The sequence below is a fragment of the Corynebacterium sp. KPL1995 genome, from assembly GCF_000477935.1.
Taxonomy (GTDB): domain Bacteria; phylum Actinomycetota; class Actinomycetes; order Mycobacteriales; family Mycobacteriaceae; genus Corynebacterium; species Corynebacterium pseudodiphtheriticum.
Genome location: NZ_KI515715.1, coordinates 2,172,660 through 2,288,002 on the forward strand (window position 1 = coordinate 2,172,660; position 115,343 = coordinate 2,288,002).

The window sequence follows — 115,343 nt, forward strand, 5'->3', positions numbered from 1 at the left end:
TACGAACACTCAAGAAACCGGTGTTGCCGGCACTACCGGAACCAACGGCACCGACAGTACTGGCGAATCAGTACGCACCACGGAAACCATCATCGGTGGCACTGAGTCCGACCTGGACGACGACGAGGAGTCTGAATTAGCCGCGGCCTCTGGGGATTCTGCGACGGGTTCTTCAGGGGCCACAAAAACAACTAGTTCTCGCAAAGTAGCAGCAAATAAGATTGGTTTTATTAACTGCCTGGGCAGTCCGGAACGGAAACCAGCTTACGTTGTACTCGATTGCGCAGACCCCGACGAACGTCTGACAAAAATAAAGTGGACGTCTTGGGAGTCTGATTCTGCAAAAGCATCTGCGCAAAACACGGATAACCAAGAAGTATCTCTGGTTTTACGCTCTCCTGTGGAATCAGCCCAAGGAACCGTTTTTTCCGAAATCCTCGTCGACGGGCAACTGGTTACTCCCTAATTACTAGAGTCAGATCGAAACGCCCATAAAAATAAATGGCATGAAAAACTCCGGTGGGCTAGTCATCGCTTAAGCGTAGTGACTAGCCCACCGGAGTTTCGCGTCTCTAGGTGCTAGACGGGACAGACGGCACGGTGTCAGTCGTAGTTACAGACTGTACAACCACAATTCCCGCCACTAGCACGTCAAGTTACATCTAACGTTGCTGGAAATAAGACAGCAGACGCAAGATTTCGGTGTAGAGCCATACCAGGGTTACTGCCAAGCCCAACGCAACGCCCCAAGCCATCTTGGACGGTGCGCCAGCACGGATCATGCGGTCTGCAGCATCGAAATCTGTCAAGAAAGATGCTGCAGCTAAACCAATGCATACCAGCGAGAAAATAATCGCTAGGATGCCACCATCACGCAACGGGTTGTTCCCGGTAAACATAGCGAGCACAAAGTTACCCAGCATCAACACGACTACGCCGATGATGCAGGAAGTCAGAATCTTGTTAAAGCGTGGAGTAACCTTCACTGCACCAGTCTTGTAGACGACCAGCATGCCCAAAAAGACACCAACGGTACCCAATACCGCTTGGCCGATGAGGCTTGCGGCATTAGCTTCTCCGACATGCATGCCGGAGAAAACCATGGAAATACCACCGACGAAGAAGCCTTCAAACACGGCATAGAGCAGAGTCACCACTGGCGAACCCCACTTCTTACCAAAAGATGCAACCAGGACGGTGATAAACCCGGCGATCGCACCACCAATCGTAGCCATCATGGCAATCTGTGGGTTCACCATACCGATGCCAAAATTGAGGATGGCAAAGACCACGATGACCCCGAGAGTGATACCAGTTTTCGTAACCACGTCGTCGACAGTCATCGGACGATCAGCATCACGCTGCTCGGTCATTGGGGCGTAGCCGCCCTGCCCGCCATAGTTATCGTAGGCGTTATAGTTCATCTGTTGCTGGAAGCCGGCGTTATTACCATTCCCGGTTGCTCCAGCAGACAAGTTGCTCATTACGGGGTTGCTGTTACGCACTGTAGTATCCCGCGCCTTTCGTGTCATGGAGTATAGATTCTCACTCAGTGTAACGACGCGAAAGCTTAGAAAGTTCCCACAATTAGCGATCAAGGGATTTCTTTTTCACCTTTAGCTAATTTAATGAGTTTTGGGTAGTTATCGGGTTTTGAGTATCCCGTTCAGCGTTTCCGCTTTTAGTTGTGCCCCCAGTCGGGCTCGAACCGACACTGTATGGATTTTAAGTCCACCGCCTCTGCCAATTGGGCTATGGGGGCAAATACCAAGCGACCAGCAATTATCGGCTGTTTGTTGGCACGGATGATTATTCTAGCACAGAAACAGCTTCAGCTTGTTTCCAGATCACCCCATCAAGAATATCTTTTTCGCTAATCACGAATTCTCGTACTCCACTGTGTCTCTCGATCATGTCCATGATCCCACGTACAGCTACTGCTCCACCGCCAAGTACATCGGCACGCCCAGGGTGGACCACCGGGTTTTGCGCTCGCGCTGCAGCGGAAGTAGCAATGACTTGGCCTAGCAATACACGAAGAGCATCAAAGCGCAGCACGGAACCGTGAATTTGTTCCGGGTCATACTGCTCTAAGCCTTGGGCTAATGCGGAAAGTGTCGTGAACGTACCGGCACAGCCAACCACAGTTCGTGCCTGATTGATTGGCACAAGTTTTTCTACCTCGGACATGCGCTCCGCGACGAAATCGTCTGCGATTTCCACCTCTGTCTCGCTCGGTGGATCGGACGGCAGCATACGCTCGGTAATGCGTACGCACCCCATGGCTGCTGAATGTGCGCCAAGGATTTCCTCGCCTTTTTTACTGACGATGAATTCCGTAGAACCGCCTCCCAAATCGATTACGCAAAACGGGCCGGCTTCAGCAGGGAGATCTTGTACGGCGCCCAAAAAGGACAACTCAGCTTCTTCGACCCCGGTAATCACCTCAGCAGAAACACCAGGTTCAACTTCTCCGAGCAGCTCGGCAGTCATGTTAAAAAAGGCTTGATTGTTTTTCGCGTCACGCACCGCTGCAGTAGCAACCATACGAACTTTTTCCACGTTTTCGAATTTCATGATGTTCACGTAATTCCGTAACGCTTCCCGCGTCCGCACAATAGCTTCCGCTGCTAGCTCGCCGGTAGCATCTACGCTTTGTCCCAGACGGACGATTTCCATCCTGCGCGTAACCTCGTTAATGCTAACCCCAGAAGGAGTGTTGCCAGTCCGGGTGACGTCACTGATCAACAAACGGATAGAATTCGTGCCGCAGTCAACGGCTGCAATGCGGGTCATGAAATTTCCTTCTTTTCGGCTCGGCTATTTTCAGCGACTATTTTTCAGCGTTGCTGAAATCGAAATCATCGAGATCGATTCCCAGGCCTTCACACGAGGGCCAGTCCACCGGGATGGCAATGCCCCGCAAGTTACCATGTTCAGCTGCCATCGCCACCGCTTCTGTGCCCAGGCGGAAATGATCCGGCCCCTTGGCTAAAGCATAAGCAATCAAAACATGGAGACATTTCACGCGTTCCGGCATTCCACCACCAGAAAAATCGGTACCTAAATCTTCCATCGCATTGCGTTCTGCCAAAAAAGCTTCATGCGCGCGTTGATAATCCTCGGCAAGCTCTTCATCTTCCGCCAAGCGGGATTCCATCCACTTCATCACGTGTGCAACTTCCAACCGTGAAGCTTCCGCCGTTAAACGCGGGTCGGTGAGATAAAAAAGTGTGGGAAACGGGGTGCCATCGGGAAGCTTTGGTGTCGTTTTAATCACCGCCGGCGCACCGTCGGGGGTGCGGTACGAAATCTCTACGACACCACGCGGGCGACGTCCCAGCTGCTTTTCGACGGCATCAAGTTCGGCGGAAGTAACACTCATGTGTGCTATTCTCGCACGACCAGTTGCACTACGCGCAACTGGTTACCACAACTTCATCGGTTAGTTGGATCCTCGGCATGTTCTGGGACTTCTGGGGCCACCGGATCGCCCTCTACTTCCTCTCCGTCGGTGGACGTGGGAGCGTCGGCAGGCTCTGGGATCTCTGGTGGTTCCGCAATTGCGTCCCACAGCACTGCGTACCATGGGCGGGCTTCCTCATAGTCTTGCCGTGAGGTGGTCACCGAATCCTTATTAGTAATACGCGGATCGATGATGCGATAAGCAGTCTCTCCGGGTTCTACCAACCCGAAGCGGCTGCGCGCTTGTTCGCGCACATAATCCGCGTCTTTATAACGCTCAATCTCGTCTTCAACCCGAAGTTTTTCGGCTTTCTTCGCCGCAATGGAATCTTCCAAGCGCGCAATTTCGGCCCGGCCCTCATAATAATTACGCAGTGGCACCGCCACCGACAACAAGATCACCAACACCACAGAAACCATCACAGCAACACTGATGAGGTCGAAGCGCTGGTGGAATTTCTTTCGAGATCGACCGGCTACCGCAGTTTTTCCCCCCGGTCCACGCTGGGCGGCGGTACGAGAAGAAACGGGCACGGTTGTCCGTGTCCGCAGCGTAGACTTTTTACGCTCAGTCATGATCTCCTCGAGTTACCGTCCAGCGCGGATTTTAGCCCTGGAAACGTGGGAATGCGTCACGTCCAGCGTAACGTGCGGCCGCATCTAGTTCCTCTTCAATGCGCAACAAACGGTTGTACTTCGCAACACGCTCGGAACGAGCCGGCGCACCAGTTTTGATTTGGCCACAAGATAGCGCCACTGCTAAATCAGCAATCGTAGTGTCTTCGGTTTCACCCGAACGGTGCGACATCATTGTGCGATAACCGTTGCGGTGAGCCAGCTCAACCGCATCGAAAGTTTCGGTCAAGGTGCCAATTTGGTTGACCTTCACCAGCAGAGCATTAGCGGCACCTTTGTCGATGCCTTCACGCAAACGCTGCGGGTTGGTGACAAAGAAATCATCACCAACGATCTGTACTTTTTCGCCAATTTCGCGGGTGAGGTTAACGTAGCCATCCCAATCGTTTTCATCCAATGGATCCTCAATGGACACGATTGGATATTCAGCGATCAGTTCAGCATAAACGCTCGCCATTTCTGCACCAGAAAGCTCGGATCCTTCAAACTTGTAGGATCCATTGTCGTAGAACTCAGAAGAAGCCACATCCAGTGCCAACGCAACGTCTTTGCCTGGCTCGTAGCCAGCTTTCTTAATTGCCTCAACGATCACGTCTAGGGCTGCACGCGTTGATTCCACAGACGGAGCAAAACCGCCTTCGTCGCCAAGACCAGTAGACAACCCGCGCTCTTTCAACACCGCTTTCAAGGCGTGGTAAACCTCAGCGCCTTGTTGCAGGGCTTCGGCGAAACTGGTGGCAGACAGCGGAGCAATCATGAATTCCTGAACGTCAACACCGGAATCAGCGTGCGCACCACCATTGAGGATATTCATCATTGGCACTGGCAACACATGGGCATTCGGGCCACCAATATAACGGTACAAAGGCAGCGCAGCGGAATCAGCAGCCGCCTTTGCCACAGCCATAGAGACACCCAAAATGGCATTAGCACCCAATTTGGATTTATTTTCAGTGCCATCGAGTTGCAGCATAGCCGCGTCGATCAGGCGCTGATCATCAGCAACCTGGCCGGCCAATTCGTCAGCGATAACCTCGTTAACGTTTTCTACGGCCTGCAACACTCCCTTACCCAGGTAGCGTTTGCCACCATCACGCAGTTCGTGAGCTTCATGCTCACCGGTCGAAGCGCCGGAAGGCACCCCGGCACGGCCGTGCGCGCCGTCATCCAGAACAACTTCTGCTTCCACAGTTGGATTGCCGCGGGAATCCAAGATCTCGCGTGCAAAAACATGCATGATATCAGCCACAGGCTGGGCCTCCTCTGATTTTCCGGCACACTAGTGCGCCATGTCAGGTGCAGTGAACACCCCTAATTGTTCCAGATTTCACCGAAAGCTGTAACAGGCACCCCGTATTAGCGGGAGGCGGGCTGGTCAATGGCATAAGAATTCGCCGCATCACGAACCTTGAGAACATAGTCGTTCGAGTTGTTGTACGACAAGATCGCCTCGGTCCATGCTTGTGGATCATCCAAATTGCGCCCTCCAGTACACAACAATTTTGCCGCTGCCAACGCAGCATCATCAATCTGCTGTGGATCAGGGTAACCATCGCCAGAAGCATCCAAACCGTAGCGATGCCAGGTTTGGGGAATGAACTGCATCGGACCAACCGCGCGGTCATAGACCTTATCGTTATCGAATTCCCCACCATCAGTATCCGGAATATGCACAGTATTATTCGTGCCATCCAGCGGTATCCCAATAATCGGAGGATGCACCCGGCCGTCATCACCTATAGAAGGCCTATCGAACCAATTACCGGCATAACTCCCATGGCGCGTTTCCACCCAACCGATTCCTGCCAACGTCGTCCAATCCAGATTGCACGACGGCCAGGCATCACGGGCGATCAGCTCCGCATTGCCATAAGCTCGCAATGCTTGCCCCGGGATCCCGGTATCGTCGGCAAGCCCTTCAGACCAATAGGTCAACTTATCAGCGGTGCGTCCTTCGCTATGCACATCAATAGACGGCACCTCTCGGCCCGCTGCCGGTGGTACATTATCCGGCACCGGCTGCAACTGCCGAGTGACCGACGGCCCATCGAGAAACGACAACAGCCACAGCACCACAGAGATCACCAAAATAATCCCCAGTACCGAGGCACACCCAACTTTCAGGCAGCCAGATCTCCTACTGCGAGCTGAATAATCCATCGTGGAACAAACCTACCCTTGCTCCTGTTCCGCACGCTTACCCTCAATCCACAATCGGTCTTGCTCTTCCTGAGAGACCATGCTGGATGTGCCATCAAAAAGATACGGCGCGCGCGAACGCATTTTGGCAATAAAACTGGCCGCAACATCGTCCAAACTAAACGCTTCCCGACGACGCCCCAATTCCGCATGAAACAACAATTGCAGCAAAACATCACCCAGCTCACGCACCAACTGCGCGTCATCAATATCCCGGGTCGTCTCAGCAGACTCAATAACCTCGCAAAGCTCCGCAACCTCCTCGCGCAGATAAGGCACCAGCGTTTTATGGGTCTGCAATAATTCAAATTCACCGATATCACGGGCACGCCGCATGACCTGACGTGCGATATAAAGCTGATCATCCCGCGAACGCGCAGTTATTATCCTCTCGCCACGACTCACGCGCTCCAGCACGCGCTGGTCCGCTTCATTAGTACTCACCAAAAGTCCTGCCCCAGAAGGATCAGTTCCACGAATAACATCACCAAAATTCCAGCGCACTGTCACCGGCACTTCCTCGGTATAGCTCACCGGGCCAGAAACGCCACTGAATACCTCCAACGGAATTTGCTCGGGCCAACGAGGATCAAGAAGCAGAACAGTCATAAAGACAATCCTATAAGCAACTATGCCCGCTATAGCCACCCCGCCTTTCGCGCTCAGGGATTTCCAGGGTAGCTTTACCATCATGCACAGCGAGTCAAATGCCACCACCAACACCGCGGCAGTGAGCGGAACCGGGGCCACATCCCACTCCGCACAAACGTCTCAGCAGCAAGGAGACGGAAAATCCAAGCACACGGTCACGATGTGGTCACTTGTCGCTCTCATCATCGGCTCTTGCGTCGGTGCAGGAATTTTCTCGCTACCGCAAAACATCGCTTCAGTAGCCGCACCCGGCGCGATGTTGATTGGTTGGGCAATCGCCGGCGTCGGCATGCTCTCAGTAGCATTCGTTTTCCAGATTCTGGCACAGCGTAAACCACACCTGGATTCCGGGGTGTATTCCTATGTGCGCGCCGGGTTGGGAGATTTTATTGGCTTCGCTTCCGGTTGGGGGTATTGGCTCGGCTCGGTCATCGCGCAGGTGGGCTACGCAACCCTGTTTTTCAACACCATCGGCCACTATGTGCCGCTATTCCACGAATCCAACCGCTGGGCATCGTTCATTTCCGTGAGCATCATGACCTGGGTGATTTTCGCGTTGCTTAGCCGCGGGGTGAAACAAGCCGCAATCATGAACACTGTGGTTACCGTCGCCAAGTTAGTGCCGATCCTGGCGTTTATCGTACTGCTGCTGTTTTTCGGTTTCAGCTGGGATACTTTTACCCTCGATTTCTGGGGCCGTGAATCTAGTGAAGGCTCAGTTTTTGAACAGGTCCAAGGGATCATGTTGTTTACTGTCTGGGTATTCATCGGTGTGGAAGGCGCGTCGGTGTATTCCAAACAGGCCCGGAAACGCACCGATGTAGGCCGCGCGACCGTGCTCGGGTTCGTTTCCGTTCTCGTCTTGCTGGTGTCTGTGGCGACGTTGTCGTTTGGTGTACTCAGTAAAGAAGAATTAGCGGCCTTGCCAGATAACTCCATGGCCGCCGTGCTAGAAGCTGCTATCGGCCCCGTCGGCGGCTTGCTGATCTCGATTGGACTGTGTATCTCAGTTTTGGGCGCGTATGTTTCCTGGCAAATGCTATGCGCCGAGCCGTTGACCATGATGGCGATTGACGGATTACTACCCAAGCGCACCGGTGCCATCAACCACGCAGGCGCTCCGTGGATGGCACAACTGATTTCTACCTCCGTGATTCAATTCGCGGTCATCGTATTCTTCCTCAACGAGACCGCCTATATTTCAATGGTGCAGCTGGCTACGGTGATGTACCTATTGCCGTATATCTTTTCCTCGCTATACCTGCTGCTGTTGGCATCACGCGGCAAAGGCATAACTCACCCACACGCCGGCACGAGGTTCGATTTGTCTGGACCGGAAATGTCCCAGCGCGAAAACCGACGCCATCTTCTTATCGGCGCAGTAGCGTTTATCTATTCCATGTGGCTGATTTATGCTGCCGATCCGGTTTATATTCTCTTCGGCGCACTCGCCGTTGTTCCCGGAATAATCCCGTACGTTCTGACGCGAATCTCGCGCAAAGAAAAATTATTTAACGGTTTTGAATGGTCAATCGTCATTCTGGTGGTCATCGCAGCAGTTATCGCTGCTGTTGGTTTGGCACAAGGTTCGCTGCACTTGTAGGCATCGAAGCCGTATAGCCCGGTTACAGCATGCCCTTATCTGGTTGTTGACAGCAGGTTTTTAGTACGGTTAGTACACCGTCGATTCCTGTGACTATCACTTCTATTTGGGAGCTTCTGTGACTCGTATCAGCGCGGATCTCACGCGTTCTACTGCTACCACTACTGGCACTTTCGATACTGCTGCAGCTACGTCTGCTGGTGATTCCTCCACCAGTGACCATGGTCGTGCTGCCTGGGCCGACCGGGTCCGGGAGCTTGCAGAACAACGAAACGCGGTCATCCTGGCCCACAATTACCAAATTCCGGAGATTCAAGACATCGCGCACCACACTGGCGATTCCTTAGCGCTGTCCCGGCAAGCAGCCGCCACTGATGCCGATATCATTGTGTTTTGCGGTGTGCATTTCATGGCCGAATCAGCGAAGATTCTCTCCCCAAACAAGAAGGTGCTCATCCCAGATGCACGCGCTGGTTGTTCCTTGGCGGATTCAATCACTGCTGAACAGCTGCGAGAGTGGAAGGCCGAACATCCAAACGCTTTGGTGGTCAGTTACGTCAACACCACCGCCGAGGTAAAAGCCCTGACCGACGTCTGCTGCACCTCATCAAACGCCGTCGATGTCGTCAATTCCTTGCCGGCAGACCAAGAAATCTTGTTCTGCCCAGACCAGTTCTTGGGTGCTTATGTGAAACGAGAGACCGGTCGAGAAAACATTCGTATCTGGGCTGGCGAGTGCCATGTACATGCAGGTATTAGCGCCGAACAATTGACCCAGCAAACCCAAGACAACCCCTCGGCGGATTTGTACATTCATCCGGAATGCGGTTGCGCGAACTCAGCACTGTATTTGGCCAATGAAGGCTTGGTACCGCAAGATCGCGTACATATGCTTTCAACCGGTCAGATGATCACACAGGCCCAAAAACAGCCACAAAATAAGGTTCTGGTCGCTACCGAGACCGGTATGCTGCACCAACTACACCAGGCAGCCCCCAACATTGATTTCCAAGCGGTCAACGATCGCGCTGAGTGCAAGTATATGAAGATGATCACTCCTGAAGCGCTGGTACGTTGCTTGGAAACCGAAACGGATGAAGTCACGGTTCCAGAAAATATTGCGAATGCAGCCCGTAAATCACTCGAAGCCATGATTTCGATCGGCAGCCCTGGTGGTGCCGAATAAATGGATCACTTGCAGCTTCCTGATTGCTCTGCGCTAATAGACACCGCGTTAGACGAAGATTTCGCTTACGGTCCAGACCACACCTCATTAGCAACGGTCACCACCAGCGCCTCATGCACCGCCGAGTTGAACGCCCGGCAGGACGGTGTCATCGCCGGTTTGGGGCTAATAAAACCAGTATTAAGCGCTGTCGCCCATCGGATCGCGGATCATGAGGTCTCGCAGACCGGCGAGCATGGGCCAGAAAATTTCCGGCTCACTCTGGAATGTAACGATGGCATGCACGTCGTCACTGGGCAGCGCTTAGCGACGATCACCGCTAATACCCATCTGCTCCTAGCTGCCGAGCGAACTCTACTCAACATCATCTCGCACGCCAGCGGCATCGCAACCGAGACCTCCCGGTGGGTTCGCGCGATCGCAGATGCAGCAACAGAATTCGCCCAGAAAACTGAGGCTTCTGGCGACTGCCACCAACCAGCGATCCCACAAGCCCGGGTGCGCGACACCCGAAAAACCCTCCCAGGACTGCGCGAGTTGCAAAAATACGCGGTCCGCGCCGGCGGAGGCAGTAACCACCGGATGGGCTTGGGTGATGCCGCGATGATCAAAGACAATCATGTTCACGCCGCTGGCGGTAGCGTCAGCGCGGCTCTTCGCCTGGTTCGTGAGCATAAACCCGATATTCCGTGCGAAGTGGAAGTCGACACCTTAGAACAACTCGACGAAATTCTGCCGCTGCACCCAGACATGGTGTTGCTGGATAACTTCTCCCCCGCCGAAGTTCGTGCGGCAGTAGCGCGTCGGCAAGAGCTCAGCCCGGCAACCAAACTGGAGGCTTCCGGAGGGCTCACACTTGCTCGCGCTGGCGAGTACGGCACCACCGGGGTGGATTATCTTGCGGTGGGCGCACTAACTCACTCAGTGCGTGTAATGGATATTGGATTGGATTTTTCATGACAGCAACTCAGATAGCCCTGATCGGTGCTGGTCCCCGCGGTATTTCGGTTCTAGAACGGCTTGCAGCCTATTTACGCGACTCGTCCAGTTCCGGACAGGCGGAAACGAAGACGCAGGCAGTCCGCCCACAGATAACGATTCACATCGTTGATGATTCCCAAATCGGTGCCGGTCGGGTATGGGACACTACCCAGACTCGTACACTGTGTATGAACACGTTGGCTGATGCCGTGACTTTATTTACCGAGCCTGGTTCCACCGTGGGTGCCTCAGTGCTATCTGGCCCAACACTATACGAATGGATCCGCCTGGTTCGCGGCGATGATCTGCTAACGGCATTCACTGCAGGTAACCTTAACTATGACACCAACGCTCAGGTAGTTCAGGAAAAAGAAGCACTGTTTCGTGCACACCCGCCGCGAAAAGGCCTAGCAAATGACTACCACGAGGAATTAGTCGGCACAGTAGAACAATCCAATCCTTCTCGCGCGCTTTATGGCGAATACCTGCGTTGGGTCTATCAGGTGGCTCTGGCGCATTTGCCGGATTCTGTGGAAGTCATCGAACACAATTCCCGTGCGGTTGACATGTACACGGTCCCGGACAGCGCTAATACCGACGTCATTACCCTTGCCGACGGCACCAGCTTTTCCGCCCACGCCACTGTGCTAGCCACTGGCTGGGTGCTGAACGCGGATAACGACGAGCAGCACCAATTGCGCGCGGCCAGTCAAGCTGAGCATTTAACCTGGATCAGTCCAAATAACCCAGTAGAACAACCCGTAGACAATATCGCGGCAGAAAAACCAGTGCTGGTGCGGGGACTAGGAATGGGATTTTTCGATTTGCTAGCACTGTGCACCCTCGGCCGTGGCGGCTCTTTCGACGTAGATCCAACCACGCGCTCGGGGCTACGGTATCGAGCCAATGGGAAAGAACCACATTTTGTAGTTTCTTCCCGCCGCGGCTACCCATTTTTACCAAAGTCAGATTACGGTTCGCTCCCGCCAAAAGCTCATATGCCCCGTCTACACAACGCCCTGCAGGCTGTGCAGGAGCAAGAGCGGATTGATTTTTCCATCGACCTTGCTCCGGCGATTATCCGCGATGCTATCCAGGCCTTTTATGCAACGCTCTCTCGCCTAGCCCCAGAATCGATCTTCACCAGTACGGAAGACATCAACACCGTGCTGGATTCGACCCCAGTATATGTGTTGTTGGATCCGCACGGTCTCAGCGGTGTGTTAGCCCGGCACACGACTGAGATCTGCAATTTGCAGCCGTATTTACACCCACGCGTCGAATCGACTCAGCAAGTTGCTGAAGCAATGGCCCGGGATATCGACGAAGCCCTAAAAGGTTCCAATTCACCGATCAAGGCTGCTTTGTGGGTATTCGCCTCCTGCCGCAAACACGTTGGGATTGCCGGAAGCCAAGGAAAATTCATGGCAGATTCCGCAACCCCAACGCTGTCGCAAATCATGGCTTTAGGACAGATGGTTGGTTCCGGGCCTCCACTGTTTCGTTCCCAACAGTTACTGGCGCTTGTCGACGCCGGACTGGTGGAGTTTTTGGGCGCCCAACCACGTTTGACCATTGGTTCTGCAGAGTTCACGCTCACCTGCGGTTCGGGTGTTTCTGCACGGCGGGCCAGTGCGACAACGCTTGTCGATGCTTGGCTGCCAAAGCCTGATATCCGCTTCCCTGCCGATCCGTTGAGCCAGGCTTTATTCGCTTCCGACCGGATCCGCCCGTTCTCGATTGACGGAGTGGAACAAGGTTCGCCGGAAACTGCGTACGTGACGCGTCGGACGATTCGCCCGGACGGCAGTCAGGATTCCCGTCTGCACATCATTGGTATTCCCACACATGCGCAGATGCCGGATACCACGATTTCCCCAATGCCAGGTACCGACCCGATCATGTTGCAAGAAACAGATAAAACCGCACGCAGCGTGCACGCGATTATTCAGGGTCTGCGCGACGAAGCTCCACAGCCGTAGCTGCTTGGGCTAGCCCAGCTAACACCAGCTGGGTCATCCACCTCTGATGATCCGGCATGATGTCGTGCCCCAGACTGGTTAATTTCCGAGAAAGCACGCCGATGGTCAATACAAAGCGGCGCGTGTGCAGCTCGGGCGTCACGAAGCCGTACTGCGCTGCAGTGGCTAAAAGTTTTTCAATTGGCTGCATATCACGGTTCCGGACCACGGTGGCGAATTGCTGCACGAGATCTTGCCGCTCTGCGTAGCGCGAAACTTGCTCACTCAGCGGACCGACACCTTGTTCTACCAATTCGGTGACAAGATCTGTCCAGGTCTGCCATGGGTGCGCTTCCCAGTGGCCATCGTATTTTTCGATAATTGCGCAGTGTTGCGAATAGACGTGGTCCCCCACGGCTAAAATTAACGCCCAGCGATCCGGAAAATTCCTGTGTACGGTGGCCACTCCTACTCCCGCAGCCGCGGCAATCGCACGAAAAGTGACATCGATACCGTGTTCTTGGAACAAGCGGTGGGATGCTCGAATGATGGCTTCTCGGTTCGCTTGGGCATCAGCGCGCACTGCGGCTCCTTTCTTCGAGCAGAGCGGCAAGTCATTCAATCCGCCTGTGGTGGCCCCATTTTCTTCCGTTATATATTACACCGGGCTATCACTTCGGTGGCCGTTTCGGGCTGGTCACTGTCGCGTCGTTCGGGATCCAGAACCGCAGGGGTGCAGCAACATTCTTGGAAATGCCGATGCGCGGTCCAGCTACCCATTCAGGCTCCTGCGAGCGTATGCCAAGCTGTGGATTCATTGTTGCGGTTCCTCGTGGCGGCAGGCTGTCCATGCGGGCAGGCACTTGTTCTACAGCGAGGTGATTGTGTTCGGTACCCACTCCCAAGGCTTTAGCAAGGTTTCCAGGGCCGGACGCTAAACGTGTATAGCTGACATCGCCCCGGCGGCTACGCGCTATCGGCTCACCGGCGATCACTCGCCCAGAGCGAAGCAAGCACCCTTGGCCGGTGCCTTCCGGACCACACACCAAGTTGCAGCAACGATGAATACCATAAGAAATATAGACGTATAGGCGTCCGCCCGGCCCCCAAAGCGCGGCGTTTGCCGGTGTCTTGCCACGGAAGCTATGCGCAGCTGTGTCGGTGCCATGTAAATAGGCTTCCACCTCAGTAATTTCGATGGTCACAGAGCCAAAAGACAGGGTTCTTCCCAAAAGCAAGGGCGCAACTACATCGGCATCAGCAGAAAAATCTAGCATTCGTGCACACTCCACTAGCCACTAGAAGTCATAATTGATTACAGCTGTTCGCCACTGTTTACTACTACTCACTCCTATTCGCTCAGCGAAAACACCGAGCCGCTGGATTTCTGCACTCGAGGTTTCCCTGGCTTCTTACGTCGCGCTTCGCCACGCGTAACAGCACCGGCTTCATCTTTGCCAGTAGTCTGTGGTTTCTGTGCTCCGGATACGTCAGTTTTTTCCACATCGAACATCTCGGTGAGGAAATCCGCCATCCACTGCAGGAGTTCCACATCGCGCAACTTCGGGTCCGTCACGTTGCCACGACCAGCTTTCGGGAACGGTAACTGGATCGCTTTGGCGGCTGCACGGTAATTCGCACCAGGGTGTGTGCGTTTCAAACGCACTTGCTTGGAATCCGGTAATTCCACCGGGCCCACTTTGATTCGTGTTCCTTGCACCATGATGTCGGTGACCCCGGCGCGCCGAGCTTGGTGGCGCAGGCGTGCCACAGCCAGCAAACGCTCGACCTCTTCCGGGATCGGGCCATAGCGGTCTTCCATTTCCTCAACTACCAAGTGTAGGTCTTTATTGTCCTGTGACGACGCCAGCTTGCGGTACACCTCCAAACGCAGGCGTTCAGAAGAAATATATTGTTCCGGGATATGTGCATCCACCGGCAAGTCGATACGAATTTCTTTCGGCGACTGATCTGTGGCATCCAGTGCTTCGCCGCGGGAAAGCGCCTTGAAGGTTTCGACAGCTTCGCCGACCAACCGGACATACATATCGAAGCCGACGCCTGCGATATGACCAGATTGTTGCGCGCCCAGCACGTTTCCGGCACCGCGCATTTCCAGGTCTTTCATGGCCACTGCCATACCGGCACCGAGATCATTGTTTTGCGCGATCGTCGCCAAGCGGTCATAGCTGGTCTCAGAAAGCGTGGCTCCTTGCGGGTACAAAAAGTAGGCGTAGCCACGCTCCCGGGAGCGTCCAACGCGACCGCGCAGCTGGTGCAACTGTGACAGCCCCATCTGGTGGGCATTTTCCACGATCAAGGTGTTGGCATTAGCGATATCCAAGCCGGTTTCCACGATCGTGGTGCATACCAGCACGTCATATTCGCGGTCCCAAAAACCCTGCACAGTACGTTCCAGCAGGTCCTCGTTCATTTGCCCATGGGCAACGACGACGCGGGCTTCTGGCACCAGTTCACGGATTTCCCGGGCCTTTTTCTCGATGTCCGCGACCTTGTTGTGAATCACGAAGGTCTGACCATCGCGTAACAGCTCGCGGCGGATCGCAGCCGCAACCTGTTTGTCTTCGTAGGCACCGACATAAGTCAGGATCGGGTGCCGGTCTTCCGGTGGAGTAAGGATCGTCGACATTTCCCGGATGCCCGCCATCGACATCTCCAGGGTGCGTGGAATTGGAGTCGCAGACATCGTGAGCACGTCGACAGATGAACGTAATGCCTTGATGTGTTCTTTGTGCTCCACACCGAAGCGCTGTTCCTCATCCACGACGATCAAGCCGAGGTTTTTCCACTGCACGCCAGTCTGCAGCAACCGATGAGTACCAATCACGATATCGACGGTGCCGTCGGCAAGCTCTTTAATGATCTGTTTGGCTTCTCCCGCGGTACTAAACCGCGAAAGCACCCGCATCTCAACTGGGAAGCCTGCCATGCGTTCAGCAAACGTGTCATAGTGCTGCTGTGCCAACAGCGTGGTCGGCACCAATACCGCGACTTGTTTTCCATCTTGCACCGCTTTGAAAGCAGCACGCACCGCAACCTCGGTTTTGCCATAGCCAACGTCGCCGACGACGACGCGGTCCATCGGGACCGACGATTCCATATCCGCTTTCACTGCTTCGATGGCCAGCATCTGGTCTTCGGTTTCGACGAACGGGAAGTTATCTTCCATCTCCGTTTGCCAAGGAGAATCCGGGGCAAAAGAATATCCCGGCGCGGCTTGGCGCTTCGCATAAAGTTGCACCAGCTCGCCAGCGATTTCGCGGACCGCTGCGCGCGCCTTTTTCTTGGTGTTTTTCCAGTCCGATCCGCCCATTTTGGACAGCGTCGGTGCTTGCCCGCCGGTGTATTTGCTCAGTAGGTCCAGTGATTCCATGGGAACCCACAATTGGTCTGCGGGCTGTCCGCGCTTCGACGCGGCGTATTCCAGCACGATGTATTCGCGGCGAGAGCTTTCCCCACCGGCATTGATCGTGCGCTCAGCCATCTTAATAAACTTGCCGATGCCGTGGGTTTCGTGGACGACAAAATCGCCTTTTTTCAGTGCCAGCGGGTCCACTCGGTTGCGCCGTTTGGCGGGTCGACGTTTGGCACCGGCGATATCGCCGACACGGTTACCGGTCAGATCGGTTTCGGTAACCACGACCAACGGCAGTGTCGCACCGTCGTGCTGGTTGCGGACTTTCGGAAAGACCAATCCGGCGTGGCTCAATGCTTGATACAGCGTGATCTCGCCAGCGTTGGGTTGCCAGCCGGGCTCTGCCACGTGCGCCGAGATGCCGTTTTCGCGGAATCGTTCCGCCATGCGTTTGATAGCACCGGCTGCCGGGGCGATATATGCTGCGCGTCCACCCGACTGGCAATGGGCGCGAAGCTGCGACATCATCGCTTCGATTTCTTTGGCGTCGCCTTTCGGCTGTGGACCAGCCTCAAATTCGAGCGGCAACGTCGCTGCTTCATCTGCAGCAAACATTCCTGGAGGGGCGAACGTCCACCAGGAACTGCCACGTTCCCGGGTGATGTCTTCTAATTGTTCCAGGGACAAGTAGTTTGCTGCCGACAAGTCAAGTTTGTTGTGGGCCACCGGGCCATCCGCCCCCATGGCTGCTGCTTCCCAGCTCGCGGCCAAGAATTCTGCGTCGGTATCGTGCAGGTCCTCTACCCTACGCCGCACCTTTTCTGGGTCCGTGACCAGAACATGCGTGTTATCTGGCACCAGGTCCAACAGCGACACCATCGGCGTATCCGCCAGCACCGGAAGCAACGCTTCCATGCCTTCCGATGGGATCTTTTCCGAGATCTTGGTGAGCAATTCCGCTAGCGTCGCGTTGGAAGCATACTCGCGTGCGAGTTTTTCCGCTTTCGCTGCTACCGCATCGGTAATGGGCAGTTCACGAGCCGGGAAAATAGCAACTTTGCCAACTTCGATCTCAGAGATCGTTCGTTGGTCTGCCACAGAAAACTGGCGGATATCGGTGATTTCATCACCCCAGAATTCGATGCGCACTGGATAGTCCAGGGTCGTGGGATAGACATCGACGATGCCGCCACGTTTGGCGAATTGGCCTTTTTTACTGACCATGTCGACGTGCGAATATGCACGGAATTCTAATTCAGCAACCAGCTGCTCAAAGTCATATTCTTGGTCTTCAGTCAGGCTAATCGGCGCCCGGCCATCGACAGATTCCAGCACTGGCTGCGCCAGTCCGCGTGCTGGGGTCACGATAACTTGCAGATCGTCTAAGCGGTGCAGCACGGCTGCACGCTTACCGACGATATCTGCGCCCGGAGACAAACGCTCATGCGGCAAGGTTTCCCATGCGGGAAACATCGCGACCTTATTGCCCAGCATGGCAGCTAATTCTGCGTGTAGGTCTTCAGCTTCGCGGCCGGTGGCTGTGAGTACAACGACGGGGGCATGGTGCGCCAGGGTGCCGATAGCCCAGGGACGAGCTTGCGTAATGCCGGTGATGTGCAGGGTTGGTTCACCAACATGATTGATGAGCCCTTTGAGTTTCGGATCGCTGGCAGCAACTTTTAATAGGCCGGCGAGCATATTCACTTCGGGATCATTCTCCTGACTGAGATGGCTGGTGGCTGGAGCCTTACCCCCTGATATGAAAAAGCTTCCCCACCAGGACTCGAACCTAGAATGACGGTACCAAAAACCGTAGTGTTGCCGATTACACCATGGGGAAATGTCGACACTCCTACACTGCTATTCGAAACGACCATCAATGGATGATGAAATCGAGGCGATGTGCAGTTGCGTGCCAACGGCTTGTAAGTTTACACAATCAGATGAAGAAATGAAAAACCAACGGCCACACAAAACGCCATACAACACGTAGCCAGGGCTTTTTCACACCCTACTCGCCATTACCATTAGCCTGGAATTATGAATCCCGGCTCCTCGCGCACCGCACGCAACCAGCAGCACAATGGCCGCCATATTGCTATCGCCAACGCCCTGCAAAACATCGGCGACCAGACTGCCTCAGCCAAAACTGTCTTGCCCTGGTTGTTTACTGCCGCTGGGGTGCCAGCAGCATTTTCTGGTTTGTTGGTGCCGGTTCGCGAGTCGTTAGCAATGCTCCCGCAGGCTGCACTGCGGGGTTGGGTGACATCACAGGAATCTCGGAAACAGATTTGGATATTGGGCTCACTCGGGCAAGCACTCTGTGCCGCGCTCATGGCACTCGCTGCATTGGTACTGAGCGGGTCCTCGCTAGGCGTCACGGTCGTGGCACTTTTAGCCTGCCTAGCGATTTTTCGTTCCTTGTCTTCACTCTCCGGGAAAGACGTTTTGGGCCGGGCTGTGAGCAAGGGACAACGCGGCGCGGTAACCGGCACCGCGACCACACTATCGGGCATCGTCACTATCGCTGTCGGTGGCGTGCTGTTGTTCGTCCCTTCCCCAATTCCTATTTGGGTCGGCGCAGTCCTCATTGGAATTGGCGCACTCGGTTGGTGTGTGGCATCGCTTTCTTTCGCGCGTGTCGACGAAAACTTGGGTACTCGCTCGCTAAAGAAACCCATGCAACCAGGCCTTCCCACCGACGCACTTCCCTGGTATCGCGATACTTGGCAGTTATTACGTGACGACGCTCATTTCCGGCAATTCGTCGTCGTTCGCTCTCTGCTCCTAGTCTCGTCACTATCCACCGCTTTTATCGTCACACTGAGCACGCTCAACGACAGCAGTTTCGCCGAATTGGGCGCCTTTGTGTTCGTCTCCGGTCTTTCAGCACTGCTTGCAGGAAAAATTTCCGGGATCCGGTCTGATCGTTCCTCCAAGACCGTGATGTCCGTCGCCGCTGGCACGGCTTCATTGGTGCTGTTGCTGCTGGTAGCAAGCTCACTGACTCTTCCTCCCGGCTGGAATTCCGTACTATTTCCACTGGGATTTTTCTTGGTGTCTCTCAGCCACGCCGCCATACGCGTGGCACGTTCGACCTATCTCGTGGACATGGCTGAAGACGACCAACGCACCCGCTATACCGGCGCCGCAAACACACTGATGGGCGTGATTCTGTTATGCGTCGGCGCGTTGTCGTCTGTCATCGCGCTCAAAGGCCCTGCTTGGGCGTTAGTATTTTTGTCTCTCATTGGTTTTGCCGGTGTTTGGGCAGCTCGCAAGCTTCCGGAAGTCTCGCAAGGTGGCTAAAACCCCCACGGTCAAGCGCGCACGCGCGAACACATCGTTATGATTGGTGCCATTAGTTAACCCCCATTTGTTCAGGAGTGAATTCTCGCTGTGGCTCAACAATCTTCCTGCGCGGTCATCGTCTTAGCTGCCGGCGCCGGTACACGGATGAAATCTGCGACCCAGAAAACGCTGCATGAAATTGGCGGGCGCTCGCTGCTTTCCCATAGTGTGCACGCCGCGGCCGGCTTAAATCCGGACAATGTCGTCGTGGTCGTCGGCCACCAGCGTGAGCAGGTAGTGCCAGCCGTCGACACGCTTTCCGAGGAACTCGGCCGTAAGCTGACCACCGCCGTACAAGAAGAACAACTTGGCACCGGGCACGCGGTGCAATGTGCGATGGCTGAGTTGGAAGATTTCCAGGGCACCGTGATTGTCACCAATGCTGATGTGCCCCTACTGCGACCAGAAACCCTCGATCACCTACGCGAGCACCATGAATCCGCACAAGCTGGCGTTACGGTGTTGTCCGTCGAACTTGCCGACGCCACCGGCTACGGCCGCATTGTGCGCGACGATAATCAGCAGGTCACCGCAATTGTCGAGCATAAAGATGCTTCAGCAGAAATCCGAGAAATTACCGAAATCAACTCCGGAGTCTTCGCTTTCGACGCTGCCATCCTGCGCGATGCGCTCACACAACTGAACACGGATAACGCGCAGGGCGAGTTGTATATCACTGACGTGCTGGCTATTGCGCGCAAGGCTGGCCATGGGGTCGGTGCCTATGTCGCAGCTGATGCTGGCGAGCTCGCAGGCGTCAACAACCGCGTACAGCTGGCAGAAGCAGGCAAGGAATTCAACCGCCGCACCGTAGAAGCAGCCATGCTCGGGGGCGCTACCATTGTCGACCCTGCCACCACCTGGATTGGCGCGGATGTCACCGTGGGCCAAGACGTCACCATCCACCCGGGTACGCAGCTGTGGGGAAAAACCTTCATCGCGGACGGCGCGGAAATTGGGCCGGACAGCACACTCACAGATGTCGTCGTCGGCAAGAATGCGCGTGTGATCCGTGCCCACGCAGAAAGCTCGCGTATTGGCGCAGAGGCGAACGTCGGACCATTTACCTACCTTCGCCCAGGTACAGAGTTGGGTAATAACGCCAAGCTCGGTGGCTTCGTTGAGACGAAAAAAGCCACTATCGGTGAAGGCTCCAAAGTTCCGCACCTGACCTACGTGGGTGATGCGACCATCGGCAAACACTCAAATATTGGTGCTTCTTCGGTCTTCGTTAACTATGACGGCGTGAACAAGAATCACACCGTGGTGGGCGATCACGTGCGCACAGGTTCAGACACGATGTTCATCGCACCAGTAACCGTGGGTGATGGCGCCTATTCTGGGGCAGGTACAGTGATTAAAGACGATGTTCCACCAGGGGCACTGGCCGTCTCAGGTGGCCGCCAGCGCAATATCGAGGGCTGGGTCGCGCAAAAGCGCCCGGGTAGTCCCTCTGCGCAGGCTGCACAAGCTGCCGAAAACAGCACAGCCGACAACGGCGAAGCTGACAATCGCAGCACTGATAACGGCAGTGACCAGGGTTCCGAACAAGCGTAGACATCAAAGCAGAAGGGTTAATCCTATGACTGGCAAGATCGCTATGAACCAAAAGAACATGATGGTCTTCAACGGCCGCTCGCACCCAGACCTCGGCGAGGCTGTCGCCAAGAAATTGAGCACAAAAATCACCCCAATGCGAGCAGAAGACTTCGCAAATGGTGAGATCTTCGTTCGCTTTGAAGAATCGGTACGCGGCGCGGATTGTTTCGTTATGCAATCCCACGCGACCGTCGAAGGCGGCGATCTAAACAAATGGCTGATGGAGCAGCTCATCATGATTGATGCGCTCAAGCGTGGTTCCGCTAAGCGCATCACGGCTATTTTGCCGTTCTACCCATACGCACGCCAGGATAAAAAACACCGCGGACGCGAGCCTATTTCCGCTCGCCTGATCTCTGATCTGTTGCAATCCGCTGGTGCTGACCGTTTGGTCTCCGTTGATCTGCACACAGACCAAATCCAAGGCTTTTTTGATGGTCCAGTCGACCACATGCACGCCATGCCGGTGTTGACCGACTACATCAAAGAGAACTACCCAACTGAGAACATGTGCATCGTCTCGCCTGACGCTGGCCGCGTGAAGGTCGCGGAAAAATGGGCAAACGTCCTCGGCGGCGCACCGATGGCCTTCGTCCACAAGACGCGCAGCGTTGATGTAGCCAACGAAGTCGTCGCTAACCGCGTGGTCGGTGATGTTTCGGGCAAGGACTGCATCTTGGTAGACGACATGATTGACACCGGTGGAACTATCGCGGGTGCCGCAAAGATCTTGAAAGATGAAGGCGCCAAGTCTGTCGTTGTAGCCTGCACCCACGGCGTATTTTCTGGTCAAGCCCGAGAGAAGCTCTCGAACTGTGGCGCTGAAGAGGTCATCACCACCGACACCATCCCTCAGTCCACAGAGGGGTGGGACAACTTGACCGTGCTCTCCATCGCCCCTTTGCTGGCTCGCACCATCAACGAGATCTTTGAAAACGGCTCCGTTACCACGCTGTTCGAGGGGTCTGCCTAATGAAAAGCTTTGACGAATTCCGTGACAAAGTAGCCTTGGTTACCGGCGGCGGCTTCGGCATCGGCGAGGAAATCTGCTATGAACTCGGGGAATTGGGAACCCACGTTGTAGTCGCCGATTCCAAAGAACATAAGCCGTCTGAGGTGGCCGAAAAAATCCGTTCTAACGGTGGTTCGGCGTATGCCATTGAGATCGACATGACTGCAGAATCGGACTACAAGGCTGCGGTACAAACCGCCGTAGAGCAGTTTGGTGGTTTACATTACGCGGTTAATTCGCCAGGCTACGGCGGTGAAGGCGAACTCACCGGAAAGCTGAATGGTCGGCAATGGCGCGATTTGGTTGATCTCAACCTCAACGGCGTCGCTTATGCCATGCGTTATGAGATCGAACAATTCTTAGACATGGACATGAGCTCGGAGTGTTCCATCGTCAATGTCGCTTCTGTGCACGGGTTAGTGGCAGCTAAGGGCAAAGCAGCCTATTCCGCTGCCAAGCACGGCGTCATCGGGCTAACCCGTTCAGCCGCCGTGGAATACGGCTCCAAGGCAATTCGTGTCAACGCGGTGTGCCCAGGCTATATCCGGAACGCCCTGCTCGCGAATTTCATGGATGAAGATGAGCTGACCAAACTGATCAACGACCATCCACTTGGCAGGCTGGGGTCAGTTCGAGAAGTTGCCGCGATGGTGCTGTTCCTGCTTTCGTCAAACGCATCGTTTATCACCGGCAGCACGCAAACCGTGGATGGTGGCTATACCGCCATTTAGGTCATCCCCATTTAAGACCATAATCTTTAAGAACATAGCAATTTCAGGTCTAGGCACAGTATCGCCTGTGTTTCGTTGCTGGCCTGCTGTTTGCTATGATGGCTCTCGTCTCGGCGAGGGCCATTCATTTTTGGCCGTTATCGACGCGATCTACACTTAACCCGGTAGCTCCCCCGGTCGTGGATGTGCCCTTGCCTGTGCACGTTTGTCCACATATTTATTTTCACTACACTGAGGAGTTATCCATTATGGCTCAAAATACCCCTGCTCTCGCGGCACAGCCACGTAATGAGTTTGGTAAGGGCGCTGCCCGCCGTTTGCGTCGTGAATGGCGCGTACCTGGCGTTCTATACGGCCCAAACACCGACCCAATTCACTTCTCTGTAGACCTGCTGGAGCTACAGACATTGATCCGTTACAACGGCCTGAACGCAGTTCTGGAATTGGAACTTGACGGCGAAAAGCACCTGTCTATGGTGAAGAACGTTGACCAAAACGTCCTCACCCTAGACGTCGATCACGTGGACCTATTGTCGATTAAGCGCGGCGAAAAGGTTGAGGTTGAGGTTCCTGTCACTGTTACTGGTGAGCCTGCCGCTGGCATGATGTTCATCCAGGACAACGACGTCTTGTTGGTTGAGGCCGACGTTCTGTCCATTCCAGAAGAGATCGAAGTTTCCATCGAAGGCGCAGAAGATGGCACCGTCATCACTGCAGCTGATTTGGACATCCCTGGTGGCGCCACCCTGGTCGCAGAAGAAGACACCGTCATCGTCTCCGTCATGGAGCCACAGGAAGACGAAGAACTCGAGGCTGCTGCTGCCGCTGCTGAAGAAGGCGGCGCTGAAGCCGGTGCAGACTCTGAAGAGGAGTCCGATGAGGAAACCCCTGCAGATCGTCTGGACCCTGACACCGAGTCCTCCGACGACAAATAAGCCACTGGATTATCTAGCCGTCGGCTAGATATGCCCAAACAGAAAGCCGAGTCCACCCCATGCACACTGTGAACGCTCTGTCTCAGCACAATAGTGTTCTGATAGTTGGGCTCGGCAACCCCGGTGCGCGTTATGCACAAACTCGGCACAATATTGGCTATCGCATCGTCAATGAATTAGCAGAAACGACAGCTTTCCAGCCTGTGCCATTTAGTTTGCATAAACGCACCGGGGCTTTTGTGGCCGAAATGCCTGCTGGTTCTATAGGCTACGGCTCCCCAAAAATCATCCTGTCGCGCACCGGTACACCGATGAACACCTCTGGCGGTGTGGTCAATGCCCTGGCAAATTATTTTCATATTCCGGCTATCGGCATCGTCGCAGTTTATGACGATATGGAACGCGACTTTGGCGATTTCACTTTAAAACACGGCAGTGGCGATAAAGGCCACAACGGCTTGAAATCCCTTACCAAAGCTCTGGGTACCAAAGACTATGCTCGTCTCAGCGTTGGTATTGGACGGCCCCCTGGCAAGATGGATCCGTCATCGTTTGTTTTAGGCAACTTTTCCGCCGCCCAAGAACGCGAATTGGATTTTATTATTCCGGACGTCGCTGACTATCTCCGGAAAGCACTTCTATAAATTTTCCCCTCGGGAATCCTCTGATATCGGGATATCGATCACGAATAGCCGGTATAGTGGGAGTTACGACTGCACAGTTGCACCCAAAACGAGGAGTTCCCTTGAGTTTCGAATCCATTGCGGATGTCGTCCAACATATCGAAGATGAAGATATTAAATTTGTCGACATTCAGTTCACTGACCTTCCCGGTGTAGAGCACCACTTCAGCATCCCTGCCTCGGAATTTACTGAGGAGGCAGCAGAAGAAGGCCTGGCTTTCGACGGCTCCTCAATTCGAGGATTCACCACCATTGATGAATCCGACATGATGTTGCTGCCGGATCCACATTCTGCAATCGTGGATCCTTTCCGCACGACAAAAACCTTGAACATCAAATGCTTCGTGCACGATCCGTTTACTCGTGAACCGTTTTCACGTGACCCACGCACGACTGCGCGTAAAGCGGAGGAGTATCTGAAGTCCACAGGCATCGCTGATACCTGCTTCTTCGGCGCCGAAGCCGAGTTTTATTTGTTCGATAAGGTTCGTTTCGATACCTCCACCAATGCTGGTTTCTACGAGGTGGATTCGGACGAAGGCTGGTGGAATACCGACAAAGAAACCACTATCGACGGCCTACCAAACCCTGGCTATAAAAATCGCCCTAAAGGCGGCTATTTCCCTACCGCACCGTATGACCAGACCGTAGAAATCCGCGATGCCATGGCATTGAACCTAGAAAAGGTTGGCTTTGAGCTAGAGCGGTTCCACCACGAAGTGGGTTCCGGCGGCCAGCAGGAAATCAACTACCGCTTCTCCACCCTGCTGCACTCTGCAGACCAAATTCAGCTGTTTAAATACATCATCAAAAACACCGCGTTCCAGCATGGCAAGACTGCAACGTTCATGCCAAAGCCACTGGCTGGCGATAACGGTTCGGGCATGCACGCCCACCAGTCGCTGTGGAAAGATGGTGCGCCGCTGTTCCATGATGAAGACGGCTACGCGGGCCTGTCAGACATCGCCCGCTACTACATCGGTGGCATTCTGGAACATGCCGGTGCAGTACTGGCATTCACCAACGCCACGCTGAACTCCTACCACCGTCTGGTCCCTGGTTTCGAGGCGCCAATCAATTTGGTCTACTCCCAGCGCAACCGTTCGGCAGCCGTGCGTATCCCAACCACCGGTAATAACCCGAAAGCGAAGCGTTTGGAGTTCCGCGCACCGGACCCTTCAGGTAACCCATACTTGGGCTTTGCAGCAATGATGATGGCTGGTATCGACGGTATTAAAAACCGCATCGAACCACACGCTCCAGTGGATAAAGACCTTTACGAACTCCCACCAGAAGAGGCCCAAGACATCCCGACCGCACCAACCTCGTTGGAAGAATCGCTGAAGGCCTTGCAGGAAGACAACGAGTTCCTCACCGAAGGCGATGTCTTCACCGAAGACCTCATCGATACCTACATCAAGTACAAGTACGACGAGGAAATCACTCCGGTTCGCCTGCGCCCAACCCCGCAGGAATTCGAGATGTACTACGACTGCTAAGCACCAAGCTTCACGCGCCAGCGCCCCACTTTCGGTGGGGCGTTTTTTGGTTGGCTGTCATTTCGAGGAAACTAAACCACCGAATTTTAGGTCATCTATTCTTTACAGGTCGCATTTAGTAAGCTGAGAATTAGATACGAGATTAGGCCTGCCTTAACGTATCTGTCATAGTCTAATGTTGTCTAACGCTGTTTAACGCTGGTGGGCCTTAAAGAAAGGACCCACCATGCCCCGTACCTCCTCGAACCCCGATGGCAAGACAAATCCACTTCCCTATGCACAGCGCCGCGCAGAAGATGCGCCCGGACACTGGCTGCTTGCGCGGCTCGGAAAACGTGTGCTGCGCCCTGGCGGATTGGAACTCACCCGCAAGCTATTGCACAACGCCAAACTTACTGATGCCGACGTGGTCGAGCTAGCGCCTGGATTAGGCCGTACCGCCAGCGAACTACTCACTTACCAACCAGCCAGCTATATCGGTGTCGACAAAGACGAAGATGCCGCGCGCATTACTGGGGAGATCGTCAAAGATACCGGCCGCATGGTACATGCAGATGCCGCAGATACTGGCCTGCCTGATGCTCATGCCGACGTTGTGTTGGGCGAGGCGATGTTGACGATGCAGTCGCCCACCGGAAAGCAAAAAATCGTACAGGAAGCAGCGCGAATGCTGCGCCCCGGCGGACGCTACGCCATCCACGAGCTCGGCTTGCAACCCGATGACCTCGACGACGAGTTTAAAACCGATTTGCGCAAGAATCTCGCGCGGGTAATTAAGGTCAATGCTCGGCCGCTCACCATCGCGGAATGGACACAATTGCTAGAAGATGCCGGCTTACAGGTGGAATGGACTGGCACCGCACCCATGGCATTGCTGCAAATGCGCCGCAATCTTGCCGACGAGGGATTTTTGGGAACACTGCGCATCATCAAAAACGCCGCCCTGGACGCCGATGCCCGGCGCCGCATGTTGGCCATGCGCAAGCTATTTAATCAGCACAGCGATGTACTGTGCGGCGTCGCACTCGTGGCACGAAAGCCAGAATAATTTTGGGAAAAGATCACAACTATTCCACCATCCCAACGCTTACCATTAGATAAAATGGTGGATGTATTCAACCGCAGAAAGGATGAACCATGACCTATGTAAACATCTCCGCACTGAGCTTTCCGGAAGGTGCCGCCGAAGAAATCGAGCAGCGTTTTGCGCAGCGTGCCAAGGGCGTCGACAAGGCAGAAGGGTTTGAAGGCTTCGAATTGCTGCGCCCCGTCTCTGGCGAAGATCGCTACTTCGTGATCACCCGCTGGGATAGCCAAGAAAACTACCAGAAATGGTCAGACGCTCGCCCAGAAGGCAACCACGTGGAAGATGAAAAACGCGGCATGGCTGTCGACGTATTGGGCTTTGAATCCATCCAGCTGGAAAGCTAATCCAGACACCACGCAAACACAAAACAAAGCCGCGGGGTTCAATCTCGGACCCCGCGGCTTTTATCGGCACTGGCACTAGTACCAGTGCATCAACTCCCCCGCGACTTACAGTTCACTGATTGGACTGCGGTGCGGCAGCACACGCGGGCGCTTACCCGCAATGTCTTCAACGAAGCGTACTACCTGGTTGGAGTAGCCATACTCGTTGTCGTACCAGCCGTAGACCACCAGGTGTTTGGTGCCATTGGCAATCGTCGCCAAGCCATCAAAACGTTCGGGGTAGGAACACGGATGGCATTACCGGTGAGCTTGCCCACTGCCCACAAATGGCAGGCATGGTGTATAGCTACTTAGGCTACAGAATGATCTATCCCGTGGTTGTATCACCCACCCCTGTGAGGGCCCAACCATCATAATTAACCTCAAAAATCAGAGGCAGGTCTGCCGGTAACCATCCACGATAACCAAAGTATTCCGGGGCCCTATGGGAGCACAAAGTAACATCTAGCCTATCGAGCACGTCAAAATCAACGTCACCGTCGGCATCTTTCAGGTACACCACCTCTTGAGTGTCGTAGCTGCCTAAGTCATAAGCCTCATCAGGCTCCAGACCCAGATGTTCGGAAATATCATCGACACTGGTGTACGGACATTGGACACCAAATTCTACCCAATGCTGACCATAAGCATCGCGAACCGAGATAGTAACCGGACCCCCAGATTCACTTGCAGCTGGTAACGCTTGTTCAATTTCGCTTGAACAAGCCACCAAGAACGCCATCAAAGACAACGCAAGGAACGCTTTACCCTGCCCAAAACTCAAGGGAAAACGGGAAGAATATCTCATTTCGGCAATGTCTCTAGCAAAGATGCATTCGCCATATCTTTACAGACATAAACGATTCCCTTATCCATACCCTCTTTTCCTTTTATCATCAGCCCAATAGCACGTCCTGCAGCATTGTTAAAAACATCCATCTCCGCTTCGCCTGGATCATTCGGCCATACGTCTTCGTGGTTATTCGCAATCCGTAACGCTGCATCTTCAGACAAATGCAAAGTCATCAATCCGCTCCAGTAGCAGTGACGAAAAGCATGGCATGTCTGTCGACGTATTGGGGTTTGAATCCATCCAGCTGGAAAGCTAAACCAGGCACCACACAAACGCAAAACAAAGCCGCGGGCCCAATCTCGGATCCCGCGGCTTTTATCGGCACTGGCACTAGTACCAGTGCATCAACTCCCCCGCGACTTACAGCTCGCTGATTGGACTGCGGTGCGGCAGCACACGTGGGCGCTTACCCGCGATGTCTTCCACGAAACGCACTACCTGGTTGGAATAGCCATACTCGTTGTCATACCAGACGTAAACCACCAGGTGTTTAGTGCCATTGGCAATCGTCGCCAAGCCATCAACCACACCGGCCTTAACCGAGCCGACGAAATCCGAGGAGACCAATTCCGGATCGTTGACGTAGTCCACCTGCTGACGCAGATTCGACAGCAGCGCCACCTTGCGCAGGTAGTCATTGACCTCGTCCTTGGTCACCTCAGTTTCCAGTTCCAGGTTCAGCACCGCCATCGAAACATTCGGGGTTGGCACACGGATGGCATTACCGGTGAGCTTGCCTTCGAATTCCGGCAAGGCCTTTGATACCGCCTTCGCAGCACCGGTTTCGGTCAGCACCATATTCAGACCCGCAGCGCGTCCACGACGGTCACCCTTGTGGTAGTTGTCGATCAGGTTTTGATCGTTGGTAAACGAGTGGGCGGTTTCCACGTGGCCGTGCGCGACGCCGTAGCGATCGCCCAGTGCCTTGAGCACCGGAGTAATGCCGTTGGTGGTACAGGATGCTGCAGATAGCACCTTGTCATCGTCACTAATGCTGTCTTCGTTGATGCCGAAAACGACGTTCGGGATATCGCCCTTGCCCGGCGCCGTCAGCAAGACACGGTCTGCGCCCTTGGCCTCCAGGTGCTGCGACAAGCCCTTGCGATCACGCCATGCGCCGGTGTTGTCGACGACAATGGCGTTGTTGATGCCATAGGAGGTGTAATCGATTTCCTGTGGCGCGTTGGCGTAGATAACCTGGATCTTGGTGCCGTTTGCCCAGATAATGTTGTTTTCTTCATCCACGGAAATGGTGCCGTTGAATTCGCCATGCACGGAATCACGGCGCAGCAGCGAGGCACGTTTAATGATGTCGCCGTCGCCCTTGGAGCGCACGACAATCGCACGCAAACGCACACCGCCATAGGATGCTTCGCGCTCCACCAGGATGCGTGCGAGCAGACGACCAATACGGCCAAAACCGTACAGCACGACGTCGGTGGGTTCTTTCACGTTGGTGCGGCCACCAATGACTTCCTCTAACTCGGAGTGCAGGTAGTCAGAAAGATCAGTAGCACCGGATTGCGCAAACCCAACGGCCAAGCGCCCGACGTCGATCGATGCAGTACCCAAATCCATTGAGGTGAGTTCGCGCAGCACCGGCAGGGTCTTCTCCAGCGGCAAGTCTTCTTCGATGACCTGGTGCGCACGTTCGTGGGCTTTGATGATATCGATGTCGGTGACGCTAATCAGCAGACGACCAAAAATAGAGGTCACAACGTTGTTGTTGCGGTGCAGCGAGCTGATCAGCGGGATCATCTCCTGCGCCAGCGCGATGCGTTCATTCCAGTTGTCGTGTCCTACCTCGGCGGGCTGATTCACAGTCATCTTCCTTTACGCGGGGGTATCGGGGTGCAAAATTACAACCCACATCCTACCCCGATTTTGGTTACTACCCCCGTAATTGGGCAAGGATGTCGGCGACACTGCCCTGACCGATCTTGTCGACGTCTTCGCCGACCAAGCAATATGCCACCCGCGGATCATTCTCCTGCCGCAGTGGCGCCAGCAATGAGTTCAACAGCGGATACATCGCCGGCACGTCATCGTGGTGTCCGCGAATAAATTCCGTCTCGAGGCCGCGGGCCACCCGGCCGGAAAACGCCCGGGTCGCCACCGAACGGCCCCCGACCTGCAGTAGGGTGCGGTTGAACTCACTGGTGCCGGCTTCGTCGGCAAGCAAAAACGCCGAACCGCAACTCACCGCTTTCACCCGCGGGAGCTTAAGCAGCTCACGGGCATCGTCAGCAGTACGCACCCCACCAGAGGCCACGAGTTGTGCATTCACGCCAGCCAGCGACATCGTCTCGATAAGATCAACCAACCCTAGCCCGGACGGTTGTTCTTCCACCGACCAGGTTCCGCGGTGACCACCAGCGGCTGGGCCTTGCACGACTAGAGCATCGGCACCTGCATCTTGCGCACTCAACGCGTCTTCAATACTGGTGACGGTCACCCATGCCTCGATACCAGCCTCATGCAGGCGGCTTATTTCTGCAGAGCTAAAACACCCGAATGTCGAGCTGACCACCGTCGGTGGATTAGCGGCGGACACAACAGCATCCAACTTATCCTGCCAACCATTGCTGTAATCCAGGTTTGGAAGCTGATCCGCTACCGCGTAGTCGCGCTGTAATTGTTGGTGAACACTGTTGATCTCCGCAGTAATTTCCAGAGGGGTTTGCGGGGCAAATAAGTTCACCCCATAACGAATCCCCGAATCAATGCTGGCAAGCATGTGCTGCGCGCGGCCCACCGAAGTGGTGCCGAACGCCAGAAAACCGAAGGAACCAGCTTTAGCGGCTGCGTTAACCAGCCTCGGTGTGGACGGGCCACCTGCCATAGGTGCGATGAGTATACGGGATTCTAGGTGGCGTAATACTTCCGACATATCTGCCAGGCTAATGCAGATCACCGGCGTGCAGCAGTCAGTAGAGAAAACCCCCGCAATAATGAGACACTGGGCGGGTGAATATTGTGCGCAACCTATTATCAAGAATTTTCGGACGCAATACCGACAGCGCTAGTGAGGCAATCGCCAACCCCGCCGACGGTGGTTATCAGAGGGCAACGACCCAACAACCGGTATTAAATCTTGCCGACGTCACTGCCGAGTGGCTAATCGTCGGTTTGGGTAATCCGGGGCAAAAATATGCGGCCACGCGCCACAACGTGGGCTATATGGTGGTCGATGATTTGCTCGCCGAATCCGGCGAGACCTTGCAACCTATTAAAGATGTGCAGGCTTTCGGCACCATCATTGAATGTGGCGAAAACTCCGCTCTGGTACTACGCACCGCAAGTTTTATGAATAATTCTGGCCCGGCGATTGCCGAAGTTGCTCAACAACTGGGCATCCCCACCGAGCGAGTGCTGCTTATTCACGATGAATTAGACCTGAAAGAACACAAAATCCGCCTCAAACAAGGCGGAAATGAAGCCGGACATAACGGCCTAAAATCGACGACTGAGCATCTAGGCACCCGTGATTATCCCCGCGTGCGTATGGGGGTGGGGCACCCTGGGAAAGGAAACGACATCATCGCCTGGGTGCTGGGACCGGTCCCAGCCGACGCTGGTTTTGATGGGTTTATTGCCACCGGCGCCGAAGCCGCCCGGTTAATCGTGGCCAGGGGTTTAGGCGCCGCGCAAAACGAGATTCATTCTCGCTAATTAGTTTTGTGCAGTGCTGGTGACCTGGTCAAGCAGTTTGTCCAGGCCAGCCTTGTCCGCATCGGATGCGCGGAATTCACCATTGGCATCTTCTGGGTATGCAGTATTCAGGTCGATGTTGACGCCTTCGTCTGCCAGCTGCATAGCCAACATGCCGCTAACTACAGTGCGCCAGGTGTCGGTCGCACCTTTGCCGGCCTGTGAGTAGCCGTAGCCGACGAAACCGATTGGCTTGCCCTGCCATTCTTGGCCAAGCTGGTCGAAGGCATTTTTCATTGGGCCAGGTACGGTGCCGTTGTATTCCGGAGTCACAAAAACGAAGCCGTCGTACTGAGCGATTACTTTGGCCCACTGCTGGGTCTTAGGATCCCCGTACTCGCCATTGGCCATGGCCGGGACGGTATCTGCAGCCAAAAATGGCAGGTCATGATCCTGCAGGTCGATGATTTCGTAATTGTGGCCGTCATTGCGGTGGGATGCGTGCTCGTGCACCCAGTGGCCAATCGCTTCACCAGCGCGGCCTGCACGGATCGAACCAATAAAGACACCAATATTCACGGTTACCTCCTAGAAATAATGAAGTTGATACAACAACAATAAAACGACTTTAGTTGACCTGTCAACAATAACTTCTTGGTATTCGTGAAAACCAGATCCACGTCGGCACGCACAGCACCGAACCATTAGACTGTTCAACCATGACCACTGCTGTTTCCTCCCCTGCCCACGAGGCCTCGCGCCGCCGCACCTTTGCTGTGATCGCCCACCCCGACGCGGGTAAATCAACCCTGACCGAGGCGCTGGCGCTACACGCACACATCATCACCGAAGCTGGCGCGGTACACGGCAAAGGAAACCGCAAAGCCACCGTGTCTGACTGGATGGACATGGAAAAAGACCGAGGCATTTCCGTGGCCTCTTCCGCGCTGCAGTTCAACTATTCCCCGGAAGGCCACGACGGCGAACCGTACGTGATCAACCTGGTAGATACCCCTGGACACGCAGATTTTTCGGAGGATACCTACCGCGTTCTCACTGCCGTCGACGCGGCAGTCATGCTCATCGACGCCGCCAAGGGCCTGGAGCCGCAAACACTGAAGCTATTCCGCGTATGTAAAGCCCGTGGTTTGCCGATTATCACGGTGATCAACAAGTGGGACCGGGTGGGCCGCGAACCTTTGGAGCTTGTCGACGAAATCGTCAACGAAATCCAGCTCCAGCCCACACCGCTATACTGGCCGGTCGGCGAAGCCGGTGACTTCCGCGGGCTCGCCCACATTAACGACGACGGTGAAGCCGATAACTACATCCACTTCATCCGCACCGCCGGTGGCTCCACCATCGCACCGGAAGAGCACTACTCACCGCAGCAAGCTGGCGAAAAAGAAGCCGAAGCGTGGGAAACAGCAGTGGAAGAAGCCGAGCTTTTGGCCGCCGATGGCGCGCTACACGATCAAGACCTATTCGAACAGTGTGTGACCTCGCCGTTGATTTTCGCCTCCGCGATGCTGAACTTCGGCGTACACCAAATCCTGGACACGTTGTGCGCAATCGCCCCAGAACCAAGTAGCCGCGAGTGCGACCCCAAGGTAGTGGAAAAGGCCACCGGGGCCATCGCCGAAACCCGCGAGGTGGACGACGATTTCGCCGGAGTGGTATTCAAAGTGCAAGCCGGCATGGACCGCAACCACCGCGACACCCTAGCCTTTATGCGCGTGGTCTCTGGCGTCTTCGAGCGCGGCATGCAGGTCACGCACGCGCAATCTGGGCGCAGCTTCTCGACGAAATACGCGCTGACCGTTTTCGGCCGCACCCGCGATACCGTTGAGGCCGCCTATCCAGGCGATATCGTCGGATTGGTCAACGCGGGATCACTGGCCCCTGGCGATACCATTTATTCGGGCAAGAAGATCCAGTTCCGCCCGATGCCACAGTTCGCTCCGGAAAGTTTCCAGACTCTACGAGCAAAATCGCTGGGCAAATACAAGCAATTCCGCAAAGGGTTGGAGCAGCTGGATGCCGAGGGCGTCGTCCAGATCCTGCGCAACGAACTGCGCGGCGATGCTGCCCCTGTGATGGCAGCCGTCGGCCCGATGCAATTCGAAGTCATGCAGGCCCGCATGGAAGTCGAATACAACGTGGAAACAGTCGTCGAGCCCGTACCTTATTCGGTAGCACGACGCACCGACGCGGCCTCAGCTGCAGAATTAGGCCGCCAGCGCGGAGTGGAAATTTTCACTCGCACCGACGGCGAATTGATCGCGCTGTTCGGCGATAAATGGAAGCTCGCGTTCGTACAAAAAGAACACCCAGAGCTGACGATGGAACCATTGGTGGCGGATTAGATATCGGCCCGCGCTGCGTTTACATCACCTAGTAGAGGTCGACCGCCCGCAAGTCGATACTGCCATCACCAGTGATTTCCAATTGGCTAATCGGGCGGTTCTTTACTGTTTCCGGCAAGCTAATCCTTAAGGTGCGTATCCAGTATTCACCGTTGCTGGTTTCCGTGGTGGCATCTTTCAGTACCGGGTTGGGTGTCGGCACTGGGACTGGCTGGCGGGAACCATCGTCCATGATCGCCGTAATTTCCAGCTTGGTTTCTTTCTTGCCGTCTTCCCGGCTGCCAGTAGGCATCATGTGCATGCTCAGCGCTTCCGCGCCTGCAGAACTCACCGGAACCACCGCGGGGGATTTAGTCAATTGCACGCGGGCATTGACAGAAGCGGAATTGACGATTCCCAGGTCCACGAAATCGCAGCGGTCGTCATACTGCACCGGGTTCATAGAGGGATAAATCCGACAGAATTCGGCCTCACTCCCTGGCAGTTGCGCTTCTGGCGCGGAAGCAATCCATTGCTCTGCAGCGGCCGGGGTGGCAGCATACACACTCGCTTCTCTGCCTGCGAGCTCACTCGGTAGCTCGTCATCAGCCTGCAATGGATACGGCCCGTCTTGACCACGGAGGGTTTGATCAAACCACTGTGTGAGAGCTTCTGCTAAAAATTCCTCATGCTCTGTGGCACCAATGTCGCTAAGTTCGCCATCATCGATGCGGTCGTCAAATTCCCGCTGGGATAAAACGCGGTTAATATAGTTGTGCCCAAGCCCCGGCACAATAACGTTTAAGGCTGCCGTGTTTCTGTCTTGCCCCACGTATTCCGGTAACCAGTCCGCTGCGGCCTGGGAAGTATCCTCATCTGCTTGCCCATCGATGGTCAAAGTAGGCACATCGGCGGGAGCTGGGGAAAAATTATCTTCTGGAAATTCTGGCACATGGTAGAACCCGCCATAGCTCGCCAAAGATACCTCGGGCCATATCTCTGCAGCCTTATTTCCTAGCAATGCAGAACGCGAGTGCATAAACACACCAGTGCGAGAAAAATCCGTCATGCCCACAAGGCTGTCGTCTAAGTGCTGCGACTGGCCCTGGTTCGCTGCTTCTAGTTCCCCACGAATGGCACTAACCACACCCGCCCAGGCTTCTACCTGGTCGTATGGTTGCGTGGGGCTTTCTGGCGCCCACAACGGGCCTAAGTCAGGAACGACGACGGTGTATCCGGCCTCTGCGAGATCCTCTGCCAAATAGTGCATTCCGCGATCTGCACGTACCTCATCTACTCCTTCTGGGCACGGGTAGGCAAAGGTATCATCAGCGCAATTAAATGTGCGCAAATGATTCACTACCACCAGCGGAGCATTGCTATGCCCCGCCGTTGTCACGCTGCCGCGGACGGGTAAATCTATGTCTGGAGAAACCTGATAATCTTCCAGCGCAAATTCATAGGTGGTGGCAGTTGTTTTTTCCGTGGCCGTGGTAGTGTCTGCAGCCGTATTCTGCCCCGTTGTTGCCTGTTCTGGCGCTGCCTTCAACGCGTCGTCATCAGACGGAGCCGAACAGGCCCCGAGCAACAAAGTAGTACCTGTCAACACAGCTAAAATACTCGAACGCATGACAGACAATTCTACCGGCACGGTGGGTTCCGGTCGTGTTTACCGGACAGGGCCAGGAAGTCACCAACTCACGATAATCAGAATCCGATGGCGCGCAGAGCCTGATCGTAATCGTCCTGAGTGACCTCAACCTTGGAACAATCCTGGGGGACATAAATGTCCAGACGTGGCTCACCTGGCTTACCATCGAAGCGGGCACGACAATCCGCAGCCTGCTGCGGGGTTGTTAGACCATAATTTAAGGCATTGTAATGTTTGTTATCCACGTTCTTAAGCCACGCCACCAATGCGCGGAGGTTGCTTGGCTGATTACCGCTCGGGTCGTTCCGGAGCACGGAGCTGCCAATAGACAGCGCCGAGCTGAGCTGATTCAACACTGGATTGTGCTGAGCCGACGACGATTGCACCAGCTGTTTTTGAACAGGCATCGCTTGAGCGACTCCGCCACTTGCCAGGCCTGCCAGCGTGAGAACAGCCAAGCTTGCGGTGAACATTTTCTTCATAAAAGGCCCCTTATCTATTTATATGATCCAACATTTCATGCTTGACCATTGAATTCATTCGGCAGATAAGAGTTTATATAGTCCTACCTAACAATAACTAGGCACACCTTTATGATTCTTCTCACACCGAGAGCACATGGCGAGGAACAAAACCGGCACAATTTAGTCATGGGAGATAATTCTTAAACTAAATTCGTTTTCTTTTAACCGGTCAAAAATTCTTCCCATTGTGGCCATTCTTTTTCTGTTTGGATCTGGCCCATCCGGTAGCTGTGCAACAGCTTTTCGGCATCGCGTTCAGTTGATTCCACGGACAAATCCGTAGGGAAGAATAGTTGCGCGCGACCTTGTTTTTCTAGCGTCAGCAAGCGGTCTTTCGCGGCATTGTATTTCGCCGGCCGCTCTATCATCGCAGTGGCAATTGCGGGGTGTTTGAAAAACGCCCGCCGCAAAAAGCCTTCACGCTGAGTATCGGGACGAACATATTCGCGGGGTTTCGTCGCCAAGAAAAGAAACTTCGTGAATCCAGCCTTTTCGGCCTCGTTAATGAGGATGCCACCGGAATCACCCAAAGCACCGTCGACAAACGGCACACCATCAATCACGCGCATCGGCATGATCAGCGGCAACGTCGATGACGCTCGAACGCACATCATCAGATCCGGCAAGCTTGGCATGTCTTCCCTGCCCCAGTTCACGGTCTCGCCGGTATCTGCGCGCGTGGCGCTGATGCACACCTGTGCCGACGATTCCGTGAACGTCTCCCAGTCATAGGGCAGATCTTTATCCGCGGCCTTTTCATAGATAAATTCTGCGTTGAAATATCCCCGACCGCGCAAGAAATGACTCAGCCCACCAAACGAGGGGTTATTCGCAAAATCCGTGAACGAACTGCGGGCGCGTTCTTTATCACCGGATAAAAAATTCACGGTGTGCGAGGCCCCAGCGGATACACCGCCGACCCAGCCAAAATGCACTTGCTTTTCCAGCAGGTGCACAATGCTGGCGGCGGTATAGGAATTGCGCATTCCCCCGCCTTCAATCACTAAAGCTGTATCTCGTGCGTCGATCATCCTTGCCCATAATAGTCGCGAGTTCACGAAATTGTGACTAAAAGTGATTCACCGTTTACCGGTTAGAATGACCGCATGGGACTATTCGACCTGCTACGCGGTTCTGCCAAGCCCGCTCTCACCCAGCTTCCTGATACTGCACGCCACGTGAGCGTCGACAAGCTGGCAGTGCACACGGCGGAAGAAATGGTGATCATCACAGGATCGGTGCAGGTTGCAGGCATCATTCTGGATGCCGCCCACAATAATCACGCTGCGGTGGTTGCGGGACCCAACGCGCAGATTGTACTGGTGCCGACGAAAACTGATGATCTGCCGGTACACGATCCCAACAATGGTTGGCTGCTTCCGCTAAGCCCCGCGCTACGTTCTGCAATCACCCAGCGCTTGATGCCCAAACCATGTGAACTGGAACTGACCGAACGCATCGGCATAATTATTGCATAAAAACGAATATATACGAGCGCTTAGACTCCGAGTGCGCCGAGCACGATTAACAGCACGCCCACGCTGTAGCCTGCCACCTTGCTCAAGAGCTCAGTGTTGTGTGATGCCTTAGTAAACAACCGCCCAATAGGTGAATTCGGAGCAATACGGACCCAACCGACGAGCAAAGCGGCGATGATCGGCAGCGACAGCGCGATGCTGGCATAAAGCACCACGCCAACTCCCAGCGTCGCTGGCGCAGGGTGCAAGGCTGCCAGCACGATCAACCCGGCAAAAAATGGTACAGAAGTCGCCGATTGCACTACGCCGAGGCCAAAGCCAATCCAGAACGTCATCGGGGACGGCCGCTGCAGCCCACCAAGCAATCGCCCCACCACCGCCGGCGGTTTCCCCTTCGAGATCCACGTACCCAGCAAGGTGATCACACCAACGGCCATCAACGTCAGGCCGAAGGCCGCAGAATCCAGGATTTTCTGCATCAACTCACCGAAGCCAGAAAATACGACGGTCACCAGCAAAGCCAGCGCAAAAACCCCAGACCAGTTGCCCGCTACCAGCAGCGGAGTAACCTTTTTATACATTCCGGCTGGCAGCAGCACGCCTAGGGCAACGATCACTGCGATGGACAAGACATTAATCGAGTCCATAAAGGCGTAACTGACGGCGTAGAGCATGGTGGACACTTTACCGTACGCGGCTAGCAGCTCACTGATAGATCCAGCCTGATAGGTCCAACCCTGGGTGAGACAGTCGATCGGGGGCTGGCTTGTAGACTCAATGCTATGCTTTCTGTCCCGCGCACCGTCACCGATATCGCGACCGATGGCTTCCTCGCACAAGCCGATTGTCTGGCGCTATTCCATGCTCGTTTTGGCGAGATCAGCCGTGTGCAGCTCACCATGCGCCCGGAACCTGACGGCACGGAAACCAAAAACCCGACCAACCAGAAAGCACTTGCCGACGGCTGGGACCGGGCAGTGACGGTATCGTTTGCAAGCAGCAACATGCAGCAACACGTAGAGCTAGCGGGTACTTGGGCCGCGACCATCGTCAATAATGCTTGGTATTGGCAGACTGCTGCCGTCATTGATTTTCCAGGGATCGCAGAATTGGATCCGCAGAATCCACAGGTCGCAAGCGATGAGCTCCTAGCTGCGGGACGCACGCTATTTCGTAATATTCCAGCGGTATTGGTTCCCCTTACTGCATCTTCACGCAAGGACGAGACCCAGCGCTGTGCTGTCGTGATGATTAGAGATTTTGCTGAGGAAGGTCCAGCTCCACTAGCACTGACGCATGGTTTAGCGAAGTTGCCCAACAGCTACGACGTTATGCGTGCGCTGAAAGGCTTTGCAGTGGTACGCGGTCTTGATTTTTATACCGATTCGACGACTGCCACCATCGGTTCCGGTGACAACCAGGTAACCATTACCGTGCGAAACGGTGTTGCTCTCGATGTGACCTCGAAGATTACGAAGCAGCTTGATTCGGACGAGACAAACGTGCCGCCGGAGCCGACCATTGACAGACTTATCCACGACGGACGCCAGTTTATCCGCCAGCATTCCGACGACGAACGAAGCACCAACACGGCCGTTGACTGCTGGGCTCTTGCCACTGTGAGTGGTGATACGTGGACGTGGGCATGGGCCGATCCCTTGCTCGCGAACACGCCTGGTGCACAAGAAAGCCGAAAGCTCTTAGAATTCGGGATCCAGAATGGAGTCATAGATTTTGTCCGACCACATATTGATATTCGACGGATGCGTAGCTGCTTAGCGTTTGAAACCGAAGTCTCCTATACCAATCTCCCCGACACTTGCAGCGAGCAAAGCACAGAACATGCCCAGGCTATCGCCGCTCTTGTCACAGCATGTGCACCTATCACAGAGTGCTTTAGCCATAAGATCGACCAACTCGATAAGAAAACCACGGGTGTTTTGGTCTTTTCTTCCTAGACTCATGACGCAAGCCCGGAAGCTAACTCTCACACTTGCTAGCTTCCGGGTTTGTATCCGGGTTGCGGGTGGGTGAGCTCAGTGGTGCTGCTAAGCGCAGCACCAACCGGCCACCGCATGCTAGAAAAATCTAGCTCTCTTTCGCTTCTACTGGTTCCTCGCTCACGACGATGCCATCGGCATCGGCGTAAACGTACTGGCCAGGGACAAATTCGATGCCACCAAATTGCACGGTGATATCGACTTTGCCAACCTTATCTTTCGCAGATTTGCGCGGGTTGGTCCCCAAAGCCTTGACACCAATATTCATAGTGCCGATTTCTTGGGAATCCCGGATGGCTCCATTAACGATGATCCCGACCCAGCCGTTATCCGCGCCTGCGCCAGCGATCATGTCGCCGACCATAGCGGTATGCAGATTTTCTTGGGCATCGATGACCAAGACTCCGCCTTCGTTCGGTTGGTTCAAGATTTCTTTCACCAAGGCATTATCTTGAATTGCCTGGATGGTGGAAATCTTGCCGCAAAAGTCGGTTTTTCCTCCGTAGTTGGTGAACTGCTTGTCGCAGCTGCGTAGCTGTTCACCGTGGATGTCTCCGATATCGGCGGTGGGAACGAATTGGATCGCCATGATTAGAACTGGCCTTCCTCAGTGGAACCCTTCAGTGCAGTGGTCGACGACGTTGGGTCGACGGTGGTGGCGATGTTGTCGAAGTAACCGGCACCGACCTCACGCTGGTGCTTGACGGCGGTGAAGCCGCGCTCTTTTGCTGCAGCGAATTCCTTATTCTGCAGCTCGACGAACGAGGTCATGCCGTTGCGTGCGTAACCGTGTGCCAGGTCGAACATGCCGTAGTTCAGGGAGTGGAAACCTGCCAGGGTAATGAACTGGAAGGTAAAGCCCATGGCACCCAGTTCTTTCTGGAACTTCGCGATGGTCTCGTCGTCCAGGTGCTTGGACCAGTTAAACGATGGCGAGCAGTTATAAGCCAGTTTCTGGTCTGGGAATTCAGCCTTGACGGCCTCGGCAAACTGCTTCGCGGCTTCCAGGTCTGGGACACCGGTTTCCATCCAGATCAGGTCGGAGTACGGCGCATAGGACTTTGCACGTGCGATACAAGGCTCAATGCCTGGGCGTACGTGGTAGTAGCCTTCTGCCGTACGGTCACCTTCGATGAATGGCTTGTCGCGCTCGTCAACGTCCGAGGTGATCAGGGTTGCAGCTTCTGCGTCGGTACGTGCAATAACGACGGTTGGAACACCAGCGACGTCGGCTGCCAGACGCGCAGACGACAGGGTGCGGATGTGCTGCTGGGTAGGGATCAAAACCTTACCGCCCAGGTGGCCACATTTCTTTTCGGAAGCCAGCTGGTCTTCCCAGTGAGTACCTGCAGCACCGGCGTTGATCATGGCCTTCTGCAGCTCGTATACGTTCAGTGCACCACCGAATCCGGCTTCACCATCGGCAACGATAGGAACCAACCAGTTGTCGATGGAGTCATCGCCTTCGACACGAGCGATCTCGTCGGCACGCAGCAGTGCGTTGTTGATGCGGCGAACCACCTGCGGAACGGAGTTCGCTGGGTACAGCGACTGATCTGGGTAGGTGTGGCCAGCCAAGTTGGCATCACCAGCAACCTGCCAGCCGGACAGGTACACGGCCTTCAGACCACCGCGGACCTGCTGTACAGCCTGGTTACCGGTCAGGGCACCTAAGGCGTTGATGTAATGTCCATCGCCCTTCGAGACCTCGTCCCACAGGATCTCAGAGCCGCGGCGTGCCAGGGTGTGCTCTTCGACGACATTGCCTTGCAGCTCGGCTACCTTTTCTGCCGTGTAATCACGGGTGACGTTGGCCCAGCGAGGGTTTTCATCCCAATCTTTTTGGATTTCTGCGGCGGTACGTGCTTGACCGGTAGTAGTCATCGCAACTCCCTTTCTCGTTGGCTTATGAGGTGATTCACATAATGAGTCATGAAACCAATCACGTCAAGAATTGCATGTGATCTACAGACGACGGGGGTAGTGGCGGAATTCACATAAGTTTTCGAGGTGAAAATACCCGCTAAACAGCACCCGCAGAACAAAAACCCCTGTGCGGTGCATGAACGTCGAAGTCAAACAGTACGAACATACTGTTAAAACAGTACGATTGGACTGTTTTCTTAAGTTATTTTCGATATTCGAACAGGGGTGAAATTGCGTGATTCCGGAACCACACTACACACAGTGAGGCAATTCACTTATTGTGGTCTCATGCCCCGGGGCACAGTGAACGCCCATCGTGAGTGTCCACTCACACAGGCTCACCTACTCCCCTGAGGGTCTGACCGCGAGGATTAGAAGGAGTTTTATGACTAGCAAAGACACCACCCCACGCACAGAGGTTGCAGGCCTCAACGTCGACAACACCCTCTACGAATTCGTCAACGGCACCGTCCTGCCACGCATCGGCATCGACGCCGACAAATTCTGGAATGGTTTTGCAGACCTCATCCGCACGCACACCCCGCGCAACCAGGAACTGCTGGCGCGCCGCGACGAGCTGCAAAAGACCCTCGACGAGCACTTCCGCACTAACCCAGGCCAGCCAGATCCTGCAGAACACGAAAAGTATCTGCGCGAGATCGGTTACTTGGAAGACAAACCAGCACCAACTGCTGTCACTACCGCCAACCTGGACTCCGAAATCGCCGAAGTTGCTGGCCCACAGCTCGTCGTTCCAGTTCTCAACGCACGATTTGCACTGAACGCAGCTAATGCGCGTTGGGGCTCGCTGTACGACGCCTTGTACGGCACAGACGCTATCTCGGAAGAAGGCGGCGCTGAGCCAGGTGATTCCTACAACCCGGTCCGGGGAGACAAAGTCATCGCTTGGGCCCGCAATTTCCTGGACGAGGTTGCTCCACTGGCAAACGGTTCGCATGCCGACGCCGAGTCTTATGCCATCGACGGCGACAAGCTGGCAGTCACCATGAATGGCTCCACCACCGGCCTGGCCAATGCCGAACAGCTCGTCGGTTTCAATGGCGAGAAATCCGCACCATACGAGGTGGTACTGCGCAACAACGGCCTGCACATCCTGATCCAGATCAACCCAGAACATCCCATCGGCAAAACCGATAAGGCTGGGGTTTCAGACGTCATTCTAGAATCAGCCACCTCCACCATCGTGGACTTCGAAGACTCCGTTGCCGCCGTCGACGGTGAAGACAAGACCCTGGGCTACCACAACTGGTTCGGCCTGAACACCGGTGAGCTGAAAGAAGAGCTGGAAAAGGGCGGCCAGACCATCACCCGTAAGCTCAACGACGACCGCACTTACACGGATCTTTCTGACAACGAGCAGACCCTGCACGGTCGCGCCCTGCTGCTAGTGCGCAACGTCGGTCATCTGATGACCAACCCGGCCATCCTGGTCGACGGCGAGGAAGTCTTCGAAGGCATCATGGACGCTGTTTTGACCAGCGCCTGCGCTATCCCAGGATTGCAATCGGATAACCCTCGGAAGAACTCCCGTGCGGGCTCGATCTACATCGTGAAGCCAAAGCAGCACGGCTCTGCCGAGGTTGCGTTTACCAACGATTTGTTCGCCTCGGTGGAAAAGCTGCTGGGCTTGGAAAAGAACACCCTGAAGGTTGGCGTGATGGACGAAGAACGTCGTACCTCGGCCAACCTGGCCGCTGCGATCACCGCGGTCAGCGAGCGCGTTGCCTTCATCAACACTGGATTCCTGGATCGCACCGGTGATGAGATCCACACCTCCATGCAAGCTGGACCGATGGTGCGCAAGGCTGATATGCAGACCGCACCATGGAAGCAAGCTTACGAAGACATCAACGTCGACACCGGTATCACACTGGGGCTGCCTGGTAAGGCACAAATCGGTAAAGGCATGTGGGCCATGACCGAGTTGATGGCAGACATGCTGGACAAGAAGATCGGGCAGTTGAAAGAAGGCGCATCGACCGCCTGGGTGCCGTCCCCTACCGGCGCAACTTTGCACGCCACTCATTACCACCACGTCAACGTTCCGCAGATGCAGGAAGAGTTCCGCAAGGCCGGCGAGCGCGACAACTTCCACAACCTCTTGACCGTCCCGGTTGCTGAAAACCCAGACTGGTCCGATGAGGTGAAGAAGGAAGAAGTCGACAACAACTGTCAGTCCATCCTGGGCTACGTGGTTCGTTGGGTAGAACAAGGTGTCGGTTGTTCCAAGGTCCCAGATCTTTACGACGTATCCCTGATGGAAGACCGCGCTACCCTGCGTATTTCCTCACAGCTGCTGGCTAACTGGATTGAGCACGGCGTCGTCAGTAAAGACTTCGTCGAACAGGAGCTGCAGAAGATGGCGGAAGTCGTCGACAAGCAAAACGCTGGCGACGATGCCTACCGCAATATGGCTCCGAACTTCGACGAGTCAGTGGCGTTCCAGGCAGCTCGCGACCTGATTTTCAAGGGCACCGAGTCCCCGTCCGGATACACTGAGCCGATCCTGCATGCTCGTCGTCGTGAGTTCAAAGCGAAAAACGCTTAACAATTCACCGGTTCGTCCTGGTGTGCTTAAGCACTGAAACAGCGCAGTGGTACACGTACACGAACTCCACATGGCCTAGTCCCTGTAGCAAAATTCAGGGGCTAGGCCAAAATTATCGGCAGCGCCACCATCGACAGAATCAACACAATAAAAATTCCGGCGATCCACCAGGCAGTGCGGTGCGCGAAGTTCAGGGTGAAATTCATCCCTGACTCCAGCTCTACCCATAGCCTCGGGTTATCCGGGTTGTGATAAAACATTCCATACTTGAGCTTGTCTCGGGGATCGTCCGGTGGATAGCGCTTATCCAATTCCTGCATGATCTGCGCACTGCGCAGCACAATGCCGACGCCTACTGCGATAATCGCACCAATGAGCAACCACACGCTCAGTGCTCCGGTACCCAAGAAACCAAATTCAAACAATCCGGCGGTAATGCTAACCAACAGCACCACCACGAACGCGAAACTAAACTTTCCCAACACGGGCTGCATTAACTGCGTGAGTAGGCGTTGTCGATTAATCGAACGTTCTGGTTTATCTTGCAAACCATTTTTGGTCTGGTTCGCAATTCCCACCACAATGCCGCAAGCTCCCGCGCACACTGCCGTAGTAATCGCTGGCCCAAGGCCAACGTGAGCTATCGCGGCGGGAAATGATTTGTTGGTAAAGCCATCTGCGTGCCCGGAAGCATTAAAATGCGTGGGCATCGGGTCCGGGATGGCATGCCAGTTGAGCCAAATAAACCCCAACGCGGCAAAAATGGCTGCTGTACACGCTAGGTGCCAGCCGAACTGAAACTTCGGCTTCGGAAGAAGATCCTGTTTGTTACCGGAGGAGCTCACGGATCTCACCTTCCTGAACCTCAGAAATTGTATCCGGCTGGAACTGCGGTTCGTCGTCTCTATCGACCAGTACACAGCGCACACCTTCGTCGAAATCAGGGCGGCCGCGCAAGTATTCGCCAACCCGGTATTCGTTATCCAAGGCGTCGGCAAGCGAATCAACCTGGGCGTTTGCGCGGAAAATTTCCGCAGCTGCCACCAGCGAAGTCGGCGATGCATGTTTCAAGGTGTCATTCACGCCAGCGACGAATGCTTTATCCGCACACTGCTCCAAAGCTGTGACGACCTTAGCCCAGGAATCCTGCGCAAAAACTTCCTCGATGGTCTCAATCTGCGAGGCCAACGGCGCGGTATCCGGGTTCGTATTCGCATATTTTTCCACCGCAGCCGCGTATCCGGATTCGATAACTGCTTCACGGAAAGCATCGGCATCGTCGGAGGCAATCTGGTGGGTAGCATAGCCAGTCCACAGCAGATCTGCGGCCTTCATGCGGTAGGCGGTCGTCGCCAGGTACAGCGCCAAGGCACGAGACGCCTTACCCCGCGAGCCGACCATGCGCTGGAAAAAATATGTCATGCCGACATCTGTAATAAACCCGATGAGCATCTCTGGCATGGAAACAAAAGTTTTCTCGGTCACCACACGGTGAGAGCCAAAAGCGCTAATACCGGTACCACCCCCCATGACCACCCCATCCATGAGTGCAATGAATGGTTTCGGGAACTTATCGATGGCGTCGTTAAGCGCATATTCTTTGCGGAAGAATTCGTCGACTCCGGCCTTATTGCCCGCGAGACTTTGTTCACGTGCCGCGCGTACATCACCACCGGCACAAAAGCCTTTCGGGTTATTGGAATAGATCAGTACTTGCGTAACCGAATCATCTCTCGCCCATGCATCCAGCGCCCGGTGAATAATCTCCACCATCTCCAAGTTCAGGGAGTTCAGCGCCTTCGGGCGGTTGAGTTCAAGAATTCCCGTTCCATTGCAAACAGAACTAATTACTTGGCGATCCTGTGTATCAGTCATAGCACCATCAGTCATAGCCCCATTGTGGCACAGTTAACGCAATAAAGTGAGGGCTGCAGCACTCCCGCTCCTCTACGGAGCCAGGATTAGTACTACAGCCCTCGGGTACAGCACGTAGCGTGAAAGCTACACTACGACTATTTCACCTGGAACTACTTGACCTGAAATTCAGCCATTTCGTCCCACTCGGTTTTACCCTCGATCAAAGTGTTGATGATCTTCGGGGTTTCAACCAGGTACTTTGGCATCTCTTCGGTTGCACGCTGGAAGTGCTCAGAGGTAACGTGTGCTTCCGCACCATCATCGGTGAAGCCTTCTACCAGCATGAAGTGGTTGGCATCCTGAGGGTCGCGGTACCAGTCGAAGAACAGGTTCTTTTCTTCTGCCTGAGTAGCTTCCGTGAACCAGGAAACCTCTTCCAGGAAGTTTTCGGCGTACTCTGGCTTTACTTGGTAAGAAACGTTAATCAAGATCATGTTCTCGATTATACGCTTAATTTAGTTGATGCGTACACAACGCTAGCGTGTGGCTACGCACATTTAGTGCAAGAAAAATTCCGCCAAGTACACGTTGCCGTGCGCATCAACGCCCGAAACACCAAATCCCTTGCCATCACCAGTGCGATTCGTAGGGCTTAGCAACCAGGCAATACGCTGCGCAGCCTCATGCGGAGCCAGCCGGTAGATATTGCCCGTCCCACGGTCATGAGCAGTATGACCACGGCCAACATTGGCGTGGAATTCCACTTCCCCGCGCGCAGCCTGGTTAGCCCAGTCCTGGGCAATGCGCTGGGCTTCTTCATTTCGGTGGTGCCCCATAGCCAGCAAGTGCAACTTCGTGGCCTGTTCCAAACTCCAGGACGCTACACCAGCGCTGGCAGCCGAGGACCCAGCCGTCAGTACCTCTGGAGTCGGCCAGACCGGGTTTGGCTGTGCGGAAGAAGCCGGTTGTGCGGATGCAGCAGCAGGAATACCTGCGCTGATCACGGTGGTAGCTGCGAGCGCGGTGAAAAATTTACGGGAGAAAGCCATACCTATATGGTGACATAAGCAGCCACCTAACCGGCGGCTTTCACCCAGCGTGTTTGATAAATGCGCCGACGCCCAGAGTTAGCCCTGCCGCACACCTACATTATTTCGGCTCCAGTTGATCAGCTAGCTCCATCCATTCGGCTTCTAATTCTTCTCGACGCCCAACAACCTCTGCCTTTTGTTCGTTAAGCTCCGTCAGTCGTTGCGTATCAACCTTTTCCGCTGCTACAGCCATTTTCTCGTCAATCTGGGCTTCTGTTTTCTCCAGCTTGTCCATCTTGCGTTCCAGCGCTCGCAGTGCTTTGGTGATCTCGCGTTCTTGCTGCGCAGAAATGCCTGTACCGCCACTATTTTCTGTCTCTGAAAAATCAGTAGCCTTACTAGAACCTAGATCCAAGGTTACGTTCGAAGCAGCATCCTGGGCAGATTGACGTACCTGCAAATACTGTTCAATTCCGCCCGGCAGATGCTGCAAATTACCGTCACCAAACAAGGCATAGGCGGCATCAGTAATGCGCTCAATAAGATAGCGGTCGTGCGACACCACGACCAGGGTGCCCGGCCACTCATCCAACAGGGATTCGAGCTCCTGCAGGGTATCAATATCAAGGTCGTTGGTGGGCTCATCAAGCAGCAAGACGTTGGGCTCGCTCATTAATACCCGAGTAAGTTGCAGACGACGGCGCTCACCACCAGATAAATCACCAACCGGGGTACGTTGTCGCTTCGGGCTAAACCCCAGGCGCTCGGCGAGTTGCGATGCCGATAACTCTTTTTTGCCCATGTGTACATAGGTTGCTACATCTTCAACAGCATCCAACAGGCGACGTTGCGGGTCCAAATCATCAAGTTCCTGACGCAACCAACCCAGACGCACGGTCTGGCCTTCGATGCGCTTCCCCGCGCTAAGTTCATGCTCGCCAGCTAATGCTCGCAACAGGGTAGTTTTGCCGGATCCGTTCACCCCGACCAAGCCCACGCGCTCCCCCGGGGCTAAGCGCCAGGTCAGATCGTCGACAAGCACATACCCATCCGGGGTTTCCAAGCGCGCATTCTCCAGCTCGATAACCTTGCGGCCCAGTCGCTGTTTAGAAAACGACATCAGCTCGACACTATTGCGCACCGGTGGGACATCTTTAATGAGTGCTTCTGCAGCGGCAATGCGGTATTTCGGTTTCGACGTCCGTGCCGGCGCACCCCGACGTAACCATGCCAATTCTTTACGTGCTAAATTCTGTCGCCGCTGTTCGGCAGCTTCGGCCTGCCGCTGACGCTCCGCGCGAGCAAAAATCCAATCGTTGTAGCCGCCGTCGTACACGTCGACTTTTCCATCGTGAACTTCCCAGGTCAGCTGTGCTACAGTATCCAAAAACCAGCGATCGTGGGTCACCACCAATACGGCTACTTTCCGATGCAATAGGTGATCCGCCAGCCATTGCACACCTTCAACATCTAAGTGGTTGGTTGGCTCATCGAGCACCACCAAATCCAAATCGCGCACGAGAGCCGCCGCCAAATTCACCCGGCGTTTTTCCCCGCCGGATAGTTGTCCAACCTTGGTTTCTAACCCGAGCTGGGCTACTCCTAGCCCGCCCAAAACATCGCGGACTTTTGCATTCGCGGCCCATTCGTACGTATCTAGCCCCAACGGCTCGACCACCGTGTGCCCAATCGTTGCTTCCGGGTCTAACTCTGCACGTTGGGTAACCACTGCCATCCGTAGATCCGAATTTCGCGAGACTCGGCCACCATCGGGTTCTATTAAACCTGTGAGTACTTCCAGCAGCGTGGTTTTGCCGCCGCCATTCACTCCGACGACACCGATGCGCTGCCCCGATTGCACACCCAACGACACACCGTCGAGAAGGGTTTTCAGACCAAACGATTGCGAGATATTCTCTGCATTTAACAGGTTCACCATAATGATTCCATCTTAAAGTAGAACCGTACGATTCACTCAGCGCACTATCTAGCCCACACGGCGGGACACAATCGGCCACAGCCAGCTGCCAAGAAGCTTTTTGCAGGGCGATTTCATTTTCATTACTGTGATTTGTATGAAACGCCGCATATTTTCCACAGTCACTATGGCCGTAGCAACCTCATTTGCGTTGGCCGCATGCTCAAGCCCAAATGAGGACACCACCAGCGCTGAAGCCACCACCGCCACCTCAGAAGCTCATGACCACAATCATGATCACGAGGGCCACGACCATGATGCTCCTGGCGCTGATGATGCTGACCTGACCGAAGTCTCTTCCCTACCACAACGCGTCGTACTCTCCCATGACAAGGGCTTGACGACGATCGACCCAGCCACCGGCGAAATCGTGGATGAAGAAAAAATCTCCGGTTTCCACCGCCTGAACCCGGCTGGCAACACTCGACACCTCTATGTCTCCGGCAAAGATGGCTTTACGATCTTCGACACCGGCGCTGTGACTCAGCCTCACGGCGACCACAACCATTACTACGAAAAATCCCCTGAGCTGACTGACAACATTTTGCCGGCCGACAAGCCGGGCCATGTGGTTCAGCACGACGGCAAGACTGCGCTTTTCGACGACGGAACCGGCGAAATCACGATCTTCGATAACGACGAACTCGAAGACGGCACCGACACCATGCGTCCGGCGCATATCGTAACCGCAGAATCCGGGGATCCACACCACGGTGTGGCGGTCCCATTCAAAGACGGTAGCTACCTAACCACAGTAGGCACCGAGGACGAGCGCCACCGCATCGAATATCGCAGCTTGGACAACGAAGTTCTGGCATCCACCGACGACTGCCCAGGTATTCACGGCGAAGCAGTCGCAAAGGGTGGCAACGTCGCCTTTGGCTGCACCAATGGACCTATTGTCTTCGATGTAGAAGCCCAAGAATTCCACAAGGTAGACGCCAATGACATCGCGAAAGACGGCTATCAGCGTTCCGGTAATCTGGCGGGCAGCGAAGACTCCCCGATTGTCCTCGGCGACAACAAAACTGACGAAGACGCTGACCTTGAGCGCCCAACCTCCGTGGTATTGATCGACACCACCGACTACTCCATGAAGACCGTAGAACTCGAGGATTCATACTGGTTCCGTTCTCTGGGCCGCACCGCTGACGGCGATGGCGTGGTCTTGACCTACGACGGCTACTTGAACATCATCGATGTTGAATCCGGCAAAGTCACCGACCGGATCGAAGTTATCAAGCCATGGAAAGAAAAAGATGAGTGGCAACAGCCCGGCCCAATCCTGAAGGTCGATGGCGATATCGCTTACGTCACCGACGCAGAAAACAAAGAGTTTCTGATGGTGGATCTGCAGGAAGGCGAAGTGCTCACCCGTACCGAGTTGGACTTTGCGCCAGTGGAAATGGGAATTGCCCGCTAACTTAACATTCTATTAGCTCAGCACCCCCAGCCGGACTCATGGCAGTAATGCCCCGGGTACCGGCTGTTTTCTTTTCCACTTCTGTTGCAACATAGTGTGCAGTCTGTTCATCGGCACACAAAAATGCACAGGTGGGCCCAGAACCGGACACTATCCCTGCGAGTGCCCCAGCGTGGCTTCCTGCATCGAGGATGCGGGATAAATCCGGACGCAGCCGCAATGCAGCCGCCTGCAAGTCATTCCGTAATAAGCCAGCGAGTTGTTGCACATCCCCGGATTGGGCGGCAGCCGTTAATGCTGTGGTCTCACTTAGGCTCGGATCGTGCGGAACCGCCGGTGTTCCTTTCTTCTCACCGCCGCCAGCATCTGGCTGCGGGCTGCCCTGATACGACTGATCGAATTCTGCAAATACCTGTGGCGTCGACAAGCCTCGCTCATTGGCCACCAATGCCCAGTGATACGTACCAGTTGTGGGCACAGCATGCAGCTTTTCTCCCCGGCCTTGCCCCAGTGCGGTGTAGCCGTGCAAGCAAAATGGGACGTCAGACCCTAGCTGCGCAGCAATATTATGCAATACGGACTCATCCAGCAGCTCGATATTTGCTTGCTCCGCAAACAAGGAGTTAGCAGCACGCAACGCGGCTGCAGCATCAGCGGAACCACCCGCCATGCCTCCAGCGACCGGAATGTTCTTTTCAATTAGCACCGTCACCGGTGGAAGCTCCAGCTTTCCAGCGTGTTCTGCTTGCAAAGCAACAGCAACGGCGTCAACAGCTTGCCAGGCGAGATTCGTAGCATCGTTGGGGACCGATTTACTATCTTGTCCAGTCACAGTCAATGCGCGCACCGGTCCGTGCCCGGAAGATTCGTCCTGCTCAATCTGATCATTAGCCAGGCTAACCCGCACGGTATCGGCGAGATCCAGTGATTGAAAAATAGTCACCAGATCATGGAAGCCATCGGCGCGGGCAGGGCCGACCGCCAAATGCAAATTCACCTTGGCAAACGCCTTTGCCGCGTACGAACTACGAGGGGACGAGCGAAATAAATAATCGTCTGTCATGAGAATCTATCTTGTTTTTATTCGGCTAAACCGAGCCGGACGAAATCAGCCACGCTTAGTTTCTCACCCCGTAAACCAGGATCAATGCCTGCTGCTCTTAGCGCCTGTTCAGCCTCAACCGCCGAACCGTAATATTTAGACAAAGCAGCACGTAAAGTCTTTCGGCGTTGTGCAAAAGCTGCATCCACGAGTGGGAAAACAGCCTCTCGAGTGTCTTGCGTTATTGGCCATGGGCAGGCATCTTCCGAGAAACGCTCGATCCGTACCAAACCTGATTTGATTGTTGGGGCTGGCCAAAAAACATGCTCAGCGATAGTTCCGGCCCGAGTCACAGTGCCATAGAAACCAGCTTTGACGCTGGGAACACCATAAATTTTGTTTCCGGGTTGTGCAGCCAGCCGATCCGCAACTTCTGCTTGCACCATCACCAAGACGCGGTTAATGCTGGGAAATTGCGCCAATAAGTGCAACAGCACTGGTACCGCGACGTTATACGGCAAATTAGCAACCAAAGCTGTGGGAGACGGGATCGATTCAGGGGATGCGGAGTGTACTTGATCTGGACGTATGCGCAGCGCATCAGCTGTAATTAAAGAAAAGTTTTGCTGACGATGGCCAGCGCGAGCAGCCACCGTTTCCGGCAATTTCGCAGCTAGCTTGTCGTCAATCTCAATGGCTGTGACATGCCGTCCCGCTTCCAGCAAACCTAGCGTCAACGACCCCAAGCCAGGGCCAACTTCCAGCACGTGATCGTCTGCACGCACCCCGGCAGTATCAACGATGCGACGCACTGTATTGGCGTCATGGACAAAATTCTGCCCCAGCTTTTTCGTCGGGGTGATGCCAATATCCTCAGCAAGAGTCCGGATTTCTACCGGACCCAAAAGATCTACCGTGCGCGAGGTTTCAGCACCAACCAAATCGTGTTCCATGCAGGTAGTTTAGCAGTTATTAGCGCAAGCCCATCTTGGCAGTACATGCAGGCCATGCACCCCAGCCTTGGGCTGCCTGAGTCTTTTTCGCAATCTCAATCTGCTGCTCGCGCGTAGCAAGATCGGCGGTTGGTGCATATGCCGTTCCGCCATAAGCAGCCCAGGTACCAGCGTTGAACTGCAAGCCACCGTGGTAGCCGTTACCAGTATTAATGGACCAGTTACCGTTGGATTCACATGCAGCAAGTTCATCCCACACCGAACCGCCTGCCACGGCAGGTGCAGCAGGCGCAGAAGCCGCAGGTGATGCTGGCTTTGTGCCACGAGCAATTACTCGCTTTTGCGCAGGCGCGACCTCACGCTCATCAACGCGTTCGACAGACTCTTCATGCCCGTTGACGAATTTCTTCCGCAGGTTAACTTCCCGGTTACCCATTGTCCCGGCTTCAATCACGTGCTCATCACCTTCCGGCAAGTTTGCATCGTCGCGATAGATAACCTCAGGTTCAATCGGCTCATTGATGAGTTCATCTTCGAAGTGAACGCGATCAATGGCAATATCCATGCCCGTAGTTAACGCAGTATCTTCCGGCAGGTGCAGTCGATCAAACTCACCTAGGTGAATATCGCGAATATCCAGCAATTCACCCACGGTACGCACTGCTTGCTGGGTGTAGACGGTTTTCCCGCCATCGGTGATCGAGATAATTTTCGGCTCCACAGCCTCCAACTTCATTCCAGTGGTGAGTTCGTCATCACCAGAGACTTCTTTACCATTAGCCAACAATTTGGCATTCCGATGTAAACCATCAATTTCGCTACGCAGCTCACCGATGGTGCTAGCGGTAGTAGTCAGTTCTTTATTTGCCCCGTCGATGGTGACAGCCACTGGCTTTGTGGTGCGCACCGTGATGGTGTCGCCTTCATGCACGCCCTCCGAAAGCGCCGGGGAAATTACATCATGCGCACTCAGCTCCACGTTAGCGTCGGCAAGCGCAGCTTCTACATCACCGGCAAATGTGGAAAGTTCGATTTTTTCCCCATTGGCATCAACCACAATATCTTTTTGCGCATCCAGTCCAACGACACCACCGACCAGCAGAGCACCAACGACACCCCCAGTAGCAACGCGTAAAGGGGTAGATGCATTGGAGTTAATCCGCTGGATCTGCTTTTTGGTCGACATGAACTTCCTTAAGACTCTCGAACTGCGTACTGAACAGGAGCAACCACTGCACCTACTGCACATTGAATGCCAGTAACCCGCAATGAGGCCAACTCATTCTGCAACGACGATAACAATACGGTAACGCGGCGACGCGTGGCGAAACGCGCTCAAAACCCAGCTGTCACAAAATTCACAAATCACACAACTTTCTCCAAGGTCACTACCAACCCAGCTAACCTGGAAGAACAGAAACTATGCAATTTGTCACACCTGTACCGTATGAGCGACGTGACGTTAGTGGCTTTCATCCAGCCCGTATACGCGATGATAGGTAGCACGCACCTCGGCAGCGAGTTCTTCAGCACTTTGACCACGCTGCTGTGCCACGCACAGCGCAGTATGCCCAACCAACGACGGCTCGTTTGGCGCTCCACGAAACGGCTCCGGGGTCATAAATGGAGCATCCGTTTCAATCAACAACTGCCCCCGCGGCACCAAGGAAGCTGCACGCCGCAGCTCATCGTTTCGTTTAAATGTCACGTTTCCAGCAAAGCTCAATATCCAGCCACGCTCAATAGCTTCGCGCGCCATCGATACTGGTGAAGAAAAACAGTGCAGCATAACCTGTGGCGGCGCAGGCTCATCATCAAGAATTCGCAGTAAATCGGCATCTGCTTCCCGATTATGAATCATCAACGTCTTGCCTACTGCGCGCGCGAGCTGTGTATGCCAACGTAAGGATGCTTCTTGTTGTTCCAGAGTGGCAGTCGACTCTGGAGCGTGCTTGATCCAATAAGAATCGAGGCCGGTCTCACCAATAGCAACACAGTTTTCATCACGCGCCATCTCGGAGAGTCGAGTTTTGGCTTCGTCGTTCAGCTGCTCTGCCTTAGTCGGATGAATCGCACACGCAGCGTGTAGATTGGGGTGTTGCCTTGCTGCGCGCAATGCTTGCTCGGCTTCAGCTAAATCATCCCCCACGGTGCAGATTTCACCGACGCCGCCGGCAATAGCGCGCTCAAGAAACTCCTCAAGACTACTTCCACGGCAGGACGTAAGGTGCGTGTGCGCATCAACTATTCCGGTAATTTCCGGTGCGGGAAATGGCTGCGGGCGTGATTTCTTCTTCGACATAGCACCCTAGTTTAATAGCGAAATCCTTATTTGCAGCCACCTTGTCTTAAGGTCTTTAACGTCTTTAGCGTGCAAAGTCTTAACGTACAAGCTCGTCATCAATGTAGACCTTCTTACCCGCGCGATACCCCAGCGCGGACATACCCACGCCCGTCAGAGCCATCGCGATCAAAATCAACAACCACTGACCAGTCGCTTGATACACGAATCCAATCAGTAGTGGCAGAATTCCGGCTAACAAATAACCGTAAGGCTGCACGAAACCAGACAATCGTGCAGTAACTTCAGGGGTACGCGTCCTTGCTGCCAACAAAGCGAGAATCGTGGGAAAACACAAACCACCTAAGCCAAGCACTATGGCCCACAATTCTGGAACTGCGTCTCCAGCAAAAATAATTCCCAAATAACCAACGGTAGTCAACGCACCGAAAAGCACGATTACCGGGCGTAAGTCGCGGATTCGAGCAACCAGAAACGGCATGCTCACTCCCCCGATGACATTGACAGTCCCGAGCACCGATAAGCCTATTGCTGCCCTACCTGGTGCGACACCCTGATCGATATACATCTGCGGCAGCCAACCCATTTGTACATATGCATTCGACGATTGCAGGCCGAACAGTAGCATCATCGCCACTGCAGTTGGAGATCGCCACAAAGAGGTCTCGGCAATCATATCGCAACCGACCTCTGCATCCGCACGGGACACCGAGGAGGTGGATGCGGTATCTGCGTCCTTTTCAGCGGCGGGCTTCGCAGGTTTATCCACCCCAACGCGTATTAGCACCAGGGTCCAGACGATAGCTTGCGATACTGCTAGAGTGGTCCAGATTCCTAGTGCAGGGCGCCACGCTTCCGAACCGGAAAACCACAAGGCACTCAATGGCGCAACAGCACCTGATAATCCTAAAAAGCCGGAATAGCATGACATCAGTACTACTGAACGCCGGGGTGCATGTTGTTTAATCCAGGCGGGCAACAGCACATTCAACAGTGCAATACCGCTAACAACCAACGCGGTCAGCACAAGAAAAGTGCTCATGCCACCAGGTAAATAAGCTCCAATCAATGGCCGGAAGGCAAGGCCCACCAACATGGCCGCCATTCCCGCGAAAAGTGTAACGCTCAACCCGATACGCCGAGCTATCGGCACAGCTGCCAGCCCCATGATGGCAAAAGCAAAACCGGGCATAGCGGTAAGCAGTCCTGCAATCGAAGCAGGCGCCTGAAAACTAACCATGACCTGCTTCAGCACCGCACCCAGCGAAGAAATCCCGGCGCGCAAATTTGCCGCCGCCAAGACCACTGCAACAACGGCAAGTGGGGTACTAATAACCCCACCAACCACTAATTTTGAGCGCTTGGACTGCTCGTCACGCGTCAAACTCACCTTCCACCATGCTGCTTAACGTTATGAAGCTGTTTAGCGTTATGAATATGAATTATTCTTCCGAATCCGTCACCGGCGCCCATTCTGGCCCAGTTTCGGCCAGTTCTGGATCGAGTTTCGTAATCAGCGGCTTCGGCTTTGCCAAAACGGTACCTGGGACAATATCTAAGCGCTTCCATTCTGCCCCCTGAGCCGCGTAATCGCCTGTGATCGCAGGATGCTTTTGGCCTTTCTCTGGCACACCGACGCCGATGAGCTGCACATCATAATCGTCGGTAACCTCTACGATTTCCGGCTGTGCAGCCCACAGATCCTCGCGGCCCAAGGTTTCGTGCACACGCTGTGCCAAGTGCGGCAGGTACGGGGTCAAAAGCACGTTGCAATCGGAAACGACCTGCAGTGCAGTCCACAAAACCGTCGCCAAGCGCTCACGCTGGGAATCATCCTTCGCCAGCTTCCAAGGCTCATTTTCGGCGATGTACGCATTGGCTTCACCTACTACATGCATAGCATGCGTGATTCCGGCTTTAAATTTGGATTTCTCCAGCGCCTCGCCGACAACATCGAACGCGTTGCGCGCCAATTCGAGGATGCGGCGGTCGCTATCGGTTAATTCACCAGGCTTTGGCACCTCACCGAAGTTTTTGTGGGCCATGGAGACAGTGCGATTGACCAAGTTACCCCAGCCATTCGCCAATTCGTTGTTAATGCGCCGAACGAACTCATCCCAGGTGAAATCAGCGTCGTTGTTTTCTGGCCCCGCTACCGCGATGAAATACCGCAGTGGATCTGGACCAAATTCTTCCAAGAAATCTTTGACGTAAATGACCAAGCCCTTAGACGAGGAGAACTTGGACCCAGACATGGTCAAAAACTCGGAGGACACAATTTCCGTCGGCAGGTTGATTTCACCATAGCGGTGCTGTTCCCCGCCCTTCGCACCTTTGCCTGCGTAGCCAAGCAATTGCGCAGGCCAAATCTGAGAGTGGAAGGTGATGTTGTCTTTGCCCTGAAAATAATAGGACTTCGTTTCTGGATCCAGCCAGAATCGCTTCCATGCATCCGGGTCACCAGTGCGCTGGGCCCACTCAAGCGAAGCAGACAAGTAGCCGATCACCGCATCAAACCACACGTAGAGCTTCTTCGCGTTGTTGTTTTCCCAGCCTTCAATCGGTACTGGCACGCCCCAGTCAATATCGCGGGTCATCGCACGTGGGCGCATATCTGCCAGTAAGTTCTGCGAGAATTTTAGAACGTTCGGGCGCCAGCCTTGCCGTCCCGACAACCATTCACGCAAAGCGTCGGCAAGCGCAGGAAGATCCAACAAAAAGTGCTCGGTCTCACGGAAAACCGGGGTTTCGCCGTTGATCTTAGAAACAGGATCAATCAAATCAGCGGGATCGAGTTGGTTACCGCAGTTATCACACTGGTCGCCGCGAGCACCATCGGCGTTGCAAATCGGACAGGTTCCTTCAATATAACGGTCCGGCAAAGTACGTCCCGTCGACGGCGAAACCGCCCCCATGGTGGTTTCCTTCACCATGTAGCCGTTGTTATATAAACCTTTAAATAGTTCCTGCACCGTCGCATAGTGAGTCCGGGTAACTGTACGGGTAAACCAGTCATAGGACAGGCCCAGACCACGCAAATCTTCGACTATCTGCCGGTTATAGCGGTCAGCCAACTCACGCACGGAGACGCCTTCTTTATCAGCTTGCACCAACAGCGGAGTGCCGTGTTCATCAGTGCCTGAAACCATCAGGACATTGTTGCCACGCATTCGCTGAAAGCGCGCGAATACATCGGAAGGTACGCCAAATCCTGCGACGTGTCCGATATGACGGGGGCCGTTGGCATACGGCCAGGCAACATTCACAAGCACATTTTCAGACATGCCCTCAAGCATAATTGAACCCCGGCACCATGTGGTTACCGGGGTTCATAGAACTCACAGGATGCGCAGCTGATTCACATCCATACAGCGAGCAACACCACGACTGATGCTGCGACCGCTAGTGCTGTTGGTTATTTCTTACGCATCGATTCTGGCTTCAAATTTTCCAGGCGTTCAGAACGACGTTTCTTCAGCTCTTCCTTGCGGTGTGCTTCGCGAGTCAAACGACGTTCACGAGCCAACTTGCGCGCAAAGGCCTGCTGTTCCTTTTGCTCCACGTAGATTACGTCATTACGTAGGTCCTTCACCAAGCTAAACATCAAGCCAATGATGATCAGAAGGAACGGCGAAGCGGCCACGATGGTCACTGACTGCAGCGAATCCAAAGCATCCTCGCCGCCACCAATGAGCATGGTCAAACCAACCGCAGCGGTCAAAACACCCCAAGTCGCCGACAACCACGGGGTAGCTACCATGCGTCCGCGCTGCGACATCGAGCCCATCACCGTTGACGCAGAGTCTGCCGAAGTAATGAAGAACGTCGCCAGCAAAACCATAGCGACAATCGAGGCAATTGAACCCAACGGCAGCTGATCAAACATGTTGAAGAGCATGTTTTCCGTCGTGCCATCGCCATAAACCACGCCCTCATTGTCGCGTTCCATATCGATGGCGGTGCCGCCGAAGATCGCAAACCAAATAGTGGAAACACCAGATGGAATCAGCAACACACCGACGCAGAATTCACGTACGGAGCGACCACGGGAAATACGAGCCAGGAACATACCAACGAACGGCGACCAGGACACCCACCATGCCCAGTAGAAAATCGTCCATGCAGAGCTAAAGTCAGCGGCTGCTTCACCGTTTTCTGCGGTGCGTCCGGCCATCATCAGGAAGTTTTGCAGGTAGGAACCCAACGACCCTGGAATCAAGTTCAACTGCACAACGGTTGGCCCAACGATAAAAACAAAAATTGCAAGAGTTGCTGCCATGATCAAATTGGCGTTCGACAGGTACTGAATGCCCTTACCGACGCCTGACAGCGCCGAAAGAATAAAGGCCAATGTCAACACCAAAACAATGCCAATTACCACAGACATCGATGGATCATCGATAATCCCGGAAGCGGCCAAACCTGCTTGAATCTGCAATGCACCAAGCCCCAACGAACAAGCGGTACCGAAAACCGTCGCAAAAATCGACAAAATATCAATAACACGACCGACGCCGCCCGCAGCAGCTTTTTCACCAATCAACGGCACGAATGCGGAAGACAGCAGCTGCTTGCGCCCTACACGGAAGGTCGAATAGGCAATCGCCAAACCTACGATCGAGTAAATTGCCCACGGATGTAACGTCCAGTGGAACATTGCCTGCGACATGGCACCGCCGACCGGGTCATTGTCGATGCCCGGCACACCATCGTTGTAGAAGAAAGTCGGTTCCGCAGCACCGAAGAACATCAGGCCGATCCCCATACCAGCGGCGAACATCATTGCGATCCACGAGATGGTATTAAATTCAGGCTCTTCATTAATCGAACCTAATTTAATAGCTCCAAATTTCGAAGCAGCAATAGCGATCACGAACACCACGAACACGGTGGTGAACAGCATGAAGGCCCAACCAAAATTGTCAATGATCCAACCAAAAGCCGTGCTGGCGAAGGCTGTAAAAGAATCAGTGAACGCCAGGCCCCAAATAACGGTAGCCAACACCAGTAGTCCAGCCGGGGCCACCACTGCCCAGTCAATCGAGCTATCTTCGGTTTCCGAAGCCAACTCCACTGAATCTTCCACGCTGCTTACCGCAACATCATCTTCATGTTCCAGCATGTAGGCGATCTGCCTGGTAGCCGAAAGCTCATCAAGATCCTCGCGTACCAAATTGGCATTGGTTTCTAGTTGTGGACCATCCGCAACTTTATCGCGGTCAGCACCCACAGCACCATCGGCGCCTTTAGAGTCGTGTGAGTCAGGTTTATTCATGGATACCAGCGTGGTTGAAAAACACCCGGCAATCAAATTCAAATAAGCTGAAAAACAGCTGTTAAGCAAATAAAGACGTCAACTACGTGACTCGTCAGCAAGGCAACGCATTTTTACTGGCATTATCTCGCTAATATCACTCACAATTCTCAAAATGCCACAGAAGCGCAGCTGGTGTGTTTTTCGTCACTAATCCTCTTCTTTGGCTCGAGCGCGCAGGAATGCGTCGTAAAGTTCCCGATTCGAATGCGCAGTCCAGGCCCCAATCTGCTTGCACGCTGCTTTCAAACGCATGCCACCATCAACAAGTTCGGAGACCCGGCCGACTGCATCCTCCACGGTCAAGTGAGTCTGCTCGCCTCCCTCAATGACGACCGTAATTTCCCCTTTGACTCCGTCTTCTGCCCACGCTGCCAGCTCGCCAAGCGGAGCTTGTTTCACCTCTTCATAGAGTTTGGTCAGCTCACGACACACAGCTCCACGACGCTGCTCCCCCAAGACCTCCGCAGCAATGTGCAAGGTATCGGCTAAACGATGTGGAGATTCAAAGAAACACACAGCCCGCTTTTGATTACGCAGTGACTCCAGCCAACTACGCCGGGCACCGTCTTTACGCGGCGCAAAACCATCAAAGATAAACTTTCCCACCTGCAGCCCACACAGCGCTAGAGCAGTGGGCACCGCAGACGGGCCAGGAATAGCTGTCACCGGCACCCCAGCTTCGTGCGCAGCTGCCACAATATTATGTCCCGGATCCGAAACCACTGGCATGCCAGCGTCGCTAACCACCAGCACACTCGAATTGCGTGCTGCACGCAGCAGCTCAGACACCCGTCCGGCCTCGTTATGATCAAAATTCGAGACCACCTTCGCACGCAATTCCACCCCCAGAGCATTCGCAAGGTTTCGCAATCTTCTTGTATCTTCAGCAGCAATGAGCTCTGCTTGTTGCAGTGCGCTAATCAGCCGGGGGGAGGCGTCAGCAAGGTTTCCCAACGGGGTGGCCGCCACGATGATTCCATGCGGCAATTGCTGCTGCAGGTTTGCATTGTGGTTCTGCGCGCTTAACTGCTCTGGCTGATCGTTCATCACGCCTCCAGCATGGCATATCTGCTATCCGAACTCAGCACCGCAACTAACTAGGAACTTTTTCTTTTGCGCTCCGAGCTCTTGGTGTCGTCGTATCGTCGGCTGTTTATTCTCGCCTAAACTATTCCGAGTGATGGCCGTTGCTGAAAAATCGAGTGCTCCCCTGGCACGTACACGCCGGGCACACGCCCGCAGCGTGCGCCCGTACTCTACGCCCCAGCTAATAAGAATCCCGTTCGACCGCCGCGACGGTTGGTCATTCCTTCTCATTGGCGTGTTAGCCGCAATCACACGCTTTCTCGGGCTGCCACATCCAGTATCTTCCGGCACGCCGATCTTCGATGAAAAGCACTACGTGCCGCAGGCATGGGACATTGTGCGTAGCTGGGAGCACCTACTTATCGGTGGAATCGAATCCAACCCAGGTTATGGGCTCGTCGTCCATCCTCCACTGGCGAAACAGATAATTGCGCTTTCTGAGTTTGTCTTCGGGTACTCCCCAATGGGCTGGCGCACGATGGCAGCAGCCTTCGGAACAGCAGTCGTAATCATGACCATGCTGCTGGCGCGAGAGCTCACCCAAACCTGGAATATCGGCGCACTAGCTGGAATATTAGCCACTTTCGACGGTGTCCTTCTGGTCAGTTCAAAGTTCGGCATGCTGGATATTTTCCAAGTGTTTTTCATTATTACTGCCGCCTGGATGCTCGCGCGTGATCATAGGGACATGCGACGGCGGATGCACCAGGCTTGGAAAACGCTCGCCGACGAATCAACCACCGGTGCTTGGCGTTCGGTATTTGGCCCACGCTTCGGCGTGCGCTGGTGGCGTTTTGGAGCTGGCCTCATGCTCGGTGGCGCACTAGCAATTAAATGGTCCGGACTTTATTACATCGCCTTTTTCGGCCTGTTTTGTGTATTTGGCGACCTGCTTATCCGAAGGCGTTATGGCATCAGCCGACCATATTCGGCAATCTGGCTGCATGATATTCCCGCAGCGCTCGCCTCATTAGTGTTAGTGCCTATTCTGGTCTATCTCTGGAGCTGGCGGGCATGGTTTTCTAGCGAAACCGCGGTTTACCGCCATGCAGCTGTCGATGGCACCATCGACGACGATTCGCCATTACAGGCTTTACCAGATTCAATCGCCAGTTGGTTCTATTACCACCGATCGGTGTTAGATTTTCATGCTTCGTTGACAACATCAGGTGGTCACGAACACCCTTGGGATTCCAAACCTTGGTCCTGGTTAGCTGGGATACGCCCGATTCTGTATTACTCCAACACCGAATTAGATTGCCCGCTTGGCGGCGCGAAAGGTGGCTGCCGGGAAATGCTGTTTTTGTTTGGCACCCCGGCAATCTGGTGGTTAATTGTGCCGGGCCTAGCGTGGGCGTTGTGGGCCTTAATAATTCATCGAGACCACGCTTTCGCCTGGCCGTTGGTTGGCTTTGCCGCTGGTTTTTTGCCATGGCTAGCGGCTTACGACCGGCAAATGTATTTCTTTTACGCCGCCGCGTTTATCCCATTTGTTCTTGTCATATATGCGATTATTCTCGGACGTCTCATGCACCAGGGCAGATTCGTGCGCTGGCGTCTGCTTGTCCGACTCACTGGTCACGAGCTACGGCTGGGCAGCATCGTCGTTATCGTATACCTCGCCACAGTCGTCGGGATGTTTGTCTATTTCTCGCCAATTTTGTACGGCTTACCAGTCTCAAACAGCTGGTATCACTCAATGATGTGGTTACCCAGCTGGACATAACGATGCTGCACGTAGCGGTAGCGTATCCACAGCCAGGCGGTAGCAAGTGCGCTCACAAGCAGCATGGCGATCAACAAAATTTGTTCCCTGGTAGCTACCCCGAGAACCAGATCTCGAACAATAAAACCACTAAAGAACATTCCCATCGCACCAACGACCGGCATTAAGCCGGATGCCCAATAGGGGCGCCAAGCAGCAGCAAGCAAACCAAGCGAGACCCCAGCACGCAAAGCTGCGCCTTCCATCAGTGCGGTTGCCAGGTGCGGATCCGCGCTCGGATCGAGAATTGCCTCGCCCTGGACGTCTAAAGTTTGCGGGATCAATCCCCCGGAAGCAATCACTTGCACGACGGCCCAAATGCCGAAACCAACGCCACACACAAGTAGCGTAAGCCGGGCAAGAATCGTATTCAGCTCAGCCCTGCGTGCCGAACGACGCCAGGTTGGTTCCACACCAGCCAAAATATCTTCAGTCAATTGCCGCGGCGGGGTTAATTCATCACCGCTGTGCTCATTGGCGTGATGCATACTCCTCGTCAGCGCAAGCGCGCGATTTTGGAAAGTCTGGCATTGCTCACACCCGGAAACATGTGCGTCAAGAATTTCGTCAGTAATGCCGGCAGGCTCGCCATCGATGCGCGCGGACAATGCAGTTTGGATTTCATCATGACTCGGCACGACTCAACACCCCATCCACGCTGGCTCGTCCGGCACCGAAAACAACTATCACAAGTAATAGAGTAAGAAACATCAAGAAGGATTCATAACTCGGTTGCTCGCCCAAAAAATCAAGACCGCCCAGAAAATACTGGAGGGCGGCTGTTACGACAAATAGCACCCCCGCTGCAAAGGTGGTCAAAATTCCAACTACAACCGCAGCACCGAAGAAAATCTCCAGCAGCATCACAGTCCACCCCGTAATGGCTGGAGCAGGCACTGCCACAGCTGAATAGGCACCGACGGTGTCGTCCATCCCCCGGAAAAATAGCTTATCCAGGCCGCGAATGATGCAGATAACTCCAACTACGATGCGTACGAGAAACAACATGGCATCACGGATGGCGGGCTTGTGCATGCTCACTAGACTACCCCGGCTCATCGCTGGGAACCGAACATGCCATTTCCCTAGTCTAAATAACCAGTAACACACACTAACAACCGGAACCAGCCGGAGCGCTGTGGCTTACTGTTCTGTATGAACAAAGGAGACGCTATGAATGAACTAATCCCGCTGAGCAATGGCATGCTTATCGACAGTAATGGCATTACCCGGCCACCGTGGGCCTGTGCTAACGACTTACTGCGAGAATATTATGACACTGAATGGGGCCGAGAAATCTATGGTGAACAAGCCTATTTTGAACGGCTATGTCTAGAAAGTTTCCAAGCAGGTTTATCTTGGGAACTTATTTTGCGCCGCAGGGAAATCCTGCGCAAGGTATTTGCAGATTTTGATCCCGATCACCTAGCAGTTTTTCAGGAAACAGATGTGCAACACGTGCTCAAACATCCTGGGATGATCCGCAACGAGCGCAAAATTCGTGCAGTCATCAGCAATGCACAGGCTTGTGTCAATTTACGTACGGATGCGGATTACCCGGGTGGGCTGGAAGAACTCATTCGCTCTTGTGCTCCGCAAGACGCAAGAAACAAAACGGAGACAGATGCACGTATAACCATCTATAGCCATTTAGATGAAGTACCGACGAAATCCGAGGAATCAGCAGCACTGGCAAAACTGTTAAAAAAGAAGGGCTTTAGCTTCGTTGGGCCAACATCGATGTACGCATTATTCGAAGCCGTCGGGCTCATAAGATATGAAATTGCACCCGGGGACCCGGCCGTAAACGCCACAAGAGGCCAAGCTGACGGGGCCGAGTCCTGAGGCTTATACCACCCGGCGCCCGCGAGTGCGGACAGTGCGACCAGCGTTAAGTGACCCGTCGCGGGCAACACTACGCAAGGCAGGGACACGGCTGGCTTGCTGTTGCCGGTACAACGTACGCGAAGCATAATCGCCGCGATCATCGTTGAGCTGTTGATGATCGATAGTTCGTAACTCATCGAAATCCGGGCTCTCATCATCAATTTCCAACACCACAGCACCTGGGCGACGCAAGTTCGGATTGACGAAAGGTCTGTGCTCGTCCAGACGGTGTTCGTCATCTTCTCGGTTGCGCACTCCCATTCGCGCACGGCGCAACTGCCTTATGCGGCGGGCACGCAGCTCCTGCTCTTGTTGTACTTGTCCACGCAATGCAAGCAAGTACAACAGGGTAAGCAAACCAGTAACAGCTGGCAGTGCCCAGAACCAACCACCAGTTGGAATTGCAACGACCAGCAGGACCGCGAGTGCCCCGAGCAACAGCACCAAATTATTACGACGACGCTTCGTACGTTGTGCCTGCAACTTGCGTTCTGCCTCTGGATTCCAACCACCACGCTGTGAACGACGAGCAGCAAAAGCAAGTTCTTCTTCAGTCAGCGTTAATTCTGCTTCCCGGTCCGCACGCGCAGATGCCACCGAATATGCTTCCTCCGCATCCGATCCCCCGGAGACAACATCATCAGCCATAGCCGCATCATCAGTTTCAGCTTCGGCACCCTCAGTTGGATTCATCTCGGCTGGATTCGCTTCGGCTGACTCGGATTCGCTGGCCGCGGTTTCTGCAGATTCTTCTACTGCGCTCTTAGTAATCATCGAATCGGCATCAACCACGCCGGGATACAACAGATCCACCGGTGAAGTATAGGTCTCATCATGGCTATACATCTCATCCGGTGACAGCTCCGAAATGATTACGCGCGGTTGAGGTTCTGCTTCCTCTTCAACTGGCTCAGAAGCAACGTCCGCAGCTGCACCAGATTCATTGTCAATTCTTTCACCAACACCAAATTCTGCACCCAGTTCCTTGGCATTAGCAGAACCATGCGCTTGATCAGCAACGAGTTCGCCATCAATAACATCGTCGGATGAGGAAAAGGACTCGCCCTGGTCAGCAACCAGCTCGCCGTCAATAACTTCTGCTTCGTTTGCGTTCGAATGCCCCGAGTCGTCTACGCTGTCAAAGCCTGTTTCATTGCTGGAGGTAGCATTATCGACAACTTGGGGCTCGGCAGCGGAAGCGCGCTTATTCCACGGTTCGTCTATGATCTCGTATTCTTCAGCGTCAACCAGTTCGTAATCAACAGCAGGTTCAGTATCAATACCAGAGACTAAACGTGCACTGGCCATCCGCGGTCGCATTGGGGTTTTAAGCACATCCTTGCCACCCGAAAAGACCACACGCGTGTCATTGAAGCCTTCTCCGGAATGACGAATCGGCTTGTGCCCACGGAAGATCAACGGCGCAAGCACAACGAGCCAGACGACGATGATCAAAGCAATGATCAGGGTTGTTGACATGAGGAAATTGCCACCTTCCGAAGTAAGCAACTAGGCGCTAGTTATCGTTTTAGACTAATGGGAAGTGTGTGACTGAACCGCCAGGCACGCCGCAAAAGACTAGACTCACAACAACTTTCCACTCGCACGCAAACGTGCAGTCGCCGATGTGCTGTAATCGTCGGCAAGCAAACTAGCTTGTTGGTGATCACGCCACGAACCCGCAATATGTAGATACCCGCGCAAAATGCCTTCCTCGCGGAACCCATTGTTCATCAATACTTGCCTACTAGCGGGATTATCCGGCAGATACGTGGCAGTTATTCGATGCACCCCAATGCGCTGGAATGCGTGGTCTATACCGAGCGCTAACGCAGCTGTTGCCACTGAATTACCCATCATTAAAGAAGCCACCCAATACCCCACCCAGCAGCTCGCCGCGGTTCCGTGTTGGATTCCACCTAAAGTAAGTTGTCCCGCAAACTCATCATCAACCTCGATCACAAATGGCACGAGCTCCCCATGCCTGGCTTGTACATTCAGCCAACGGAGATGCTCTAACCAAGCAGTTTTCGTATGCGCGGCTTCCCACCCTCGCATCGCCGTCGGTTCAACCGGCTGTAACCACGATTGATCAACTAGCCGCTGCTCACACCAATCCGCACCGTCGCCCCGACGCAGCGGACGCAGTCGAACACGAAGTCCACTCGTCGTCCGCACTTCTGCAGTAGATTCCGGCCAACCAGGATGCACAGGGTGCGGTGTGCCTCGCGCTGGCTTCTTAGTTCTGCTAGCAGCTATTCCGAAAGGATCCAGCATGAATACTCAGTTCGTCCTGCCGAAAATATCTCGCATGGCCGTCCCCATGCAGCAGGGCTCGTAGTTTTTATGCACGCTGCGTCAAGAACATGACTTCGACGACGTCGCCAGGGCGTACTTCATCGACTTCTTCGGGAATACGAATCATTGCATTCGCTTGTGACAGTCCAGCCAACAAATGCGCGGGAGCGCCAGTGGCTCCGCCCAAACCTTCCACCAAATAGTCACTGGTTTGTGCATCACGCATTAACCGAGCCCTAATATATCCCCTCCTGCCAGGACGCGAGGTCAAATGATTTATCGATCGTGCCCGCACCAAGCGTCGGTGCGCCGCCCCCTTGCCCAATGACAAGCGGATGAGCGGCCGAACAAAAACTTCAAAAATTACCAAGGAAGAAACCGGGTTCGCTGGCAATAGGAAGACCGGTACCCGTTGTTCACCGATCAAACCGAATCCCTGTACAGACCCTGGGTGCATAGCAACCCGGCTGGTATCAATGTCCCCGAGATCTTCGAGTACTTCGCGCATCACCTGGGAACCAGAACCACCAACAGCGCCGGAAATCACGATAATTTCGCTGCGCATGATTTGGGATTGCAGCATCTCTTTGATGCGCCGCGGCTCTCCTTCTGCGATTCCTACGCGATGCACATCGGCTCCAGCGTCTTTCGCGGCCGCGGCGAGCGAATACGAATTCACATCAAAAACTTGCCCCAACCCAGGGTCGCGATCAACGTCGACCAGCTCCCGTCCATACGAGATAACAGACACCCGCGGACGTGGATAGGCCAGTACTTTTTCCCTTCCCACCGCAGCCAGCAAACCAATCTGGGCCGGGCCCAAGATCGCGCCAGAAGACACCGCAACATCGCCTGGCTGGATATCATCGCCAACGCGCCGCACAAAATCCCCGGAACGCACGGCCCGATACGGCGTCATACGTTTACGGCCTCGGTCTGTCCACTCCAGAGGTAATACAGCATCCGAAAGAGTTGGCAAAGGCGCACCTGTGTGCACCCGCACCACCTGTTTTGGCTGCAAACGCAGTGGCTGCCGCGAGCCAGCCGGGACCTCCCCAACCACAGGCAATGATTTTTCCGCGGCAGGAGGCGTAGGTGCTAAAGGGGCATCACCGACAGAATCCGTATCTCCACGAGGTGGAGCTGCACGAAGCGCTCGTTCCCCGCCAATATCAACTGCACGGACCGCGTAACCATCAATCGCCGCTTGTGGGAAACCAGGAAGTGGCTGGCTAGCTTGCACTTCCTCGGCACACATCATGCCCAGAGCGTCGGTAATCGCTATGCGCACCGGCTCCGGGGTCATGGCCGTATCAGTAATCAGCGCAAGCTGTTCTTCGACCGAACGCATAGTTGCTCTACCTTCCTGATCTTCCTGGCTTTCGGGATTATTCCGAAATCCCCTGTTCTTGTTCGTAGTCAGCTAACAATTTCTTTAAGCTCCGATACAGAGTCGGGCCATACTTCTCATTGCGCAAGCCAAAATCAACGTTCGCGGGGATAAAACCACCAGGATTTCCCAAATCATGGCGGGTCCCCTGATGCACGACGACGTGCACCGGATGGCCTTCTCGAATCAGCAGTTCAATGGCATCGGTCAACTGCAATTCGCCACCTTTACCCGGGGTGATGCGGCGCAACGCGGAGAAAATCTCCCGGTCCAGAAGATACCGGCCAGCTGCAACTAGCGTCGATGGTGCCTGCCCGGCATCTGGTTTTTCCACCATGCCTCTGACCTTGTGTACTCGTTCTGCGGATACCCCCGAGATGTCGTCAGCAGCTTCAACGTCAAATACTCCGTAATTCACGGTCTCTTCCGGAGCGACTTCAAAGGCACACAACACCGAGCCACCTAGCTGCGCTCGCACCCGTGCCATTTCTTCCATCACTCCCATTGGCAGCACGAGATCGTCGGGAAGCATAACGGCAAATGCTTCTTCCTGCTCATCCAATAATTCAGAAGCCAATCCCACCGCATGGCCTAGTCCAAGGGGTTCCTCCTGTTCTACGGCGACAGGCTGAATAAGTTCCCCGGCACGTTGGACTTTATGGGCCTGGTCGTCTTTACCCCGTGATTGCAGCGTCTCAACTAGCGCTGGGAACGCATCAAAATGCCGCATGATTTCTTGTTTATTAGGCGCGGTGATTATTGCGAGACGTTGTGCTCCACACGCTGCGGCTTCTTCTGCAATCATTTCGATACCCGGGGTATCAACTACCGGAAGGAGTTCTTTCGGCACAGTCTTCGTCGTCGGCAAAAACCGTGTGCCCAACCCTGCTGCTGGAACGACAACAGTGTTGATGATCGCTGAGTTCTTGTGCGGTGAATCCTGGATGAATCCGGAAGCATCTTGAGACATGCCCAAAACACTACCTGTTTACCGGCCCCAATTGGCTACGGCTTTCCGTAATCATTGTAGAACTATTCTAGTTATTATGAGCTCTTTTCCACTTGCCACTGCAAAAACCGAGTTACGGAGTAAACACCAACAGGCACGACAGCTCGCTGCGCACGACCGTGACACCTGGCGGAAGTCAAATGCAGCATTGGGCCAAAACGTAGCGGAATTTCTCAAGTCCTTACGATTCCCTGGGCAGCCTTTGCGAGTCGCAGGGTATGTTCCGCTTGACGACGAACCTGGAGCCGGAACTTTACTCAATGCTCTGGAATCTCACACAGATGAACTTTGGCTTCCGATCTGCCAGCCAGGTTTCCGTCTATGCTGGTCGCAATACGATGGTCCGGATTCACTCGCAGTGCGCAATCCGAGACTTCCTATCCCCGAGCCTCGTGATGAAGGTATTTCCAGCACAGAGTGTTTGCCAACACTTGACCTCATAGTTCTGCCTGCTTTAGCAATAGACCATACCGGCTACCGGCTCGGAAAAGGTGCTGGGTTCTATGACCGCGCAATCGCCGAGGCCTGGACAGCGTGTTCGAGCAATACGAGTTCTTCTGCGGTGGCGAGTGCAAAAGCAATGCCAGAACTCGTCGGTGTAGTTTTTTCTACAGAGGTATGTCCGTTTGTGCCACACGATGAGCGCGATTGTGCTGTGAACAGGATAATCACTGAAATCGGCATTACCACGATTTCTTGATCCGAAGGCTTCCAGCGGGAACCACCATAGTTCAGCGGCAGTCTAATACGGTATGCCAAGCTTTTCCCGCTTATTTCATCAACTTCGCACCCCTGGCCACCAGCGTTCCGTATTGCTACGCCGGATCTTAGCGATGCTGCTGGTGTGCGCTGCGGCGATATTGGCCCTGCATTCTCGAAGCAACGATCCAAAAGTGGTGGTGTTTACCGGCGAGCTCAAAGCCGGACAAATGATCACCATTAACGATATAGAACTGCAAGAACGCCCCGAATCTTATACTCCGGAAGGCGCGTTCACCGCCACCGAAGATGTGTTGGGAACCGTCACGGTTTCTGCCACGCAACCAGGTGAGGTAGTAACAAATGCACGTTTCATTAGTTCAGAGCTCACCGCGACGTTGGTCCAAGGAAAGAGCTCAGGCGAGATCACTGGTGAAAAGTCCGGAGAGCCGGGCCTTGAATCCGTGCACATGGTCCCGATATCTTTGGCGGACCCAGAAATAATTCCGCTACTTAATCATGGCGATACAGTCAGCGTTATTACGGAAGACACATCAGGAAACTCCCAAACGTCATTCGGGGCAGATCACCGGGATGCAGAACGCGGCATCGAGACCGGTCCCGGTCTCGATGCAGTCGACCACGCTGGAATTGACCAGCCTGGAATTGACCAAGCTAGAAACAGCATTTCGCCATATTCCGGCGGGCCCGGCCAAATCGGAAGCAACACTGTCATTGCTGAAGGCGCACGCGTTATCCTAGCGCGGGAAGCCACATCTGCAGGCAACCGGGCTACAGTAATGCTGGCGCTACCCGCCTCGGCAGCACAACGCGTCGCAGTAGCTTCTCTAGCTTCTCCACTAACGGTAGTTCTCACTGGAGAACGCGCCACGGGAAGAGATGCTCACTGATAGGCCCCCTTAATCGTGTGCGCTAAAGTGTGCACTCATGTTGCAAGGTTTCAAAGAATTCATCATGCGCGGCAACGTCATTGAGTTGTCCACTGCCGTGATTATCGGCTCAGCCTTTACCGCGATTGTTACTTCGGTTTCGGACCATATTATTAACCCGTTGATCGCTTCTTTCGGTAGCGCGGATGTTTCTGGTTTGGGTTTCCATGTGAACCCGAACAACGAAGCGACTTTTTTGGACTTCGGTGCCGTCATCACCGCTGTCATCAATTTCTTCATCGTTGCATCAATTGTCTATTTCCTCATCATTATGCCAATTAACAAGCTAGAAAAGGCTCGAAAGCGGAGCCTGGGCATTGGCAGCGACGACGACAACGACGACAAAGATCCAGCAGCAACTACCGAAGAACTACTAGCAGAAATTCGTGATTTATTGCGGGATCACACCCCTACAAACTCGCAGGCAACAGAATCAGAGACCCGCAAAGATCAGTAGGCGCTGTGCGGCGGGCGTTGTTCCCGCCAAAAAGACTCATCAAAACCTGTACTCGCGAAAGCCTGCTCTGCTGGCTTCGCTGTGGCATTGCGCTCAGGCTCATACACAGCCCCGCCTAAACCATACCCATTTTTTAATTCACGCTCGGCGGTTCGATCATAGTTCGGGGCATCAGAAATTCGTTTGGTTCGCCGACGCCTCCCGCGGTTGTTCGATTCTAAATCATTGTGCACTGTAGTCCGCCGTTTCGTGACTCATCGTTCAACCAATAGTCGCTACAAATTCTGTTTGTCTAGCTGCGCATAGACAAAGGTCTTAAGAATCCAGCGAATGTTTTTGTAATTGATCGATCAGGTGGTGCACCAGTGGCCCCAGCGTTGCCATGCCATCGCGGATCGCGGCCCTAGATGATGCCAGATTCACCACGACTGTAGATCCAGATATCCCACAGATACCACGGGAGGTACAGGCGTCCACGGCACCACAGGCTTGACCAGAAGATCGCAAAGCCTGAGCCAAGCCAGGAACCCGCATATCGACCACGCTACTGGTAGCTTCCGGTGTGCAATCTCGCGCGCCTACACCAGTACCACCGATCGAAACTACTAGATCGACGCCGCCGACCACTGCTGTTTCAATGGCTTGCCGGATTTCCGACTGATCATTACGAACCACGACGATGCCGTCAACCGTGAAATCATCTTCTGCCAACAACTCGGTAACCAAACGTCCGGTACCATCCCAGGACTCCGGGGCGCGGTCAGAAACGATGACCACCAGTGCACGTCGATAAGCAGGAAGATCCCCTTCTTTCTCGGCGGCAAGGAAAAACTCAGCGTCGGGATCGTCCAGATCCATCAATGACGGCCGGGCATTGCGGGTGGCGCGCAGATCAGTGTCTTCTGACATTCAAGCTCCAGTGCTGTTTAGAGGGGTGCTGACTAATGCTATCTAGTAACTTACTAGTTCGACAGCGTTACCTCTACCTCTTTCGGTTTATCGGCGCCTTCCGAAATTACTTCCAGTGTGACAGTCTCTCCGAATTCATGTGAACGAGTAGCTGCAATCAAGGTGTCAGAGTCATCTACCTGTCGATCATTCAGTCTGGTGACAACATCTCCCACCTGCAGCCCAGCCTGGTCAGCCGGACTGCCCGGTTCCACGCCAAGCACCAAAGCGCCATTCACCGGGTTACGCGCATCCACCTGCACACCAAGCAGTGGGTGACGCGCTTCGCCTGTCTCAATGAGCTGCCGGGCAACCCTCATTACAAAATTAGATGGAATAGCGAACCCTAGGCCAATGGAGCCGGCTTGGTCCTTCCCGGCTGAAAGCGAAGCGATCATTGAATTCATGCCGATCAAGTTGCCGTTCATGTCCACCAAGGGACCACCAGAGTTTCCCGGGTTAATCGCAGCGTCGGTTTGAATTCCGTCAATCAGCGACGACTCCCCTCCTTGCTGCGAAGCGCGCACTGGGCGGTCTACTGCTGAGACAATTCCCGAAGTCACTGTCGAACTAAGACCCAACGGCGAGCCAATAGCGACAATTTCTTGCCCCACGCGAATATCATCCGAGTCACCAAACCCGATCGTAGGTAGATCATGAGCATCGCGAATTTTAATCACAGCAATATCTGTAGCTGCATCGGAAGCAACGAAATCCGCGGCATGCCGAGTCCCATCACTCATTGTGACTTGAATCTGGCCATTCTGCCCATTCGCAACAACATGATGGTTGGTCAATACGTATCCGTCCGAGGAAATAATAGATCCGGAGCCGTCAGCAACCTGTCGTTGATCAGCGACGCGGATGGAAACCACAGTGGGAACAACTTTGTCTGCTACCTGTTCCACGGATCCTTCGGCAGCAGGCTGGGTGTTGTTCGACACCGGTTGACTCAAATTCTCAGACACCGACGTGGCTGGTTGGTTAGATGACGTCGAGTTGGACGACGTCACAACCCCCGTGATGACTCCAGTGCTGATAGAGCCAACCAACATTAAAGCCAATGCAGGCACGAGTCCAATAGTGCGCTTTGGTTTTTGCACGGGATCCGCTTGATGCGCATGTACCGGCGCAATATGCTGGTCCTGAGTTTGTACGGTTTGTGCAAACTGTGGGGATCGTTGCACATTCGCGCCTAGGCGGTCGAATTGCAACGTTTCCTCATTGGCACTGTGAGGTTCGGAGGCATCTCCTGGGCCCCAGAAATTATTGGGCTGCTGATGCGACTTATTCCATGAAGAATACGGAGATGAAGCTGAGTGATGCGGGGAAGATGATTCGTTAGCGCCAGGCTCACTGTGCCGGCCGGAGGATCCGTGTTTGTTCATGGAGTTCATTATGAATACTCTGACTGTCTTATCGCTGTACGGGCTATTTTGAAACTCTGCAGGATTTATAAAAATTTGCTTCTGCCGTATTTCCTGCTATTCAGCGTAGCAACTTTCTCCAGGGGCACTCACAGGAATTCTACAGATAGAGAAAACCCCAGCGTCCACCCCTGCTAGAGCGGGGGAAACCTGGGGTTAAGCATCAGCCACAGCTAAGAACTTGTACTGCCTGAAAGCTGCGGGCTGCTTCGAAAGAATTCTGTACTGAATCTACGCTTAGAATTCTTCGACGTCTACGAGACCAAGCTGAGCGGCCTTAACCAGACGACGTGGGATACGAACGGTCTGGCCGTCGATCTTAACTTCCTGGAGGGCGACATTGTCGGCCTTCCACTGAGAACGGCGCATGCGGGTGTTCGCACGGGACTTCTTGAACTTAGGAACTGCCATTTTCTTCTACCCTCCTTTGTTAGTTTTTCTTGCGACGGCGCGCCATAGCACCGAAACGGTTTTGGAAACGCTCCACACGACCGGCGGTGTCCATGACACGCTGTGCACCAGTCCAGAACGGATGCGACTCAGAAGTAACATCCACAACGATTAGTGGATATTCCTTACCTTCGTATTCCGTGGTGCGGTCAGAGGTTGCGGTGGACTGAGTCAAGAACTGAGTGCCGGTACCGGCATCCTGGAATACCACTGGGTGATAATCCGGGTGAATATCTTTTTTCATCTGTCGATTCCCTAAGGTTTGTAACTGGGCCGGTTCTTCGGGCCACTGCTTACGGCGACGTTCCCCACTACATGACAGAGGTCAGTCACACCACGCAGTGCAAAACACCGAAGATCGCACCCAGGTTGGGTTCGATTACGGACAACTCTGAACATCTTACAGCCATAAGCGAATTATAAAAAAACTATCCACTACACTTGGTTTTTCCGCCTGCAAGGTGTAACGTTTTTGAGTGCTGTTGTCGAAATGTTCGCAAACGCCCCGTCAACTGGTCATATACAACACCGTGGATTCTTACCCTCACACCCTCACATTTCAAGGATCCAGATGCAGTGTTGTCGCAATCAGTCACGATGTGGGCGGCTAGGAGAAAGATTACCCATGTCGGCTATTTGCCAGGTAACGGGACGCAAGCCAGAATTTGGCAAGCAAGTCTCGCACTCGCACCGCCGCACGTCGCGTCGTTGGAACCCCAACGTGCAGCGTCGGCGTTACTTCCTGCCTTCTGAAGGCCGGACCATCACGTTGACCGTGTCCACCAAAGGAATCAAGATCATCGACCGCGATGGCATTGAATCTGTAGTGGCGAAGATTCGCGCCCGGGGAGAGAAGGTATAACGATGGCCCGTAATGACATTCGTCCAATCACCAAGCTGAAGTCCACCGCGGGCACTGGCTACACTTACGTGACACGTAAGAACAAGCGCAACAACCCGGATCGCATCAGCTTGAAGAAATACGATCCGATTGCCCGTAAGCACGTCGAATTCCGCGAGGAGCGATAGAAATGGCTAAAAAGTCAAAGATCGCCAAGAATGAGCAGCGCAAGGAAATCGTTGCCCGCTATGCGGAGCGTCGCGCTGAACTCAAGGCAATCATCAAAGACCAAACCAAGTCCGAAGAAGAGCGCTTGGATGCCCAGTTCGAGTTGAACCGGCAACCACGCGACGCTTCACCGGTGCGCGTTCGTAACCGTGACTCTCACGACGGTCGCCCTCGTGGCTACCTGCGTAAGTTCGGTTTGTCCCGTGTCCGTATGCGTCAGATGGCCCACAACGGTGAGCTTCCTGGCGTTCGTAAGTCCAGCTGGTAAAGGGAGGACACCACCATGGCTTCGAAGCGCAATAATCAAAAGAAGTTCCGTATGGAACAGTCCCGTCGCCCTAAGAAGAACCCTCTGAAGGCACGCGGCATCTCTCAGGTAGATTACAAGGACACTGAAACCTTGCGCCTGTTTATCTCGGATCGCCACAAGATCCGTTCCCGTCGCGTTACCGGCTTGACCCCACAGCAGCAGCGCCAGGTTGCTACTGCGATCAAGAACGCACGCGAGATGGCACTCCTGCCGTTCACTACCCGCTAAAGACGGGCTAGAACAAGGCAACAACAGCAGCCATCAGTTCTACTTCCCCGGTTTCACATCAACAAGTACGTGGAACCGGGGTTTTGCTATCTTAAATACCATAGGACGGTCTGACTCCATCTTTTGTGTAATCTTGAGGATTATTGCCCGGCAACGTTTTCAGAGCCTGAGAAAAGCGCATGGTCAAGAAACAAGGTTGAGCACAACACAGGGAGGTTTCGAATGACAGGAACCGTCGGTCGTCCGCGCAAAAACCGGCCACGTAGACGCGGTGCAAACGCGCGCGAAGAAATCTTGGATGCTTCTGCGGAACTATTTACGACGCAGGGATTCGCGATGACCTCAACTCATCAAATCGCTGAAGCTGTCGGGATCCGCCAAGCTTCGCTGTATTATCACTTTCCATCAAAAGCTGAAATCTTCCTGAATTTACTGAATTCAACCATTGAGCCGTCACTGAAGCTCGCGCAGTTCTTATCGACGTCTGATAACCCGGTGGAATTACGTATTTGGGCTTTAGTTGCTGCTGAATCCCGAATTTTGCTTTCCGGCCGTTGGAATGTTGGGCGACTTTACCAATTGCCTGTCGCTAACTCTCCAGAATTTGCCGATTATCATCGGAGGAAAGCACGGCTTGCCGAATACTTCCGCCAGTCCGCGTCCGAGATCGTCGGCCAAGACCTCCGCGCAGACCTGCCTTTCCATCTAGCCCTTTCCACAATCGAAATGCGCCCGAATGATGGCATCGCTCCACAGCCATTGCAAAGCAACAAACTACCGGAAGTTGCCATCATGCTCGCTGACGCTGCCCTTTCTGTGCTCGGAGCACCACTGCCCACTGATCGTGAACAACGCACCTTGGATCTTCTCGTTCCCAGTGAAGAAACATAACGAGTTTCCTGGTTCTGTGATACCTACGCTGAATTCGAACCTGGCCGTTGGGCGGTTACGCAAGTAGGAATACTGGCATCTAAGCTTCTTATAGCACCAAAGAAAAGAGCTGAGAGGATAAATCGTGCGCATAGCCGTTCTTGTTAAGGAAGTTCCCGACACGAGCAAACGTCGAGAACTCGATTTAGAAACTGGACTAATCCGACGTCACGATGGCGCAGACAACGTCGAAATGGTTCTCGATGAAAGTAGTCAACGCGCGGTAGAAGCAGCACTGCGGATTAGAGAATCAAACTCTGATCAGCTCGACGAGAGCATCACCATCGACGCTATATCGATGGCCCCCGAAGCCGCACTAGACTCAATTCGCCGGGCTCTTTCTATGGGTGCTGATGAAGCTGTTCTTGTTCATGACAAAACCTTAGTGGGTGCTGATTTAACAACGACCGCGGAGGTGCTCGCCGCAGCCCTTCGGAAGCGAAAATACGACCTAATTATTTGTGGTAATGAATCAAGCGATGGCGCTTCCGGTGCTCTGCCCGCTATGATCGCTGAGCACCTGAAGCTGGCAGTACTCAGCCATTTAACATCGATTCAGCTTGCACAGTCTGCACCGGACGGTGACCTCAGTATTAGCGCATCCCGCCGCACTGAGTCTGCAGTGCAATCCTTGGAAGTAGCATGCCCAGCTGTGGTTTCCGTCTCTGACGCTTTCCCGGACCCACGCTTTCCTAATTTCAAAGGCATTATGGCCGGCAAGAAGAAACCAATTACTCAATTCAGTCTCGAAGATTTAAGCGTCGACGCTGAGGATTTCTCGCATCCGAAAGCAATTATGACAGCTGTCGCCCCAAAACCGCCTAGGCAGCCGGGTAGCAAGGTTCACGACGACGGTGATGCTGCTGCGAAGATTCTTGAATACCTCGAGCGCAACAAGCTTATTTAGGAGCCCCTATGACCTACCCGGAAAACAGCGTCCTCGTTGTCGGCCACGCATCTGCCAACGGAGATCTCCCCGATTCCATTACTGAATTGTGTGGTGCCGCCAGCCTTATCGGGACACCAGTGGTTCTGCTCATTTGTCCTTCGGAGATCAACGAGACAACTACCCAGGACCTGGCACAGGCTGGCGCAGAACACGTAGCGGTCGCGGTACAGGATTATTCCGAACTTGGTTCTTCTATCGACGCCTTAGAAAAGGCATTTTCTGAGTTTTCACCAGTCGCGACCATATGTAGTGCCGATACTGAAGGCAGCGATCTAGCCGGACGAGCCGCAGTTCGTCTACACCGCGCTCTCCTTAGCGATGCGATCGGCATCGCTAAGGACGACGAGGGCATCATTGCCTACCACTCTGTGCTTGGCGGCAGTTTTCAAGTGACGTCTGCGGCAACTTTTAAGTCACCAGTCATTACCCTCCGCCCAGGATGCGTTGAACATCGGGCCGCCCCTGGAGCAGGCAATATAATAAACCTCGCGGTAATCAACTCAACACCAACTTCGACCATCCACGAAACAACTCCGATAGAGCGCTCTGCCCACCGTCCTGCATTGCGTAGCGCAAAAACCGTGGTTGCCGGTGGTCGCGCTTTCGATTCAAAGGAGAGCTTCCAGATTGTAGAAGATCTTGCCGACGCATTCGGTGGTTCTGTGGGGGCTTCGCGTGCTGCTGTTGATGCTGGCTGCGCTGATCGTGCGTCCCAGGTAGGCCAAGCTGGTGCCACTATCCAACCTGAGCTTTATTTCGCCCTAGGAATTTCCGGGGCACCTCATCACATAACGGGTATGCAATCTTCCAAACACATCATTGCGGTCAATAACGATGAAGAAGCTCCGATCTTTGACATTGCCGACTTCGGCGTCGTGGGAGATGTCTACCAGGTTGTTCCTGAGCTCACGAGTTTGCTTGCGCAGCGAAAGGGATAATGCATGAACTCGCAACCAAATCTTCGTCGGGGTCTGCCGCGCGTCAGCGGTGGACAGCCATGGCCTCCACAAGACCAAAACAATGAGCAACAGCTCTCAAGTACACGCATACGCCAGGGACTTCCCCGGACGCCCGGTGGATCCCCTTGGCCCCCTGTCGACTACGCTGCAGCGGCAGCCCCAACGTCGCCGTCACAGCCGGGGAAAGAGCCAGAGCCTTCCGCCCAGCACGCAGCACCACCAAACGATAATAAGCTCACCCCAAAAACCGGGATTACTGCAGCACAGCGCTTTCAACAGCGTAGGAAGAACAATAAACAACAGACTGCTGCGCAGAATCAAAAGTCGCCCCAGACCAATGCTGGGCAGGCGACAAATGCGCAGTCTCAACCAAGCCCCCAGCAACCGCAAGAACAACAACCCTCTACACCAGCTGCCACTCCTGCGCGGCAAAACTCCCAGAAAGAATCTGTTTTTGCGCGTCAATATGGGGCCTTCAGTCTCCGACAATGGCTCGGAGGCGGCTTAGTTGGACTTGGCAGTATCTTTTTAGTGGCCGCGCTCGTCGTTATGGGCACGCGCTGGTTCCTGAACACCGAAACCGGCGCAGACTTCATCGCGACCTACGACGGTCATCCAGAATTACCCGAAAGCAGCCCAGAAGGAATCCCCACGTGGTTGGCATGGCAGCATTTCTTGAATTTTTTCTTCATGGCGTTAATCGTTAAGACTGGTTTTGCGATTCGGTACGAACGCAAAGCACCGGCATATTGGGCTCCGAAGAAAAACCCTGGACAGAAAATCAGCCTGACTATCTGGACTCACCTGATTCTGGATCTGTTGTGGGTTATCAACGGTGGAATCTTTTTTATCTTGTTATTTGCAACCAGCCAATGGGTACGCATCGTGCCCACCAGCCTAGATATCTTCCCGCATGCAGTATCCGCTGGCCTGCAATATGCGTCTTTAGACTGGCCAACCGAAAATGGCTGGGTACATTACAACGGTCTGCAATTGCTCATGTATTTCTTCACCGTTTTCATCGTGGCTCCGGCCGCAATAGCCACCGGGCTACGGATGTCTCATCTGTGGCCCGGTAATCCTGTGCTGGCCAAGATCTACCCGGTCAGTATCGCACGCAAAATGCACATCCCCATCGCGCTATATTTCTTAATTTTCACCGTGATTCACGTGCTCATGGTCTTCGCAACCGGTGCACTGCGCAATCTCAACCACATGTGGGCCGCACAAGGCGACCCAGACCCTACAGCGTATGCAGGCAACTGGACCGGCTTTATTTTCTTTGTCATCGGACTAGTGGTCACGGCTGCCACGGTGGTTTTTGCTCGTCCGATGGTACTGGCTCCATTCGCGCGACTTTTCGGCAAGGTCACAGCCCGTTAGCAGAATCATTATGTCCAGCTCGCAAGCACGAAAACGTAAGCGGCTCCAGCGCCGACCGGTTGCGACAACGCGCAAAGGTCGTCGCCACGATTGCTCAAGATCACAATGCCCGATGATTCGGTCTCGCAGGCCCGCATTTTCGAGCCGGACAACGGCCCAACCCGAGAAACCAAACCATATCGCACGAAACAAAAACTGTCGCCACACTCCGCGACAGGTGATGGTGACAAACCATTAGTCGTCATCTGGCCTGGTTTTGGCATGGGTGCACGGTATTTCGATCCTATGGGGCGCGAACTGGCCCGTCGCGGGTATCTTGTTGCTGGCGGTGAATTACGCGGGCAAGGTAGCTCAACAGCAAAAGCCACGCGCAAGCACACCTGGGGGTATCACCATTTGGCATCTCAGGATTTTCCGATCACGATCAAAGCCGTGAAGAAAGACCTCGGACTAGCTATAACTACCCTACAGTGTTCCTCTGCCACTCTTTAGGAGGACAGATTGCCCCCTTGTTTTTCACTCGTAAAGAAGCCATAGAGCTCAACGTACAAGGATTCCTGGCAGTCGGAACTGGAAGCCCGTACTACCCGGGATATTCGGGGCTCGTTCGACGCAAATTACGAATCGGTACCATTATCATTCAAGCGATCGTCACCATTTTCGGCTATCAACCCGCCGGAAAGCTGGACCTGACCGGATATGGTCGCCAGGCAAAACACGTGATGTTGGAATGGATCAGGTTTTCACGCTCTAACCAACAGCGTGGTTTACTCGGTGAGGATCGTGACTATGACGATGCTAAAAACGGAGTAACAATCCCAGTGTTACTCACGCGTTTCCACACCGACCAAGATTGCACGCGCAAAGCAGCTGAGCATCTCGCGGCCGGTTTGCCTAACGCCGACGTAACTATCGAGGAATATCCAAAGCGGCTCGGCCACAACAGGTGGGCACGTGAGCCGCAGATAATCGCGGAGCGTTTGGAAAAGTTTGTTGGCACGTTGTCTTCGCCGTAAAACATCAGGCAATAACTAGTTGCGCCATTCCCCCACAACCGGTGGTGTCCGGCTGCACCTTGCAAACTGCCAATTACACCCCAGTAGGCGAACCCGTTCATAAGCTAGGAACGGGCTCGCCATGGAAGACACGGTCTCTTTAGTGGAAGAAGTGGCGGGTTCCGGTGAAGTACAGTGCTACGCCTGCCTTTTCTGCAGCTGCGATTACTTCTTCGTCGCGGATCGAGCCGCCTGGAGACACCACGGCTTTTACTCCTGCATCCAACAGAACTTCTAAGCCATCAGCAAACGGGAAGAATGCGTCCGAGGCAGCAACCGAACCATTGGCACGCTGTTCATCGTCGCCAAGAGTGTTGGCGCGTTCAACAGCCAAACGTGCCGAATCTACTCGGTTAACCTGTCCCATGCCCACACCGACAGTAGCGGATTCACGGGAAAGCACAATCGCATTTGATTTCACCGAGCGTACAGCGCGCCATGCAAATTCTAGATCCGCTAGTACTTCACCATCGACTGCTGCACCAGCAACCAACTTCCAGTTTTCTGCTTGATCGCCATCGGCCTGGTAACGGTCAGGTTCTTGGAACAATACACCACCGGAAATCACCTTGGAATCCCAAGATCCAGCATTGTCCGCAGACAGTTGCTGCTCCCCTGAAGCATCTGATGCTGTTTGCTGGGAATCATCCACCAACGAAGCATCTTCAACCTGCAAGATACGGATATTCTTCTTCCCCTGCAGTACCTCGACAGCTCCGTCTTCGTATCCCGGAGCCAGGATTACCTCTGTGAAGACCTCAGCAACCTGGTGCGCCATATCGACACTGACTGGACGGTTGGTCGCAATTACACCGCCAAAAGCGGAAACTGGGTCACAAGCATGGGCTCTGCTGTGTGCCTGGGCAATCGATTCGTCAGATACAGCAATTCCACATGGGTTGGCGTGTTTGATAATCGCTACACAGGCACGCTGGTGATCGTGCGCGGCGCGCCAAGCAGCTTCGGCATCCTGATAATTGTTGAAGCTCATTTCTTTACCATGCAGCTGTTTTGCATTGGCAACACCTCCGGCGCCTGGGATGCGCTCCAAATAAGCAGCCTGGTGTGGGTTCTCGCCATAGCGCAACTGTGTAGTTGGAACATCTTGGGCCAGTTCAGACTCTGATTTTTCTTCAGCTTCAGCAACCAGCTCGGCAAGCATCCATGACGACACCGCCAAATCGTATTTCGACGTATGCGTAAATGCCTCCAACGCGAGCTGACGGCGTTCTTCCAAGCTAAATCCAGCACCAGCGGCAGCTCGTTGCACCACGTCATAATTAGCGGGATCGACGACTACGGCAACTGAATCATGGTTTTTCGCTGCAGCACGCACCATCGCTGGGCCACCGATATCAATCTTCTCAATGCATTCCTGCACATTTGCGCCCGAAGCCACAGTTTCTTCAAATGGGTACAGGTTGACGACCACCAGGTCGAATGGAGCAATACCAAGCTCATTTAGCTGGTCGCGATGTTTTTGCTTCGTGCGATCCGCCAAAATTCCACCATGCACGCGCGGGTGCAAGGTTTTCACACGGCCGTCAAAGCACTCCGGAAATTCAGTCACGTTCTCTACCGGGGTAACCTCGACACCAGCATCAGCAATCACTTTGGCAGTCGAGCCCGTCGATACAATCTCTACCCCAGCTTTAGCAAGACCACGCGCTAAATCTTCCAAACCGGTTTTGTCATAAACGCTGATTAATGCGCGAGTGATCTTCGTCTGCTGTGTTCCAGATCCTTGGGTGTTTTCTACGGTCATAGTAGTACCTGCATCCTTAACGGTTGTGATGTGATGAGCTGTGAAGTGTTGGCCATAATCTAGATTAGCCATCGTTTGGTGTTTGCCTAGGGGGTGTATGGCACTTCCCCGGCAGAGACTGCGAAGCCCCTTAGCTAATTATGGTGAAAAACTACTTTCTTGGAATCTTGCTCGACTTCGGCCGACTGCAAGAGAGCGACCAATAGTTCTCGCTCAATTTTTTTAATCCGCTCATGTAATTCATCTTCTCGTTCTCCAAGCTGAATGTCTATCGCGCGTTGAGCGATGATGGGGCCGGTATCTACGCCCTCGTCTACATAATGCACTGTAGAGCCGGTAACTTTCACTCCATAGTCCAGAGCATCGCGCACTGCATGTGCGCCAGGAAACGACGGCAAAAGAGCCGGATGCGTATTAATGAGACGACCTCGAAATTTCTGGACGAAGCTCGGTCCCAGGATTTTCATGAAGCCAGCAGAAACAATCAGGTCTGGCGTACCCACGGATTTAGTTAGCTGCTCGTCCCAGTGGGAGCGGTCGTGCTGCATCGGCACAACAGCAGTTTCCACCCCGGCGGCCCGTGCACGATCTAAAGCCGGGCATTCGCGGTCGGAAACAACTAGTACAACAGCATAATTTTCATCTTGGTTATCAAGGAGAGCTTGTAATAGCGTCCCGCTCCCCGAAACCAAGGCAGTCAGTCGCAGTGGTGTATTCACATCTCACTAGACTACTCGGTACGCTCACTGTCGTCATGTCTATGCTCTTGCTCATTGCCATTTTCTCTGCCATTTTCATCCTGAGCATCCGCGCTACCTTTAGACGTTTCCACAGAATCTTCTTCGATCTCTTCCTCTGCATCAGCTTGTTCAGATTCATCAACTTGTTCAGATTCAGCAGCCACGTCGGATGCCGCATCGGTTTCTTGTGAGTCTTCAGTTTCGTGGCTCTCAAGCTCCGAAGCCTGCCCCTCCGGTTTCTGCACTTCGGGTTTCTGCCCCTCCGGTTCCTGCGGTTCCGGAGAGCCTAGCTCTTGTTCCTCGCCATCCACAGCCAATTCATCAACAACGGCAGGTTTCGCGTTGTACCTCCTCGCAAACACCAACTGCATGAGTGTGACTGCCAAAGCAATGCCACCAACCCAAATCAGTGCCAAACTGGCAGTCCACAGTACCGGTAAACCCGTATTGCTATAAGCACCAACCTGGCCTCCAGAAAGATAGGCAGCAACCGCTGTCAAGACCCACGCTGTAAAACCTGCGCTTAGCGTCATCACAGGGCTGGGGCGCATCCGCAGCATCACCACGATGATCACAGCGACAGGTATAAATAAGCCAATCCACGCCCAGCTTGCCGACGTAGGTGGCACCATTCCTATGACTGGCAGTGGCGGCAACGGCACCAGGTGCGTTTCAAACAAAGAAACGCTTCCTGCACCAAACTGATATTCCGATCCCAGCAAAACTCCACCGACACCAACAATGATATTGGGGATATACGCCAAGGAAAGCATGACCAGCGCCAGCCTCCCGCTACCACTAGCTTGTGGATACGCTGCCATAACTTCGGCCTGCCGCCCCCAGCCGACGACGAGGAAAATAACTGCAACGATTACCGCTGCGAGGCACAGCCACAACAACGTTTTTGCACCGATGACAACGCCTTCGAGGATTGATTGTGGAATGCCATAGCGTCGTGCCAGTGCCCGCCAAGCTTTCGGTCCGAGCCCGAAGACAAACGCAAGTAGATGCACTAGTGCTACTGAGAACATCACAGAACCAATTGGAGGAACGGTAACTGGATAGACAGTTTGGGCATCGGCGAGCATCAATAAGGCAACCACTGTGAACAACAGCGGCGTTACCAAGCTCCATACAAAGATCATCAGCAAATCAATAATGCTGAAACGCTTGCGGACGCTTACGCGAACCTGCCGAGCACTGAGGGCAAACGTAATAAGCGCCGGCAACAGCGGAACGGATGCTAGGACAACGCCGTCTCCGGCCACTGGCGCGGCGTGAAACACTAACCAAGCAGTTGCGGTAATTGTTGGCAATAGCGCGATTGACTGCGAGGTGCTCAGCAAAGCGCCAACTGCAATAGCAACAATCGACAAAATAACCACCAGGTGCGGGATAGCTAAAGTTAAGCCGACCTTGCGGATCCGCCGCCCCATCGTTAGTTGGGCTGCAGCAGGCGCTCTCTTAGCCTCCTGCCGCGCCTGACTCGATGTTGTATCGGCGCTTTTGGCGACGCTAACGCGCTGCCCCCGCGTCATACCTCGCGCAGAAGCAACTCTGCCACGTCGGGCATTAGCGGGCAGGGAAACGTTCGGCGCTGTGCGCGGGCGACGTTGCGGGCGGCGCGCAGCACGGGAATGCGGGCTCGAATTGCTATTCATCGCTTACTACTTTGCCATGAGCCGCAAACAACGCCATTGCGGCACGTCGCTACTGTCGGATCTAAAGGCACAACGGCAAGGCACAATGGCACGCCGATATTCGAATAAATACTGCAGTAAATTGCGGTTAGGAGAGTTTTCACAAGCAGCTCAATTGCCCACAACAACCACACTAACCTCAAATTTTGTGAGCTACCACACCCATGTAGGGGCTAGACTGGCCAAAGCCTAAAGTTTTTCTGGAATAGAGTTGATCGATTGCGCCCGAGACATTATTGTTACATTCGTTAGATAACAGACAGGTTACAATTCAACGTCTCGTTTGCTGGCCAGCATGTTGCCCTGGAAACGACGCACCGAATTACTTGAGAATTGCTGCAACAGGAACGGAAACCATTGATGCAAAGTTCTTCCACTCGATCCCGTGGGGGCCGCCACCGCAAGGTCAACGCGTCACAGACCGCTAAGGGACGCATCGCCCTGGTAACGGTGGCAGCAGGAACCGTGTCCTCCGCAGGCATCGGTGGCGCTACAGCCGCTCAACTCAATGCCGCTGAGGTGACGGAACAAGAATCAGCCGTCAACACCACGGATGTCGATTATACCCTGGCTAATGACGCCGACGCGCTGTTACCTTCCTCGGCTGTAGCTCCACAAATCCTGGAAATCAACGAATTCCGCCCCGTATCAAACCTGGCTGAACAGTTAGACAAGGCAGTTGCTCACTCCACGGAACGCATCGCCGCTGACCTGAGCTCTCGCCTGCCTAGCATCGTCAAGCCAGCAGAAGGCGTATTCACCTCAGGCTTCGGCCCTCGGTGGGGGTCATTCCATAACGGCATCGACATCGCAAACGTCAACGGCACACCCATCCTGGCAATCATGGACGGTATCGTTCTAGACTCCGGCCCTGCTTCCGGTTACGGCAACTGGATCCGGATCCAGCATGAAGACGGCACCATCTCACTGTACGGCCACATGGACACCCTGGACGTTACAGTCGGACAACAGGTGCACGCTGGTCAACGTATCGCGGGCATGGGAAACCAAGGCTTTTCCACCGGCACTCACCTACACTTCGAAGTACACCCAGGTGGTGGCGGACCAGTTGACCCAGCCGCTTGGCTGGCAGAACGTGGCATTTCCGTCTAAACCCAAATCATCCAGGAACCACTGCCGCTTTTATAACTTCATCTCCCGCTTACACCCAGCTTGCCTGTTTTTATTTCCGCAAGGGTGTAAGCGGTTTTTTGTTTTCGCCATCATACCCACACCCAAAACACCCCCGTACACTACCCCCGAAATCTAACCACCTAAGCAACAATTACACCACCATTCACATCAGCAACACGCCCTGTGAGCTGGCAGCTTAAATATTTTCGAACAAATCTACCCATTAACCTGCGCTTATGACATTGCCATCACAAATAAATAACGGTAGCTTTAACGATGTTCTGAAATCGTCGATTGCGGGCGCAAACATCACACGTTTCACCGCATCCGGCGTTTTTAGCCCTTGTAAGACTGCACGATTAGACAGGACCTTGTATGAAGCCTTCTCACCGCTTTCGACGGCTCACTGTAGGGATGAGTGCCGCCGGCCTCGCGGTCGCTGTGAGCACCACTGGATTCAACCCAGTCGCTCACGCAAAACCGGCCTTGACTGCGACTGTCAATCCTGAAAGTTCACAAGCCCCCGCCATCAACGGTTATGACTTAGACGCACTAGTACGCATTGCAGAAGGTTTGGCAGGGACGGTAGAACAGCTCAACAAGAACGGCGGCACTCCGTCTATTCAATCCAGCAGCGATGCTTTTGAAATCATCATCGACCCGCTAACATCCCCAGACGCGAATCCGGCTGAAGCTGCTGCGAAACTTACTCCTTCCGCCACCTACATGACGGCGGACAAAGGAAGCACTGCCGACGGTCGCACCGTGGTATTTCCGACCGAGGGCATATTCACCTCACCATACGGCATGCGCTGGGGACGGATGCACCAAGGCATCGATATCGGGAACGGAATTGGCACCCCCATTTACTCGATCATGGACGGCACTGTTATCAGCGCCGGCCCAGCGCAAGGCTATGGCAAGTGGGTGCGCGTACAACACGCTAACGGAGAAATTTCCGTCTACGGTCACGTTCATTCCTATAGCGTCAGCGTCGGAGACAAAGTCAAAGCCGGCGATCAAATCGCCACCATGGGTAACGAAGGTCATTCCACCGGCCCTCACTTACATTTCGAAATCCGCCCCGATGGCGCTACTCCGGTCGATCCAGTGCCATGGTTTGCCAACCAGGGCATCACGGTGCGTGGCGCTAAGTAACTCCCTTAAAGTTTCTCCATTGGCGGGGCACCCACCAACATCAAGCGAATAGTGCCCGAAGAACCAAAATCGATCGTTACGGTGGCTCGCGCTCCCTGGCCGTCCGCAGCAATCACGGTACCCAGTCCATATTTGGCGTGATTGACTTTGTCGCCGACGGCCAGGTCCAGTTTTGCGCCCCCGGGCTTCTTTTCAGGTATGGCAGATTGATTCCGTTGCGAAGGGGAAGACGCAGCGGATCCACGCATCCGGCGGGAACGACGGGCCCCATAGGAAATATCTGACCACGCATCATCGTTTCCACCGCTAAAGCCTGTAGTACCGTATCCACCACCCCACCCGGAGCCAAAGCCAGGACTAGGTTCCTCACGTTTCCACGTGATAACTTCCGACGGAATTTCTGCCAAAAAACGACTCGCGGGGTTTTCAACAGGTCGGCCCCAAGCAGACCGCATCATTGCGCGCGTTAAATACAATTTCTTACGGGCCCGTGTGATACCGACATATGCCAGGCGGCGTTCCTCAGACAATTCATGCGGATCCCCAAGCGCACGCAGATGTGGGAACTGCCCGTCCTCCCAGCCACTGACAAACACTACTGGAAATTCCAGCCCTTTAGCGGTGTGCAGTGTCATGAGCGTGACCACACCATGTTCGTGGTCTGGTATTTGATCAGCATCTGCCACCAGCGATACCTTCTCCAAAAAGGCTGAAAGGGAACCCGCTGGTGCTTCACCCTCGATAGCAACTACATCAATCTCGCTATCTTCTAGTCCCGCCGCGTTGACTGCATCAGAAGAAAACTCACGCGCTACCGAAACTAATTCGTTGAGGTTATCGAGCCGGGTGCCATCCTGTGGATCATTAGACGCTTCTAATTCGGCTTTGTAGCCGGTGATATCCAAGATCCGGCCGATCAACTCGCCCAATTGCGGCTGTCCAGTAACTTCGTTGCTCAGCGACGGAATTTCCTCACGCACAGTGGCCATCATTTCCACAAACCCTCGCAGTGAATTGCGTGCGCGCGCACTCAACCCTGAGATTTCGCCGGCAGCTGCCGCCTGCACGGCTTTACCGAAGCTAATATTGTAATTTTCCGCATGCAAAGCAACCTGGCCTTGGGCTTTTTCACCAATACCACGCTTGGGAGTATTGATAATGCGACGCAAGCTAACGGTATCGTCAGGGTTTTCAAGTACACGAAGGTAAGCCACAACATCGCGGATTTCTTTGCGCTCATAGAATTTGGTTCCCCCCACGACTTTGTATGGAATCCCCGAGCGAACAAAGATATCTTCTAACGCACGTGAAGCATTATTCGTCCGGTACATCACGGAAATATCGTTGTAGCTGTAGCCTTGATCGCTCAATTCATCGATCTCTGCAGCTATAAACCGTGCCTCGTCGTGCTCATTATCTGCGACGTAACCGATGATATTGTCGCCCGCACCTTGATCAGTCCACAGCTTTTTCTCGCGACGTCCCGCATTATTGGTTATCACCGCGTTGGCTGCAGTCAGGATATTTTGCGTAGAACGGTAGTTTTGTTCCAGCAAAATTGCTCTCGCCTGCGGGTAGTCGCGTTCAAATTCTTCGATGTTTCGGATGGTGGCACCACGGAAAGCATAAATGGATTGATCCGAGTCGCCGACTACGCACAACTCGGGTGCGCTGATTTGTTCTGGCCCCGGCCGGGCACCGTTTCCCTTGCCGACGAGAGCTGCCACCAGCGCATACTGTGCGTGGTTGGTGTCCTGGTATTCGTCAATAAGCACGTGCCGGAAACGCCTGCGATAGTATTCAGCTACTTGCTCGTGTTGCTGGAAAATCCTTACGACTTCTGCGATCAAATCATCAAAATCTACCGCGTTAGCTGCGCGAAGGCGTCGTTGATACTCGGCATAAACTTCTGCGACGGTCGTGTCAAAAGGGTTTTTCGTTGTTGCTGCCGCCGCGGCGGCCTCAGCAGGGTCTTGCAACTCGTTTTTGAGGTTCGAGATGGCATTTGCCAAAACCCGCCCAGTGAATTTTTTCAGATCCAGGTTCATTTCCTTGGCGATCATAGAGAGCAACCGGCGAGCATCATCACCGTCATAGATACTGAAATTCGTGTTCAAGCCGTCGACAAGCTGGGCATGTTGGCGCAAAATCCGCACGCATGTTGAGTGAAAAGTTGCGACCCACATACGGTCAGCAACCGGACCGACGAGGTTGCCAACACGCTCACGCATCTCCCGGGCGGCTTTGTTCGTGAACGTAATAGCCAAAATCTGGTGCGGCCCCACGCCACGCTGCTGCATAAGGTAAGCAATACGCCGGGTCAATACCGCGGTTTTCCCGGAACCAGCACCAGCAACAATCAACAGAGGACTCCCAGAATGCTCAACTGCTTCGCGTTGTTGCGCATTAAGCCCGGAGACCAATTGCTCACCCGACTGCTGGATCGGCTGTAGCGGTGAGCCAGAAAACCATGGCTCGGGGTTGTGTGCAGGTGAGTTCTGGGACTCTCTGTCATGTGGGCGAGGGTGAAACGGCGATGAATTCATAATGCTTCCAAACTACTATTTCGCAAAGTTTTTCACCGTCTAGTGCGAAGTTGTAACTACGACCACAGTAGAATGAAACACATGGATATGGATGCTGTGGCTGCAAACTTCCCCGTGCGCACACCTACCGGGACGGACGATCCACTCTCCGACAAGGAAATTGCGGCTTACCGGGAAGAAATCGACAAGATGAATGACATTATCTTGTCCGCGATAAAACGGCGCACGGAAGTTTCGCAAGCGATTGGCAAAACCCGCATGAGTTCCGGGGGTACCCGCCTGGTACATACACGCGAAGTGGCAATCATCAATTATTTTCGCGACGAATTGGGCAATGAAGGCGCCGATATCGCCAATGCTCTGCTGCGCTTGGGGCGTGGCCACCTGGGCTAGCCCACCCGACAATTGCCTAAGGTCCGCCACCGAAAACAGACCAAGCGGTGCATCACACGTATTTCACAGACATTAGTATGCCGTGGAAACCGCAACTTAAACTATTTTTATTCACCTATGGAGCATTCATTTCCTGACACAAATCCAATACCATCACCCCACCTAAAACCCCAATTCCGTCAGGCTTGCGACAGGCCACGCCAAAAACATAGACAGCTTAGTCTAAAGATTGCAGACCAAGAGTGCTACTCTGACGTTAGTTCACAGGTGATCAACAGAAATGCTTATCGCCACTCAACAAGGAGGTTTCTCATGTCTGATCTCACCCCAAACCACAAGGCCGGCGAGCCACTGGCGCCTATCGATGGAGAATCCCTCCAGGCGATGGCCAATAAAAACACCGAAAACCCAGAAGGTGGCAAAAAGGTCATCCGCACCCACACTGAAGCAGATGGTCAGTTCCGCAATTACACCCAGGTACGCGATCTGAAACCAACCTTGGTTTCCGAGCCACCCAAACTGCTCGGCGATGATTCCGCACCAAACCCAACCGAAATTGCGCAGGCAGGTCTAGCAGCTTGCATCTCCGTAGGTATCCAGGCGGTTGCAACCCACCGTGGGATCACATTGACCAAGATCAACATCGACATCGAGTCTGACATCGACATCTCCCCAACTTGGGGCGTTTCTCCTCGCGAAGACGCCCGCCCGGGTGTCTCTGACGTACGCGTGAAGGTAGACGTCGACGGTGATGCCGACCGTGAAACCATCGAAAAAGTGGTTGCCGATGCTATTCAGTGGTCACCAGTGGTGAACACCTACACCCGGCCAGCCAAGCTAACTCACGAGCTCGTATAGGCCGCACACCAGCCCGCTCCCACCAATGCGATTGGAGCTTAGGATCACTAAGCTCCAATCGCGCAATGAAGGCGACTTTCATGACTACTGCAAACAGCATTGAACTAGCTCCTTTAGAGCTTGACGAAAAGATCCGCGCAACGCTGCAGGAAAACGCACCCGCCGTCGATAAGGGTGAAAAGCCAGCGCGCTACGGCCTAGAGCTATTGGCTCAACATGGCCTGCTCAACATCGACAAACTGGTGTCCGCCGTCCGTCTGGTCCGTGGATTAGCACGTGAGGATCTTTCTGTCGCATTTAGCACCTGGGCAGACCTTATGGTCTTGACCTACCTGAAAGCCGCTGACAGCCAGCACCCACAGCTAATCGAAGCCATCCAAAACGGCACCCGACCAGGCGTCACGGGCATGGCTTCCGTATTTAAGTTCGCTGCTGGTGCAGGGGATCTCGATTTGCAAGCCAAGGCTGTCGACGGCGGGTATCGCGTATCCGGCAAATTGAAGTGGGCTTCAAACTTGGCTGAGGATTCTGTCATAGTATCTGGCGCCCACTCTGATCGGGGCGGGCAACTTTTATTCGTTGTTGACGGCAATGCCTCCGGCCTCACGCTTGGCACCCCATTCGGGTTGCTAGGTTTGAATGCCACCGCGTCTGCATGGGTGGAATTTAATGAAGTCTTCGTCCCAGAAGAAAATATTTTAACCACCAACTTCAAAGAATATCTGCCGAAGGTTCGCCCAACATTTCTGCTGCTACAAACTTCGGAATGCTTAGGCGTGGCAGAATCTGCAATCGCTGCAGCTAGCGGCAAGACTGTCGGAATCAATGAGGTATTCGCCGATGACGTCGCGAAGACCTACGAGAAAATCACCGAATTAATTAACACCCAAGAGTCCTTGGCGGAAAAATCTGCTAACGGACAACAAGTGGCATTCTCCGACCTATTGCGCCTACGGTTGGGGGCAGCAGAGGCTGCTGTAGAGGCCGCCAATCTAGAGATTCGGGTAGCTGGTGGCGCAGGCTATGCACAATCATCGCCAGCCTCACGCCGTTACCGTGAGGCCACGTTCATTCCTGTGCAGTCGCCTTCCGAAGGCCAGCTGAAATGGCAATTGGCACGCGAGGAAAACTAAGCAGTGACAGATTCAAACAATTCGACCGCTGGTTTCAGTCTGAAAGACAAGTTGCGTGGCGCATCGGGCGCCTTCCCGAAAGGCACCACAGTGGTAACGACGTTGCATGAGGGAGCAGATGCGGGAATGACGGTATCTGCTTTTTCTTCGCTATCCCTAGACCCGCCGCTGGTCATGCTATCAGTGGGCAACCATTCTTCCTCTCTGCCAAAACTCAAAGTAGGCAACCCAGTTGCAATTTCCGTTCTGGCACAAGGTCAAGCACCGCTGGCTCAACAATTTGCGAGAAAAGGAGTCGACCGCTTCGCTGGGGTGAAAACCCACCGGACTACACTCGATGTTCCAGTAATTTCTGGCGCTGCATCCTGGTTTTCGGGCACGATTCAGTCCAAGACCCCCGCTGGGGACCACACCATCGTGATCGTAACCGTAGAAGAATGCGATTCCGACGCATCGGTAGCCCCGCTGCTCTACCAAGGCGGAGAGTTCCACTGCTGGCCAGAGATCGGCTGGCGCCCGTCTTCAATTTAACAAGCCTGAGAAACCTACCAACCCAAGATTCTCAGGTCCACAAAACCCGCAAACACCTTAAGGTGTTTGCGGGTTTTCGTATTTCCAGACGACGGTCTTCCTAGCACGCAGGCCTCAACGCAGGCTAGCAGTTGCATAAACCAGGTTACTCCGAATGTTTTGCGCTCTTTTTGGGCGTGTCGAAACATCCTTAACAATCGCAACACTTGTAACTTCAGTAGCATGAACTAAATTGCATTAATCTTACCGCGCCCGGAAATGCATTAACCCTCATTTATAGATACAAGGAGTCCATCATGAGGATGCGTAGACGCCTATCTCCTTCTCGCCCCCGCTGGCTCACACCAACGATCGCGCTAACCAGCACTTCCGCCCTCGTAGCGGCTGCTGCATTCGGCGGCAACCACGTGCTAAATACACAAAGCGCCGGTGAACAGCCGATCGAAGCCACCCTGAAAACCACAAGTTTTTCCAATGGCACCACGACCGTCGTGGACGATCCCGCGATTGCTACTCAAGGAGCTCACGACCACGGCCACGGTCATGATCACCAGCACGGCAGCCCCGCAGAAGGCGAATCACGCGCCGTGCAAGAATTTACGCAAGAAGAAGAATTTGATTCCTTTGCGCTGACTTGGAAAGGCAACCGTGACGTTCTCGCATTCTTCCGCGCACAAGCAGCCGATGGCTCTTGGGGCCCATGGCTAGAAACCCACCCGCTTCCCAACCCCGATGAGGCCACGCAACAAGGCACCGAGTTGATCTATGTTGCTCCAACCAACAAGGTGCAGGTTTCTCTGGCTGGAGTGGACCTTTATGGTGCCGAAGCCCACGATAACCACAGCGCCCATGATGGTCATGCTGACCATGATGATCATGCTGACTCCGACGATCATGCCCCAGAGCTAGCACCACAGATCAGGACCCCCAAAGCTGGCTTAGAAACCTCCGAAGGCATAATCCAACCAGTAACTGATTCTGTGGACCTCACGCACACTGATAACGCTGTCGGTGTCGCACCATTACCAAAAGCTGAAGAGCTCAACGCCGTTTTCGTCAATGGCCAAGAAGGTGCAACCCCGGCCGGTATTCAGCCGACCGCAAACCTTGCCGTTGGCCTGCCCAGTGTGGTCACCCGTCAGGCATGGGGCGCCAACGAATCTTTCCGCGGCAACTGTGGGCCAACCGGTATGGATTACAAAGCCATGACACTGCACCACACCGCAGGGATTAACAATTACACCAGAGAATCCGCTGCGGCACAGGTCCGTGGCGCATACCAGTACCACACACAATCTTTGGGCTGGTGCGATATCGGCTACCACGCACTCGTCGACAAGTTCGGCACCATCTATGAAGGCCGCCGCGATGGCTTGAACGCTGGAGTACTCGGCGCCCATGCAGGTGGGTACAACACCGGAACCTTTGGGATCGCATTGATTGGCAACCACCAAATCGCGCCAGTTCCGCAGCCGACAATCGACTCCGTCGGCCAAATCGCTGGCTGGCGCGCAGCACAATCTGGCTTCGACCCGTCCGGTACCGTATCGCTGACCTCCGAAGGTAGCCAATACGCTCGCTACCCTGCTGGCGACACTCGGACGTTCAACCGTTTCCATGGCCACCGCGATGTCGTCAACACCGAGTGCCCCGGCGATGAAGCTGTCAAACAGTGGGCGTCGATCCGCGCCGCAACCAACCAGGCCTATAGCCGAGTTTCCAGCATGATCGCGGGAAATCCAGGGGGCACACCGAGCCAGCCGGGCAACCAACCGCAAGGCAACCAACCGCAAAGCACACCTCCGCAACGTCCGTCGTCGCCAAATGGCAATGGTGGCCAGGATCTCGCTAAGCTCGCTGCCACTGCAATTGGTGTGATCGCCCCAATAGTTATGACTTTGCTGAAAAACTCTCAAACCAGCAGCCTGCCCGGTGATGCAAATAACCTGGCACAACTCCAAGTACTGCCTGGGCTCAATCTCGGTGATATTCCCGGTCTGGTCGGGCGCGTAGTGAAGTTGAGCGGCGATTCCAACATTGAGCAGACATGGGCACGCATTAACGCCCTATTGGGACCCGTCTTGGGTACACCGATCACTGGCATTGGCACTGCTGGTGCAAACACCGGCTTAGGCGCAGACGTTGACTTCGCTGTCTTCGACAACGGCGTGATCGTCGATTCCGAAGAAACCGGAACCCAAGCACTTTGGGGAGAAATCGCACGCGCCTGGGCAAACGGGGCGGTCAACACGCTGGGCTTGCCGACGAGCACTCCAGAAAACTATGACGGCACCACCCCAATCCGTGTGAAATTCCAGCACGGATCCATCACCTATGACCCAAATACTGGCCAGATTGATATCGCAGAAGAACCTGCTGATTCGCACAACCACTAGTCCGCACCAGTTCATGATGACTCGCCCCAACTCGCGCAGTTAATTCACGAACTAACTGCAACCAGGAAGGAGCAGTTTTGCATATGTGTACACATTCCCCAGAAACTGCGCACGCAAGTCAATCTTGTCCGCAACGCCAGGGCCAACACGGACCAGGCCACTGTCATCATGGCGCGGCAACGGGTGTACGCCTCGTAGCCGTCATTGTCTTGACCACCGTAATTCTGGTTGCGGAGATCGTCGGCGCGTTCTGGTCGGGATCGCTAGCTTTGCTTGCCGACGCTGGACACATGGCCACTGATTCCGTCGGCTTGGTCATGGCAGGTCTCGCAATGTGGTGGGGTCAGCGCAAAGCTACCCAGCTGGCAACCTATGGGTTTGCGCGTGCCGAGGTTATAGCCTCTGCACTCAACGCTTTACTAGTGATGGCTATTGCAGTGTGGATCATGATCGCCGCGCTCCGAAGGATTCACTATCCCGCTGAACTTTCTGCCGAAGTCATGATGGTCGTCGCTACAATCGGCCTGCTAGCCAACCTGCTAGCAATGCTATTGCTGCACAAACCATCGCAGAATTCGCTGAATATCAAAGGCGCTTACCTGCACATCATCTCAGATATGCTCAGTTCCGTCGGAGTCATTTTTGCGTCCGGGGTGGTCTGGGCAACTGGTTGGAACGGTGCGGATGTTGCGGTGTCCGTGCTCATCCTGGCACTCTTGTTGCCCCGTTGCTGGCACCTGTTAAAGCAATCTTTCTCGGTACTGATGCAGCATGCCCCGGCCGGATTAGACTATGTGGCAATCCAGCGCGAAATACTTCGCATTCCTGGCGTGCAGCAGGTTTATGACCTACATCTGTGGTCTTTGACTGGATCGGATGCGGTGGCCACGGTGCACGTCGTCGCCACCCGGCAGCACGAGATAGTTCTGCGCCACGTCGAAAACGTTTTGCGCACCAAGTACGGAATTGCACGCACCACCGTGCAAGTCGAGACTACTTCCCCCACCACGGAACACTGCTCAGCCGCCCAGCCGACCAAAGCGACCAGCACCGCCGACCGTGCCGCGGCGCACCATCCGCACACCACCGAGCATCAGGGTTGGCAGCTATGGGATAAAACCGCTGTCTCATGTACCCGAAATTGGCGGGCACCTGTCGTGCGTACGAGCACAAGTCGGTATCATTTAACTTCGTGAGTTCTTTTGCATCGATAACCACCACCCCGGAATGGCAGCGTCTCAAAGCTCTGGCCGACGAGCAGGATTTCCATCTTCGCTCGTTGTTCCAGTCGGATCCAGATCGTGCCCGGCGGTGGTCTTTTTCTGCCGGCGAGTTGCATCTCGACCTGTCAAAAAACTGGATCGATGACAACATTCATGACCACTTGTTGGCTCTCGCCGAGCGCGCCGGTCTGCGCGAAGCCCGGGAGAGGTTTTTCTCCGGCGCACACATCAACAACACCGAAGATCGCGCTGTCTTACACACCGCGCTCCGGGCACCTGGGTCTTTTCTCTCACAGGGCACACAAGATTTACTCGTAGACGGCCAGAACATCACCCAGGATGTCCACGCCGAACTGGAAAAAATGGAGCGCTTTGCCACTTCCCTGCGGGACGGCACCCGTACCGGGTTTACGGGCAAACAAATCCGGACCATTGTGAACATCGGCATCGGTGGTTCAGATCTCGGCCCAGCCTTTGCCGCACTAGCACTCCAGGAATACAACACCGCAGGAATTCACGCAGAATATGTTTCCAACGTGGATCCAGCGGACATGAACGACACCTTGGGCGTGGTAGATCCAGAAACCACCTTGTTTATCGTCAGTTCAAAATCGTTCGGTACCCAAGAAACACTGTCTAATGCCACGGCTGCTCGGCGTTGGCTCATCGACAAACTCGGCAGCGCGGATGCGGTGGCGCAGCATTTCGTGGCGGTATCTACCAATGCGGACAAGGTCCGCGAATTCGGTATCGACCCAGACAATATGTTTGTTTTCTGGGATTGGGTCGGTGGCCGTTATTCAGTAACTTCCGCGATCGGGTTATCGCTGATGCTGTGCATTGGGCCGGAAGATTTCCGCCGGTTCCTGGATGGCTTTCATGCCATCGACGACTATTTCTATCGCACAGACTTGAGCGATAACGTCGTCGTGCTCATGGGGTTGTTGGGCGTGTGGTACACGAATTTCCACGGAGCAGCCAGCCACGCAATTTTGCCTTATTCGCAGCACCTGCGCCGCTTCCCCGCTTACTTACAGCAACTGACCATGGAATCTAACGGCAAATCCGTGCGCCGTAACGGCACAGGCGTGGACTATACCACCGGCGAAATCTACTGGGGCCAGGCGGGAACCAACGGCCAGCATGCGTTCTTCCAGTTGCTGCACCAGGGCAAGCATCTCATTCCAGCCGATTTCATTGGCTTCGCCCGCCCGCATAATGATTTAGCAGCTATCGACGGTGAAGGTTCTTTACACGATTTGTTGATGAGTAATTTCTTCGCGCAATCAAAAGTCATGGCTTTTGGTCGGACCGCGCAAGAAGTTGCTGCCGAAGGCGTCGCGGAAGAATTAGTCCCCCATCTGGTGATGCCTGGTAACCGTCCCACTACCACGATTCTGGCGCCAAAATTAACCCCGGAGGTACTGGGCAGCCTGATCGCGTTGTACGAGCACATCACCTTTGTGCAAGGCGTGATATGGGACGTGAACTCCTTCGACCAATGGGGAGTTGAGCTCGGAAAAACCCAGGCGGACGAGCTCTTGCCGGCAGTTTCCGGCACGGAAGAAATCGATTCCGGCGACAGTTCGACGGACCACTTGCTGCATTGGTATCGGAAGCAGCGTCAAAACAACAGCTAATCCAGCAACGGTTGGCACTGTGGGCACCACCAGATTATGCGCTCGAGTTCACCGGTGATTCCACCGTGTTGTTTCTGGTCCGGCCCACCGAGTGAATCTGACACGATGAGGCTGCGGCAGCGTCGGCATGGCCGATTATTGCGCCCGAACACATAGGTTGTCTCCCCGGCGCGTTTAATTCCGGTGGTCACCCGTACCGGTTCGTGCCTATTCGCCCACATGATCCGCCGCGCAATCTCCAAAATTTCGGCAACCCGCTCGTAGCCAAGCTTGCCGACGCGACTTGCTGGGTGAACACCAGCTAGAAAACAAATTTCTGCTCGATACTCATTGCCAATACCAACCAGGTTGGTTTGGTCCAGGAGCGCAGTGCCGATGGGGCGATGCGGTTGTTGCATAATTCGGCGTAGCGCCTCTGCGCTACCAGTCTCTCTGGCCTCCCGGCCTTCGTTATCCTGCGCCCCTACATCGCTGTCTACATCGCTGTCTTCCCAATCATCACTTAAAATATCTGGCCCTAAATCTGCGATGAATCGTTGATAATCAGCAACCGGCAGCACGCGCACTAAGCCAAGCTGATGCCCCACGATTTCGATGTCGCGCGGTTGATGCGCAAATCGCAGTACGACCCGCGCGGTGTAGCCAGGCTTGCGCCATTTGTCCCCAACCAGGTGCATCGCCCAGCTGCCTTCCATTTTCAGGTGCGTAGCCAGAATATGCTCCTCGAAAAGCATGAATAAGTATTTTCCATAAGGCCAGATTTTTGTGCAGCGTGCACCAGAGAAATCGTGGGTTGCATAGCGCGGGGTGCGCAGAGAAGTATGCGTGACTGTCTTGCCCACAAGAAATTGCAGGCGCTGGGAGAGCTGCAAGACGGAATCGCCTTCTGGCATATCGAGGCTACCTCCGTTTCAGAGAATTTTCGGTTTCGCTTGTTCGACCAGGACAACAGCCGCCGCACTACATTGTGCAGCGGCCACTGCAGCAAACTCTGCTTGGATCCTTGCACCAACCAATGAAGCAAACTAGTTTCCCAGCCGGATACCTTTCGGGCTGAGTTTAGCGCCATGTTCTCGCATAGAAATTGCCAGTGCGGACCCCAGGATTGCTGTTCCATTGGCTTTTTCGATAATCAACGGGCGGATCCACTCTTTTTCCAATCCAGACTGTAGTGCAGTCACCAATAATTGTGTCGGATCCTGTTCGATGTCTTCTGGTAAAGCTTCGAAAAACGTCGTCAAGGTTTTTCCGCCTCGGCTCAGATGCGCCAAACATAATCCGTCGACAAGCACAACCAGGGCACCAGCAGCACGGGACGGACGCGCACGAGCAGTGCTTCCGGTATCTGCTGTCTCACCGTCCGCACGCGGCCAATCCAAAGCCGCCCCGTAGGGATTCGCCGGATCAGTGGCAGCTATCAGAACTATGCTCGGCTGCGCTGTTCCCGACGGCCACCCGTGTACATCTGGAGCATCATCACAACCACGTAGCCGGTCCACCACTGCGGGCGTCGAAAACTGTGCGGCCCCCAGCCCTTCAATGAAATACCCACGTTGGGCTTTACCTGTGGATTCAAACTCACTCAATACTTTGTATGCCAAGGCGAATCCACCAGGCACATCCTCGGATACAATGCTGCCACGACTGACCACACCATAACGGTCAAGCCAGGCCTCGCCTTGGGCTACCGAGCGTGCCGTGGCGTCAGTGTCGGCAGGTATTGTCAGTGCCCAACGCCCCACCATATCCGGCGGTGTAGCCTGAGCTGACCGGGCGTTCTGCCCGGTGGCGAAACTCGTGCGTCCCAAGCGCAAGCGGGAGCGACGGGGCTGTCGCTTAGCTTTGTGCGCCCTGCCCGCACCACCCGCCAGCCGTGCGCGGAGCGGAGCAAAACTATCCGGGCTGACCATCCCAAGATCAACCAGGCCCCATAGGCCCTCGCGAACTACATCACTAGAATGCAGGCTTAGCTGGTCGACGATTTCCGCAAACAGGTAGCCACCACCATTGTGCAAGACGTCGACAATGGCTTGCTGCACGGCCGACAGATTCGGGTTTTCCCCATCCGCAATTGGCGCGAGCTGCGCCGCATATTCAGCAGGCAGCAACATGATCCAAGGGTCATTGCTCCCAGCTTGCCCCGCTCCCCGGATCAGCACTTCCCCATTACTGGTGAGTTCGTCGAGGTGACGCGGGCTAAAACCGGGTACCCGGGACGGCAGCACCAGATGCTCCCAAGCACTCGCCGGCAACCGTACCCCGGCTAATTGCTCGACTGCTGCGAAAACCCCATCCGCCCCGCGCAGCCCTTGCTCCGTTGCACTGGCGTGGGAAGTACGAGGGCCTGTAGTCCCAACTGTGCCGGACGCAACACCAGGTATCTCGGTTATCTGATGCCAATCTAATAAGAAGCGAGCAAACGCTGACTGACTCACAGGTTTTTGCGCTTTGCGGGCCGCCGCCAACGAGCGCGAACGGATCTGCTTTAATACTCCCGAAGCGCAATATTCCATTTCATCAATGCCTTGGCGGTAGTGTCCTTCCACTAACTCACCGCTGGCAGCTAATCCTTGTACGATATGCCAGGCACTGGAGATACTTAGGCCGAATGCTTGCGCAGCATCGTGTATTACAAATGGGCCTCGTGCCCGAGACCAGCGTTTTAATAATTGTGCGAGAGCATCATCAATGGTCTCAGTAGGTGCCAGCACGCCGGGTGGTACTGGTATTCCTAGGCCGTCGCGAAGCAACGCTGCATCGTGGGATTGCGCCAGATAGTCCTCGCCCACCATGCGCACCAACATCACACGTGAGCCCAACTCGCTCCGGGCTCTGGCGACAGAGATGTCTGCATATTCAGCAAACCGTGCAACCGGGATGGGTCCGATGCGCCGCAGGGTATCGGCTAATTGTTCTGCTGTCTGCGCTCGGCGATCTGGCGCAGTGTGCTGCAGCGATTCATGCACTGCCGTGATCACGCTCGGATCCAAGAGTTCACGTAGCTCCACGGTTCCCAGTAGCTTTGCCAGTAAGCTTGGGTCCAATGACAGCGCCGCTGCCCGTTTCTCAGCCAGTGGGCTATCGCCTTCATACATGAACGCGCCGGTGTAATTAAACAACAATGACGAAGAAAATGGCGACGGTTGCTCCGTGGTCACTTCCGCAATCCGAATATTACGCTGAGCAATAGCACGGGTGACCTCATTTAATGCCGGAAGATCATAGACATCTTGTAAGCATTCGCGCACGGTTTCCAAAATGATAGGAAAGGACGGATACTTCCGTGCCACGTCCAGCAGTTGTTCTGCCTTTTGCCGCTGCTGCCATAGCGGGGCGCGTTTGCCTGGGTTGTAGCGTGGCAATAACAGCGCACGTGCCGCGCATTCACGAAACCGCGAAGCAAATAGTGCAGAATTACCCACTTGATTGGTCACTATGTCTTCGATCTCATCAGTAGTGAAGATAAACAGTGACGCATCTGGCTGCTGCTCGCCTTCAGGCACTCGCAGCACAATGCCGTCATCACCGGCCACTGCTTGGGCATCCATACCGGTGTTGTCCGCAATGCGCGCACCAACCGCTAATGCCCAGGCAGCGTTGACGCCACGTCCAAAAGGGCTGTGCAAGACGACGCGCCAGTCACCGAGTTCATCACGAAAACGTTCCAAAACCAGGGTTTTTTCATCCGGGATCAGTCCCGTTGCTTCGTATTGCTCATCCAAATAACCCAATACGTTGGCTCGCGCACGCTCATCTAACGGAAGCTCATCCAGCAAAGCCTCTCGTTTTCGGTGAGCTTCGCGTCGAAATTCGCCCAAAGCTAAGCCCAGCTCATAAGGGCGTCCTAGCTGATCTCCGCTCCAAAACGGCAGACGCCCCGTGTGGCCCGGCGCGGGAGTCACGATGACTTGATCACGCGTGATGTCTTCGATGCGCCAGCTGCTCGCGCCTAGAGTGAAAACATCCCCGACGCGGGATTCGTACACCATTTCTTCGTCTAGCTCACCTACCCGGCGCGGGGTGGCTTTGCTGGTCGTGTCGCCGCGAGTGGTGCTAGCTCCAGTGGCTGTGTCTGTCGTACCCGCCAGAAAAACCCCGAACATGCCACGATCCGGGATAGTGCCGCCGCTTGTTACCGCCACTCGTTGCGAACCAGGCCGAGTAGACAAAGTGTTGCGCACCCGGTCAAACACAATGCGCGGTTTCAACTCAGAAAAATCGGTACTAGGGTACAGTCCGCTGGCCAGATCTAGCACCGATTCGAAGACTTCGCGGTCCAAATCACGATACGGCCAGGCGCGACGAATAGTAGTAAACCATTCATCTACGTCCAGATCTTCCACTGCTACCGCAGCGATGGTTTGCTGCACCAACACGTCCAGAGGATTGCGTGGAACATGGATCTTTTCGATCAATCCTGGGGCTACCCGGCCGACGGTGACTGCAGTTTGCAAGAGATCCGCGCGGTGCTTCGGGTAAAAATCTCCTTTTGAAACGGCCCCTACGCTGTGGCCGGCGCGGCCAACTCGTTGCAAGGCGGAGGCCACCGACGGCGGTGATTCTACTTGCACTACCTGTTCGACTGCCCCCATATCGATTCCTAGTTCCAATGAACTGGTCGCGACGACAGCTTTCAACGCACCTTGTTTCAGCAGGGATTCTGTCTGCGCACGTTCATCTTTGGAGACCGAACCATGGTGTGCGCGGGCAATAACCGACGGCGCCGTACCCGCGATATCAGTGTGTTTCATCAACTGTGCGGGGTCCCGGCGCGTCGACGCCGACAATGATTCTGGGGCATGCTCGGCGGCATAAAGTTCGTTGAGCCGAGAGGTCAGTCGCTCTGCGGTTCGCCGGGAATTCACGAACACCAGAGTGGAGTTGCATTCCATGATGGTTTGGTAGAGCTCCGCTTCGATATGCGGCCAGATTGATTTCGCGGTTGGCAACGCCGAATCACTAGCAAACGCCGAATCACTAGCAAAGGTAGGGCTAGCAGCGTCGGGCGCACCACCGCTGCTTAGCCCCAATGGATCATCGACCGTCATCTCCCCAATCGTCGAGGCTTGTTCCGGCACCGGTAAATCTGACATGTCATCTACCGGCACGCGCACAGCAAGTTCCCAAGCCTTCTGCGCTGGTGGCGCGACAATTTCCACGGCTCGGTCACCACCCAAAAACTGCGCCACGGATTCAATCGGGCGCACCGTGGCAGACAAACCGATTCGTTGTGGGTCGTCGGCGATGCGCGCCAATCGTTCCAGTGTGAGCGCTAGGTGCACCCCACGTTTACTACCGGCTAGCGCATGGATTTCATCCACTATCACGGTGGTTACGGTCGTTAAAATCCCGGCGGCTTTACTTGTGAGCATGAGATAAGCCGATTCGGGGGTTGTGATCAAAATATCTGGCGGGCGACGCAGTTGCCGCGCGCGTTCTGCTTGCGGAGTATCACCACTGCGCACTCCAATGCTGACCGCTGGGGTATCCATACCAAGACGTTGTGCAACCCGCTCAATGCCGGTCAATGGGGCGTGTAAGTTTCGTTCGACGTCGACGCCCAAGGCTTTCAGCGGCGAAATATACAACACCTTAACCCCGGGTTTGCCTGCGTCGGCAAGAGAGAGCTGGCTGTTTCCAACCGGCAGGCTAAGCTGACCATCGCCAGCGATGAGCCCGTTAAGCGCCCAAAAGAACGCCGCCAGGGTTTTACCAGACCCCGTTGGGGCCACAACCAGCGCGTTTTTCCCTGCAGAAACCGCTTGCCAGGCTTGTTGTTGCACGGGCGTGGGCCGAGCAAAGACTTCACGAAACCAGCCTGCCACTGGCGGGCTGAAACGAGATAGGACGTCATCAGGCATGAGGCCCACTCTACGGCTACAGTATGGGGCATGACAGGCGTGTTATCAGATGTTCGACTCACCAACCTTTTGGCCCAAGGTTCCGGGGAAATTCTCAAAGGAATCCGCGGGGTTGGTTTGTTGCGGGATAAGGAGCTCGCACAAGCTGGTGACGAGCTGGCCCAAAACTGGATCGCGCGCGTGCTTGCTCAGCATCGCCCAGACGATGGTTTTTTATCCGAGGAGGCCAAGGATAATCCCACGCGGCTGCAGAAAAAACGAGTGTGGATTGTCGACCCGCTCGATGGCACAAAAGAGTTCGCCACCGGCCGCCAGGACTGGGCCGTGCATATCGCGCTAGTCGAAGACGGGGTGCCGCTGCATGCCGCAGTCGGCCTACCTGACCTAGGTGTGGTGTTCCGTTCGTCTGAGGTGCGCGCGGTATCCGGTCCGTTTTCGCGACGCATTGTGGTTTCGCGTAATCGCCCTCCGGAAATTGCAGACTACGTCGGCAAGCACATGGGTTTGCAGACCGTAAGGCTGGGTTCTGCCGGCGCTAAAGCAATGAAAGTCCTGCTAGGCGACGTTGATGCCTATATCCATTCCGGTGGACAATATGAGTGGGACCAGGCCGCGCCCGTCGGAGTGGCCCAAGCGGCCGGTTTGCACGTTAGCCGCCTGGACGGTTCGCAGCACCGGTTCAACCGCGCCGATACCTATATCCCGGATTTGTTGATCTGCCGGAAAGAACTTGCCGACGACATGTTGGGCCATATCGCGGATTACAAAGCAGCCAACGGCCGCTATTAATCGTTAACTGTCTATGGCTAGTTGTTCATGCCTGGTTGTTCATGTCTAGCTGTACAAGACTGGTGGTACATGACCGATTGTTAATCGACAGCGATGGGTACGCGCTAGTAAACTATGGCTCATGACTAAGCCGGCAACTAGCTCCGAAACTGACCCCACGAGTAGCGCCCATCCCCAAGCCGCTAGCAATACGATCTGCACTCCCTACGAGGATTTATTGCGCGATGTCCTAAACAACGGCACCGCTAAGCAGGACCGCACTGGCACCGGGACCACCAGTGTGTTCGGCCGACAGTTGCGGTATAACTTAGCCGAATCCTTCCCACTTTTGACCACTAAAAAAGTCTATTTCCACGCGGTAGTCGGTGAGCTGTTGTGGTTTTTGCGCGGCGATTCCAACGTGGCGTGGTTGCAGGACAACGGTGTGCGCATTTGGAATGAATGGGCCGATGATAACGGTGAATTAGGGCCGGTTTATGGCGTGCAATGGCGTTCGTGGCCAACCCCAGATGGCGGGCATATCGACCAAATCGCCCAAGCCGTCCAAAACCTGCGAAAAAACCCGGATTCACGGCGCATGGTAGTCAGTGCTTGGAACGTCGCCGAGTTGGATGACATGGCATTAATGCCCTGCCATTTATTGTTCCAATTGTACGTCGCGGACGGCAAGCTCTCACTACAGGTTTACCAGCGCAGCGCGGACCTATTTTTAGGTGTGCCTTTCAACATCGCTTCCTACGCTTTACTGACGCATATGCTCGCCCAACAGGCTGGGTTGGAGGTCGGCGAGCTGATCTGGACCGGTGGCGACTGCCATATCTACAACGATCACTTCGATCAGGTCCGTGAGCAACTACGCCGCGAGCCACGCGCTTACCCACAACTGCGTTTGCGCAAAGCTGCCAGCATTTTCGATTATGATTTTTCCGATATCGCGGTCGAGGGCTATGATCCGCACCCGTCGATCAAAGCACAGGTCTCGGTGTAGTGACCATGTTGGGAGCAATTTGGGCGCAATCACTCGACGGGATCATTGGCGACGGCGTGGCGATGCCGTGGCATGTGCCGGAGGATCTCGCGCATTTCAAAGAAATCACCACAGGTGCACCGGTGATCATGGGACGCAAGACATGGCAGTCGCTTCCCCAGCAGTTCCGCCCACTACCTGGGCGGGACAACTACGTATTGTCGTCGGCAAGCCCAGGTAGTTGGTCTGCCGGCGCTGAGGTTATCGGCTCGCTTGCCGACGTCGCGCAGTTACACACTGCATGGATTCTGGGCGGTGGCAAAGTCTACGAGGCGACCTTGGGCGATGTCGACCGGTTAGAGATCACCCTGATGGGGGCGAATATTGGTAGCATTTATGGGCAGCGGGCCGTGTATGCTCCCGATGTTCCCGATGATTTCGGTCTGGTAGCAGATAGCGATTGGCAAGTCTCTGCGAATGGACACTTGCAAATTCCGGGGCATGAGCCCAGTGATTTACCGCTCAAGTATCGATTCTTAACCTACGAACGAAAGGCTGCAGCCTAAATGTCTGACGTACAAATTCCGGAAACTTCCCACGACGTAACCATCTTCGCTGCCAGCTGGTGCCCGTTTTGCCGCAAGCTGATCGGTGATTTGGAAGCCAATGGCACCCCATTTGCGGTGATCGATCCAGACTCGGAAGAAGGCCAAGCCAAAAACGCCAACCCATGGATCGAGTCTGTCAACGATGGCAACCGCATCATTCCAACGGTGCTGTTTTCTGATGGTTCCTCGATGACGAACCCACCTGCCAGTGATGTAGCGAAGAAATTGCAAGAACTACAAGGCTAACGCTGTAGTGTCGATGACAAACTGTTGCTTGCGCCAGCGCCACACCCGCGCGTTCGCCCGAAATTTTCGTGTGCGCTAAGCTAATGGCTGGCCGGAATACCCGGCCAGTGTCGGCCCCAGTAGCTCAGGGGATAGAGCACGGCTCTCCTAAAGCCGGTGTCGGTGGTTCGAATCCACTCTGGGGCACATTCTTCTCTGGGATATTTCGTGTTATCTCGAGACATCATTCCTATGATGGCTCGAGATTTCTCGTTTTCTCGGGTGCTTAGGCCTTGGTTTTAGGGATTTTATGAGGTCTGTGCAAAGTCTATTGCAGCCCAGACCGGTTCACTGATTCACGCCTTTGCAACGTTTTATTTTTTGAGAGTTTCTACTCCTGAACTCCTAGCTCCCCGAAACGATAACTTAGCGCACCAGCACTCGCGTTTTAACCCCGAAACTGTTGTTACTACTGATATTATTGTGACGATTGTTCATTCCTGATTGGAGGAATCTTGATGAATACCGGTCGCAATTTCAGCCGACGCTCTCTACTCCGCACTACCGGCGCCCTCGCGATAGCTGGTGCTTTTGCCAGCACCAGCACAACTATCGCTACCCCACACGCTGCAGCAGCAAACGGCCCTGGCCCGATCTTGGGCCGGGTGCTCGATTACGCCGCCGGCGTACCTTCTGCCCGTGCCATCAAGGACGGCGGCTTCCTCGGTGCCGTACGCTATGTCTCTGAACGCCGACCAGGCGCAGAGTGGATGCTAGGCAAACCCGTCAGCGCCACGGAAACCAACAACCTGGCAGCACTCGGCCTGGAAACCGCCTCGGTTTACCAATTCGGCCGCGCCGCAACTGCAGACTGGAAACAAGGCGCCTTAGGCGCCGCCACCCACGCCCCAAAGGCGATCGCTTTACATCGCAGCGCAGGTGGCCCAACCGGCCGTCCTATCTATATTGCAATTGACGACAACCCCACCCGGGGCGAATACGATTCTTTGATTGCCCCCTACCTCCGCGCTTTTGAAGCACTACTGAAGGCTGCCGGATATTCTGCCGGAATCTACGGCAACTACAACGTCATCGACTGGGCTATCAAAGATGGCATTGGCTCCTACTTCTGGATGCATGACTGGGGTTCTGGAGGGAAAATCCACCCGCGCACGACTATCCATCAGCTGCCGCAGAATAAGCAGCAAACCATTGGTGGCGTGGTCTGCGACATTAATAATGTCTACGCCCATGATTGGGGCCAGTGGAAGCCAGGCGTTGCTTCGGGTGCTGGTCAGGGCGCACAGAATAACCAGGGCAACGGCAACAACCAGGCGCGCCCACAAGACCAACAGCCTGGCCCATCCCCTGCTATCCCAGGCAGCTCAAACACAATCCCTAGCGCTGCCGAATTGCAGAAACTTAGCTCCGACCCTGCGATACAACAAGGTGCGCGCACCCTGCAAGAGTTAATCAAACTCGCACAAGATAACGCGCACCTCGCGAAACAGTTCGGCCTGTAAAAGCCTAGGTTTCCTAGGCTTTTGGCCCTAGCTCGTCCGGCAGACTAGTTTTCTGCTGGAACCGAGCGCTCCTCTGGCCCGTTGTATGCCGACAGCGGGCGGATCAGTGAGTTGTTTTCGTACTGCTCCAAGATGTGTGCCGTCCAGCCCGTGATACGTGCCATCACAAAAACTGGGGTGAAAAATTCGATCTCTAATCCCAACAGATAGTAGGCAGGACCAGCCGGGAAATCCAGGTTTGGTTTGATCTTGATGGAAGTATTTTCCTCCATCGTTTTGGCCATGATGTCGTACATCTCAACCCATTTGTCCGCGCCTGGAGTGTTAGCCGCGAGCTTTTTGAATGCGGCTTCCATCGTCGGCACCCGGGAGTCGCCGGTTTTATATACGCGGTGGCCGAAACCCATGACTACTTGTTTGCTGGCTAAACGATCTTTACACCACTGCTCTGCCTTGGTCGGATCACCGATTTTGATCATGTTATGCATCACAGCTTCATTCGCACCACCGTGCAATGGCCCCTTCAAAGCACCGATACCACCGGTCACCGCGGAATATACGTCGGAGGTCGTAGAGGTAATCACGCGTGAGCTAAACGTCGAGGCGTTAAAGGAATGTTCTGCGTACAGGATCAGAGATCGGTCAAAGGCTTGGATGGCTTCTTTCTGCAACGCCGGAGAATTATCCTCATCTCCGAATACCATCCACAAAAAGTTTTCGGCAAAGCCTTTTTCTTTCGACGGCTCCACATATCCCTTGCCCTTACGGCGGCGGATATCCAACGCGACAGCAGTGGGGAATTTCGCGAGCAGACGCAGCCCAATCTCGCGGATATGGTCGGCATCGCGCGTGAAATGGTCATCGAACTGGCCTACGAACGAAGTAAACGTCCGCAGCGTGTCCATCGGGTGGGCATCTTTCGGCATCGATTCAATCAGGTTGATCTCTGCCTCAGTCAATCCGCGCAATTCACGCTCGGAAGCAGCAAATTCTTCCAGCTGCCCGGAGTCAGGTAGCTCGCCGTTCCACAGCAAATAGGCTACTTCTTCAAAACTGCAGTGCTTCGCCAACTCTTGCACGGGATAGCCCGCATAAGTCAATGAGTTGGTCTCTGGCATTACCTTCGAGACCGCGGTGTAGTCGGCCACGACCCCGTACAGGCCCTTACGAATTTCAGATTTGGTAGTCATTACAAGCTCCTTCCTGAGCTTTTGCTAGAACGGCGATGCTGACCTGCACGCCGTATTGATCGCTTAGATCACAGGTTCTGCTCCGGTGAATAGGTGAATACGTCTTGGTCGAATGCGTTGTAGTCCTCGTAGCACACGAGTTCGTACAGCCGCGATCGGTGCTGCATATCGTCCAACCAGGATTTCTGGTCGCCGTTGTGGTCCAGGTCGCGCAGGAAGCGTTCCGTGGCCCCCATAGCAACCCGAAACGACGAAACCGGCCAGATCACGGCGTTATAGCCGATTGATTCCAGTGTTTTCGCGTTTTGCAGTTCGGTCTTGCCGAATTCCGTCATATTCGCCAGCAAGGGCGTGTCGACGGCCGCGCGGAATTTTTCAAAGTCTTCCGTGGTGCGCAATGCTTCAGTAAAAATCAGATCCGCGCCGGCTTCGGCATATGCTTTTGCACGGTCGATAGCATCATCGATGCCGTTGACGCCTGCAGCGTCTGTGCGGGCGCAGATCACGAAATCCTCGTCGCGCCGCTGGCCGACAGCTGCCGAAATGCGGCGCACCATTAACTCGGTCGATACGACTTCTTTGCCGTCCAGATGTCCACAGCGCTTTGGGTTGACCTGGTCTTCCAAGTGACAACCTGCCAGTCCCGCGTCTTCCAGCGCGGAAATGGTGCGGGCTGCCGACATGGGCTCACCAAAACCGGTATCGGCATCAACCAACACAGGCAATTCAGTCGCTCGTGCGATCTGGCCGGAACGCTGTGCGACCTCGGTGAGCGTCGTCAAACCAATATCTGGTAATCCGAGGTCATTTGCAAGTACCGCACCAGAGACGTATACGCCGGGAAAGCCACCGATGTCTTCGATAAGCTTCGCAGTCAGCGGGTTAAAGGCGCCCGGCAACGTAGTGATCTGCGGTGCGTTCAGGGACTCACGGAAATTCTTGCGCTTCTGGTTTGCAGTGGTTTGGGAAGAAAATAATCCCGTCATTAGAAAATCCCCTTCGGTGTCTGTGGAGCCTGGGCCAACACGTCGTCAGAAACCTGGATATTCAGCTCACGAAGGTCGATAAGGTTTTCCAGGTTGTCAACAGCTGCCAGGAATCGCTCCTGTTCTTCCTCAGAGACGATGCCCTCTGCCAGAGTTCGGAACTTAGTGCGGTAATTCTCGCGCTCGAATGGGCGTGCGCCAAGTGGGTGAGCATCGGCAACCGCCATCTCGTCTTCCACAACGGTGCCATCTTTAAAGGTGATAACAGCCTTGGCACCAAAGGCCTTTTCGTTTGGGTCCGTCGAATGGTAGCGCTTCGTCCACGCTGGGTCTTCCACGGTTGAGACCTTGTGCCACAGTTCGACGGTGTCTGCCCTCTGTGCGCGCTCGGGTGCGTAACTGTCAATGTGGTGCCAGTCTCCATCTTGCAGTGCTACCGCAAAGATGTACATGATCGAGTGATCCAGCGTCTCACGGGATGCATGCGGATCCATCTTTTGTGGATCGTTGGCACCGGTACCGATGACATAGTGGGTGTGATGCGAAGTGTGCAGCACGATAGATTCGATATCGGCGATATCCAGGCCCTTGTCTTCCAAAGCCTTCTTCATCCGGCGTGCCAAGTCAATTGGAGCCTGCGATTGATATTCTGCGGAGTGCTCTTTGGTGTAGGTCTCCAGGATGGCGCGCTTTTCCTCACCTTCATCAGGCAGGGGAACGGTATAAGTTTTGTCTGGAGAATGCAGCATCCAGGCGATGAATCCGTCTTCACCTTCCCAAATCGGCGCCGGTGCACCCTCCCCACGCATAGTGCGGTCGACAGCTTCGATTGCCATCTTGCCGGCAAACGCTGGAGCGTAGGCCTTCCACGATGAAATCAAACCCTTACGGGACTGACGAGTGGCTGTGGTGGTGTGCAGTGCCTGGCCGATAGCCTGGTAAATGGTGTCCACATCCAGGTTCAGCATGGTACCGATGCCAGCAGCTACCGACGGCCCGAGATGCGCAACGTGGTCAATCTTGAACTCATGCAAGCAGATGCCCTTGACCAGATTGACTTGGATTTCGTATCCGGTAGCGATTCCGCGGATCAATGCTTTACCATCGAGTCTCTTGTGCTGGGCAACAGCTAAAATCGGTGGAATATTATCGCCTGGGTGGGAGTATTCCGCCGCCAAGAAAGTATCGTGAAAGTCTAATTCACGCACCGCAGTGCCGTTAGCAAGAGCAGCCCATTCTGCGGAATAGTTACCGTCCACGCCGAATACAGTCGCTCCCCCATTGCTAACCGGGTGCGCGGTAGCCATAGTGCGCGCAGAGGTTACAGGACGGCGAACCAGCGAAGCCATTGCGACCGAAGCGTTGTCGATAAGCCGGTTTTTGATCATTTCAGCAGTATCAGACGGAACCTCGACAGGATCAGCAGCAACCTTGGCAATCTTGTGCGCCAAATGCTCCTCATACGGGAAGTCTTCTGCAGAAGGTCTAGTTCGCACTTCGTGGTCGATCATGATGTGACGCGAGTCCTTTCAGGTATGAATATGATATGGATTACAAAGTTATCCTAACATGATTCAACCCGCAATAGGTCTGGCTGGATCGACAACAGCCAGGGGCAAACAGCGTTATTTCAGATACGGAATAAACTGTTTCTCAGCGATTTCGGAGAGGTCATCTGCGCTACCGGTGATTGCGGCAGCAGCTACAAAATCTTTACCGAACGAGACCGAGGAATGCAGGCTGCGATCGTCCGACCAGCCCCATTTCGTCCCTTGCACTCCAGGCAACTTGGCGGTACCAAAATCCTGCTCATACCCGTCAGCTGCCACGGGGACCGTACGTTTCATCATCTCTAGCAGTGGATGTTTCGGATCTTCATCTTTGATTTGTGCGATGAAGCTGACTACGTCGTAGGTAGACGTGACAGAAAAACCCCACTTGGTGCCGGCTCGCGTCGAAAACAATCGATAGTCTTCTGCAACTTCGTCGATGGATTCCGGATATTGCGCCCACAGCTTGTCGGCCGCCGCATCACTCGATTCGGTAATCATAGCGTCGACAAGCTTTCTATCTGATTCATCGCCATTTTCTAGGACATATTCCGCTATAAACAGTTTCACCAAGGATAAGGCCGGGCGCGCCATGCGATCGCTGGTGCTGCCAAGCTTGGAATTATCAGAAAATCGATACAACGTGAACTGGCTACCCTGTTGATTTTCCACGAAATCAATTTTCTTCGGACGCAAGATATTGCTGCCCTCAGTTAGTTCAGAACGATTAGCCTTCTTCGACCCCCCGGAAGCTGGCTCTGCTTTTTCTTCACCTGACCCAAAACTTGCGGAATCGTTGTCCCTGGTTTTAGCAACGTCATGCCCACTTCGAGCGATGGAAGCTCGGGCATCAGATAATTCTCCGTTCGGGCTGACCGACAGATGCGAAGCACTCATTCCGCTATGGGAGCCAACGAACGCCACAGCGACGATCACCGCCACTGCCGATGTTAAGAGGCCCCAACTCAAAACCTTAATCCCGAGCAGTCCAGAACCAGACTGAACGGCTGAAACCTGCGGCGTCGATGAGGTGGAACCTGTGTTTCCGAAATCTTTTGAGCGCGTCACAAATACATATCCTACAAAAGCAAAATCCCTTAACGTTAACCTACGCTAAGGGATTTCTGTGGAGAGCTAGCAGTCACTAGCTAGTTCGCTGCGAGCAGCTTTAATGATCAACTGGCGCTTCCACACCTACGCCTGTCATCGAACGAACTTCCATTTCTGCTGCCAAATGGTCAAGGTTGTCCGGCTTAGAGAGCACGGTACCCAAGTAACCAGCCAGGAAGGCCAGTGGAATGGAAACCAGACCCGGAGAAGTCAGTGGGAAGATTGCCCAGTCTGCGCCCGGCACCATCGAAGATTCGGTGCCAGAAACGGCTGGCGAGAAGAAAATCAACAACAGGGAACCGATTAGACCGGTGTACATCGACGCGATAGCACCGGTGGTATTGAATTTGCGCCAGTACAACGAGTACAGGATCGTCGGCAAGTTTGCGGAGGCTGCAATAGCGAAGGCCAACGAAACCAAGAAAGCCACGTTCTGCTCCATCGCCAAGATACCCAGGATAACCGAGGCAATTCCAAGCACGATCACAGTGATGCGGGAAATACGAACCTGGGATTCTTCCGATGCCTCACCGTCGCGAAGCACCGCGTCATAAATATCGTGAGCCACCGAAGCGGATGCCGTAATCGTCAAACCTGCCACGACCGCAAGCACTGTTGCGAATGCCACCGCGGCAACGACGGCCATAAAGATTGGTCCCATCAATTCAAGGGCCAGCAGTGGTGCAGCCGCATTTGCGCCACCTGGGGCGGCAACGATGATATCCGGGCCAACCAGTGCCGCCGCTCCGTAACCCAGAACCAAGGTCATCAGATAGAACGAGCCGATAATGACAATAGCCCAGGTCACTGAGCGACGCGCCTCGACCGCAGTAGGAACGGTGTAGAAACGCATCAGCACGTGTGGCAGGCCACCAACACCGAAGAGCAGTGAAACACCCAATGAAATGAAGTCCAACTGCGTCCAAATATCCGAACCATATTTCAAACCTGGTTTCATGATGTCTTCCGCCTCATAGGCGCGTTCGGCCAGGAATGCAGAGTTACGGTGGGTTTCTATTGCCTGATCAAACAGCGTGGTGAAGCCACCACCAGCAGCGATAAAGGTCAAGATAATCATGACAACTACAGCAGTAACCAGCAAAACAGCTTTAATCATCTGCACATAGGTTGTGCCCTTCATTCCGCCGATTAGCACGTATGCGGTCATAACCGCACCGACGATACCGACGGTAATGTACTGCCACACTTTTTGATCCAGTCCAAGAAGAACCGAAACCAGTGAACCGGCACCAGCCATCTGCGCAACCAAGTAGAACAGCGAAACGAATACTGTGGCGATAGCAGCGGCCAGACGGACAGGTTTTTGCCGTAACCGGAACGAAAGTACGTCGGCCATGGTGAATCGACCCACGTTACGCATTGGTTCAGCAACCAGCAACAACGCAAACAACCATGCTACGAAGAAACCGATGGAATACAAGAATCCGTCGTAGCCATACAATGCGATTGCGCCGACAATGCCGAGGAATGACGCCGCAGATAGGTAATCACCCGAAATCGCCAAACCGTTTTGGCGTCCGGAGAACTGTCCACCACCAGTATAAAAGTCGGAAGCTTCTGAAGTGGTCTTACCAGCGCGCGTCACGATCGCCATGGTGACGATGATAAAGCCGGCAAAAACGGCAATATTGATCAACGGGTTACCCGCATCAAGGCCCTGTTCAGCTGCTGCCTGGGCTACGGTGGTCACGTTTGTACTTGCCTGTGCAAGCGAAGCGGAAAACATAGCTTAGCCCTCCATTTTCTCACGGATGGCCGACTGACGCGGCTCCAGGTTTTTATTAGCAAATTTCACATACATCCAGGTGA

At 54.4% G+C, this 115,343-nt stretch carries 106 protein-coding genes, 2 tRNA genes and 1 pseudogene (2 of these 109 cut by a window edge); 50 read left to right on the plus strand and 59 right to left on the minus strand.

Annotated features, from left to right (window positions below):
* Positions 1 to 466 carry the 3' portion of a hypothetical protein gene (locus HMPREF1292_RS11165; RefSeq protein WP_023019716.1) on the plus strand. 158 nt of this gene lie to the left of the window's left edge, so the window shows 466 of its 624 coding nt (coding positions 159-624); its start codon lies off the left edge, out of view; it ends in the stop codon at positions 464 to 466.
* Positions 467 to 662: 196 nt separating this feature from the next.
* Here the strand turns inward: HMPREF1292_RS11165 and HMPREF1292_RS09665 are convergent, their stop codons facing one another.
* The 8 genes from HMPREF1292_RS09665 to HMPREF1292_RS09700 form a co-directional block, all read right to left on the minus strand.
* A complete protein-coding gene (locus tag HMPREF1292_RS09665; protein WP_023019717.1) occupies positions 663 to 1,505 on the minus strand; it encodes a Bax inhibitor-1/YccA family protein in 843 nt (280 codons plus the stop codon).
* Between the two features lie 183 nt (positions 1,506 to 1,688).
* A tRNA-Leu gene (locus tag HMPREF1292_RS09670) sits at positions 1,689 to 1,762 on the minus strand.
* Positions 1,763 to 1,809: 47 nt separating this feature from the next.
* Positions 1,810 to 2,796, minus strand: coding sequence for a Ppx/GppA phosphatase family protein (locus tag HMPREF1292_RS09675; RefSeq protein ID WP_023019718.1), 987 nt, complete (start codon positions 2,794 to 2,796; stop codon positions 1,810 to 1,812).
* Between the two features lie 37 nt (positions 2,797 to 2,833).
* On the minus strand, positions 2,834 to 3,385 hold the full coding sequence (locus HMPREF1292_RS09680) for a DUF501 domain-containing protein (protein WP_021352984.1): 552 nt from the start codon (positions 3,383 to 3,385) through the stop codon (positions 2,834 to 2,836).
* Between the two features lie 53 nt (positions 3,386 to 3,438).
* The gene (locus HMPREF1292_RS09685) at positions 3,439 to 4,041 is read right to left on the minus strand and encodes a septum formation initiator family protein (protein WP_021352983.1); all 603 of its coding nucleotides are present in this window, start codon (positions 4,039 to 4,041) and stop codon (positions 3,439 to 3,441) included.
* 31 nt (positions 4,042 to 4,072) lie between these two features.
* On the minus strand, positions 4,073 to 5,350 hold the full coding sequence (gene eno / locus HMPREF1292_RS09690) for a phosphopyruvate hydratase (RefSeq protein ID WP_023019719.1): 1,278 nt from the start codon (positions 5,348 to 5,350) through the stop codon (positions 4,073 to 4,075).
* 107 nt (positions 5,351 to 5,457) lie between these two features.
* A complete protein-coding gene (locus tag HMPREF1292_RS09695) occupies positions 5,458 to 6,261 on the minus strand; it encodes a lytic transglycosylase domain-containing protein (protein WP_023019720.1) in 804 nt (267 codons plus the stop codon).
* A gap of 12 nt (positions 6,262 to 6,273) precedes the next feature.
* Positions 6,274 to 6,909 carry a MazG nucleotide pyrophosphohydrolase domain-containing protein gene (locus tag HMPREF1292_RS09700; protein WP_023019721.1) on the minus strand — a complete coding sequence of 212 codons (636 nt, stop codon included), beginning with the start codon at positions 6,907 to 6,909 and terminating at the stop codon, positions 6,274 to 6,276.
* Positions 6,910 to 7,111: 202 nt separating this feature from the next.
* On the opposite strand from HMPREF1292_RS09700, the gene HMPREF1292_RS09705 reads away from it, so the two are divergent.
* From HMPREF1292_RS09705 to HMPREF1292_RS09720, 4 genes are all read left to right on the plus strand, one after another.
* Positions 7,112 to 8,554, plus strand: coding sequence for a basic amino acid/polyamine antiporter (locus HMPREF1292_RS09705; protein WP_031268223.1), 1,443 nt, complete (start codon positions 7,112 to 7,114; stop codon positions 8,552 to 8,554).
* Positions 8,555 to 8,681: 127 nt separating this feature from the next.
* Positions 8,682 to 9,740 (plus strand): quinolinate synthase NadA, encoded by a 1,059-nt coding sequence (nadA, locus tag HMPREF1292_RS09710; protein WP_051137481.1) that lies wholly within the window; start codon positions 8,682 to 8,684, stop codon positions 9,738 to 9,740.
* Positions 9,741 to 10,700 carry a carboxylating nicotinate-nucleotide diphosphorylase gene (nadC, locus tag HMPREF1292_RS09715; protein WP_023019723.1) on the plus strand — a complete coding sequence of 320 codons (960 nt, stop codon included), beginning with the start codon at positions 9,741 to 9,743 and terminating at the stop codon, positions 10,698 to 10,700.
* Positions 10,697 to 12,703 (plus strand): FAD/NAD(P)-binding protein, encoded by a 2,007-nt coding sequence (locus tag HMPREF1292_RS09720; protein ID WP_023019724.1) that lies wholly within the window; start codon positions 10,697 to 10,699, stop codon positions 12,701 to 12,703. Before nadC ends, HMPREF1292_RS09720 begins: the two co-directional genes overlap by 4 nt.
* On the opposite strand, the gene HMPREF1292_RS09725 is transcribed toward HMPREF1292_RS09720, so the two are convergent.
* The 3 genes from HMPREF1292_RS09725 to mfd all read right to left on the minus strand — a co-directional run bounded on the left by HMPREF1292_RS09725 (position 12,666) and on the right by mfd (position 17,756).
* Positions 12,666 to 13,265: a TetR family transcriptional regulator gene (locus HMPREF1292_RS09725; RefSeq protein ID WP_021352975.1), complete on the minus strand. Its 600-nt coding sequence runs from the start codon at positions 13,263 to 13,265 to the stop codon at positions 12,666 to 12,668. The genes HMPREF1292_RS09720 and HMPREF1292_RS09725 overlap by 38 nt on opposite strands.
* Positions 13,266 to 13,353: 88 nt before the next feature.
* A complete protein-coding gene (locus tag HMPREF1292_RS09730) occupies positions 13,354 to 13,959 on the minus strand; it encodes a DNA-3-methyladenine glycosylase (RefSeq protein WP_023019725.1) in 606 nt (201 codons plus the stop codon).
* 74 nt (positions 13,960 to 14,033) lie between these two features.
* Positions 14,034 to 17,756: a transcription-repair coupling factor gene (gene mfd / locus HMPREF1292_RS09735; RefSeq protein ID WP_034646189.1), complete on the minus strand. Its 3,723-nt coding sequence runs from the start codon at positions 17,754 to 17,756 to the stop codon at positions 14,034 to 14,036.
* A gap of 342 nt (positions 17,757 to 18,098) precedes the next feature.
* Between mfd and HMPREF1292_RS09740 the strand changes: the two genes are divergently transcribed.
* The 9 genes from HMPREF1292_RS09740 to HMPREF1292_RS09780 all read left to right on the plus strand — a co-directional run bounded on the left by HMPREF1292_RS09740 (position 18,099) and on the right by HMPREF1292_RS09780 (position 27,299).
* Positions 18,099 to 19,367: a hypothetical protein gene (locus HMPREF1292_RS09740; protein WP_023019727.1), complete on the plus strand. Its 1,269-nt coding sequence runs from the start codon at positions 18,099 to 18,101 to the stop codon at positions 19,365 to 19,367.
* A 90-nt stretch (positions 19,368 to 19,457) separates the two neighbouring features.
* A complete protein-coding gene (gene glmU / locus HMPREF1292_RS09745) occupies positions 19,458 to 20,966 on the plus strand; it encodes a bifunctional UDP-N-acetylglucosamine diphosphorylase/glucosamine-1-phosphate N-acetyltransferase GlmU (protein ID WP_023019728.1) in 1,509 nt (502 codons plus the stop codon).
* Positions 20,967 to 20,991: 25 nt separating this feature from the next.
* Entirely contained in the window at positions 20,992 to 21,981 is a 990-nt protein-coding gene (locus tag HMPREF1292_RS09750) for a ribose-phosphate diphosphokinase (RefSeq protein WP_023019729.1), read from the plus strand.
* Positions 21,981 to 22,751, plus strand: a complete 771-nt coding sequence (locus tag HMPREF1292_RS09755; RefSeq protein WP_023019730.1) for an SDR family NAD(P)-dependent oxidoreductase — start codon at positions 21,981 to 21,983, stop codon at positions 22,749 to 22,751. The genes HMPREF1292_RS09750 and HMPREF1292_RS09755 overlap by 1 nt, the downstream gene beginning before the upstream one ends.
* Before the next feature lie 248 nt (positions 22,752 to 22,999).
* The gene (locus tag HMPREF1292_RS09760; protein WP_021353256.1) at positions 23,000 to 23,686 is read left to right on the plus strand and encodes a 50S ribosomal protein L25/general stress protein Ctc; all 687 of its coding nucleotides are present in this window, start codon (positions 23,000 to 23,002) and stop codon (positions 23,684 to 23,686) included.
* 59 nt (positions 23,687 to 23,745) lie between these two features.
* On the plus strand, positions 23,746 to 24,330 hold the full coding sequence (gene pth / locus HMPREF1292_RS09765) for an aminoacyl-tRNA hydrolase (protein ID WP_023019731.1): 585 nt from the start codon (positions 23,746 to 23,748) through the stop codon (positions 24,328 to 24,330).
* Between the two features lie 101 nt (positions 24,331 to 24,431).
* Complete coding sequence (gene glnA / locus HMPREF1292_RS09770) at positions 24,432 to 25,868, plus strand: type I glutamate--ammonia ligase (RefSeq protein WP_021353254.1); 1,437 nt, start codon at positions 24,432 to 24,434, stop codon at positions 25,866 to 25,868.
* Between the two features lie 226 nt (positions 25,869 to 26,094).
* Positions 26,095 to 26,916, plus strand: a complete 822-nt coding sequence (locus HMPREF1292_RS09775) for a class I SAM-dependent methyltransferase (protein WP_023019732.1) — start codon at positions 26,095 to 26,097, stop codon at positions 26,914 to 26,916.
* 89 nt (positions 26,917 to 27,005) lie between these two features.
* Complete coding sequence (locus HMPREF1292_RS09780; protein ID WP_021352760.1) at positions 27,006 to 27,299, plus strand: antibiotic biosynthesis monooxygenase; 294 nt, start codon at positions 27,006 to 27,008, stop codon at positions 27,297 to 27,299.
* 105 nt (positions 27,300 to 27,404) lie between these two features.
* Here the strand turns inward: HMPREF1292_RS09780 and HMPREF1292_RS11170 are convergent.
* The 5 genes and pseudogenes from HMPREF1292_RS11170 to HMPREF1292_RS09800 form a co-directional block, all read right to left on the minus strand.
* Positions 27,405 to 27,566, minus strand: a pseudogene (locus tag HMPREF1292_RS11170) (glyceraldehyde-3-phosphate dehydrogenase); the annotation flags it as partial.
* Positions 27,567 to 27,666: 100 nt separating this feature from the next.
* Positions 27,667 to 28,146, minus strand: a complete 480-nt coding sequence (locus HMPREF1292_RS10540; RefSeq protein WP_021352762.1) for a hypothetical protein — start codon at positions 28,144 to 28,146, stop codon at positions 27,667 to 27,669.
* Positions 28,143 to 28,364 carry a hypothetical protein gene (locus HMPREF1292_RS09790; protein ID WP_021352763.1) on the minus strand — a complete coding sequence of 74 codons (222 nt, stop codon included), beginning with the start codon at positions 28,362 to 28,364 and terminating at the stop codon, positions 28,143 to 28,145. The genes HMPREF1292_RS10540 and HMPREF1292_RS09790 overlap by 4 nt, the downstream gene beginning before the upstream one ends.
* Positions 28,365 to 28,551: 187 nt before the next feature.
* Positions 28,552 to 30,018 carry a glyceraldehyde-3-phosphate dehydrogenase gene (locus HMPREF1292_RS09795; protein WP_027017675.1) on the minus strand — a complete coding sequence of 489 codons (1,467 nt, stop codon included), beginning with the start codon at positions 30,016 to 30,018 and terminating at the stop codon, positions 28,552 to 28,554.
* A gap of 64 nt (positions 30,019 to 30,082) precedes the next feature.
* Positions 30,083 to 31,081, minus strand: coding sequence for a nitronate monooxygenase (locus HMPREF1292_RS09800; protein ID WP_023019734.1), 999 nt, complete (start codon positions 31,079 to 31,081; stop codon positions 30,083 to 30,085).
* Between the two features lie 77 nt (positions 31,082 to 31,158).
* Between HMPREF1292_RS09800 and pth (HMPREF1292_RS09805) the strand changes: the two genes are divergently transcribed.
* The gene (gene pth / locus HMPREF1292_RS09805; RefSeq protein ID WP_023019735.1) at positions 31,159 to 31,863 is read left to right on the plus strand and encodes an aminoacyl-tRNA hydrolase; all 705 of its coding nucleotides are present in this window, start codon (positions 31,159 to 31,161) and stop codon (positions 31,861 to 31,863) included.
* Here the strand turns inward: pth (HMPREF1292_RS09805) and HMPREF1292_RS09810 are convergent, their stop codons facing one another.
* A complete protein-coding gene (locus tag HMPREF1292_RS09810; protein WP_023019736.1) occupies positions 31,864 to 32,421 on the minus strand; it encodes an NADPH-dependent FMN reductase in 558 nt (185 codons plus the stop codon).
* 140 nt (positions 32,422 to 32,561) lie between these two features.
* Between HMPREF1292_RS09810 and HMPREF1292_RS09815 the strand changes: the two genes are divergently transcribed.
* A complete protein-coding gene (locus tag HMPREF1292_RS09815; protein WP_023019737.1) occupies positions 32,562 to 34,208 on the plus strand; it encodes a peptide chain release factor 3 in 1,647 nt (548 codons plus the stop codon).
* Between the two features lie 28 nt (positions 34,209 to 34,236).
* On the opposite strand, the gene HMPREF1292_RS09820 is transcribed toward HMPREF1292_RS09815, so the two are convergent.
* The 3 genes from HMPREF1292_RS09820 to HMPREF1292_RS09830 form a co-directional block, all read right to left on the minus strand.
* Positions 34,237 to 35,817 (minus strand): hypothetical protein, encoded by a 1,581-nt coding sequence (locus tag HMPREF1292_RS09820; protein ID WP_034645293.1) that lies wholly within the window; start codon positions 35,815 to 35,817, stop codon positions 34,237 to 34,239.
* 77 nt (positions 35,818 to 35,894) lie between these two features.
* Positions 35,895 to 36,320 carry a hypothetical protein gene (locus tag HMPREF1292_RS09825; RefSeq protein ID WP_023019739.1) on the minus strand — a complete coding sequence of 142 codons (426 nt, stop codon included), beginning with the start codon at positions 36,318 to 36,320 and terminating at the stop codon, positions 35,895 to 35,897.
* Between the two features lie 203 nt (positions 36,321 to 36,523).
* A complete protein-coding gene (locus HMPREF1292_RS09830; RefSeq protein WP_023019740.1) occupies positions 36,524 to 37,393 on the minus strand; it encodes a patatin family protein in 870 nt (289 codons plus the stop codon).
* Between the two features lie 75 nt (positions 37,394 to 37,468).
* Here HMPREF1292_RS09830 and HMPREF1292_RS09835 point away from each other — a divergent pair, with 75 nt between their 5' ends.
* A complete protein-coding gene (locus HMPREF1292_RS09835; protein ID WP_023019741.1) occupies positions 37,469 to 37,840 on the plus strand; it encodes a hypothetical protein in 372 nt (123 codons plus the stop codon).
* A 20-nt stretch (positions 37,841 to 37,860) separates the two neighbouring features.
* Here HMPREF1292_RS09835 and HMPREF1292_RS09840 read toward each other — a convergent pair whose 3' ends face one another.
* Positions 37,861 to 38,514, minus strand: a complete 654-nt coding sequence (locus tag HMPREF1292_RS09840; protein WP_023019742.1) for a hypothetical protein — start codon at positions 38,512 to 38,514, stop codon at positions 37,861 to 37,863.
* A 108-nt stretch (positions 38,515 to 38,622) separates the two neighbouring features.
* Here HMPREF1292_RS09840 and HMPREF1292_RS09845 point away from each other — a divergent pair, with 108 nt between their 5' ends.
* Entirely contained in the window at positions 38,623 to 39,798 is a 1,176-nt protein-coding gene (locus tag HMPREF1292_RS09845; protein ID WP_023019743.1) for a DUF6882 domain-containing protein, read from the plus strand.
* Positions 39,799 to 39,928: 130 nt separating this feature from the next.
* Here HMPREF1292_RS09845 and rraA read toward each other — a convergent pair whose 3' ends face one another.
* Complete coding sequence (gene rraA / locus HMPREF1292_RS09850; protein ID WP_023019744.1) at positions 39,929 to 40,429, minus strand: ribonuclease E activity regulator RraA; 501 nt, start codon at positions 40,427 to 40,429, stop codon at positions 39,929 to 39,931.
* A gap of 2 nt (positions 40,430 to 40,431) precedes the next feature.
* A complete protein-coding gene (gene aceA / locus HMPREF1292_RS09855) occupies positions 40,432 to 41,724 on the minus strand; it encodes an isocitrate lyase (protein ID WP_021352777.1) in 1,293 nt (430 codons plus the stop codon).
* Between the two features lie 427 nt (positions 41,725 to 42,151).
* On the opposite strand from aceA, the gene glcB reads away from it, so the two are divergent.
* Positions 42,152 to 44,335 (plus strand): malate synthase G, encoded by a 2,184-nt coding sequence (gene glcB / locus HMPREF1292_RS09860; protein ID WP_023019745.1) that lies wholly within the window; start codon positions 42,152 to 42,154, stop codon positions 44,333 to 44,335.
* Positions 44,336 to 44,436: 101 nt separating this feature from the next.
* On the opposite strand, the gene HMPREF1292_RS09865 is transcribed toward glcB, so the two are convergent.
* The 5 genes from HMPREF1292_RS09865 to HMPREF1292_RS09885 form a co-directional block, all read right to left on the minus strand.
* Entirely contained in the window at positions 44,437 to 45,180 is a 744-nt protein-coding gene (locus HMPREF1292_RS09865) for a DUF1648 domain-containing protein (RefSeq protein WP_034645296.1), read from the minus strand.
* Positions 45,164 to 46,225 (minus strand): enoyl-CoA hydratase/isomerase family protein, encoded by a 1,062-nt coding sequence (locus HMPREF1292_RS09870; protein WP_023019747.1) that lies wholly within the window; start codon positions 46,223 to 46,225, stop codon positions 45,164 to 45,166. Before HMPREF1292_RS09870 ends, HMPREF1292_RS09865 begins: the two co-directional genes overlap by 17 nt.
* Before the next feature lie 137 nt (positions 46,226 to 46,362).
* Complete coding sequence (locus HMPREF1292_RS09875; protein WP_023019748.1) at positions 46,363 to 46,686, minus strand: putative quinol monooxygenase; 324 nt, start codon at positions 46,684 to 46,686, stop codon at positions 46,363 to 46,365.
* 63 nt (positions 46,687 to 46,749) lie between these two features.
* On the minus strand, positions 46,750 to 47,241 hold the full coding sequence (locus tag HMPREF1292_RS10545) for a hypothetical protein (protein WP_023019749.1): 492 nt from the start codon (positions 47,239 to 47,241) through the stop codon (positions 46,750 to 46,752).
* Between the two features lie 100 nt (positions 47,242 to 47,341).
* On the minus strand, positions 47,342 to 49,162 hold the full coding sequence (locus HMPREF1292_RS09885; protein WP_023019750.1) for an ABC-F family ATP-binding cassette domain-containing protein: 1,821 nt from the start codon (positions 49,160 to 49,162) through the stop codon (positions 47,342 to 47,344).
* Between the two features lie 136 nt (positions 49,163 to 49,298).
* Here HMPREF1292_RS09885 and HMPREF1292_RS09890 point away from each other — a divergent pair, with 136 nt between their 5' ends.
* Positions 49,299 to 50,624, plus strand: a complete 1,326-nt coding sequence (locus tag HMPREF1292_RS09890; RefSeq protein ID WP_027017659.1) for a hypothetical protein — start codon at positions 49,299 to 49,301, stop codon at positions 50,622 to 50,624.
* A gap of 1 nt (position 50,625) precedes the next feature.
* On the opposite strand, the gene HMPREF1292_RS09895 is transcribed toward HMPREF1292_RS09890, so the two are convergent.
* The 8 genes from HMPREF1292_RS09895 to rsmI form a co-directional block, all read right to left on the minus strand.
* The gene (locus HMPREF1292_RS09895; RefSeq protein ID WP_369707486.1) at positions 50,626 to 51,621 is read right to left on the minus strand and encodes a 4-(cytidine 5'-diphospho)-2-C-methyl-D-erythritol kinase; all 996 of its coding nucleotides are present in this window, start codon (positions 51,619 to 51,621) and stop codon (positions 50,626 to 50,628) included.
* Between the two features lie 83 nt (positions 51,622 to 51,704).
* Positions 51,705 to 52,619, minus strand: a complete 915-nt coding sequence (rsmA, locus tag HMPREF1292_RS09900) for a 16S rRNA (adenine(1518)-N(6)/adenine(1519)-N(6))-dimethyltransferase RsmA (RefSeq protein WP_023019753.1) — start codon at positions 52,617 to 52,619, stop codon at positions 51,705 to 51,707.
* Between the two features lie 19 nt (positions 52,620 to 52,638).
* Positions 52,639 to 53,805, minus strand: coding sequence for a resuscitation-promoting factor (locus HMPREF1292_RS09905; RefSeq protein ID WP_023019754.1), 1,167 nt, complete (start codon positions 53,803 to 53,805; stop codon positions 52,639 to 52,641).
* A 276-nt stretch (positions 53,806 to 54,081) separates the two neighbouring features.
* Positions 54,082 to 54,921, minus strand: coding sequence for a TatD family hydrolase (locus tag HMPREF1292_RS09910; protein ID WP_021352788.1), 840 nt, complete (start codon positions 54,919 to 54,921; stop codon positions 54,082 to 54,084).
* A 79-nt stretch (positions 54,922 to 55,000) separates the two neighbouring features.
* Positions 55,001 to 56,311 (minus strand): MFS transporter, encoded by a 1,311-nt coding sequence (locus HMPREF1292_RS09915; RefSeq protein WP_023019755.1) that lies wholly within the window; start codon positions 56,309 to 56,311, stop codon positions 55,001 to 55,003.
* A 52-nt stretch (positions 56,312 to 56,363) separates the two neighbouring features.
* Positions 56,364 to 58,205, minus strand: a complete 1,842-nt coding sequence (metG, locus tag HMPREF1292_RS09920) for a methionine--tRNA ligase (protein ID WP_034646203.1) — start codon at positions 58,203 to 58,205, stop codon at positions 56,364 to 56,366.
* 131 nt (positions 58,206 to 58,336) lie between these two features.
* The gene (locus tag HMPREF1292_RS09925; RefSeq protein WP_023019757.1) at positions 58,337 to 60,196 is read right to left on the minus strand and encodes a BCCT family transporter; all 1,860 of its coding nucleotides are present in this window, start codon (positions 60,194 to 60,196) and stop codon (positions 58,337 to 58,339) included.
* 189 nt (positions 60,197 to 60,385) lie between these two features.
* A complete protein-coding gene (rsmI, locus tag HMPREF1292_RS09930) occupies positions 60,386 to 61,285 on the minus strand; it encodes a 16S rRNA (cytidine(1402)-2'-O)-methyltransferase (protein ID WP_023019758.1) in 900 nt (299 codons plus the stop codon).
* A gap of 133 nt (positions 61,286 to 61,418) precedes the next feature.
* Between rsmI and HMPREF1292_RS09935 the strand changes: the two genes are divergently transcribed.
* Positions 61,419 to 63,050, plus strand: coding sequence for a dolichyl-phosphate-mannose--protein mannosyltransferase (locus tag HMPREF1292_RS09935; protein WP_023019759.1), 1,632 nt, complete (start codon positions 61,419 to 61,421; stop codon positions 63,048 to 63,050).
* On the opposite strand, the gene HMPREF1292_RS09940 is transcribed toward HMPREF1292_RS09935, so the two are convergent.
* A complete protein-coding gene (locus HMPREF1292_RS09940; protein WP_023019760.1) occupies positions 63,017 to 63,727 on the minus strand; it encodes a zf-HC2 domain-containing protein in 711 nt (236 codons plus the stop codon). The two genes, HMPREF1292_RS09935 and HMPREF1292_RS09940, sit on opposite strands and share 34 nt — an antisense overlap.
* Positions 63,714 to 64,124, minus strand: coding sequence for a DoxX family protein (locus HMPREF1292_RS09945; protein ID WP_021352796.1), 411 nt, complete (start codon positions 64,122 to 64,124; stop codon positions 63,714 to 63,716). The genes HMPREF1292_RS09940 and HMPREF1292_RS09945 overlap by 14 nt, the downstream gene beginning before the upstream one ends.
* A gap of 138 nt (positions 64,125 to 64,262) precedes the next feature.
* On the opposite strand from HMPREF1292_RS09945, the gene HMPREF1292_RS09950 reads away from it, so the two are divergent.
* On the plus strand, positions 64,263 to 64,934 hold the full coding sequence (locus HMPREF1292_RS09950; protein ID WP_023019762.1) for a DNA-3-methyladenine glycosylase I: 672 nt from the start codon (positions 64,263 to 64,265) through the stop codon (positions 64,932 to 64,934).
* A 3-nt stretch (positions 64,935 to 64,937) separates the two neighbouring features.
* Here the strand turns inward: HMPREF1292_RS09950 and glpR are convergent, their stop codons facing one another.
* The 4 genes from glpR to HMPREF1292_RS09970 form a co-directional block, all read right to left on the minus strand.
* Positions 64,938 to 66,455 (minus strand): gephyrin-like molybdotransferase receptor GlpR, encoded by a 1,518-nt coding sequence (gene glpR / locus HMPREF1292_RS09955; protein WP_023019763.1) that lies wholly within the window; start codon positions 66,453 to 66,455, stop codon positions 64,938 to 64,940.
* Positions 66,456 to 66,560: 105 nt separating this feature from the next.
* The gene (locus HMPREF1292_RS09960; protein WP_023019764.1) at positions 66,561 to 67,253 is read right to left on the minus strand and encodes a GNAT family N-acetyltransferase; all 693 of its coding nucleotides are present in this window, start codon (positions 67,251 to 67,253) and stop codon (positions 66,561 to 66,563) included.
* A 67-nt stretch (positions 67,254 to 67,320) separates the two neighbouring features.
* A complete protein-coding gene (gene glp, locus HMPREF1292_RS09965; RefSeq protein WP_021352800.1) occupies positions 67,321 to 68,625 on the minus strand; it encodes a gephyrin-like molybdotransferase Glp in 1,305 nt (434 codons plus the stop codon).
* Between the two features lie 37 nt (positions 68,626 to 68,662).
* A complete protein-coding gene (locus tag HMPREF1292_RS09970; protein ID WP_023019765.1) occupies positions 68,663 to 69,634 on the minus strand; it encodes a UTP--glucose-1-phosphate uridylyltransferase in 972 nt (323 codons plus the stop codon).
* Between the two features lie 76 nt (positions 69,635 to 69,710).
* Between HMPREF1292_RS09970 and HMPREF1292_RS10935 the strand changes: the two genes are divergently transcribed.
* The 3 genes from HMPREF1292_RS10935 to mscL are packed head-to-tail and all read left to right on the plus strand — an operon-like array spanning position 69,711 to position 71,779.
* Entirely contained in the window at positions 69,711 to 70,373 is a 663-nt protein-coding gene (locus HMPREF1292_RS10935) for a 5-formyltetrahydrofolate cyclo-ligase (RefSeq protein ID WP_023019766.1), read from the plus strand.
* Between the two features lie 52 nt (positions 70,374 to 70,425).
* A complete protein-coding gene (locus HMPREF1292_RS09980) occupies positions 70,426 to 71,283 on the plus strand; it encodes an SAF domain-containing protein (protein ID WP_034645304.1) in 858 nt (285 codons plus the stop codon).
* A gap of 37 nt (positions 71,284 to 71,320) precedes the next feature.
* Complete coding sequence (gene mscL / locus HMPREF1292_RS09985; RefSeq protein ID WP_023019768.1) at positions 71,321 to 71,779, plus strand: large conductance mechanosensitive channel protein MscL; 459 nt, start codon at positions 71,321 to 71,323, stop codon at positions 71,777 to 71,779.
* Here the strand turns inward: mscL and HMPREF1292_RS09990 are convergent.
* The 5 genes from HMPREF1292_RS09990 to HMPREF1292_RS10010 form a co-directional block, all read right to left on the minus strand.
* The gene (locus tag HMPREF1292_RS09990; RefSeq protein ID WP_023019769.1) at positions 71,773 to 72,012 is read right to left on the minus strand and encodes a hypothetical protein; all 240 of its coding nucleotides are present in this window, start codon (positions 72,010 to 72,012) and stop codon (positions 71,773 to 71,775) included. The genes mscL and HMPREF1292_RS09990 overlap by 7 nt on opposite strands.
* 82 nt (positions 72,013 to 72,094) lie before the next feature.
* Positions 72,095 to 72,688, minus strand: coding sequence for a molybdenum cofactor biosynthesis protein B (locus tag HMPREF1292_RS09995; protein WP_023019770.1), 594 nt, complete (start codon positions 72,686 to 72,688; stop codon positions 72,095 to 72,097).
* A gap of 53 nt (positions 72,689 to 72,741) precedes the next feature.
* Complete coding sequence (locus HMPREF1292_RS10000) at positions 72,742 to 74,115, minus strand: S1C family serine protease (protein ID WP_126849608.1); 1,374 nt, start codon at positions 74,113 to 74,115, stop codon at positions 72,742 to 72,744.
* A gap of 276 nt (positions 74,116 to 74,391) precedes the next feature.
* Entirely contained in the window at positions 74,392 to 74,565 is a 174-nt protein-coding gene (rpmF, locus tag HMPREF1292_RS10005; protein ID WP_018121217.1) for a 50S ribosomal protein L32, read from the minus strand.
* A gap of 19 nt (positions 74,566 to 74,584) precedes the next feature.
* A complete protein-coding gene (locus HMPREF1292_RS10010) occupies positions 74,585 to 74,848 on the minus strand; it encodes a type B 50S ribosomal protein L31 (RefSeq protein ID WP_023019772.1) in 264 nt (87 codons plus the stop codon).
* Between the two features lie 381 nt (positions 74,849 to 75,229).
* Here HMPREF1292_RS10010 and rpmB point away from each other — a divergent pair, with 381 nt between their 5' ends.
* From rpmB to HMPREF1292_RS11450, 10 genes are all read left to right on the plus strand, one after another.
* Complete coding sequence (rpmB, locus tag HMPREF1292_RS10015) at positions 75,230 to 75,466, plus strand: 50S ribosomal protein L28 (RefSeq protein ID WP_018121215.1); 237 nt, start codon at positions 75,230 to 75,232, stop codon at positions 75,464 to 75,466.
* Positions 75,467 to 75,468: 2 nt separating this feature from the next.
* The gene (rpmG, locus tag HMPREF1292_RS10020; protein ID WP_018121214.1) at positions 75,469 to 75,633 is read left to right on the plus strand and encodes a 50S ribosomal protein L33; all 165 of its coding nucleotides are present in this window, start codon (positions 75,469 to 75,471) and stop codon (positions 75,631 to 75,633) included.
* 2 nt (positions 75,634 to 75,635) lie between these two features.
* Complete coding sequence (rpsN, locus tag HMPREF1292_RS10025; RefSeq protein WP_018121213.1) at positions 75,636 to 75,941, plus strand: 30S ribosomal protein S14; 306 nt, start codon at positions 75,636 to 75,638, stop codon at positions 75,939 to 75,941.
* Between the two features lie 15 nt (positions 75,942 to 75,956).
* On the plus strand, positions 75,957 to 76,211 hold the full coding sequence (gene rpsR, locus HMPREF1292_RS10030) for a 30S ribosomal protein S18 (RefSeq protein ID WP_021352148.1): 255 nt from the start codon (positions 75,957 to 75,959) through the stop codon (positions 76,209 to 76,211).
* Positions 76,212 to 76,433: 222 nt separating this feature from the next.
* Positions 76,434 to 77,102: a TetR/AcrR family transcriptional regulator gene (locus HMPREF1292_RS10035; protein ID WP_023019773.1), complete on the plus strand. Its 669-nt coding sequence runs from the start codon at positions 76,434 to 76,436 to the stop codon at positions 77,100 to 77,102.
* Positions 77,103 to 77,226: 124 nt separating this feature from the next.
* The gene (locus HMPREF1292_RS10040; protein ID WP_023019774.1) at positions 77,227 to 78,048 is read left to right on the plus strand and encodes an electron transfer flavoprotein subunit beta/FixA family protein; all 822 of its coding nucleotides are present in this window, start codon (positions 77,227 to 77,229) and stop codon (positions 78,046 to 78,048) included.
* 8 nt (positions 78,049 to 78,056) lie between these two features.
* A complete protein-coding gene (locus tag HMPREF1292_RS10045) occupies positions 78,057 to 79,028 on the plus strand; it encodes an electron transfer flavoprotein subunit alpha/FixB family protein (protein ID WP_023019775.1) in 972 nt (323 codons plus the stop codon).
* Between the two features lie 3 nt (positions 79,029 to 79,031).
* Positions 79,032 to 80,432 carry a cytochrome b/b6 domain-containing protein gene (locus HMPREF1292_RS10940; RefSeq protein ID WP_023019776.1) on the plus strand — a complete coding sequence of 467 codons (1,401 nt, stop codon included), beginning with the start codon at positions 79,032 to 79,034 and terminating at the stop codon, positions 80,430 to 80,432.
* A 90-nt stretch (positions 80,433 to 80,522) separates the two neighbouring features.
* The gene (locus tag HMPREF1292_RS11445; protein ID WP_232218024.1) at positions 80,523 to 80,924 is read left to right on the plus strand and encodes a hypothetical protein; all 402 of its coding nucleotides are present in this window, start codon (positions 80,523 to 80,525) and stop codon (positions 80,922 to 80,924) included.
* A gap of 17 nt (positions 80,925 to 80,941) precedes the next feature.
* The gene (locus HMPREF1292_RS11450) at positions 80,942 to 81,448 is read left to right on the plus strand and encodes a hypothetical protein (RefSeq protein ID WP_051137395.1); all 507 of its coding nucleotides are present in this window, start codon (positions 80,942 to 80,944) and stop codon (positions 81,446 to 81,448) included.
* Between the two features lie 139 nt (positions 81,449 to 81,587).
* Here HMPREF1292_RS11450 and purH read toward each other — a convergent pair whose 3' ends face one another.
* The 3 genes from purH to HMPREF1292_RS10070 form a co-directional block, all read right to left on the minus strand.
* On the minus strand, positions 81,588 to 83,252 hold the full coding sequence (purH, locus tag HMPREF1292_RS10060) for a bifunctional phosphoribosylaminoimidazolecarboxamide formyltransferase/IMP cyclohydrolase (protein ID WP_034645307.1): 1,665 nt from the start codon (positions 83,250 to 83,252) through the stop codon (positions 81,588 to 81,590).
* Between the two features lie 134 nt (positions 83,253 to 83,386).
* On the minus strand, positions 83,387 to 83,971 hold the full coding sequence (gene purN, locus HMPREF1292_RS10065; RefSeq protein WP_023019780.1) for a phosphoribosylglycinamide formyltransferase: 585 nt from the start codon (positions 83,969 to 83,971) through the stop codon (positions 83,387 to 83,389).
* A gap of 11 nt (positions 83,972 to 83,982) precedes the next feature.
* Positions 83,983 to 85,653, minus strand: a complete 1,671-nt coding sequence (locus tag HMPREF1292_RS10070; protein WP_023019781.1) for a DUF6350 family protein — start codon at positions 85,651 to 85,653, stop codon at positions 83,983 to 83,985.
* Between the two features lie 399 nt (positions 85,654 to 86,052).
* On the opposite strand from HMPREF1292_RS10070, the gene HMPREF1292_RS10075 reads away from it, so the two are divergent.
* Together HMPREF1292_RS10075 and HMPREF1292_RS10080 are read left to right on the plus strand one after the other, a co-directional pair.
* Positions 86,053 to 86,805 carry a M23 family metallopeptidase gene (locus tag HMPREF1292_RS10075; RefSeq protein WP_023019782.1) on the plus strand — a complete coding sequence of 251 codons (753 nt, stop codon included), beginning with the start codon at positions 86,053 to 86,055 and terminating at the stop codon, positions 86,803 to 86,805.
* 396 nt (positions 86,806 to 87,201) lie between these two features.
* Entirely contained in the window at positions 87,202 to 87,984 is a 783-nt protein-coding gene (locus tag HMPREF1292_RS10080) for a M23 family metallopeptidase (RefSeq protein WP_023019783.1), read from the plus strand.
* Between the two features lie 5 nt (positions 87,985 to 87,989).
* On the opposite strand, the gene HMPREF1292_RS10085 is transcribed toward HMPREF1292_RS10080, so the two are convergent.
* A complete protein-coding gene (locus HMPREF1292_RS10085; protein ID WP_369707197.1) occupies positions 87,990 to 90,533 on the minus strand; it encodes a UvrD-helicase domain-containing protein in 2,544 nt (847 codons plus the stop codon).
* 78 nt (positions 90,534 to 90,611) lie between these two features.
* Between HMPREF1292_RS10085 and HMPREF1292_RS10090 the strand changes: the two genes are divergently transcribed.
* The 7 genes from HMPREF1292_RS10090 (at position 90,612) to pgi (ending at position 98,704) form a co-directional block, all read left to right on the plus strand.
* On the plus strand, positions 90,612 to 90,923 hold the full coding sequence (locus tag HMPREF1292_RS10090) for a chorismate mutase (RefSeq protein ID WP_021352160.1): 312 nt from the start codon (positions 90,612 to 90,614) through the stop codon (positions 90,921 to 90,923).
* A 312-nt stretch (positions 90,924 to 91,235) separates the two neighbouring features.
* Positions 91,236 to 91,781 carry an OsmC family protein gene (locus HMPREF1292_RS10095; protein ID WP_023019784.1) on the plus strand — a complete coding sequence of 182 codons (546 nt, stop codon included), beginning with the start codon at positions 91,236 to 91,238 and terminating at the stop codon, positions 91,779 to 91,781.
* A gap of 80 nt (positions 91,782 to 91,861) precedes the next feature.
* Positions 91,862 to 92,914 (plus strand): acyl-CoA dehydrogenase family protein, encoded by a 1,053-nt coding sequence (locus tag HMPREF1292_RS10100; protein ID WP_021352163.1) that lies wholly within the window; start codon positions 91,862 to 91,864, stop codon positions 92,912 to 92,914.
* Positions 92,915 to 92,917: 3 nt separating this feature from the next.
* Positions 92,918 to 93,445, plus strand: coding sequence for a flavin reductase family protein (locus HMPREF1292_RS10105; RefSeq protein ID WP_021352164.1), 528 nt, complete (start codon positions 92,918 to 92,920; stop codon positions 93,443 to 93,445).
* Positions 93,446 to 93,741: 296 nt separating this feature from the next.
* On the plus strand, positions 93,742 to 95,841 hold the full coding sequence (locus HMPREF1292_RS10110) for an N-acetylmuramoyl-L-alanine amidase (protein ID WP_023019785.1): 2,100 nt from the start codon (positions 93,742 to 93,744) through the stop codon (positions 95,839 to 95,841).
* A gap of 83 nt (positions 95,842 to 95,924) precedes the next feature.
* Positions 95,925 to 97,037: a cation diffusion facilitator family transporter gene (locus HMPREF1292_RS10115; RefSeq protein ID WP_021352167.1), complete on the plus strand. Its 1,113-nt coding sequence runs from the start codon at positions 95,925 to 95,927 to the stop codon at positions 97,035 to 97,037.
* Entirely contained in the window at positions 97,034 to 98,704 is a 1,671-nt protein-coding gene (pgi, locus tag HMPREF1292_RS10120; protein WP_021352168.1) for a glucose-6-phosphate isomerase, read from the plus strand. Before HMPREF1292_RS10115 ends, pgi begins: the two co-directional genes overlap by 4 nt.
* Here pgi and HMPREF1292_RS10125 read toward each other — a convergent pair.
* Entirely contained in the window at positions 98,701 to 99,597 is an 897-nt protein-coding gene (locus tag HMPREF1292_RS10125) for a DNA-formamidopyrimidine glycosylase family protein (RefSeq protein ID WP_021352169.1), read from the minus strand. The genes pgi and HMPREF1292_RS10125 overlap by 4 nt on opposite strands.
* A gap of 132 nt (positions 99,598 to 99,729) precedes the next feature.
* Positions 99,730 to 104,565, minus strand: coding sequence for a DEAD/DEAH box helicase (locus HMPREF1292_RS10130; protein ID WP_023019786.1), 4,836 nt, complete (start codon positions 104,563 to 104,565; stop codon positions 99,730 to 99,732).
* A 30-nt stretch (positions 104,566 to 104,595) separates the two neighbouring features.
* On the opposite strand from HMPREF1292_RS10130, the gene HMPREF1292_RS10135 reads away from it, so the two are divergent.
* The 6 genes from HMPREF1292_RS10135 to HMPREF1292_RS10160 all read left to right on the plus strand — a co-directional run bounded on the left by HMPREF1292_RS10135 (position 104,596) and on the right by HMPREF1292_RS10160 (position 108,677).
* Positions 104,596 to 105,354, plus strand: a complete 759-nt coding sequence (locus HMPREF1292_RS10135) for a 3'(2'),5'-bisphosphate nucleotidase CysQ (protein WP_023019787.1) — start codon at positions 104,596 to 104,598, stop codon at positions 105,352 to 105,354.
* A 121-nt stretch (positions 105,355 to 105,475) separates the two neighbouring features.
* Entirely contained in the window at positions 105,476 to 106,342 is an 867-nt protein-coding gene (locus tag HMPREF1292_RS10140; protein WP_023019788.1) for a thymidylate synthase, read from the plus strand.
* Between the two features lie 5 nt (positions 106,343 to 106,347).
* On the plus strand, positions 106,348 to 106,887 hold the full coding sequence (locus HMPREF1292_RS10145) for a dihydrofolate reductase (protein ID WP_034646222.1): 540 nt from the start codon (positions 106,348 to 106,350) through the stop codon (positions 106,885 to 106,887).
* Positions 106,888 to 107,175, plus strand: a complete 288-nt coding sequence (locus HMPREF1292_RS10150) for a glutaredoxin domain-containing protein (RefSeq protein ID WP_023019790.1) — start codon at positions 106,888 to 106,890, stop codon at positions 107,173 to 107,175. It abuts the gene before it with no gap.
* 113 nt (positions 107,176 to 107,288) lie between these two features.
* Positions 107,289 to 107,361 (plus strand) — tRNA-Arg (locus tag HMPREF1292_RS10155).
* A 311-nt stretch (positions 107,362 to 107,672) separates the two neighbouring features.
* Positions 107,673 to 108,677 (plus strand): DUF1906 domain-containing protein, encoded by a 1,005-nt coding sequence (locus tag HMPREF1292_RS10160; RefSeq protein WP_023019791.1) that lies wholly within the window; start codon positions 107,673 to 107,675, stop codon positions 108,675 to 108,677.
* A 44-nt stretch (positions 108,678 to 108,721) separates the two neighbouring features.
* Here HMPREF1292_RS10160 and HMPREF1292_RS10165 read toward each other — a convergent pair whose 3' ends face one another.
* The 6 genes from HMPREF1292_RS10165 to HMPREF1292_RS10190 form a co-directional block, all read right to left on the minus strand.
* Complete coding sequence (locus tag HMPREF1292_RS10165) at positions 108,722 to 109,867, minus strand: bifunctional 2-methylcitrate synthase/citrate synthase (protein ID WP_023019792.1); 1,146 nt, start codon at positions 109,865 to 109,867, stop codon at positions 108,722 to 108,724.
* A gap of 68 nt (positions 109,868 to 109,935) precedes the next feature.
* Positions 109,936 to 110,853 (minus strand): methylisocitrate lyase, encoded by a 918-nt coding sequence (prpB, locus tag HMPREF1292_RS10170; RefSeq protein ID WP_023019793.1) that lies wholly within the window; start codon positions 110,851 to 110,853, stop codon positions 109,936 to 109,938.
* The gene (gene prpD / locus HMPREF1292_RS10175; RefSeq protein WP_023019794.1) at positions 110,853 to 112,364 is read right to left on the minus strand and encodes a 2-methylcitrate dehydratase PrpD; all 1,512 of its coding nucleotides are present in this window, start codon (positions 112,362 to 112,364) and stop codon (positions 110,853 to 110,855) included. The genes prpB and prpD overlap by 1 nt, the downstream gene beginning before the upstream one ends.
* A gap of 114 nt (positions 112,365 to 112,478) precedes the next feature.
* Positions 112,479 to 113,471 carry a hypothetical protein gene (locus tag HMPREF1292_RS10180; RefSeq protein ID WP_023019795.1) on the minus strand — a complete coding sequence of 331 codons (993 nt, stop codon included), beginning with the start codon at positions 113,469 to 113,471 and terminating at the stop codon, positions 112,479 to 112,481.
* Between the two features lie 100 nt (positions 113,472 to 113,571).
* Positions 113,572 to 115,260 (minus strand): cation acetate symporter, encoded by a 1,689-nt coding sequence (locus HMPREF1292_RS10185; protein WP_023019796.1) that lies wholly within the window; start codon positions 115,258 to 115,260, stop codon positions 113,572 to 113,574.
* A gap of 3 nt (positions 115,261 to 115,263) precedes the next feature.
* A protein-coding gene (locus HMPREF1292_RS10190) for a DUF485 domain-containing protein (protein WP_023019797.1) crosses the window boundary here: on the minus strand, positions 115,264 to 115,343 show its end. 262 nt of this gene lie beyond the right edge of the window; only the last 80 of its 342 coding nucleotides appear in the window; its start codon lies beyond the right edge, outside the window; its stop codon occupies positions 115,264 to 115,266.

Bases quoted from the DNA above. Each gene is read 5' to 3' on its own strand.
- prpB (WP_023019793.1), bottom strand. From the start codon at position 110,853: ATGACGGGATTATTTTCTTCCCAAACCACTGCAAACCAGAAGCGCAAG.
- HMPREF1292_RS09945 (WP_021352796.1), bottom strand. From the start codon at position 64,124: ATGCACAAGCCCGCCATCCGTGATGCCATGTTGTTTCTCGTACGCATC.
- HMPREF1292_RS09935 (WP_023019759.1), top strand. From the start codon at position 61,419: ATGGCCGTTGCTGAAAAATCGAGTGCTCCCCTGGCACGTACACGCCGG.
- HMPREF1292_RS09970 (WP_023019765.1), bottom strand. From the start codon at position 69,634: ATGTCTCAAGATGCTTCCGGATTCATCCAGGATTCACCGCACAAGAAC.
- HMPREF1292_RS10090 (WP_021352160.1), top strand. From the start codon at position 90,612: ATGGATATGGATGCTGTGGCTGCAAACTTCCCCGTGCGCACACCTACC.
- HMPREF1292_RS09790 (WP_021352763.1), bottom strand. From the start codon at position 28,364: ATGACTTTGCATTTGTCTGAAGATGCAGCGTTACGGATTGCGAATAAC.
- HMPREF1292_RS10165 (WP_023019792.1), bottom strand. From the start codon at position 109,867: ATGACTACCAAATCTGAAATTCGTAAGGGCCTGTACGGGGTCGTGGCC.
- HMPREF1292_RS09835 (WP_023019741.1), top strand. From the start codon at position 37,469: ATGGGACTATTCGACCTGCTACGCGGTTCTGCCAAGCCCGCTCTCACC.
- rpmF (WP_018121217.1), bottom strand. From the start codon at position 74,565: ATGGCAGTTCCTAAGTTCAAGAAGTCCCGTGCGAACACCCGCATGCGC.
- rpmG (WP_018121214.1), top strand. From the start codon at position 75,469: ATGGCCCGTAATGACATTCGTCCAATCACCAAGCTGAAGTCCACCGCG.
- HMPREF1292_RS09815 (WP_023019737.1), top strand. From the start codon at position 32,562: ATGACCACTGCTGTTTCCTCCCCTGCCCACGAGGCCTCGCGCCGCCGC.
- HMPREF1292_RS09875 (WP_023019748.1), bottom strand. From the start codon at position 46,686: ATGATCTTGATTAACGTTTCTTACCAAGTAAAGCCAGAGTACGCCGAA.
- HMPREF1292_RS10080 (WP_023019783.1), top strand. From the start codon at position 87,202: ATGAAGCCTTCTCACCGCTTTCGACGGCTCACTGTAGGGATGAGTGCC.
- HMPREF1292_RS10115 (WP_021352167.1), top strand. From the start codon at position 95,925: ATGTGTACACATTCCCCAGAAACTGCGCACGCAAGTCAATCTTGTCCG.
- mfd (WP_034646189.1), bottom strand. From the start codon at position 17,756: ATGCTCGCCGGCCTATTAAAAGTTGCTGCCAGCGATCCGAAACTCAAA.
- HMPREF1292_RS09800 (WP_023019734.1), bottom strand. From the start codon at position 31,081: ATGTCGGAAGTATTACGCCACCTAGAATCCCGTATACTCATCGCACCT.
- HMPREF1292_RS10035 (WP_023019773.1), top strand. From the start codon at position 76,434: ATGACAGGAACCGTCGGTCGTCCGCGCAAAAACCGGCCACGTAGACGC.
- HMPREF1292_RS10940 (WP_023019776.1), top strand. From the start codon at position 79,032: ATGAACTCGCAACCAAATCTTCGTCGGGGTCTGCCGCGCGTCAGCGGT.
- glp (WP_021352800.1), bottom strand. From the start codon at position 68,625: ATGCGTTCGGTCGAAGAACAGCTTGCGCTGATTACTGATACGGCCATG.
- HMPREF1292_RS10070 (WP_023019781.1), bottom strand. From the start codon at position 85,653: ATGAATAGCAATTCGAGCCCGCATTCCCGTGCTGCGCGCCGCCCGCAA.
- HMPREF1292_RS09700 (WP_023019721.1), bottom strand. From the start codon at position 6,909: ATGACTGTTCTGCTTCTTGATCCTCGTTGGCCCGAGCAAATTCCGTTG.
- HMPREF1292_RS10075 (WP_023019782.1), top strand. From the start codon at position 86,053: ATGCAAAGTTCTTCCACTCGATCCCGTGGGGGCCGCCACCGCAAGGTC.
- HMPREF1292_RS10095 (WP_023019784.1), top strand. From the start codon at position 91,236: ATGTCTGATCTCACCCCAAACCACAAGGCCGGCGAGCCACTGGCGCCT.
- HMPREF1292_RS10150 (WP_023019790.1), top strand. From the start codon at position 106,888: ATGTCTGACGTACAAATTCCGGAAACTTCCCACGACGTAACCATCTTC.
- HMPREF1292_RS09830 (WP_023019740.1), bottom strand. From the start codon at position 37,393: ATGATCGACGCACGAGATACAGCTTTAGTGATTGAAGGCGGGGGAATG.
- purH (WP_034645307.1), bottom strand. From the start codon at position 83,252: ATGACCGTAGAAAACACCCAAGGATCTGGAACACAGCAGACGAAGATC.
- HMPREF1292_RS09905 (WP_023019754.1), bottom strand. From the start codon at position 53,805: ATGTCGACCAAAAAGCAGATCCAGCGGATTAACTCCAATGCATCTACC.
- mscL (WP_023019768.1), top strand. From the start codon at position 71,321: ATGTTGCAAGGTTTCAAAGAATTCATCATGCGCGGCAACGTCATTGAG.
- rsmI (WP_023019758.1), bottom strand. From the start codon at position 61,285: ATGAACGATCAGCCAGAGCAGTTAAGCGCGCAGAACCACAATGCAAAC.
- HMPREF1292_RS10130 (WP_023019786.1), bottom strand. From the start codon at position 104,565: ATGCCTGATGACGTCCTATCTCGTTTCAGCCCGCCAGTGGCAGGCTGG.
- HMPREF1292_RS09740 (WP_023019727.1), top strand. From the start codon at position 18,099: ATGAATCCCGGCTCCTCGCGCACCGCACGCAACCAGCAGCACAATGGC.
- HMPREF1292_RS09845 (WP_023019743.1), top strand. From the start codon at position 38,623: ATGCTTTCTGTCCCGCGCACCGTCACCGATATCGCGACCGATGGCTTC.
- HMPREF1292_RS09980 (WP_034645304.1), top strand. From the start codon at position 70,426: ATGCCAAGCTTTTCCCGCTTATTTCATCAACTTCGCACCCCTGGCCAC.
- HMPREF1292_RS09680 (WP_021352984.1), bottom strand. From the start codon at position 3,385: ATGAGTGTTACTTCCGCCGAACTTGATGCCGTCGAAAAGCAGCTGGGA.
- HMPREF1292_RS09675 (WP_023019718.1), bottom strand. From the start codon at position 2,796: ATGACCCGCATTGCAGCCGTTGACTGCGGCACGAATTCTATCCGTTTG.
- HMPREF1292_RS09775 (WP_023019732.1), top strand. From the start codon at position 26,095: ATGCCCCGTACCTCCTCGAACCCCGATGGCAAGACAAATCCACTTCCC.
- HMPREF1292_RS10045 (WP_023019775.1), top strand. From the start codon at position 78,057: ATGACCTACCCGGAAAACAGCGTCCTCGTTGTCGGCCACGCATCTGCC.
- HMPREF1292_RS09705 (WP_031268223.1), top strand. From the start codon at position 7,112: ATGTGGTCACTTGTCGCTCTCATCATCGGCTCTTGCGTCGGTGCAGGA.
- HMPREF1292_RS10000 (WP_126849608.1), bottom strand. From the start codon at position 74,115: ATGAACAAACACGGATCCTCCGGCCGGCACAGTGAGCCTGGCGCTAAC.
- rraA (WP_023019744.1), bottom strand. From the start codon at position 40,429: ATGGCGATCCAATTCGTTCCCACCGCCGATATCGGAGACATCCACGGT.
- HMPREF1292_RS09890 (WP_027017659.1), top strand. From the start codon at position 49,299: ATGAAACGCCGCATATTTTCCACAGTCACTATGGCCGTAGCAACCTCA.
- metG (WP_034646203.1), bottom strand. From the start codon at position 58,205: ATGTCTGAAAATGTGCTTGTGAATGTTGCCTGGCCGTATGCCAACGGC.
- rpmB (WP_018121215.1), top strand. From the start codon at position 75,230: ATGTCGGCTATTTGCCAGGTAACGGGACGCAAGCCAGAATTTGGCAAG.
- rsmA (WP_023019753.1), bottom strand. From the start codon at position 52,619: ATGGAACACGATTTGGTTGGTGCTGAAACCTCGCGCACGGTAGATCTT.
- HMPREF1292_RS10125 (WP_021352169.1), bottom strand. From the start codon at position 99,597: ATGCCAGAAGGCGATTCCGTCTTGCAGCTCTCCCAGCGCCTGCAATTT.
- HMPREF1292_RS09995 (WP_023019770.1), bottom strand. From the start codon at position 72,688: ATGTCAGAAGACACTGATCTGCGCGCCACCCGCAATGCCCGGCCGTCA.
- HMPREF1292_RS09925 (WP_023019757.1), bottom strand. From the start codon at position 60,196: ATGAATAAACCTGACTCACACGACTCTAAAGGCGCCGATGGTGCTGTG.
- HMPREF1292_RS09730 (WP_023019725.1), bottom strand. From the start codon at position 13,959: ATGCTAGATTTTTCTGCTGATGCCGATGTAGTTGCGCCCTTGCTTTTG.
- HMPREF1292_RS09760 (WP_021353256.1), top strand. From the start codon at position 23,000: ATGGCTCAAAATACCCCTGCTCTCGCGGCACAGCCACGTAATGAGTTT.
- HMPREF1292_RS10145 (WP_034646222.1), top strand. From the start codon at position 106,348: ATGTTGGGAGCAATTTGGGCGCAATCACTCGACGGGATCATTGGCGAC.
- HMPREF1292_RS09750 (WP_023019729.1), top strand. From the start codon at position 20,992: ATGACTGGCAAGATCGCTATGAACCAAAAGAACATGATGGTCTTCAAC.
- HMPREF1292_RS10110 (WP_023019785.1), top strand. From the start codon at position 93,742: ATGAGGATGCGTAGACGCCTATCTCCTTCTCGCCCCCGCTGGCTCACA.
- HMPREF1292_RS09795 (WP_027017675.1), bottom strand. From the start codon at position 30,018: ATGACTGTGAATCAGCCCGCCGAGGTAGGACACGACAACTGGAATGAA.
- HMPREF1292_RS10185 (WP_023019796.1), bottom strand. From the start codon at position 115,260: ATGTTTTCCGCTTCGCTTGCACAGGCAAGTACAAACGTGACCACCGTA.
- HMPREF1292_RS10540 (WP_021352762.1), bottom strand. From the start codon at position 28,146: ATGAGATATTCTTCCCGTTTTCCCTTGAGTTTTGGGCAGGGTAAAGCG.
- rpsN (WP_018121213.1), top strand. From the start codon at position 75,636: ATGGCTAAAAAGTCAAAGATCGCCAAGAATGAGCAGCGCAAGGAAATC.
- HMPREF1292_RS09825 (WP_023019739.1), bottom strand. From the start codon at position 36,320: ATGAAGAAAATGTTCACCGCAAGCTTGGCTGTTCTCACGCTGGCAGGC.
- HMPREF1292_RS10160 (WP_023019791.1), top strand. From the start codon at position 107,673: ATGAATACCGGTCGCAATTTCAGCCGACGCTCTCTACTCCGCACTACC.
- HMPREF1292_RS10140 (WP_023019788.1), top strand. From the start codon at position 105,476: ATGACTAAGCCGGCAACTAGCTCCGAAACTGACCCCACGAGTAGCGCC.
- aceA (WP_021352777.1), bottom strand. From the start codon at position 41,724: ATGACTACTACCGGTCAAGCACGTACCGCCGCAGAAATCCAAAAAGAT.
- glcB (WP_023019745.1), top strand. From the start codon at position 42,152: ATGACTAGCAAAGACACCACCCCACGCACAGAGGTTGCAGGCCTCAAC.
- HMPREF1292_RS09840 (WP_023019742.1), bottom strand. From the start codon at position 38,514: ATGCTCTACGCCGTCAGTTACGCCTTTATGGACTCGATTAATGTCTTG.
- HMPREF1292_RS09720 (WP_023019724.1), top strand. From the start codon at position 10,697: ATGACAGCAACTCAGATAGCCCTGATCGGTGCTGGTCCCCGCGGTATT.
- HMPREF1292_RS09695 (WP_023019720.1), bottom strand. From the start codon at position 6,261: ATGGATTATTCAGCTCGCAGTAGGAGATCTGGCTGCCTGAAAGTTGGG.
- HMPREF1292_RS10935 (WP_023019766.1), top strand. From the start codon at position 69,711: ATGAGCTCTTTTCCACTTGCCACTGCAAAAACCGAGTTACGGAGTAAA.
- HMPREF1292_RS09780 (WP_021352760.1), top strand. From the start codon at position 27,006: ATGACCTATGTAAACATCTCCGCACTGAGCTTTCCGGAAGGTGCCGCC.
- rpsR (WP_021352148.1), top strand. From the start codon at position 75,957: ATGGCTTCGAAGCGCAATAATCAAAAGAAGTTCCGTATGGAACAGTCC.
- prpD (WP_023019794.1), bottom strand. From the start codon at position 112,364: ATGATCGACCACGAAGTGCGAACTAGACCTTCTGCAGAAGACTTCCCG.
- HMPREF1292_RS10100 (WP_021352163.1), top strand. From the start codon at position 91,862: ATGACTACTGCAAACAGCATTGAACTAGCTCCTTTAGAGCTTGACGAA.
- HMPREF1292_RS09910 (WP_021352788.1), bottom strand. From the start codon at position 54,921: ATGTCGAAGAAGAAATCACGCCCGCAGCCATTTCCCGCACCGGAAATT.
- HMPREF1292_RS09950 (WP_023019762.1), top strand. From the start codon at position 64,263: ATGAATGAACTAATCCCGCTGAGCAATGGCATGCTTATCGACAGTAAT.
- HMPREF1292_RS10010 (WP_023019772.1), bottom strand. From the start codon at position 74,848: ATGAAAAAAGATATTCACCCGGATTATCACCCAGTGGTATTCCAGGAT.
- HMPREF1292_RS09820 (WP_034645293.1), bottom strand. From the start codon at position 35,817: ATGCGTTCGAGTATTTTAGCTGTGTTGACAGGTACTACTTTGTTGCTC.
- pth (WP_023019731.1), top strand. From the start codon at position 23,746: ATGCACACTGTGAACGCTCTGTCTCAGCACAATAGTGTTCTGATAGTT.
- HMPREF1292_RS09685 (WP_021352983.1), bottom strand. From the start codon at position 4,041: ATGACTGAGCGTAAAAAGTCTACGCTGCGGACACGGACAACCGTGCCC.
- HMPREF1292_RS09755 (WP_023019730.1), top strand. From the start codon at position 21,981: ATGAAAAGCTTTGACGAATTCCGTGACAAAGTAGCCTTGGTTACCGGC.
- HMPREF1292_RS10545 (WP_023019749.1), bottom strand. From the start codon at position 47,241: ATGGCTTTCTCCCGTAAATTTTTCACCGCGCTCGCAGCTACCACCGTG.
- HMPREF1292_RS09885 (WP_023019750.1), bottom strand. From the start codon at position 49,162: ATGGTGAACCTGTTAAATGCAGAGAATATCTCGCAATCGTTTGGTCTG.
- HMPREF1292_RS09870 (WP_023019747.1), bottom strand. From the start codon at position 46,225: ATGACTGATGGTGCTATGACTGATACACAGGATCGCCAAGTAATTAGT.
- glpR (WP_023019763.1), bottom strand. From the start codon at position 66,455: ATGTCAACAACCCTGATCATTGCTTTGATCATCGTCGTCTGGCTCGTT.
- HMPREF1292_RS10135 (WP_023019787.1), top strand. From the start codon at position 104,596: ATGACAGGCGTGTTATCAGATGTTCGACTCACCAACCTTTTGGCCCAA.
- nadC (WP_023019723.1), top strand. From the start codon at position 9,741: ATGGATCACTTGCAGCTTCCTGATTGCTCTGCGCTAATAGACACCGCG.
- HMPREF1292_RS09960 (WP_023019764.1), bottom strand. From the start codon at position 67,253: ATGCTGGATCCTTTCGGAATAGCTGCTAGCAGAACTAAGAAGCCAGCG.